The organism is Streptomyces sp. NPDC005566 (assembly GCF_040605575.1).
In the GTDB taxonomy this organism is placed as follows: domain Bacteria; phylum Actinomycetota; class Actinomycetes; order Streptomycetales; family Streptomycetaceae; genus Streptomyces.
Window position 1 is genome coordinate 1 of the sequence record NZ_JBEXDB010000017.1, and the last position, 114161, is coordinate 114161.

The 114161-nt window shown below is 70.1% G+C and carries 97 protein-coding genes, 2 pseudogenes and 1 riboswitch (1 of these 100 running past the window's edge); of the genes and pseudogenes, 60 read left to right on the forward strand and 39 right to left on the reverse strand.

Annotation, left to right across the window (positions count from 1 at the left end; genetic code table 11):
• The first annotated feature begins 262 nt into the window (after window positions 1-262).
• Complete coding sequence (locus ABZS61_RS25275; protein WP_356426019.1) at window positions 263-2476, forward strand: ATP-binding domain-containing protein; 2214 nt, start codon at window positions 263-265, stop codon at window positions 2474-2476.
• Window positions 2477-2816: 340 nt separating this feature from the next.
• Here ABZS61_RS25275 and ABZS61_RS25280 read toward each other — a convergent pair whose 3' ends face one another.
• Window positions 2817-6215 (reverse strand): CARDB domain-containing protein, encoded by a 3399-nt coding sequence (locus ABZS61_RS25280; protein WP_356425523.1) that lies wholly within the window; start codon window positions 6213-6215, stop codon window positions 2817-2819.
• Window positions 6216-7054: 839 nt separating this feature from the next.
• A complete protein-coding gene (locus ABZS61_RS25285; protein ID WP_356425526.1) occupies window positions 7055-8617 on the reverse strand; it encodes an aromatic amino acid ammonia-lyase in 1563 nt (520 codons plus the stop codon).
• Between the two features lie 151 nt (window positions 8618-8768).
• On the opposite strand from ABZS61_RS25285, the gene ABZS61_RS25290 reads away from it, so the two are divergent.
• Genes ABZS61_RS25290 through ABZS61_RS25310 form a run of 5 tightly spaced genes read left to right on the forward strand, consistent with a single transcriptional unit; the run spans window position 8769 to window position 13544 of the window.
• A complete protein-coding gene (locus ABZS61_RS25290) occupies window positions 8769-9812 on the forward strand; it encodes an ATP-binding cassette domain-containing protein (RefSeq protein ID WP_356425529.1) in 1044 nt (347 codons plus the stop codon).
• Entirely contained in the window at window positions 9809-10459 is a 651-nt protein-coding gene (locus ABZS61_RS25295) for an ABC transporter permease (protein WP_356425532.1), read from the forward strand. Before ABZS61_RS25290 ends, ABZS61_RS25295 begins: the two co-directional genes overlap by 4 nt.
• A 4-nt stretch (window positions 10460-10463) precedes the next feature.
• Window positions 10464-11135 (forward strand): ABC transporter permease, encoded by a 672-nt coding sequence (locus ABZS61_RS25300; protein ID WP_356425535.1) that lies wholly within the window; start codon window positions 10464-10466, stop codon window positions 11133-11135.
• An 11-nt stretch (window positions 11136-11146) separates the two neighbouring features.
• The gene (locus ABZS61_RS25305; RefSeq protein WP_356425538.1) at window positions 11147-12079 is read left to right on the forward strand and encodes an ABC transporter substrate-binding protein; all 933 of its coding nucleotides are present in this window, start codon (window positions 11147-11149) and stop codon (window positions 12077-12079) included.
• Window positions 12080-12134: 55 nt separating this feature from the next.
• The gene (locus ABZS61_RS25310) at window positions 12135-13544 is read left to right on the forward strand and encodes a cytosine permease (RefSeq protein WP_356425541.1); all 1410 of its coding nucleotides are present in this window, start codon (window positions 12135-12137) and stop codon (window positions 13542-13544) included.
• 141 nt (window positions 13545-13685) lie between these two features.
• Here the strand turns inward: ABZS61_RS25310 and ABZS61_RS25315 are convergent, their stop codons facing one another.
• Window positions 13686-14078 carry an STAS domain-containing protein gene (locus tag ABZS61_RS25315; RefSeq protein WP_356425544.1) on the reverse strand — a complete coding sequence of 131 codons (393 nt, stop codon included), beginning with the start codon at window positions 14076-14078 and terminating at the stop codon, window positions 13686-13688.
• A 314-nt stretch (window positions 14079-14392) separates the two neighbouring features.
• Here ABZS61_RS25315 and ABZS61_RS25320 point away from each other — a divergent pair, with 314 nt between their 5' ends.
• On the forward strand, window positions 14393-14890 hold the full coding sequence (locus tag ABZS61_RS25320) for a MarR family transcriptional regulator (RefSeq protein WP_356426022.1): 498 nt from the start codon (window positions 14393-14395) through the stop codon (window positions 14888-14890).
• Window positions 14891-14926: 36 nt separating this feature from the next.
• Here the strand turns inward: ABZS61_RS25320 and ABZS61_RS25325 are convergent, their stop codons facing one another.
• Window positions 14927-16114: a PP2C family protein-serine/threonine phosphatase gene (locus ABZS61_RS25325; RefSeq protein WP_356425547.1), complete on the reverse strand. Its 1188-nt coding sequence runs from the start codon at window positions 16112-16114 to the stop codon at window positions 14927-14929.
• A 292-nt stretch (window positions 16115-16406) separates the two neighbouring features.
• Here ABZS61_RS25325 and ABZS61_RS25330 point away from each other — a divergent pair, with 292 nt between their 5' ends.
• The 4 genes from ABZS61_RS25330 (at window position 16407) to ABZS61_RS25345 (ending at window position 21886) form a co-directional block, all read left to right on the forward strand.
• Complete coding sequence (locus ABZS61_RS25330; RefSeq protein WP_356425550.1) at window positions 16407-17264, forward strand: SigB/SigF/SigG family RNA polymerase sigma factor; 858 nt, start codon at window positions 16407-16409, stop codon at window positions 17262-17264.
• An 871-nt stretch (window positions 17265-18135) separates the two neighbouring features.
• Window positions 18136-19548 (forward strand): family 2B encapsulin nanocompartment shell protein, encoded by a 1413-nt coding sequence (locus ABZS61_RS25335; RefSeq protein ID WP_356425554.1) that lies wholly within the window; start codon window positions 18136-18138, stop codon window positions 19546-19548.
• A 126-nt stretch (window positions 19549-19674) separates the two neighbouring features.
• The gene (locus ABZS61_RS25340) at window positions 19675-20985 is read left to right on the forward strand and encodes a family 2 encapsulin nanocompartment cargo protein terpene cyclase (protein WP_356425557.1); all 1311 of its coding nucleotides are present in this window, start codon (window positions 19675-19677) and stop codon (window positions 20983-20985) included.
• Between the two features lie 16 nt (window positions 20986-21001).
• Window positions 21002-21886 carry a geranyl diphosphate 2-C-methyltransferase gene (locus tag ABZS61_RS25345; RefSeq protein WP_356425560.1) on the forward strand — a complete coding sequence of 295 codons (885 nt, stop codon included), beginning with the start codon at window positions 21002-21004 and terminating at the stop codon, window positions 21884-21886.
• Between the two features lie 153 nt (window positions 21887-22039).
• On the opposite strand, the gene ABZS61_RS25350 is transcribed toward ABZS61_RS25345, so the two are convergent.
• Complete coding sequence (locus ABZS61_RS25350; RefSeq protein WP_356425563.1) at window positions 22040-24001, reverse strand: acyl-CoA dehydrogenase; 1962 nt, start codon at window positions 23999-24001, stop codon at window positions 22040-22042.
• Between the two features lie 293 nt (window positions 24002-24294).
• On the opposite strand from ABZS61_RS25350, the gene ABZS61_RS25355 reads away from it, so the two are divergent.
• The gene (locus tag ABZS61_RS25355; protein ID WP_356425567.1) at window positions 24295-24720 is read left to right on the forward strand and encodes a VOC family protein; all 426 of its coding nucleotides are present in this window, start codon (window positions 24295-24297) and stop codon (window positions 24718-24720) included.
• Window positions 24721-24864: 144 nt separating this feature from the next.
• On the opposite strand, the pseudogene ABZS61_RS25360 reads toward ABZS61_RS25355, so the two are convergent.
• Window positions 24865-27113 (reverse strand): annotated as a pseudogene (locus ABZS61_RS25360) (serine/threonine-protein kinase).
• Between the two features lie 525 nt (window positions 27114-27638).
• On the opposite strand from ABZS61_RS25360, the gene ABZS61_RS25365 reads away from it, so the two are divergent.
• Complete coding sequence (locus tag ABZS61_RS25365) at window positions 27639-28814, forward strand: PP2C family protein-serine/threonine phosphatase (RefSeq protein ID WP_356425570.1); 1176 nt, start codon at window positions 27639-27641, stop codon at window positions 28812-28814.
• A 130-nt stretch (window positions 28815-28944) separates the two neighbouring features.
• Here the strand turns inward: ABZS61_RS25365 and ABZS61_RS25370 are convergent, their stop codons facing one another.
• On the reverse strand, window positions 28945-29682 hold the full coding sequence (locus ABZS61_RS25370; protein WP_356425573.1) for a DUF4232 domain-containing protein: 738 nt from the start codon (window positions 29680-29682) through the stop codon (window positions 28945-28947).
• Between the two features lie 308 nt (window positions 29683-29990).
• On the opposite strand from ABZS61_RS25370, the gene ABZS61_RS25375 reads away from it, so the two are divergent.
• Window positions 29991-31499 (forward strand): DUF4246 domain-containing protein, encoded by a 1509-nt coding sequence (locus ABZS61_RS25375; protein WP_356425576.1) that lies wholly within the window; start codon window positions 29991-29993, stop codon window positions 31497-31499.
• Between the two features lie 251 nt (window positions 31500-31750).
• On the opposite strand, the gene ABZS61_RS25380 is transcribed toward ABZS61_RS25375, so the two are convergent.
• Complete coding sequence (locus ABZS61_RS25380; RefSeq protein WP_356425579.1) at window positions 31751-32008, reverse strand: hypothetical protein; 258 nt, start codon at window positions 32006-32008, stop codon at window positions 31751-31753.
• A gap of 136 nt (window positions 32009-32144) precedes the next feature.
• On the opposite strand from ABZS61_RS25380, the gene ABZS61_RS25385 reads away from it, so the two are divergent.
• Complete coding sequence (locus tag ABZS61_RS25385; RefSeq protein WP_356425582.1) at window positions 32145-32549, forward strand: FKBP-type peptidyl-prolyl cis-trans isomerase; 405 nt, start codon at window positions 32145-32147, stop codon at window positions 32547-32549.
• 374 nt (window positions 32550-32923) lie between these two features.
• Here ABZS61_RS25385 and ABZS61_RS25390 read toward each other — a convergent pair whose 3' ends face one another.
• The 3 genes from ABZS61_RS25390 to ABZS61_RS25400 all read right to left on the reverse strand — a co-directional run bounded on the left by ABZS61_RS25390 (window position 32924) and on the right by ABZS61_RS25400 (window position 38864).
• The gene (locus ABZS61_RS25390; protein WP_356425584.1) at window positions 32924-35911 is read right to left on the reverse strand and encodes a tetratricopeptide repeat protein; all 2988 of its coding nucleotides are present in this window, start codon (window positions 35909-35911) and stop codon (window positions 32924-32926) included.
• On the reverse strand, window positions 35911-37773 hold the full coding sequence (locus tag ABZS61_RS25395; RefSeq protein ID WP_356425587.1) for an HSP90 family protein: 1863 nt from the start codon (window positions 37771-37773) through the stop codon (window positions 35911-35913). Before ABZS61_RS25395 ends, ABZS61_RS25390 begins: the two co-directional genes overlap by 1 nt.
• A gap of 113 nt (window positions 37774-37886) precedes the next feature.
• The gene (locus ABZS61_RS25400) at window positions 37887-38864 is read right to left on the reverse strand and encodes a hypothetical protein (protein WP_356425590.1); all 978 of its coding nucleotides are present in this window, start codon (window positions 38862-38864) and stop codon (window positions 37887-37889) included.
• Window positions 38865-39260: 396 nt separating this feature from the next.
• Here ABZS61_RS25400 and ABZS61_RS25405 point away from each other — a divergent pair, with 396 nt between their 5' ends.
• Complete coding sequence (locus ABZS61_RS25405) at window positions 39261-40361, forward strand: hypothetical protein (protein WP_356425593.1); 1101 nt, start codon at window positions 39261-39263, stop codon at window positions 40359-40361.
• A gap of 141 nt (window positions 40362-40502) precedes the next feature.
• Here ABZS61_RS25405 and ABZS61_RS25410 read toward each other — a convergent pair whose 3' ends face one another.
• Together ABZS61_RS25410 and ABZS61_RS25415 are read right to left on the reverse strand one after the other, a co-directional pair.
• Window positions 40503-40646: a hypothetical protein gene (locus tag ABZS61_RS25410; RefSeq protein ID WP_356425596.1), complete on the reverse strand. Its 144-nt coding sequence runs from the start codon at window positions 40644-40646 to the stop codon at window positions 40503-40505.
• A 499-nt stretch (window positions 40647-41145) separates the two neighbouring features.
• Window positions 41146-41568 carry a secondary thiamine-phosphate synthase enzyme YjbQ gene (locus ABZS61_RS25415; protein WP_356425599.1) on the reverse strand — a complete coding sequence of 141 codons (423 nt, stop codon included), beginning with the start codon at window positions 41566-41568 and terminating at the stop codon, window positions 41146-41148.
• A gap of 98 nt (window positions 41569-41666) precedes the next feature.
• On the opposite strand from ABZS61_RS25415, the gene ABZS61_RS25420 reads away from it, so the two are divergent.
• Window positions 41667-42779 (forward strand): FAD-dependent oxidoreductase, encoded by a 1113-nt coding sequence (locus ABZS61_RS25420; RefSeq protein ID WP_356425601.1) that lies wholly within the window; start codon window positions 41667-41669, stop codon window positions 42777-42779.
• A gap of 313 nt (window positions 42780-43092) precedes the next feature.
• Here the strand turns inward: ABZS61_RS25420 and ABZS61_RS25425 are convergent, their stop codons facing one another.
• Together ABZS61_RS25425 and ABZS61_RS25430 are read right to left on the reverse strand one after the other, a co-directional pair.
• The gene (locus tag ABZS61_RS25425; RefSeq protein WP_356425603.1) at window positions 43093-43710 is read right to left on the reverse strand and encodes a hypothetical protein; all 618 of its coding nucleotides are present in this window, start codon (window positions 43708-43710) and stop codon (window positions 43093-43095) included.
• Between the two features lie 86 nt (window positions 43711-43796).
• Window positions 43797-45599 carry an ABC transporter ATP-binding protein gene (locus ABZS61_RS25430; RefSeq protein ID WP_356425605.1) on the reverse strand — a complete coding sequence of 601 codons (1803 nt, stop codon included), beginning with the start codon at window positions 45597-45599 and terminating at the stop codon, window positions 43797-43799.
• A 135-nt stretch (window positions 45600-45734) separates the two neighbouring features.
• Here ABZS61_RS25430 and ABZS61_RS25435 point away from each other — a divergent pair, with 135 nt between their 5' ends.
• The 6 genes from ABZS61_RS25435 to ABZS61_RS25460 all read left to right on the forward strand — a co-directional run bounded on the left by ABZS61_RS25435 (window position 45735) and on the right by ABZS61_RS25460 (window position 56231).
• On the forward strand, window positions 45735-46181 hold the full coding sequence (locus ABZS61_RS25435) for a MarR family transcriptional regulator (protein ID WP_356425607.1): 447 nt from the start codon (window positions 45735-45737) through the stop codon (window positions 46179-46181).
• A 45-nt stretch (window positions 46182-46226) separates the two neighbouring features.
• Window positions 46227-49169, forward strand: coding sequence for an FAD-binding and (Fe-S)-binding domain-containing protein (locus ABZS61_RS25440; RefSeq protein WP_356425609.1), 2943 nt, complete (start codon window positions 46227-46229; stop codon window positions 49167-49169).
• Between the two features lie 248 nt (window positions 49170-49417).
• Window positions 49418-50866, forward strand: coding sequence for a Gfo/Idh/MocA family oxidoreductase (locus ABZS61_RS25445; protein WP_356425611.1), 1449 nt, complete (start codon window positions 49418-49420; stop codon window positions 50864-50866).
• Between the two features lie 242 nt (window positions 50867-51108).
• On the forward strand, window positions 51109-52947 hold the full coding sequence (locus ABZS61_RS25450; RefSeq protein WP_356425613.1) for an ABC transporter ATP-binding protein: 1839 nt from the start codon (window positions 51109-51111) through the stop codon (window positions 52945-52947).
• Window positions 52944-54725, forward strand: a complete 1782-nt coding sequence (locus ABZS61_RS25455; protein ID WP_356425616.1) for an ABC transporter ATP-binding protein — start codon at window positions 52944-52946, stop codon at window positions 54723-54725. The genes ABZS61_RS25450 and ABZS61_RS25455 overlap by 4 nt, the downstream gene beginning before the upstream one ends.
• A 144-nt stretch (window positions 54726-54869) precedes the next feature.
• A complete protein-coding gene (locus tag ABZS61_RS25460; RefSeq protein WP_356425618.1) occupies window positions 54870-56231 on the forward strand; it encodes an NAD(P)/FAD-dependent oxidoreductase in 1362 nt (453 codons plus the stop codon).
• Between the two features lie 61 nt (window positions 56232-56292).
• On the opposite strand, the gene ABZS61_RS25465 is transcribed toward ABZS61_RS25460, so the two are convergent.
• Together ABZS61_RS25465 and ABZS61_RS25470 are read right to left on the reverse strand one after the other, a co-directional pair.
• Window positions 56293-57828 carry an ATP-dependent DNA ligase gene (locus ABZS61_RS25465; protein WP_356425621.1) on the reverse strand — a complete coding sequence of 512 codons (1536 nt, stop codon included), beginning with the start codon at window positions 57826-57828 and terminating at the stop codon, window positions 56293-56295.
• A 55-nt stretch (window positions 57829-57883) separates the two neighbouring features.
• Window positions 57884-58675 (reverse strand): metal-dependent hydrolase, encoded by a 792-nt coding sequence (locus ABZS61_RS25470; protein ID WP_356425624.1) that lies wholly within the window; start codon window positions 58673-58675, stop codon window positions 57884-57886.
• 156 nt (window positions 58676-58831) lie between these two features.
• On the opposite strand from ABZS61_RS25470, the gene ABZS61_RS25475 reads away from it, so the two are divergent.
• Window positions 58832-61345: a DUF3516 domain-containing protein gene (locus ABZS61_RS25475; RefSeq protein ID WP_356425627.1), complete on the forward strand. Its 2514-nt coding sequence runs from the start codon at window positions 58832-58834 to the stop codon at window positions 61343-61345.
• A 31-nt stretch (window positions 61346-61376) separates the two neighbouring features.
• Window positions 61377-62255: an acyl-CoA thioesterase II gene (locus ABZS61_RS25480; RefSeq protein WP_356425630.1), complete on the forward strand. Its 879-nt coding sequence runs from the start codon at window positions 61377-61379 to the stop codon at window positions 62253-62255.
• Between the two features lie 16 nt (window positions 62256-62271).
• Here the strand turns inward: ABZS61_RS25480 and ABZS61_RS25485 are convergent, their stop codons facing one another.
• Window positions 62272-62502 carry a DUF6011 domain-containing protein gene (locus tag ABZS61_RS25485; RefSeq protein ID WP_356425633.1) on the reverse strand — a complete coding sequence of 77 codons (231 nt, stop codon included), beginning with the start codon at window positions 62500-62502 and terminating at the stop codon, window positions 62272-62274.
• A gap of 47 nt (window positions 62503-62549) precedes the next feature.
• Here ABZS61_RS25485 and ABZS61_RS25490 point away from each other — a divergent pair, with 47 nt between their 5' ends.
• Complete coding sequence (locus ABZS61_RS25490; protein WP_356425636.1) at window positions 62550-63242, forward strand: hypothetical protein; 693 nt, start codon at window positions 62550-62552, stop codon at window positions 63240-63242.
• Window positions 63243-63248: 6 nt separating this feature from the next.
• Here the strand turns inward: ABZS61_RS25490 and ABZS61_RS25495 are convergent, their stop codons facing one another.
• Window positions 63249-65063, reverse strand: a complete 1815-nt coding sequence (locus ABZS61_RS25495) for a glycoside hydrolase family 15 protein (protein WP_356425639.1) — start codon at window positions 65061-65063, stop codon at window positions 63249-63251.
• A gap of 87 nt (window positions 65064-65150) precedes the next feature.
• Here ABZS61_RS25495 and ABZS61_RS25500 point away from each other — a divergent pair, with 87 nt between their 5' ends.
• The 3 genes from ABZS61_RS25500 (at window position 65151) to ABZS61_RS25510 (ending at window position 69114) form a co-directional block, all read left to right on the forward strand.
• A complete protein-coding gene (locus tag ABZS61_RS25500) occupies window positions 65151-66104 on the forward strand; it encodes a DUF389 domain-containing protein (RefSeq protein ID WP_356425642.1) in 954 nt (317 codons plus the stop codon).
• Between the two features lie 115 nt (window positions 66105-66219).
• The gene (locus ABZS61_RS25505; RefSeq protein WP_356425645.1) at window positions 66220-67650 is read left to right on the forward strand and encodes a DUF2252 domain-containing protein; all 1431 of its coding nucleotides are present in this window, start codon (window positions 66220-66222) and stop codon (window positions 67648-67650) included.
• 129 nt (window positions 67651-67779) lie between these two features.
• Entirely contained in the window at window positions 67780-69114 is a 1335-nt protein-coding gene (locus tag ABZS61_RS25510; protein WP_356425648.1) for a chloride channel protein, read from the forward strand.
• On the opposite strand, the gene ABZS61_RS25515 is transcribed toward ABZS61_RS25510, so the two are convergent.
• Complete coding sequence (locus tag ABZS61_RS25515; protein ID WP_356425651.1) at window positions 69068-69496, reverse strand: hypothetical protein; 429 nt, start codon at window positions 69494-69496, stop codon at window positions 69068-69070. The genes ABZS61_RS25510 and ABZS61_RS25515 overlap by 47 nt on opposite strands.
• Before the next feature lie 148 nt (window positions 69497-69644).
• On the opposite strand from ABZS61_RS25515, the gene ABZS61_RS25520 reads away from it, so the two are divergent.
• From ABZS61_RS25520 to ABZS61_RS25530, 3 genes are read left to right on the forward strand one after another with little or no spacing between them, the layout of a single operon-like run.
• On the forward strand, window positions 69645-70220 hold the full coding sequence (locus ABZS61_RS25520; RefSeq protein ID WP_356425654.1) for an XRE family transcriptional regulator: 576 nt from the start codon (window positions 69645-69647) through the stop codon (window positions 70218-70220).
• A gap of 19 nt (window positions 70221-70239) precedes the next feature.
• A complete protein-coding gene (locus ABZS61_RS25525) occupies window positions 70240-70782 on the forward strand; it encodes a GNAT family N-acetyltransferase (protein ID WP_356425657.1) in 543 nt (180 codons plus the stop codon).
• Between the two features lie 32 nt (window positions 70783-70814).
• The gene (locus ABZS61_RS25530) at window positions 70815-71306 is read left to right on the forward strand and encodes a glutathione peroxidase (RefSeq protein WP_356425660.1); all 492 of its coding nucleotides are present in this window, start codon (window positions 70815-70817) and stop codon (window positions 71304-71306) included.
• Between the two features lie 62 nt (window positions 71307-71368).
• Here the strand turns inward: ABZS61_RS25530 and ABZS61_RS25535 are convergent, their stop codons facing one another.
• Window positions 71369-72595 carry an acyl-CoA dehydrogenase family protein gene (locus tag ABZS61_RS25535; RefSeq protein ID WP_356425663.1) on the reverse strand — a complete coding sequence of 409 codons (1227 nt, stop codon included), beginning with the start codon at window positions 72593-72595 and terminating at the stop codon, window positions 71369-71371.
• Window positions 72596-72772: 177 nt separating this feature from the next.
• On the opposite strand from ABZS61_RS25535, the gene ABZS61_RS25540 reads away from it, so the two are divergent.
• The gene (locus tag ABZS61_RS25540) at window positions 72773-73423 is read left to right on the forward strand and encodes a TetR family transcriptional regulator (RefSeq protein WP_356425666.1); all 651 of its coding nucleotides are present in this window, start codon (window positions 72773-72775) and stop codon (window positions 73421-73423) included.
• A gap of 20 nt (window positions 73424-73443) precedes the next feature.
• Here ABZS61_RS25540 and def read toward each other — a convergent pair whose 3' ends face one another.
• On the reverse strand, window positions 73444-73989 hold the full coding sequence (def, locus tag ABZS61_RS25545; RefSeq protein WP_356425669.1) for a peptide deformylase: 546 nt from the start codon (window positions 73987-73989) through the stop codon (window positions 73444-73446).
• Between the two features lie 114 nt (window positions 73990-74103).
• Here def and ABZS61_RS25550 point away from each other — a divergent pair, with 114 nt between their 5' ends.
• The 7 genes from ABZS61_RS25550 to ABZS61_RS25580 all read left to right on the forward strand — a co-directional run bounded on the left by ABZS61_RS25550 (window position 74104) and on the right by ABZS61_RS25580 (window position 80601).
• The gene (locus tag ABZS61_RS25550) at window positions 74104-75342 is read left to right on the forward strand and encodes a MurT ligase domain-containing protein (protein WP_356425672.1); all 1239 of its coding nucleotides are present in this window, start codon (window positions 74104-74106) and stop codon (window positions 75340-75342) included.
• Between the two features lie 34 nt (window positions 75343-75376).
• Window positions 75377-76105, forward strand: a complete 729-nt coding sequence (locus ABZS61_RS25555; protein ID WP_329213471.1) for a glutamine amidotransferase — start codon at window positions 75377-75379, stop codon at window positions 76103-76105.
• Window positions 76106-76308: 203 nt separating this feature from the next.
• Complete coding sequence (locus tag ABZS61_RS25560; RefSeq protein WP_356425676.1) at window positions 76309-77334, forward strand: 6-phosphofructokinase; 1026 nt, start codon at window positions 76309-76311, stop codon at window positions 77332-77334.
• 111 nt (window positions 77335-77445) lie between these two features.
• Window positions 77446-78396 carry a cytochrome c oxidase assembly protein gene (locus ABZS61_RS25565; protein ID WP_356425678.1) on the forward strand — a complete coding sequence of 317 codons (951 nt, stop codon included), beginning with the start codon at window positions 77446-77448 and terminating at the stop codon, window positions 78394-78396.
• A gap of 66 nt (window positions 78397-78462) precedes the next feature.
• A complete protein-coding gene (locus tag ABZS61_RS25570; RefSeq protein WP_351178871.1) occupies window positions 78463-78621 on the forward strand; it encodes a hypothetical protein in 159 nt (52 codons plus the stop codon).
• Between the two features lie 154 nt (window positions 78622-78775).
• Window positions 78776-79486: a lysophospholipid acyltransferase family protein gene (locus tag ABZS61_RS25575; RefSeq protein ID WP_329213463.1), complete on the forward strand. Its 711-nt coding sequence runs from the start codon at window positions 78776-78778 to the stop codon at window positions 79484-79486.
• Between the two features lie 65 nt (window positions 79487-79551).
• Window positions 79552-80601: an NAD-dependent epimerase/dehydratase family protein gene (locus ABZS61_RS25580; RefSeq protein ID WP_356425683.1), complete on the forward strand. Its 1050-nt coding sequence runs from the start codon at window positions 79552-79554 to the stop codon at window positions 80599-80601.
• Window positions 80602-80671: 70 nt separating this feature from the next.
• Here ABZS61_RS25580 and ABZS61_RS25585 read toward each other — a convergent pair whose 3' ends face one another.
• From ABZS61_RS25585 to ABZS61_RS25620, 8 genes are all read right to left on the reverse strand, one after another.
• Window positions 80672-82249, reverse strand: a complete 1578-nt coding sequence (locus ABZS61_RS25585) for an alpha/beta hydrolase (protein WP_356425686.1) — start codon at window positions 82247-82249, stop codon at window positions 80672-80674.
• A gap of 150 nt (window positions 82250-82399) precedes the next feature.
• The gene (locus ABZS61_RS25590) at window positions 82400-83185 is read right to left on the reverse strand and encodes an urease accessory protein UreD (protein WP_356425689.1); all 786 of its coding nucleotides are present in this window, start codon (window positions 83183-83185) and stop codon (window positions 82400-82402) included.
• Window positions 83182-83859, reverse strand: a complete 678-nt coding sequence (gene ureG / locus ABZS61_RS25595) for an urease accessory protein UreG (protein WP_356425692.1) — start codon at window positions 83857-83859, stop codon at window positions 83182-83184. The genes ABZS61_RS25590 and ureG overlap by 4 nt, the downstream gene beginning before the upstream one ends.
• Window positions 83860-83893: 34 nt before the next feature.
• A complete protein-coding gene (locus tag ABZS61_RS25600; RefSeq protein WP_356425695.1) occupies window positions 83894-84559 on the reverse strand; it encodes an urease accessory UreF family protein in 666 nt (221 codons plus the stop codon).
• A gap of 17 nt (window positions 84560-84576) precedes the next feature.
• The gene (locus ABZS61_RS25605) at window positions 84577-86298 is read right to left on the reverse strand and encodes an urease subunit alpha (protein ID WP_356425698.1); all 1722 of its coding nucleotides are present in this window, start codon (window positions 86296-86298) and stop codon (window positions 84577-84579) included.
• Window positions 86291-86602 (reverse strand): urease subunit beta, encoded by a 312-nt coding sequence (locus tag ABZS61_RS25610; protein WP_356425701.1) that lies wholly within the window; start codon window positions 86600-86602, stop codon window positions 86291-86293. The genes ABZS61_RS25605 and ABZS61_RS25610 overlap by 8 nt, the downstream gene beginning before the upstream one ends.
• A gap of 15 nt (window positions 86603-86617) precedes the next feature.
• The gene (locus ABZS61_RS25615) at window positions 86618-86920 is read right to left on the reverse strand and encodes an urease subunit gamma (protein WP_356425704.1); all 303 of its coding nucleotides are present in this window, start codon (window positions 86918-86920) and stop codon (window positions 86618-86620) included.
• Between the two features lie 136 nt (window positions 86921-87056).
• The gene (locus tag ABZS61_RS25620; protein WP_356425707.1) at window positions 87057-87686 is read right to left on the reverse strand and encodes a TetR/AcrR family transcriptional regulator; all 630 of its coding nucleotides are present in this window, start codon (window positions 87684-87686) and stop codon (window positions 87057-87059) included.
• A gap of 106 nt (window positions 87687-87792) precedes the next feature.
• On the opposite strand from ABZS61_RS25620, the gene ABZS61_RS25625 reads away from it, so the two are divergent.
• The gene (locus ABZS61_RS25625; protein ID WP_356425711.1) at window positions 87793-88791 is read left to right on the forward strand and encodes an ABC transporter permease; all 999 of its coding nucleotides are present in this window, start codon (window positions 87793-87795) and stop codon (window positions 88789-88791) included.
• A gap of 74 nt (window positions 88792-88865) precedes the next feature.
• Here ABZS61_RS25625 and ABZS61_RS25630 read toward each other — a convergent pair whose 3' ends face one another.
• Both ABZS61_RS25630 and ABZS61_RS25635 read right to left on the reverse strand, forming a co-directional pair.
• Window positions 88866-89156: a type II toxin-antitoxin system Phd/YefM family antitoxin gene (locus tag ABZS61_RS25630; RefSeq protein WP_356425714.1), complete on the reverse strand. Its 291-nt coding sequence runs from the start codon at window positions 89154-89156 to the stop codon at window positions 88866-88868.
• 337 nt (window positions 89157-89493) lie between these two features.
• Window positions 89494-89628, reverse strand: a complete 135-nt coding sequence (locus tag ABZS61_RS25635; protein ID WP_356425717.1) for a hypothetical protein — start codon at window positions 89626-89628, stop codon at window positions 89494-89496.
• Between the two features lie 383 nt (window positions 89629-90011).
• Here ABZS61_RS25635 and ABZS61_RS25640 point away from each other — a divergent pair, with 383 nt between their 5' ends.
• Together ABZS61_RS25640 and ABZS61_RS25645 are read left to right on the forward strand one after the other, a co-directional pair.
• Window positions 90012-90650 carry an ATP-dependent Clp protease proteolytic subunit gene (locus ABZS61_RS25640; RefSeq protein ID WP_356425720.1) on the forward strand — a complete coding sequence of 213 codons (639 nt, stop codon included), beginning with the start codon at window positions 90012-90014 and terminating at the stop codon, window positions 90648-90650.
• Between the two features lie 5 nt (window positions 90651-90655).
• Window positions 90656-90955 carry a hypothetical protein gene (locus ABZS61_RS25645; protein WP_356425724.1) on the forward strand — a complete coding sequence of 100 codons (300 nt, stop codon included), beginning with the start codon at window positions 90656-90658 and terminating at the stop codon, window positions 90953-90955.
• Window positions 90956-90971: 16 nt separating this feature from the next.
• Here ABZS61_RS25645 and ABZS61_RS25650 read toward each other — a convergent pair whose 3' ends face one another.
• Window positions 90972-91658, reverse strand: a complete 687-nt coding sequence (locus ABZS61_RS25650) for a TetR family transcriptional regulator (protein WP_356425727.1) — start codon at window positions 91656-91658, stop codon at window positions 90972-90974.
• Between the two features lie 75 nt (window positions 91659-91733).
• On the opposite strand from ABZS61_RS25650, the gene ABZS61_RS25655 reads away from it, so the two are divergent.
• From ABZS61_RS25655 to ABZS61_RS25670, 4 genes are all read left to right on the forward strand, one after another.
• The gene (locus ABZS61_RS25655) at window positions 91734-92426 is read left to right on the forward strand and encodes an NAD(P)H-binding protein (RefSeq protein WP_356425730.1); all 693 of its coding nucleotides are present in this window, start codon (window positions 91734-91736) and stop codon (window positions 92424-92426) included.
• A complete protein-coding gene (locus ABZS61_RS25660) occupies window positions 92423-92827 on the forward strand; it encodes a TIGR03618 family F420-dependent PPOX class oxidoreductase (RefSeq protein WP_356425734.1) in 405 nt (134 codons plus the stop codon). Before ABZS61_RS25655 ends, ABZS61_RS25660 begins: the two co-directional genes overlap by 4 nt.
• Window positions 92828-92856: 29 nt before the next feature.
• A complete protein-coding gene (locus ABZS61_RS25665) occupies window positions 92857-93729 on the forward strand; it encodes a haloalkane dehalogenase (RefSeq protein WP_356425737.1) in 873 nt (290 codons plus the stop codon).
• Window positions 93730-94224: 495 nt separating this feature from the next.
• A riboswitch (cyclic di-AMP (ydaO/yuaA leader) is annotated at window positions 94225-94398 on the forward strand.
• A 2-nt stretch (window positions 94399-94400) separates the two neighbouring features.
• Complete coding sequence (locus ABZS61_RS25670; protein ID WP_356425740.1) at window positions 94401-94871, forward strand: C40 family peptidase; 471 nt, start codon at window positions 94401-94403, stop codon at window positions 94869-94871.
• 156 nt (window positions 94872-95027) lie between these two features.
• Here ABZS61_RS25670 and ABZS61_RS25675 read toward each other — a convergent pair whose 3' ends face one another.
• Window positions 95028-95666, reverse strand: a complete 639-nt coding sequence (locus ABZS61_RS25675; protein WP_356425743.1) for a LysE family translocator — start codon at window positions 95664-95666, stop codon at window positions 95028-95030.
• Between the two features lie 72 nt (window positions 95667-95738).
• Between ABZS61_RS25675 and ABZS61_RS25680 the strand changes: the two genes are divergently transcribed.
• A complete protein-coding gene (locus ABZS61_RS25680; RefSeq protein ID WP_356425746.1) occupies window positions 95739-96656 on the forward strand; it encodes a LysR family transcriptional regulator in 918 nt (305 codons plus the stop codon).
• A gap of 2 nt (window positions 96657-96658) precedes the next feature.
• Here the strand turns inward: ABZS61_RS25680 and ABZS61_RS25685 are convergent, their stop codons facing one another.
• Window positions 96659-97090, reverse strand: coding sequence for an ATP-binding protein (locus tag ABZS61_RS25685; protein WP_356425749.1), 432 nt, complete (start codon window positions 97088-97090; stop codon window positions 96659-96661).
• A gap of 233 nt (window positions 97091-97323) precedes the next feature.
• Between ABZS61_RS25685 and ABZS61_RS25690 the strand changes: the two genes are divergently transcribed.
• Window positions 97324-98181 carry a helix-turn-helix transcriptional regulator gene (locus ABZS61_RS25690; RefSeq protein WP_356425752.1) on the forward strand — a complete coding sequence of 286 codons (858 nt, stop codon included), beginning with the start codon at window positions 97324-97326 and terminating at the stop codon, window positions 98179-98181.
• Window positions 98182-98212: 31 nt separating this feature from the next.
• Window positions 98213-98449: a DUF397 domain-containing protein gene (locus ABZS61_RS25695; protein WP_356425755.1), complete on the forward strand. Its 237-nt coding sequence runs from the start codon at window positions 98213-98215 to the stop codon at window positions 98447-98449.
• On the opposite strand, the gene ABZS61_RS25700 is transcribed toward ABZS61_RS25695, so the two are convergent.
• Entirely contained in the window at window positions 98442-99590 is a 1149-nt protein-coding gene (locus ABZS61_RS25700; protein ID WP_356425758.1) for an 8-amino-7-oxononanoate synthase, read from the reverse strand. The genes ABZS61_RS25695 and ABZS61_RS25700 overlap by 8 nt on opposite strands.
• Window positions 99591-99733: 143 nt before the next feature.
• On the opposite strand from ABZS61_RS25700, the gene bioB reads away from it, so the two are divergent.
• From bioB to ABZS61_RS25720, 4 genes are all read left to right on the forward strand, one after another.
• Window positions 99734-100897, forward strand: coding sequence for a biotin synthase BioB (bioB, locus tag ABZS61_RS25705; protein ID WP_356425761.1), 1164 nt, complete (start codon window positions 99734-99736; stop codon window positions 100895-100897).
• On the forward strand, window positions 100890-102194 hold the full coding sequence (locus ABZS61_RS25710) for an adenosylmethionine--8-amino-7-oxononanoate transaminase (RefSeq protein ID WP_356425764.1): 1305 nt from the start codon (window positions 100890-100892) through the stop codon (window positions 102192-102194). The genes bioB and ABZS61_RS25710 overlap by 8 nt, the downstream gene beginning before the upstream one ends.
• Before the next feature lies 1 nt (window position 102195).
• On the forward strand, window positions 102196-102885 hold the full coding sequence (bioD, locus tag ABZS61_RS25715) for a dethiobiotin synthase (protein WP_356425767.1): 690 nt from the start codon (window positions 102196-102198) through the stop codon (window positions 102883-102885).
• A 66-nt stretch (window positions 102886-102951) separates the two neighbouring features.
• The gene (locus ABZS61_RS25720; RefSeq protein ID WP_356425770.1) at window positions 102952-103644 is read left to right on the forward strand and encodes a class I SAM-dependent methyltransferase; all 693 of its coding nucleotides are present in this window, start codon (window positions 102952-102954) and stop codon (window positions 103642-103644) included.
• 121 nt (window positions 103645-103765) lie between these two features.
• Here ABZS61_RS25720 and ABZS61_RS25725 read toward each other — a convergent pair whose 3' ends face one another.
• Together ABZS61_RS25725 and ABZS61_RS25730 are read right to left on the reverse strand one after the other, a co-directional pair.
• Window positions 103766-104137, reverse strand: coding sequence for a fic family toxin-antitoxin system, toxin component (locus ABZS61_RS25725; RefSeq protein ID WP_356425773.1), 372 nt, complete (start codon window positions 104135-104137; stop codon window positions 103766-103768).
• The gene (locus ABZS61_RS25730; RefSeq protein WP_356425776.1) at window positions 104134-104361 is read right to left on the reverse strand and encodes an antitoxin; all 228 of its coding nucleotides are present in this window, start codon (window positions 104359-104361) and stop codon (window positions 104134-104136) included. Before ABZS61_RS25730 ends, ABZS61_RS25725 begins: the two co-directional genes overlap by 4 nt.
• Window positions 104362-104719: 358 nt before the next feature.
• Between ABZS61_RS25730 and ABZS61_RS25735 the strand changes: the two genes are divergently transcribed.
• Window positions 104720-106255: an amino acid permease gene (locus tag ABZS61_RS25735; protein ID WP_356425779.1), complete on the forward strand. Its 1536-nt coding sequence runs from the start codon at window positions 104720-104722 to the stop codon at window positions 106253-106255.
• A gap of 58 nt (window positions 106256-106313) precedes the next feature.
• Here ABZS61_RS25735 and ABZS61_RS25740 read toward each other — a convergent pair whose 3' ends face one another.
• The gene (locus tag ABZS61_RS25740; protein ID WP_356425782.1) at window positions 106314-106949 is read right to left on the reverse strand and encodes a helix-turn-helix domain-containing protein; all 636 of its coding nucleotides are present in this window, start codon (window positions 106947-106949) and stop codon (window positions 106314-106316) included.
• Window positions 106950-107130: 181 nt separating this feature from the next.
• Here ABZS61_RS25740 and ABZS61_RS25745 point away from each other — a divergent pair, with 181 nt between their 5' ends.
• The 5 genes and pseudogenes from ABZS61_RS25745 to ABZS61_RS25765 form a co-directional block, all read left to right on the forward strand.
• Window positions 107131-107949 (forward strand): urea amidolyase associated protein UAAP1, encoded by an 819-nt coding sequence (locus tag ABZS61_RS25745; RefSeq protein ID WP_356425785.1) that lies wholly within the window; start codon window positions 107131-107133, stop codon window positions 107947-107949.
• The gene (locus ABZS61_RS25750; RefSeq protein WP_356425788.1) at window positions 107946-108584 is read left to right on the forward strand and encodes an urea amidolyase associated protein UAAP2; all 639 of its coding nucleotides are present in this window, start codon (window positions 107946-107948) and stop codon (window positions 108582-108584) included. The genes ABZS61_RS25745 and ABZS61_RS25750 overlap by 4 nt, the downstream gene beginning before the upstream one ends.
• Window positions 108581-112123 carry a 5-oxoprolinase/urea amidolyase family protein gene (locus tag ABZS61_RS25755; RefSeq protein WP_356425792.1) on the forward strand — a complete coding sequence of 1181 codons (3543 nt, stop codon included), beginning with the start codon at window positions 108581-108583 and terminating at the stop codon, window positions 112121-112123. The genes ABZS61_RS25750 and ABZS61_RS25755 overlap by 4 nt, the downstream gene beginning before the upstream one ends.
• Window positions 112120-113799: an allophanate hydrolase gene (gene atzF, locus ABZS61_RS25760; protein WP_356425795.1), complete on the forward strand. Its 1680-nt coding sequence runs from the start codon at window positions 112120-112122 to the stop codon at window positions 113797-113799. Before ABZS61_RS25755 ends, atzF begins: the two co-directional genes overlap by 4 nt.
• 65 nt (window positions 113800-113864) lie before the next feature.
• Window positions 113865-114161, forward strand: a pseudogene (locus ABZS61_RS25765) (GNAT family N-acetyltransferase); it runs 143 nt beyond the window's last position.

Consider the following 114161-nt stretch of genomic DNA (forward strand, 5'->3'; position numbering starts at 1 on the left):
GCCAACGGCTACACCGGACCCATCGACGGTGTCATGGGACCCAACTCCTGGCGGGGCTTCAGCCGCTTCATCAACCAGGACCGCTGGGACTGACCCACCCCTTCGGTGCATGAGAAATCCCCGGTCCGCAATTGCGGACCGGGGATTTTCTCACGTATATTGATTTCTTCTGTGTGCCCACAGAAAAGGCCCCACACAGGGGGCCTACAAGAAGAACAGTATCCGGCAGGGAGTTATTTTGTCAAATCGGGAAAGCGTCGAATTGGAGAAGGAGCAGGAATACGTCGACCGGCTCCATCACCGGGTCGACGTGTTGCGCGGGGCCGCCTCGGAGGCCGTCGAGGAAGCACTCACGCCGGTCGGGACCGGCCTGCAGGCGCGCCTCGAACGCGATGTCCGCGTCGCCGAACGCTCGGGTCTGGTGGCTGCCCTCGACGCGGTCGACGGTTCGCTGTGTTTCGGGCGCATCGATCTCGCGAATGGCGACACGCACCATATCGGCCGGATCGGGATCCGCGAGGACGACACCGAACACACTCCCCTGCTGATCGACTGGCGTGCGCCGGTCGCCCGCCCCTTCTATCTCGCCACCGGGCACACACCGATGGGGCTGCGCCGTCGCCGGCACCTCACCACCGAGGGCCGCGTCGTCACCGAACTGCACGACGAGATCCTCGACCTCGGGGACCGGGAGCGCACCGGCTTCGAGGACCCGAGCGGCGACGCCGTGCTGCTCGCGGCCGTGAGCTCCGCCCGCACCGGCCGCATGGGCGACATCGTGCGGACCATCCAGGCGGAGCAGGACCGGATCATCCGCGCACCGCACCGCGGTGTACTCGTCGTCGAAGGTGGCCCGGGCACGGGCAAGACGGCGGTCGCTCTGCACCGGGCGGCCTTCCTCCTGTACGAGCACCGCGAGCTGCTCGCCAAGCGCGCTGTCCTGATCGTGGGCCCCAACCCCGCCTTCCTGCGCTACATCGGCGAGGTGCTGCCCGCGCTCGGCGAGACGGGCGTCCTGCTCGCCACACAGGCCGAGCTCTTCCCGGGCGTCCACGCGCGCGGCACCGACACGCCCCGTGCCGCCGCCGTCAAAGGCGGCGAGCCGATGGCCGAGGCGCTCGCCCTGGCCGTACGCGCCCGGCAGCAGCTGCCCGAGCCCGGCGCCCCGCTGATCATCCGGAACGACGACGGAGACCTCGTCCTCGACTGGGAGATCGCCTACGAGGCCCGGCAGGCGGCCCGCGACACACGCCTCCCGCACAACCTCGCCCGCCCGCACTTCGCCTTCCGGATCATCGACGCCCTCACCGCGCAGCTCGGCGAGCGCCTCGGTGCGGACCCGTACGGCGGCCCCAACTTCCTCGGCCCGGACGACCTCGCCCAGTTGGGCAAGAGCGTCGCCGTCAGCGAGGAGGTGCACGCCGCCATCGACGCGCTGTGGCCCGAGCTCACCCCGGAGGAGTTCCTGACGGACTATCTGGCCGAGCCCGTGTACGTACCGGACGAGGACGCCGACGCCATCCGGCGCACGCTCGGAGACGGTGAGTGGACCCCCGCCGACGTCCCGCTCCTCGACGAGGCCGCCGAACTGCTCGGGGCCGACGACAGTGCCGAGCGGGCGGCCGCCGAGGCCGGGCGCCAGGAGCGGATCGCGTACGCGCAGGCCGTCCTGGAGATGTCGCGGGGCTCGGAGACGTACGAGTTCGAGGACGAGGAGGAGTCCGAGATCCTCGCCGCCCACGACATCATCGACGCCGAACGCATGGCGGAGCGGCAGGAGGAGGCCGACCACCGCAGCGCGGCCGAACGCGCTGCCGCCGACCGGACCTGGGCGTTCGGGCACGTCATCGTCGACGAGGCGCAGGAACTGTCACCGATGGCGTGGCGGCTGCTGATGCGCCGTTCGCCGACCCGCTCGCTGACCCTGGTCGGCGACCCGGCGCAGACCTCCGAGGAGGCCGGGGTCGGCTCGTGGGAGAACATCCTTCAGCCGTACGTCGGTGACCGCTACGAGCACGTGCGACTCGGCGTCAACTACCGTACGCCGGCCGAGATCATGGAGCTCGCTGCCAGGGTCGTACAGGCCGCGGACCCGTCCTTCGAGCCGCCCGGCTCCGTGCGGTCCACCGGTGAGGCGCCGTGGACGCGGGACTCCGGCGGGGATCTGGCGGGGGCGGTCGCGCAGGCGGTCGCTGAGCTGATGCCCGAGGAGGGACGCCTCGCGGTGATCGCGCCGCGTGAGCTGCACGAGGAGATCGCCGCCCCGCTGGACGGAGTCACGGCCGGTGAGGAGCCGGACCTCACCCGCACGGTGGTGCTGCTCGACCCGCGCCAGGCCAAGGGACTCGAATTCGACCATGTGGTCGTGGTGGAGCCCGCCCTGTACGGGACCAGCGACCTGTACGTGGCACTGACCCGCGCCACGCAGCGCCTGGGCATCGTCCACCGGGAGGAACTGCCGGCGGCGCTGCGCTGACGACGCCGGGGCGGCGGGCAGTGCCCCTGCGGCCGCGGGCACGAACGGGTCATGGGCCATGGGCGGCTGATGAGGGCCTCCGGGGGCGTCGGGCCCGGCACGGCCGAGGGGGCGAGCAGGGCTCCGGCCACCGGTGGGTGAACGGTGCGGCCGTACGAAGTGAGGCGGCGGCAACTTGACGCGGTCCGGCCAGGCCCGCGTCAGCCGTTCCCCCGTGCGGCGGTGGCCCGACCGTTCTGGTTCCGCGGGACGGACCACCATTTCACTCCGCTCCCCCGGTCGGCGCACTGCGACAGTGCGCCGACCGAGGGCCGGGTCGCGCCCGGTCCGAGGAACGGATCTACCTCCGGCTGGACGCCCGACCGGCGCTGCCGTTGATGACGAACTGCGATCCGGGTTCGACCACGACGTCGCCGTCGGCCGAACCGGTGATGGTCACATCGGTCAGGGTCGCACTGCCTCGCGCACCTCCATGGGCGAGGATTCCGGACCCGTTGACGGAATTGACGATGCGGACCTTCGAGATCTGCGCTCCGGGCACGGAACCGCCGCCCGACTTGAACTGGATCCCGTCGTAGGTCGAGTCGAAGATGTCGGTGTCCCGGATCGTGACGCCCGGGATGTCCTGACCGGCCGCGAACAGGGTGATGGCACCGAACTCTTGGGCCTCGCCCCAGAACGCCCCGCCCGTGCGGTGGAGCGCGTTGTTGGCGATCAGTGTCTGCCCGGAGAAGGGCAGCGGGTCGTGGTCCGTCGCCAGCATGATGCCGGGGTAGTTCATGGTGTCGGAGATGATGTTGTTCTCGATCGTGTTGCCGTAACCGCCGTAGACCGCGATGCCGTTGGCCCTCCAGGGCAACTGGATGGTGTTGTTGCGGAAGTGGTTGTCATGGCCGATGTCCACCGACGGGGTCTTCACGTACTTGCTCGACCACACGGCCAGTGCGTCGTCGCCGGTGTTCCTGAAGGAGGAGTTGAACACGGTCGAATTGCGCGTGCCGTTCGCGAAGTTGATGCCGTCCGCGTACGTGTTACGAATCCGCATGCCGGTGAACTCGACGCCGTCACCCGGTCCCCAGAGGTCCGGGATGTTGTCGTAGTCACGGCCGACCCACACGCCCACGTTCGCGTGCTCCAGCCACACATTGGTGATCTTGGTGTCGTCGCCGAAGCGCCCGTTCAGAGCCACTCCGCCCTCGGCGTTGCCGTCCCCGCCCCGGATGGTGCCGGAACCGAAGATCGCCAGGTCCGAGATCTTGGTGTTGTCGTCGATGTCGAAGCCGAAGTTCCCCTCGTGCGGGTGGTTGATTCCGCCCGCGTTCTGGGGCTGGGTGAGGGTGTACAGCTGGGAGTGCCACATGCCCGCGCCTCGGATCGTGACGTCCCTGATGCCGACCTGGTTGAACTGGCCCCGGTTCAACGGGTCGTCGGTCAGGATCTTCTGCTCCTGCCGCCACTGGCCCTGCGGGATCCACACGCAGCCGATGTCACCGTTCTGGTCGGCTGTCACAGCCCGCTGGATGGCGTCCGTGTCGTCGATTCCGTCGTTCGGGACGGCTCCGTAGGTGGTGATCGACGTGCATCCGGCCGGCTGGGCGGCAGGCGGCGCCACCTGCTCCAGGTCGATGAGGTCGATGATGTAGAAGGAGGCCGAGTCCCCCGCGTCGCGCTGGAGACGGAACGTCGTACCGGCGGGGTAGGTCTGGCCGAGCAGGGCGTTGGACTCGTCGAACAGCCTACGGGCGTCGGCCTGCGGCTGGTTGGTGAGGCCTTCGGGACTGTCCGTGTCGCCGTAGAGCCAGCTGTGCTTGGAGGAGAGTGTCAGCTTCCGGGCGAAGGTGTCGTTGACGTACAGGCTGAGCGTGGCCTCCGTCCCGCCGCCACCGGGGGCGTCGGGGATGGAGTTGCGGACCACGATGGAGTTGGACGGTACGGTCGAGGTGACCTCGACGTACTGGCCGGTGGAGTTCAGCCGCACGGACTCACGGCCCGAGGACTCGGTGGCGAAGTTGGTGTGCCCGAAGGTGCGCTCCTGGTCGGCCTTCAGCAACGTGCCTTCGTAGTCGGCCTGTTCCGCCTCGTACTCGGTGTACGGGACCGCAGCTCCTCGGCCGACCACGATGGCGCGGGAGAAGACGTTGTTGTTCTCGTTGGTCTCGGTGAGGACTCCGGTCGCGTCCGCGGTGGCGGTCAGATTGGCCCCACCGCTCTTCGCGGTCCAGCTCCCGCTGATGGGCACGCTGACCGTGCCGCCGGCGGGAACGGCCCCGGTCGTGCCGTTCAGGGTGGTGGTCTCTGCCAGGAGCCGGGTCACCGTCGAGGAACTCGCGGCTGTGGTACCGCGGTTGTGTACGGAGACGGTGAAGGTGACGGCGGCGCCCACCGCGGGATTCGACGGGCTGGACGTGATGCCGAGCACCTCGAGGTCGGGGCCGGGGCTCTGGGAGACCACGAGCTTCGACGCGGCGGCGCGGCTGTTGTTGCTGTTGTCCTGCTCGACGATCGTGTCGGTCGGGTCGACCACCGCCGAGACGCTGTAGGTGCCCATCGGGTGCTTACCGACGTCGACCGGCACGGTGGCCGAGGCTCCGGCGGCGAGACCGCCCACGGACGCACTGCCGGCGACCAGGCCTTCGAGGCTGACGTCGACCGTCGTCGCGGCGGCTGCCGCTGTACCCGTGTTGCGCACGGTGGCGTTCACGGTGACGCCGTCCTTCTCGGACGGCGTGGCGGGCGACCAGGTCAGTTCGGAGACGGTCAGGTCCGGGTTGGGGGCGGCAGTCCCGACGACCTGGATCTCTGCGACCTGGGCACCGGGCGCTCCGGTGTTGGAGAAGAACCTGAGCTGTACGTCCGCGTACCGCCCGCTGACCGGGATGGTCACCGTGTTCTGGTTGCCGGAGGGGTTGAACGAGTAGTCGGCCCGGTCCTTCAACGAGGTGAATCCCGTGGCGTCCTGGGCGCGGCCGAGCACCTGGACGCTCTGTGTGCGGGTCGCCCATGCCTGGTCCGGGGAGAGCTTGACGACGACGGCCTCGATGTCGGCGTCGGCTCCGAGCTTCACCGTCAGTGTCGAGGGGTATCCGTTCGACTCCCAGTACGTGGAGAGTTTGTCGTCATTGGCGTTCGCCGCCACATAGGTCTGCGTGACCGACGACGCCTCGATCGGCTTGTTCAGCGCCAGGTTGGAGCCGTCGGAGGACGGGGGGCCGGGATCCTCCCCGCCGTCCTCCCCGTAGGCCTCCACCTGGGAGAGCTGCGCGGCGTTCCAGCCGGTGTTGGCGGTCACCTGCACCCGGATGTACCGCGCCTGCTTCGCGGGGAAGCCGATGGTGACGGTGTTGCCCGCCGAAGGACTGAACACCCGGGCGGCCGATGCGGACAGGGTGCTGAAGCTGCTCCCGTCCGTGCTGCCCTGGACGGCGAGCGTCTGGGTCCGCGCCTCCCACGTGGTCGGCAGTTTCAGCACCACGTGGTCGACGTCGAACCGGTTGCCGAGGTCGATCCGGACCCATTGCGGGAAGGTGCCCGGGCTCTCCCAGTACGTCTGCTGGCTGCCGTCGGTGACGTTCGACGCCACGTAGCCGCCGTGCGACCCACTGGTCGTCGCCTGCTTACCGAGAGCCAGGTCGGGGCTCGGGACGGCCGCTGACGCGGCGACGGGCAGGAGCCCGACGGTCATCAGTGCGGCTGCCACCGCTCCGACGGCGAACCGCCGTCCGAGTTGCTTCCATCTCATGCTGTCCTCAGTTCCGTGGGCTGCGGGACCGGGAGGGCACAGCGACGCGTCGCCGACCGCACGGCGCGTCCTGCGCCACGCGGACGGCGACGGCCGGGGGCGGGCTGCCGGTACACCGATGGGGGGGAAGATCGGGGACGCCGGCAGGGGGAAAGCAGGCCACCCGCCGGGAACTCGCGTACATTGGCTAGGATTTTGAGTGATCCGGTCAATATTTTGCGGTGCTGAGGTGACAGGTTTCTAGCAGGTCACTCTTTTGTCAACGGTCCTCACACCGGCACCACCCTCACGTCCACCAACTGCGCAGCTCAGCGCCACCAACCGGATCGCAAGGGAACAGGAGTGATGAGCCAAGCCGTCCAAGGCCCACCGCACCCCGTCGCCGTTCGGTAGCGCAGCTGGGCCCGGGAAGCGAAGATCCGCGACAACTCCCGTTGCACAGAGGCCTTTCGGGGGTGGGTGATCGCCCGGGTGCGACTCGTCTGCCGCGATGTGAAACTCACACGCGGGGGCTCACTCCTGGCCGCACGTCGGCGCAGTCCGGTCGGCGGCGGCGTGGAGCAGGTCCCGCAGCTTTGTCGCCGTCGGCACCGGGGCACGGGCAGCGCAAGGGGCCCGACCCGTCTGCCTGCCTGGTCCGCGCCATCCGGAGCAGCCTGACCGGAGATTGGTCTCGGTGGACCCGCGCGACCACGGCGGCGCTGTGACCGTTCACCGGAGGCATGTCTTCGATGCGGAAGGGGTGGCCCGACATCGCGTCCCAGCCCTCCGGCTCCCAGGCGCGCAGCAGGTCGATCAGACTTGCTTCTCCGTCGATCTGATGCCGCGCAGCAGGAATGTCACTCGGAGCGTCCCGTCACCACACCCCTACCGTCGAATGCCGTTGTGCTCCCGGTTCCGAGGTCCAGCCACAGGTCGGTGAACCGGTCGAGCAGCCCGGCCGCTTTCGTCACATCATCCGTCAACGGCCGGTCGGCCAGTTCGGCGTCGAGCACCGAGTCCGCCAGCTCGAAGGCGCGGCCCACCGGGAGCTCCGGGTCGAGACGCATGTCGCGCTGCCGCAACGCCCTGATCGCCGCGACGAGTTCACAGCCCACCACGAGCCGGTACGCCTCGCACGCCCGCAGCGTCTGGCGCGCAGCGAGCGAGGCGAAGCTGGCCTGCTCCTCGACGCCCCGTGAGAGCACCGCGTGGCCGAGTGACGCGGGCGCCGAAAACGCTCGCAGGTCGCCGAGCGCCGCCCCGGCCGCGTATTCGAGGATCATCACGCCCGACGACGCCGGTTCGCCGTCCGCGAGGAACGGCCGCAGGCGGGTGAAGCCGGGTTCGTTCAGCGTCGAGAGGCGCGAGGTCGACAGGCGCGCCACCTGGGTCACCGCCAGCCTGAAGTGGTCCAGCGCCAGGGCGAGTTGAGCGAGGTAGAAGCCGCCGTGGTGGTATGCCGCCATGTCGGCCGCCGAGATCAGCGGGTTCTCGGCCGCCGCGTTGATCTCGACCATGAGGACGTCTTCGAGCGCGTCCGCCGCGTCGTGTGCGGGACCGTGGATCTGCGGCACGCAGCGGAGTCCGTACGGGTCCTGGATCCGGCCGAGCGGCGGCGTGGGGCGGTCGGGTGCGCCGAGCAGCTGCCGCATCCGTTCCGCGACCGCGAACGAACCGGCGTGCCGCCGCGCTTCGTGCACGGGCAGCGCGTACGCCTCGTACGAACCGTCGATGGCCATCAGGGACAGGGCCGCCACCACCTGCGTGGCCGCGATCAGGCCACGCAGCTCGTGCACGGCGAGCGCGGACTGGCCGAGGGTGAGGGCGTTGCTGCTGATCAGGGCGAGGGCGTCGTTGTTGTCGAGGGGCTGCGGGTCGGGTGCCGCCCCCGTTCCCTGCCAGGGGTGCTCGCCCGCCAGCGCGAGGCCCATCTGTGCGAGCGCGGCGATGTCACCGGTGCCGACCGAGCCGAATTCGTTGACCCTGGGGTAGGCGCCCGTCTCCAGGGCCTCGCAGAGCGCCGTGACGACGGTCGGGCGCAGGCCGGCACCACCCGCGAGCAGCTGGTTGGCGCGGACGGCGAGCATGGCGCGGACCTGTCGTGCGGGCAGTTCCTCGCCGATCGCTCCGGCGTGGCTGCGCAGGAGCCTCAGGCCGTGGTCGGCGGCCGCCTCCGTGGGCACGGACTCATTCCGGTTAGCGCCCACTCCGGTGGAGCGACCATAGACGCGACCCCATGAGGCGATCTCTCGCGCGGCGTTCCACGAGGTCTCCACACGCTTCATCCCGGCGGTTGCCGGTACGGGTTTTGCGGCGGATTCGGCCAGGCGTACGACATCTGCGACCATCAGTCGGCGGCCGTCCAGGACGACGATCGCGCCGCTGTCGCCGGCGACCCCGTCCACGATTTGAGACGACATCAGTGGTGATTCCTCCTCAATCAGGCGCTCCGTCTTGCCCTACGACCATTTATGGCCAGGGATTCACGCCTGAGCGGCGACGACCTATTGACAATCTATTCAGTCACCGAGAACTCTGCATGATGATATGCAGCCGGGCAAGGGACTCCTCATGATCCAATTCGACAAGGTCCACAAGCACTTCCCGAACGGCACAACCGCGGTGCACGACCTCACCCTTGAGATGCCGGAGGGAGGTGTGACCGTCCTCGTCGGATCTTCCGGTTGCGGCAAGACCACGACGCTCCGCATGATCAACCGGATGGTCGATCCGACCTCCGGGACGATCCGGGTCAACGGCAAGGACGTCCTGGAGCAGGACGCCGCCGAGCTGCGCCGATCCATCGGCTACGTCATCCAGCAGTCCGGGCTCTTCCCGCACCGCACCGTCCTGGACAACATCGCGACCGTGCCGCTCCTGCTCGGCTGGGGCCGCAGGAAGGCGCGGGCGCGGGCGGCGGAGCTCCTGGAGACGGTCGGCCTCTCCGCCGACGCCGGGAAGCGCTACCCGCACCAGCTCTCAGGCGGCCAGCAGCAGCGCGTAGGCGTGGCCCGCGCGCTCGCCGCGGACCCGCCGGTGCTCCTGATGGACGAGCCGTTCGGCGCCGTCGACCCCGTGGTCCGCACCCAACTCCAGGACGAACTCCTCCGTCTTCAGAAGGAGTTGAACAAGACCATCGTCTTCGTCACGCACGACATCGACGAGGCTGTACGGCTCGGCGACCGCATAGCCGTCTTCCGCACCGGCGGCCACCTCGTCCAGTGTGCCGCCCCCGCCGAACTCCTGGCCCGCCCCTCGGACGCGTTCGTCGCGGACTTCCTGGGCGCGGAGCGCGGCCTGAAGCTGCTCTCCCTCACGACGCTCACGGCGGTCCCGCAGGGCCCCGCCCCCGAAGGTACGCGCTGGAAGCTGGCCCTCGACGCCGCCCGCAAGCCGTTGGCCTGGCGCGACACCGAGACGGACGCGGAGACGCCGGTCCGGCCGCTGCGGGACACGGACTCGCTCCTCTCGGCGCTCAACGAGTCGATCGCCGCGCCGAGCGGCCTGGTCGCACGGGTCGACGCGGACGGTGTGCTCACGGGCGTGACGTCCCGCGAGGACATCCACGAACACGCGGGGCATGTGCACAGCGAGGCAAGCACGGTGGCCGCGTGACCGTCGACTGGTCGTGGATATCCGACCACACCGGCGATCTCACCACCCTGACGCTCTCCCACCTGCAGGCCGCCCTCACCGCCGTACTCCTCGGCCTGATCGTCTCGCTCCCCCTGGCCGTCGTCGCACACCGTGTACGCCAACTGCGCGGACTCCTCCTCGGCCTGTCGAACGTCCTGTTCACCATCCCGTCCATCGCCGTCTTCGTGCTCCTCCTGCCGGTCAGCGGTCTCACCCGCACCACCACCGTCATCGGCCTGACGATCTACACGCTCGTCGTACTCCTGCGGAACACCGTCGAGGGCCTGGACTCCGTCCCCGCCCGGACCAAGGAAGCCGCGAAGGCCATGGGTACCCGGCCGATGCGCACCCTGCTCACCGTCGAACTGCCCCTCGCCCTCCCCGTGATCATGGCGGGCGTGCGGATCGCGACGGTGATGTCCATCTCCCTCGTCTCCGTGGCCACGTACATCGGCGACGGCGGACTCGGACAGTTGTTCACGGACGGGTTCCAGCGCAACTTCCCCACCCCCGTCATCGTCGGCGTCGTCCTGACGCTGCTCCTCGCACTCGTCGCGGACGCGCTGCTCGTCACCCTCCAGTACGTCCTGACTCCCTGGACCCGCCGGCAGAAGCAGAGGGCCTGACCTCATGTACGAACTGTTCAAGGGCCTCGGCGCCTGGCTGGTCAGCGGCGAACAGTGGGCGGGGCCCGACGGCATCGGGCACCGCCTCGCCGAACACCTCCAGTACTCGCTGCTCGCCACCGTCGTCGCGGCCGCCATCGCGCTGCCGATCGGCCTGCTCATCGGGCACACCGGGCGCGGCGCCTTCCTCGCCATCAACCTCTCCAGCTTCGGACGCGCGCTGCCCACGGTCGGACTCGTCGTGCTGGTCTTCCTCGCCAGCGGCCTGTCGATGTGGCCCGTCTACATCGCCCTCGTGGCGCTCGCCGTTCCCTCCATCGTCACCAACACGTACGCGGGGATGACCGCCGTCGACCCCGACGTGCGGGACGCGGCGCGCGGCCAGGGGATGCGCCGGCACCAGGTCCTCCTCCAGGTCGAACTGCCCCTGGCCCTCCCCCTGATCATGACCGGGCTCAGGCTCGCGCTCATCCAGGTCGTCGCGACGGCCACGATCGCCGCGTACGTGTCCTTCGGCGGGCTCGGCCGGTACGTCTTCGACGGACTCGCCCAGCGCGACCTCGTACAGGTACTCGGCGGCGCCGTGCTCGTGGCGGTCGTCGCCGTCGTACTCGATCTCGCGCTCTCCGCACTCCAGCGCGCCCTTTTCCGCCACCGCCCCGCCACGTCGGCCTAGGAGCAAGCACCATGAACCGCAGGACTCTCCTCGGCGGGCTCTTCGCCGCCGCTTCCGTTCCCGCCCTCGCCTCCTGCAGCAGTGGCATCACCTCCCTCGACGGTCAGGGATCCGGCGGCGGAGGCGGAGGCTCCAGCAAGGGCGGCGTCACCATCGGCACCGCCAACTTCACCGAGAACCAGGTTCTGGGATATCTGTACGCCGCCGCCCTCACGGCGGCCGGGGTGAAGGCCACGGTCCGCCCCAACCTCGGCACCCGCGAGATCCTCATTCCCGCCCTCAAGGGCGGCGACATCGACCTCCTGCCCGAGTACCAGGGCGCCCTGCTCCACTACCTCGACACCGAGGCCGCGGCCACGGAGGAGGGCGAGATGCAGAACGCCCTCGCCATGGCCCTGCCGGCCGGCCTCCAGATCCTTCCGTACGGCGAGGCCGAGGACTCCGACGCCTTCGTCGTCACCCGGGAGACCGCCGACACGTACGGCCTCGCATCCCTCACCGACCTCGCCCGGCACAACGGCAAGCTCGTCATCGGCGCGGCACCCGAGGTCAAGAAGCGCACGGTGGGCTCGGTGGGTCTCAAGGACGTGTACGGCGTGGAGTTCAAGGAGTTCAAGTCCCTCGACTCCTCGGGGCCGCTCGTCAAGGGTGCCCTGAAGAAGGGCGACGTGGACGTCGCGAACCTTTTCACCACCGACACCGACATCGTCGCCGAGAACTGGGTCGTCCTCACCGACCCGAAGAATCTGGTCCCCGGCCAGCACATCGTCCCCCTCATCGCCGACCGCAAGGCCGACTCGACGGTCCGCAAGGCTCTCGCCCGCCTCGGCAACGCGCTGACCACCGAGGACCTCACCGAGCTCAACCGCCTGGTGGACAAGGACAAGAAGGACCCCGAGGACGTCGCGAACGACTGGGCGGCGCAGCACGGGATCAAGAAGTAGCCACCGCCGCGACGAGCGGCAGAAGCACACCATCGAGAGGCCAGGTGACCGAGTCATGGCAGTTGAGGACCTGGTGGAGCAGCGCTCCATCGACGTCGTCCCGGACGACGAGCGGCACGGGACCGCGTTCAGTCAGTTCACCCTTTGGCTCGGTGCCAACCTCCAGATCACCGCGGTCGTCACGGGCGCACTCGCCGTCGTCCTCGGCGGCGACGTGGTGTGGTCGGCAGCGGGCCTCCTGCTGGGCAATCTGCTCGGCGGCGCCGTCATGGCCCTGCACTCCGCGCAGGGCCCGAAGCTCGGCCTGCCCCAGATGATCCAGTCCCGGGCCCAGTTCGGGGTGCGCGGCGCGGTCGTACCCCTCTTCCTGGTCATCCTCATGTACGTGGGCTTCTTCGCGAGCGGCAGCGTCCTCGCCGGGCAGGCGACCGCCGAGCTCACGCACACGACCGACACCACCGGCATCATCGTCTTCGCGGTCGTCACCGCTGTGACCGCGGCGGTCGGCTACCGGGTGATCCACGCCCTGGGGCGGGTGGCCGGCGTGGTCTGCGCGCTCGCCTTCGTCTACCTGGGCATCCGTCTCCTGGACCGCGTGGACCTGTCGGCGCTGCTCGGTGACGCGCACTTCGACCTGCCGATGTTCCTGCTCGCGGTGTCGCTCTCGGCATCCTGGCAGCTCGCCTTCGGGCCGTACGTCGCGGACTACTCGCGCTATCTGCCCCGTACGACGTCGGGGCGGGCGACGTTCTGGTGGACCCTTTCGGGATCGGCCGTCGGCTCGCAGTGGTCGATGACGTTCGGGGTGCTCGTGGCGGCGAGCGCGGGGGACGCGTTCCTCGCCGACCAGGTCGGATACGTGGTCGGCCTGGGTGGCACGGGCCTGATCGCGTCGTTCCTGTACTTCGTGATCGCCCTCGGCAAGCTGACCGTCAACGTGCTCAACACCTACGGCGGCTTCATGTCGATGGTGACCAGCATCAGCGGGTTCCGGGGCCGGGGGACGCTGTCGCCTCGCGGCAGGACCGCGTACATCGCGCTGATCATGGTGGCGGGGACGGCGGTGGCACTCCTGGGCAAGGACACCTTCCTGACGTCCTTCAAGGACTTCCTGCTGTTCCTGCTGACGTTCTTCACTCCGTGGTCGGCGATCAACCTGGTCGACTACTACCTGATCTCACGGGAGCGGTACGACATCCCGGCGCTCTTCGACCCGGAGGGCCGCTACGGCGCCTGGCGTTGGGACGCCCTCTCGGTCTACGGGGTGGGTGTCCTCGCCCAGCTCCCGTTCCTCGTGACGCACTTCTACACGGGCCCGCTGGTGGATCCGCTGGGCGGCGCGGACATCTCCTGGATCGTGGGCCTGGTGGTCCCTGCGGCCCTGTACTGGCTGCTGGCGCGCCGTGACACGCCGCACGTGCCGGACGGGACCCGGTACTCCCCGACGTCTCCGCAGAAGGTCTGAACGGATTCGATTCACGCCCTGCCCGAAAGATCGGCTGCGGAGATGTGGCGGAACTATGGGATTCGACCGACGCCGAATCTTCACGGAATGACGACATCGAATCCCGCCAGGCAGTCCCTGGCGGGGTTTCGTCGTGCCCGCCTAGCGGGGTTCCTGCTGCTCCGGCGTGCCCCCGGGCATCGTGATACGCGCCAGGACCTCGGCCGTGGTGGGGCGTGCGGGTATCAGGTCGCCGACCCCCGTCATGTCGAGCAGCCTCGTGAGGTGTGGCGGCGCGGCGGCCAACGACAGGGACCCGTACCTGTCCTTCGCGTACCGGAGGATGGCGATCATCGCGTTGAGGCCGGAGGAATCGCAGAACTCCAGGGGCGCCATGTCCAGGACCAGGTGTGGCCTGCCCTGCCTGATCAGCTCCATGGCCCGGGTCCGCAGGGCCGGCGCACTGTCCACATCGATCTCTCCGGCAACCGTGAGGACGGCGATCGAATCCGCCGGATATCTGACGGTGAGGATGAGGGTCTGGCTGTGCGTCATGGGTGTCAGTACTCCAGGCCGGGAGCGGGTCGCCGTCACGGCGGGAGCGGCGTGGCCCGCTGGAAGATCACGCATCAGATGTCGACTGCCGAACCGTACCCCATGACAACTGTTGTCGTACGGAAACTCATCGAGCCTCCGTCGCGGCCCCGGGAACCTGTGGCGGACGGGGGTAGGATATTTGGGGCCGTGCATGTGTGTCCCGGAACCTCAGTCCTGGCTTTCCGGACCACGCAGCGGATGCCCGGTCTCGATTGCTCGGTCCGGTGGCCAGACGGGCGAGTGAGGCGATGCCGGATCGGAGTGTCATCAATATGGGCCTGAGCCCCGAACCCGACCGTCGGTGGCGGGATGTGGCCCGTGAGGGTTCCGAGTTCGTCGAACTCCTCGAAGTTCTCTGGGAGCACGGACGCGAAGCCGTACCGATGGGCCCGGTCTCCCCTTCCCAGCTCCGCGTGCTGTACACGCTGGACCGGGAGGAGGGCATCAATCTGCGGATGCTCGCCGATGCCCTGGGATCTGCCTCCCCCTCGGTCAGCAGGTTGTGCGACCGCTTGCAGGCCACGGGATTCGTGGAGCGTACCCCCAGCCCGGTGAGCCGCCGGGAGCTGGAGCTCCGGCTGACCAGCCTCGGCAAGGCGTATCTCGTCGACCTGCGCATGCGCAGGGAGGAGGTACTGATGTCCACGATCGACGCGATGCCGGCCAAGGCGCGGCATGCGCTCCTCGAAGGGCTCAGGGCCTTCCGCAGCGCGGCTGCGTCCTCGGGGCAGGACAGCGACGGGGCGAGACCCTTGCGGTCGACCGGATAGAGACCGGCCGACCGCAGCGCCGTCTGATCGGCCCGGTCACACGGATGTGTCACCGGTGGAGGATTGCCGCCCGAACCAGTCCAGGCAGACCACCAGGGCATCGTCCTCCAGCGGCGCAGCACCCCGGTATTCCCGCAGGTCGCGGAGAACCGCGAGAGGCACCTGCTCGGAGGGCAGGAAGCGGTGCGCGGACAGCGACCGTGCGAGAGCACGCTCCCCGTAGTGCTCCCCCGCCGCCGACGCGCTGTCGTAGACCCCGTCACTACCGATCAGCAGCCGGTCGCCCGGCTCCACGCGAAGGCGCTCCGCGACGTACTCCGTCTCTTCGAACATGCCCAGGGGGAGCTGCGCGTCGAAGTCGAAGGATTCGACGCCGCGTCCCCTCAGCCGCCACATGCGGGGGGAGCCCGCGTCCACGGCTTCCACCTCGCCCGTGGCCAGATCGAAGCGAAGCAGCAGGACCGATGCGTACAGGGCGCCACGGTGCTGGGCGTATACGGCCTGGTCGGCAAGGCTGGCCTGGCCGGAAAGGTCGAGGCCGGCGCGCCGGGCGTTTCGCAGCGCGTTCACGACGAGATTGGTCAGCAGGGCCGCCTCCATCCCCTTGCCCATACCGTTGGTGACGGTGAGCGTGAGGTGGTGGGCCGACACCGACCAGTCGAAATTGTCGCCGAAGATCGCGTACGCGGGCTCCAGGTGTGCGCCCAGCGAGAATTCGGGGCGTGACACGGAGCGGCCCGGCAGCAACTGCCACTGCATCTCCGCCGCCAGGGTCAGCCGTGTGGCGCGGCGGGCGAGGAGATAGAGGTCGGTGTCCCGTTCGGCGACCAGGATCTCGTGGCCGAGCGCTTCACAGATCTGCTGCATCTCCGCGAGGTCCGCCCGGGACCAGCCGCCCTCCCGCGCCGTGACGCTGAGGACACCGAGCCGGTCGCCCCGGACGGTCACCGGCAGGTGCGCGGTCGCCGGACCCGGCGTGGTCCGGGGTTCCACATAGGCTTCCTGGGCGCCGAAAGCCCGCCCCTGCGGGCTGTCGTGTATGGGCACGGGCTCGGCGAGAGGCGTCTCGGACACCACCTGGAGCGTGGTCACGCCGTAGTCGGCGAGCCGCAACTCCACGCTCTGTACGTCGTACTGCTCCCGCAGGGCCGTCGTGACGACGTCGAGGAGCCGATGAGGTGCGGCCTTGCGCAACTCTCCCTCGACGGCAGCGAATCTGTCCACGTGATCCTGTTTCTCGTCGTGCTGCGCCGAAGCCCCGGACCGTCCGTGGGCCCCGGCCGTCGGCCTCCAGCGTACGGGGCCTGTACCCGATCCAGCGCGGCGCGCGCCGAAGAGGTCGCACCGGTGGTCGGCGCTGCTCATCTTACGATGTCCAGAGACAACTGTTTCCTCACAGCAAGAAAAATCGCGTCACGGCGCATGGGCCTCCCGAGGCGGGGCAAGGGCTCGTCAGGAAGCGCGCTCGTTCCAGGGAGGGTGACAAGAAGTGATTACTGAACAGACTGTCGAGACCATGTCGGCTGACGGGACGTCGGCGTCGGAGGTTTCGCCCGAGCGCGTCGGTGAGCTGCCCTGGATCGAGGACGCGGGCAAGGTGGCCCCGAAGGACGCGCGCGCTCTCTCGACGCTGTTCTTCGAGCAGCTGCAGGTGCTGGAGGAGGGCACACGCGAGTACCAGTACGCGCGCAACACCCTCATCGAGATGAACATCTCCCTGGTGAGGTTCGCCGCGCGCCGCTTCCGCAACCGGGGAAGCGGTGAGATGGAGGACATCACCCAGGTCGGAACCATCGGGCTCATCAAGGCCATCGACCGGTTCGAGCTCTCCCGTGAGGTCGAGTTCACCACCTTCGCCGTCCCCTACATCATCGGCGAGATCAAGCGCTTCTTCCGCGACACCACCTGGGCCGTCCACGTCCCCCGACGGCTGCAGGAACTCCGCGTGGATCTGGCCAAGGCGAAGGACGAACTCGCCACCCGCCTGGACCGTGACCCGACGGCGAAGGAACTGGCCGTCCACATGGACCTCACCGAGGACGAGGTCATCGAGGGCATCATCGCGTCGAACGGCTACACCGCGGGCTCCCTGGACCTGCCGACCGACTCCGGGGAAACACCGGGCTCGGCGTCCCGCACGTTCGCCGACATCCTGGGCGAGCCGGACTCCGCGATGGAAATTGTGGAAAACCTGCACGCCCTGGCCCCGCTCCTGGAGGAGCTCGACGACCGCGAGCGCCGCATCATCGAGATGCGCTTCGGCCAGGAGATGACGCAGTCACAGATAGGCGCCGAACTCGACGTCTCCCAGATGCACGTCTCCCGCCTCCTCACACGTACCCTCGGCAAGCTCCGCGCCGGCATGCTGGCCTGAACACGCCCGCACCCGCACCTTCGGGACACGGCGGGCCGTCATCCGCGCGATGAGGTCGCTTCCCGGTCCGGCACCGATCGGCCTGTGACCTGGGCCCGCCGACGGCTGCACGGGCCGCGTCGGTGACCCCCCGACGTCCCTGGGTCGATGCCCCCCGACGTCCCCTGCCCCGGCAGGTCCCGCCGCCTCGGAGCCTGCACGGTCCCGCGTCGGGGACCCACGCAGCCTCCCCCTGTCCGGTCGCCGCGCCTGGCGCACAGCCCGCCCCGCGCCGCGCTGCACAGGGACATCCGATCACCGTCGCCGCACCGTTGCGCGCGGTGTGTGAGCGCGCGGCGCGTGAGCGCGCGGCGGCGCGCCGTCCCGGCGAGCATGACCGACGCCGCCACCCTCTTTCGCCTCAAGACCGCGAAGGCGCCTCGTCGGTGCGTGCCCCCAGCCGTTCCCTTGCCGAAACCGGGTCCTGTCGCGTTTCCGACCTCGTGCCGTGAGGCCGGTCGTGACTCATGCGGACGGTGGCATCAGCGGGCCGTCCGCACGAGTGAGGCCCGACGGCCCGCAGCCCCCTTGGCCTCCATCAACTCTGCCGACCCTCGACCTGTCGGTCCCACACCGCTGCGACCGAACCGGCCGATCGCCGGGACGCGCCGTCAGCTGCGGCTGAATACAGCCGGTACCCGGACAAACATCGTGCGGACGCGATCAACGTATCGAGCGAATGTCGGCAACTTCCCTTGGTCCAGGGGGCGAAGCGGCCGTTAGGGTTCCTCTGGGTCTGGACGGGTTCCCGTTCATATACCGCTTTTCCCTCCTGTTGCCCGGTGGTGTCCGCTTACGCGCGCCACCGCCCTGACCAAGGAGACCTTGCCCGATGACCATTGACTCGACCACGGAAGCTCAAGTGGAGTTGCCCCGGCAGTCCAGCCTGAGCACGGCGGCTGCCCGCAACCTCGCCACCACGACCAAGTCCGCCCCGCAGATGCAGGAGATCACCTCTCGCTGGCTCCTGCGCATGCTCCCTTGGGTGGAAACCCAGGGCGGGGCCTACCGGGTGAACCGCCGGCTGACGTACACCGTGGGCGACGGGAGCGTGGAGTTCGTCCAGGACGGCGCCGACGTCCGGGTGATTCCCCGTGAGCTCGGTGAACTGGCCCTGCTGCGCGGCTTCGACGACGTCGACGTACTGACCGCCATCGCCGACCGGTGCGTTCAACGCGACTTCCGCACCGGCGAAACGCTGGTCGAGCGCGGGACGCCCGCGGACCAGCTCCACCTGATCGCCCACGGCCGCATCAGCCGGACCTCCGCCGGCAAGTACGGCGACGAGGCCGCTCTGGACGTACTCGCCGACGGCGACCGCTTCGGAGAGCACGCCCTGCTGGACGAGGACGCCCGGTGGGAGCAGACCGCCACCGCCGAGACCTCGGGCACGCTGCTCACCCTGTCACGCGCCGATCTCACCGCCGTGCTGTCCGCGGCGCCGAGCCTCCGAGCCCACCTCGAAGAGTTCTCATCGCTGTCCCGCCAACGGCAGAACCATCGCGGTGAGGCGGAGATCGCGATGTCGGCCGGCCACAGCGGCGAATCCGAACTGCCCGGCGCGTTCGTCGACTACGAACTGAAACCGCGCGAGTACGAACTCTCGGTCGCCCAGACCATCCTGCGGATCCACACGAGGGTCGCCGACCTCTACAACGGGCCGATGAACCAGACCAAGGAGCAACTCAGGCTCACTATCGAGGCGTTGCGCGAGCGCCAGGAGCACGAACTGATCAACAACAGGGAGTTCGGCCTGCTCCACAACGCCGACTTCAAGCAGCGCATCCAGACGCACTCCGGCCCCCCGACCCCGGACGACATGGACGAACTGCTGTGCCGGCGCCGAGGCACCAAGTTCTTCCTCGCGCACCCTCGGACGATCGCGGCGATCGGGCGCGGATTCAACGCGCGTGGGGTCTATCCGGACCATGTGGACCTCGGGGGCCAGCAGGTCCCTGCCTGGCGCGGGGTCCCGATCCTCCCCTGCAACAAGATCCCCGTCACCGAGGAGAAGACCAGCTCGATCCTCGCCATGCGTACCGGTGAGGAGAACCAGGGCGTCATCGGGCTGCACCAGACCGGGCTCCCGGACGAGTACGAACCGGGTCTGTCGGTCCGCTTCATGGGCCTCGACGAGAAGGCGATCACGTCCTACCTCGTCAGTACGTACTACTCCGCCGCCATCCTCGTGCCGGACGCGGTCGGCGTGCTGGAGAACGTGCAGATCGCCCACTGGCCCAGGTAGCAGGCCCCGCCCGAAGGCCTGGTGCGACACCCCCGACCGGTGCGACACCCCCAACCCCTCCCGGGGCGGTCGCGCATGCCCGGGAGGGCTTCGGGACAGCCGCCCACCCCCACCAAGGAGCCATGGATGTCCGAGCCTGAGCTGCCACCACCACAGTCCCCCCTGCAGGAGGCCGCCTCCCGTTTCGGGGCACACGTACTCGCCTCCGCCGCAGCACGTGCCTGCGATATCAACACCGCCACCGGCGGCCCGCCCCGCGGGCCTACCTCGCCCGCCCCGCCTGCGGTTCCCTCGCCCGCCCCGCCTCCCCTCGTCGCCCCGGCGGCCGAGGTGCCCGCACCGGGCGCCGACCTGGACCGGATTCTTCGCGGCCCCAGCGGTCTGGGGACTGCGGGCCTGCGCCTGATCCTGCGGGAGAGGCCGCCGACACCATCGGACCCTCCGGCGGACACGGCGGAGGGCACACCGGTCCCTGGCCTCTACTACCACCCGGTGCCCGAGCCCGACCCGGTGCGGGTCGAGGAAGTCGGCCGAAGGATCAAGTCCTGGGCGTTGGACGAGGTCAGCCTGTATCCCGAGGACTGGGAGGAGGAGTTCGACGGCTTCTCCGTCGGCCGCTACATGGTCGGCTGCCACCCGGACGCGCCCACCGTCGACCACCTGATGCTCGCCACACGCCTGATGGTGGCCGAGAACGCCGTGGACGACTGCTACTGCGAGGACCACGGGGGCTCGCCCCTCGGCCTGGGCGAACGTCTTCTGCTGGCGCACACCGCCCTCGACCCCCTGCACACGACGGAGGAGTACCAGCCGCAGTGGGCGAAATCCCTCCACGCGGACGCACCCCGGCGTGCCTACCGATCCGCCATGGAGTACTTCGTCCGAGCGGCCAGCCCCTCCCAGGCGGACCGGTTACGGCACGACATGGCCCGGCTGCACATGGGGTACCTGGCCGAAGCGGCCTGGGCACAGCTGGACCACGTACCGGAGGTGTGGGAGTACCTGGCGATGCGCCAGTTCAACAACTTCCGGCCCTGCCCGACCATCACCGACACCGTCGGCGGCTACGAACTGCCGGCGGACCTGCACGCCCAGGCCGCCATGCAGAAGGTCATCGCTCTCGCGGGGAACGCGACGACCATCGTGAACGACCTGTACTCGTACACCAAGGAACTCGACACTCCGGGCCGGCACCTGAACCTGCCCGTCGTGATCGCCGAACGTGAGGGCCTCTCCGAACGGGACGCCTATCTGAAGTCGGTCGAGGTCCACAACGACCTCATGCACGGCTTCGAACGAGAGGCCTCCGCACTGGCAGAAGCCTGCCCCGCCCCCGACGTGCAGCGCTTCCTCCGCGGCGTGGCCGCCTGGGTCGACGGCAACCACTACTGGCACCGGTCCAACACCTATCGCTACAGCCTGCCCGATTTCTGGTAAGAGAATGGACTCGTCTGTGACCCACACCGAACTCACCACCACCTCCCCCACTTCGCTCCACATCCCCCGCCCGTCGACGCCCTACCAGGGGGACATCGCCCGCTACTGGGACGGGGAGGCCAGGCCCGTCAACCTGCGCCTCGGCGATGTCGACGGCCTCTACCACCACCACTACGGCATCGGTGACGTGGACCGCGCCGCACTCGGTGACTCCGCGGACAGCGAGAGCGAGAAGAAGCTCATCGCCGAGCTCCACCGACTGGAGTCGGCCCAGGCGGAATTCCTTCTCGGGCATCTCGGTGACATCGGCGGTGACGACACCCTGGTGGACGCCGGCTGTGGCCGCGGCGGCTCGATGGTGATGGCGCACCAGCGCTTCGGATGCAAGGTCGAAGGTGTCACGCTGTCGACCAAACAGGCGGACTTCGCCAACCGCCGTGCCCGCGAACTCGGCGTCCAGGACCACGTCCGCGCCCGCGTCTGCAACATGCTCTCCACGCCGTTCGAGACCGGGTCGGCCGCGGCCTCGTGGAACAACGAGTCGAGCATGTACGTCGACCTGCACGACCTCTTCGCCGAACACTCCCGCATCCTCGAGGTCGGCGGTCGCTACGTGACCATCACCGGCTGCTGGAACCCGCGGTACGGGCAGCCATCGAAGTGGGTCTCGCAGATCAACGCGCACTTCGAGTGCAACATCCACTCGCGCCGTGAGTACCTGCGCGCCATGGCCGACAACCGCCTCGTGCCACAGACCGTCATCGACCTCACTCCCGACACCCTGCCCTACTGGGAGCTGCGGGCCACGTCTTCGCTGGTCACGGGAATCGAGGACGCGTTCATCAACTCCTACAGGGACGGATCCTTCCAGTACCTCCTCATCGCAGCCGACCGCATCTGACCGCCTGATGACCGGAAGGGCCCGCCCCGGTGGAGCGGGCCCTCTCCGTGCCCCATGCCCGATGCGGCTCGGCCTGCAGCTCGCGCTCCGGATGTGGGACAGGGGGCGGTCCGCACCGTCTCTGTCGTGGACGAGCAGACCTCGGTCGCCGATTCAGCCCACCAGATCCGGTGCGCGCAGCATCTCCGCAGGGATGCCCCAGGCATCGACGAAGTCGACCGCGAGGGGCCGGACCTTGCGGCAGAGGTCGTTCACCTCACGGCTGATCGCCTTGGAACGCTGGACGGTCAGGCGGCCGTGCTCCATGAACCAGGCCCGGTCCGCCTCGATCGTCGACAGGGCGAACAGATCGCACAGCAGGCCCAGCGCGACCTTGTTGCCGCCCTTCGGCAGCGCACGCACCTTGTCGACGAACGCCTCCAGCACCAGCCGCTCGACATGTGCGTGGGCGACCGCGATGACGTGGTCCTGGACCTGCGAGAAGACGGCCCCGGGGTTGCGCTTCTGATCGATCCCGCGCTTGAGCCGGCGGGCGACGCCGGCGAGCATGTGCTCCTCGCGGTAGCGGAGCATGGCGAGCTGGTATTCCGAGTCGAGCAGTCCGGCTTCCTGGTCCCACTCGTCGCCGCCGGGCAGCAGATCGCGTACCCGCTCGAGCAGTTTGTGTGCCGAAGTCTTCTCGATGACCGTCTCGACGGCGAGGCTGGTGACGTAGCGGACCATGCCGAGCTGGTCGAGGTCCTCGAACTCGCTCGCGTAATGGGTGAGCAGACCCTTGGCCACGAGCTGCAGCAGGACGTGGTTGTCGCCCTCGAAGGTGGTGAAGATGTCGCTGTCGCCCTTGAGGGCGGCGAACCGGTTCACGGTGAGGTAGCCGGCGCCGCCGCACGCCTCGCGGCACTCCTGGATGACCCGGGTGGCGTGCCAGGTACCGAGTGCCTTGGTGCCTGCCGCCCGTGCCTCCAGCCGGCGCCGCGCGTGCGCGTCGTCCTTGATGCCGGAGAAGACGTCGTGCAGTTGTGTGCGCACGACGTCCTGCGCGAAGTGCAACGCGTACGTGCGCGCGATGAGTGGCAGCAGACGACGCTGGTGCAGACCGTAGTCGAGGAGCAGTTGCTCCTCCGCGTCCGGGGACGCTTCGAACTGCCGACGCCGCACGGCGTACTTCGTGGCGATCGCGAGGGCGACCTTGGCCGCGTTGACCCCGGCGCCACCGACGCTGACCCGGCCGTGCACCAGTGTGCCGAGCATGGTGAAGAAGCGCCGGTCGGGGTTCTCGATCGAGCTCTCGTAGACGCCCTCGGCGGTGACGTCGGCGAACCGGTTGAGCAGTGCCTCGCGCGGCACCCGCACGCCGTCGAACCAGATGCGGCCGTTGTCGACGCCATTGAGGCCCATCTTCCGGCCGTCGTCCTCGATCCGGACACCGGGCGCCACCTCGCCGCCCACCCGGACCGGCACGACGAACGCGTGCACACCCTCGGACTTTCCGCCCACCTCCAGCTGGGCGAAGACGACCGCCAGCTCCGCGTGGCGGGCCGCGTTGCCGATGTAGTCCTTGCGCGCCTGGTCGCCGTCCGTGGTGATGACGAACTCCTGGCGGGCGGCGTCGTACCTCGCGCGGGTCCCGAGCGCCTGGACATTGGAGCCGTGCCCGGTCTCGGTCATCGCGAAGCAGCCCATCAGCCGCCCGGTGATCAGGTCCGGCAGGTGGGCTTCGTGGTGGCGTTCGGTGCCCAGGTGCAGGATCGCCCCGCCGAACAGCCCGAACTGCACGCCGACCTTCACCAGCACCGACAGGTCGCCGAAGGCAAGGGTCTCGAAAGCGGCGATCGAGGCTCCGATGTCGCCACCCCCGCCGTACGTGCCCGGGAAACCCATACCGGTCTGGCCCGTCGCTGCCATGTCGACCACGAGCTCACGCACCCGCTCACGGAACGCGTCGACGCCGAGCTCGTCGGCCTCCTCGAGAATGGAGGCATGCGTCACCAGGTTCGTTCGGACCAGGTCGCGGATCTCGGCGTACTCGCCGTCGAGCACGTCGGTCAGGGCCCGGACGTCGACCTCGGGCTGCACGTATCCGCTCGCAGCAGTGGATGTGTTGTCAGTGGCCATGCCATCTCGCTACCCCGCCCAGGGACGATCAAGCAGTTGACCGGTGCTCTCAGGGCCATACGAGGGAGGCGTGGCGAGGTCGCCGAGCGCTCGCGTTGCCTACCCCGTGCGGGGTCATCGGGATCGAGGGCGCCCGCGGAGCGGGCATCCTCTGCGCCCAGGGTGAATGAACGACGGGCTCAGTGGCCGGAGGGCGAACGGGCTGCCGCCCCTTCTTCCGTGGGCCGCTACGCGGGCTCGACGCGCTGGGGCTCACGCGTGCGGCTGACTGCGGTGCGAGGCACAGTGGAGGCATGACCGCGGACCACAGGAACATTCTGGCCCGGGGGCGCGTGGCGACCCGGCTGCCGGCCCAGGACCTGGACCGGGCCCGGCGTTTCTACGCCGAGCAGCTCGGTCTGGAGCCCGTGGACGAACGGCCCGGTGGGCTGTTGTACCGGTGCGGAGACACGGAGTTCGCGCTGTTCGAGTCGACGGGATCCGCACCGGGCACGTTCACCCAGATGGGGTGGCAGGTCGACGACGTGGAGACGATCGTGGCGGAACTCAAGCAACGCGGTGTGAGGTTCGAAGACGTCGACGTGCCCGGTCTCCGGACCAAGGAGGGGATCGCCGATATCGACGGGAACTACCCGAGCAAGGGCGCACGGGGAGAACGCGCCGCCTGGTTCCGCGACAGCGAGGGAAACCTGCTGGGCATCGGCGAGCCGGTCGCCTGAACGGCGCCCATCGTGGTCCGGCCGACGCACCTGCGGCCGGTGGCCGCGGGTGCGCAACTTCCACATGGCGCAGCGGACCGACCGGGTGGGCCTCAGAGGCCTGGGCCCGGCAAGCGAACTGGCCGACGTCCGGTGCCGCCCGGGTCAGCTGGGCTTCGGCGGCTTCTGCGCGTCGAAGACGAAGAGAGTGTTCTTGGCCGCGGCCACGATCACCACACGTCCCGCAACGGTCACGCGTGGGCTCGCGCCCTGCTCGCCCGTCAGGCCATCGGCCTGCGGATCTGTCGTCCACAGGGCTCTGCCGTCGTGCGGGGACAGCGCGACCACCCGGCCGGTGGCCGAGCTGAAATACAGCGCGCCGGCTCCCGCCACGGGACCCGACGCGCCCTCCACGCCCGTCTGCCGCGACCACTTCGTCCGGCCGGTCGCGGGGTCGAGCGCCGTGAAGAGACCGGTCTGCCCGCTCACGTACACGGTGCCGTCCGCCATGCCGGGCGTCCCCGCGTACGTCTCGGCCAGTCGGGAATAGGTGACCTTCCGGGAGGCCGGGTCGACCTGCGCCACCCCGTCGTAGCCGGTCAGGGCCGTTCCCTCCAGGTGCTCCTGAAGGAGTACGAGCCTGCCGTCGGCGGCGCCCACCGGCACGGCGGGGCCGTCGATCGCGATGGGCCTGCCCAGGGTCCCCGACGCGCGGTCGACCGTGGACAGGGTCGGGTGACGCACCTCTGAGGCATCCACCTCCGCGTCCGTGGCGCACATCGCGAGGAGCTGTGGGCCCACCGGGACGGGAGAACACTGCGTACCCGCGGGGAACGACGTCGTCCAGGTGACCTCACCGCTGTGCGCGTCCCGCGCCTCGAATCGGGAGTTGGAAGCATCGACCGTCACGACGGCCGAGCCGATCACCACGGCGTCCTGAGTCCGACCCGTGACGGCCGTCGACTGGGCGCCGGACGGTACCACAGTTCCCGGCCGTTGTCGGCGTCGATGGCAACCACCTCGCTGGGAGGGTCCTGCGGGGCGTCCTGGGCGGCAAAGCGGTAACCGAGCACCGCGTCGTCGGTGGCGCCCACCAGGTGCAGGCCCTGGACGGGGACGCCGGGGCTCTTCGCCGTCCACACCCGCGAACCGTCCAGGGCCCTGATACGGGTGGCGACGACACCGCCGCCCCCGCAGAACAGTGCGTCGCCGCGCGCGACGCAACGCAGCTCGTCGGGGATGTCTTCGCTGCCACCTTGCACGGTCCGGCGCCACGGTTCGAAGCCGTCCGGAAGTGCGGCACCCGGCACCGCGACGCTGTTGTCCTTGTCGCCACCGTTGTTCCCCCCGGAGCCGCCCGCCTTCAGCACGGCGACTCCCCCGCCGATCGCTGCCACGGCAACGGCGGCCGCCAGCACAGGACGCCACCGGCGACGCAGACGGCGGCCGATGGGGGTGCCGTTGCTCCCGGGACCGGGACCGGGACCGGGACCGGCCTCGGCGGTGATCGGGGCATGCGGCACCGGCGTGGCCCGCGTCGCGTGATGCTGGGTGACCATGTCGCGGGTGCGGGCCACGCCGACCCCGTTCGCCCCGGTCCCGCCGAGGTCGGTCGGCAGATCCCGCAACAGCACGAGGAGTTCGTCCGCCGAGGGGCGCCCGTCGGGCTCCTTGTCCAGGCACGGCTCGATGACCGCACGCAGGGCCGCCGGTACGGCACCCAGCGACGGCTCCTCGTGTACCACCTGATAGGCCGTCAAATACGGACTGTCCGCGTCGAAGGGCCCGTGTCCCGTCGCCGCGTACACCAGCAGCGTCCCCAGCGAGAAGACGTCGGACCGCGGCCCCACCCCCCGCGGCGCCTGCAGCTGCTCCGGCGACATGAAGGGCGGCGTACCGATGACCCGCCCGGTCATCGTCAGTGTCTGCTGGTCGACGGCGCGGGAAATGCCGAAGTCGATGACGCGCGGGCCCTCGGGCGAGAGCACGACGTTCGAGGGCTTCAGGTCACGGTGGACGACACCCACCCGGTGGATGTCGCGCAGTGCCTCCGCCAGCCCGATGGCAAGCCTCCTCAGCTCCGCTCCGTCCAGCGGACCCTCCGCGGCGATGCGCTGGGCGAGCGTGTGCCCCTCGATGTAGGTCGTCGCCATCCACGGCTGCTCGGCCTCGGGCGCGGCGTCGACCACGGCGGCGGTGAACGCTCCACTCACCCGCCTCGCGGCCGCCACCTCCTGCCGGAAGCGGATGCGGAACTCGTCGTCCCCCGCGTACTGCTGGTGGATGAGCTTGATCGCGACGGGTCGCCCCGAACTCGTACGGGCCAGAAAGACCGTTCCCATGCCACCCGAGCCGAGCCGCGCCTCAAGTGGATAACCGCCGATCTCGGCTGGATCTCCTCCGCGCAGCGACACCCTTCCCGACCTCCCGTCCCCCGTGCACCTCTGCCACCACGGGCCCGCGTACCTGTCCTGCACCCAAACTAGCCGCAGGACAGTGCGGCAGAGTAAAGCGGGTGACGAACAGGTCGCGCAGGGCTGTCCCCGTGGCGCTCACGACGAGCCCTGCCGGGCAGCTCTGATTTCGGCGTTCGTCGCAACACCCCTGCGCAGGGGGCGCGATGGGCTTGGAGATCCGGAAGCCCGGTCGGGCTCACGGGCCGATGGAGCCGCGGCAGGAGCGGCAGGAGCGGCAGGAGCGGCAGGGTGCGGATACGGCCGCCGGGTCCCGCGTACCTGACCGGGCCCCTTCGAACGTGACGGCTACAGGTCTGTGCCCAACGGTATGCACAGGCCCCCTCTTCTCACCTCCCTCTCGTTCCCTGACAGCCCAAACCCTTCAGCCGAATGCCGCCGCGGACTGGCGTTCACAGTCGTCGGCGCATTGGGTTGTCCCACGACGGGACGCAAGACGAGGGCCGGCCGGAGAGGTGATCTCCCTTGAACAGTGCCGCCGCCGGAGACGGTGAACACCTCTTCCACGAGTTCCTGGCAGAAGTGCACTCGACAGCCCCGACAGATCTACCGCTACTCGTCAATCGGTACGCCGTCCTCCTGGGCCTGCGCCAGGTCGATGTCTACCTCGTCGACCTGCAGCAACAGCGACTGACGACGCTCTCCGGCGAGGAGCGGCTGGTGGTGGACGCGTCATTGGCCGGCTGGGCGTTCCGCACCCTGTCCCTGCGTGTGGAAAGTACTGACACCGGCACTCTGATCGTCTGGATCCCTCTCGTGGATGGGGTGGAGCGCCTGGGAGTCGTCGGCGTGCAGGTGGATTCGCTGGACAGCACACGGCTGGAGCGTTGCAGAACGCTCGCTTCCATCCTTGCGATGGCCATCACCTCCAAGCGTGCGATCAGCGACCGATTCGTGCAGCAGGCCCGCACCGAAGCGATGACGCTGCCGGCGGAGATGGTACGGGCCCTGCTGCCGCCCCGGACGGTGGGCGAGGCCCGAGCCCTTTCCACCGCAGTCCTTGAACCGGCCTACGAGCTCGGCGGAGATGCGTTCGACCACTCCCTGACGGAGTCGACCCTGCACGCCGTGATCCTCGACGCGATGGGCCACAATCTTGCGTCGGGAATGACTACCGCGATCGCGATGGCCGGCTGCAGAAGTGCCCGCCGTAGGGGAGCTGGGCTGCGCGAACTCGTCAAAACCGTCGATGACGCCCTTTCCGAGTGGCTTCCGGAGCAGTTCTGCACCGGAATCGCCCTGCAACTGGACATGTCCAGCGGGATCATGACCTGGATCAACTGTGGCCACCCGCCTCCCCTGCTCATCCGTGATCACCAGGTACTGGAAAATGCCCTGGACCGAACCGGTGAACCTCCCATGGGCACACCCGGAAGCCTGGTGCCCTCCTCGCGCGTGGTGCACGAGGTTCCTTTGGAGCCCGGGGACCGAGTTCTCCTCTACACGGACGGTGTGACCGAAGCCCGCTTGGCAGGCGGCTCGCAATTCGGCCTGGAAGGATTCACGGCTTCCATCATCCGCGCCACTGCCGCGGGAGAAACTGCCTCGGAAGCCCTCCGGCAGTTGATCCACTCCATTCGGGAGCACCAGGACGACAAGCTCAATGACGATGCGACCATCCTCATGATCGAGTGGCGGTGAAGCCCCATCGAGGACGGCCACGCCGCCGGAGTTGCCACGCGCACAGACGGCGAGCCCCCGTGCGCGACCTCCGCGTCGACGGCGTCCATGCCCGTGCCCCGGCAGTCGGGCATGGTCCGCACGCCCGGGGTCAGAGCTGGTTGATGGGGCGCATCGCCAGGCCCTCGGTACCGGCCCAGCCGTTCACCCGCGCCGCGTCGTCGTAGGAGACGGAGGAGAGGCCGTCGGGCAGGTCGAAGACGAGGGTGCCGTTGAGTTCGGTGCCCTCACCGGCGACCAGGGTCGCGGTGAACCGGTCGGCCTGGTCGTACTCCGCCTCGCCGCCCTCGTCGTTGCCGAAGACGTACAGGCCTGCGTATGCCGTGCCGTCTCCTTCGACGACGACGGGCTCGGTGTCCGGCTCTCCGAGCGACTCGACGATGGAGGCGGCGTTACCGGCCCCGAGCCGCACCATCGGTGCCGCGTTGAGGACGCAGGGCTTCTTGTTGCCGTTGGTGACGGTGAGCAGGAAGTGACGGGGAGTCTCCCCGGACGGGTCCTGCAGCTCGACCGCGGTGTTGAGATCGGTCACCTTGCAGTCCTGGTGGTCGGTGCCGTTGCCTCCGCCGGTTTCGCCGCTGTCCCCGGTCGTGTTGCCGGCCGAACCGCCACTGCCGGTTTCGGTACCGGTGCCGGAGTCGCCCGACGGCTCGGGACTCCCGGACTTGGTCTTCCCGGCCGACGTGGAAGCCGACGGGGCGGCGTTGTCCTCGCCCCCGGAGGGCTCGCAGGCGGTCACCCCCACCAGCGCCGCGACCGCGACCACCCCCAAGAGGGCGCCACGCAGGCCCTGACGTATCGATCGGACTCTCGCTGTCTTCGCGTGCATGATGTGTCCACTCCCCCGAGACCAGCCCTCAGGACCGGTCGATGCCTCAAGCTCTCCACAGCCATTCTGGTTGCTGCCCATCGGTCGGCCACCCCGGATCCGGGTCTGTTACAGCTCTCGCACGAACTGATGCCTCGGCGTGACGATGACGCCCGCGGCACGACCGCCACGGTCCGATGGGGGTGGGACGCGGTGCTCCGGGTCATCCCCTGGCTCCCGGACCGGCGAGGACGGGGACCAGAGCTGCGGTGTCAGTCTGCTGACGTATCCTTCCCGCCACCACACACCGACGCGGAGGACCAAGAGAATTGACCGGCCTGCCCGCTTTCCCGCTTCCCTTTCATGCTTCCCGTTCCATATCGTTCGCGACACCCCGAACGCTGCGGGAACTTCAGATGATGCAGTGCAGCTCACACATTCGGGAGAAGCCCGGGTGGTTCGACAAGATGAACGATGCCGACATCGTCGCCAGATGGACTCAAGAAGCGCTCGCCCAAGGGCTCACCGAGGCGCAGGTCGGCTACGTGCTCGCCGAACTCGTGCATTACGCCGCGCTGCGGGACGGACGAACCGGCATCGAGGTGTCCGCCGTCGACGGGGTGTGGCAGTCGGACACACTCATCGACGACAAGCTCAGATCCCGACTGCGCGAAGCGGTTCGGGTTCTGGAAGAGGTCCCCGAAGCGGAACAGGACTGGCATCCTGGATCCGACGGCCAGGTACTGGATCTGGTTCACCCCTCACTGTTCTGTCTGGTGAGAGAGGTGAGCGGTGCGCCCGAGCGGGCTTGGCAGAACCCGACGGACCGCTACTCGACTCACGAATTCTCGGAGAAATTCCAGTGGCTGCCCACGGACGTCGATGTCAGTTCCGACGGCGATGCCACCTTCTGCTCGTACGTCAACAACGTCCACCCCGAAGCTCATCACGAACTGGCCTCCGTCCTGCCGGACTTGTTCGCGCATGTGCGGCCTCTTTTCGAGAACGTGCTCACCGATCTGCGTCATCCACGGCCCCTGCGGATCGAAGCCGATCCCTACGGGTGGTACGACTCGGAGCCGGAACATCCGGACAAAACATCGTACGGTGATGACGGGGCCTACGCCGAAGCCCTCCGCGCATACGAGGAGGCCCAGGACGACTGGTGGGAGAACCGCAGCCCGGTCATCCCGGACGCCCCCGACTTCACCCCACCCGAGTTGCCCGGTGAAGACGCCCGAGTCGACCTGCGCGGCCGTCGTCTCCAGGTCATCGTCAAACTCGCCACCATTCACCTCACCCCGGACAAGCCTGAGTACTCCGGCGGTTCGTGGCATGTCGAGGGGATGTTGAACGAGCGGATCGTATCGACCGGCATCTACTACTGGGACAGCGAGAACATCACCGATAGCCGGCTGAGTTTCCGGGCAGCACTCGATGACCCGAACTACGAACAGAACGACGACAACGGCCTGCGTGAGGTCTACGGCCTGGAGGACGAAGACGCTCTGAACCAGGCGCTGGGATCGGCATCGACGCCGGCGGGCCGCTGTCTGGCGTTCCCGAACATCCTGCAACACCGCGTCGGCTCATTCGGCCTCACGGACCCCACCCGCTCGGGGTATCGCAAGATTCTCGCGTTCTTCCTGGTCGACCCGTCGGGAGAGATTGTCTCGACATCCGATGTGCCACCGCAGCAACCATGGTCCGACACCTCGACCATGACGCTTGAGGAGGCCAACAGTTATCGCGAACAACTCATGCAGGAACGTAAGTTCTTCGTCGACGAGCACAACGAGCAGCTCTACGAACGAGAATTCTCCCTCTGCGAGCACTGAACCAGAACCTTCCCAAAGGCCTACGCCAGCCGACAACTGAGGGCGTATCACGTGCCCGGCCGTGTGGCATGAGTGGAATGGGTTCACGGCTGCAGTGACCGCAATGCAGGAAGAGCTCAGGGGCATCGCGTCGTCGACCGCTGAAGCGCGGCGGCGCGGTTCCCGAATCAGAGGTGGACGCCCGGGGCAAACCCCCTGACAGCGTGGAGTGGAGACGTCGTGGGACGCGGACGGCGCGGGGGCTTCCGCCGTCAACGCGTCCCGGCACTCGGCGTGTCACTCGGAGGCAGTAGCTGGTGCGCGATATCTCGGGCCACCGCGGCGATCTGTGCGTCCGACGTCTTCAGCCCCTGCGCTGCCAGCAGCACGATATTGACGCTGAGCAATGCGGAACGCAAGCGAAGTTCCTCCTCCACGGAGGCGTCGGGGCCGACGAGGATCTCGAAGAGTTCGGCGAGTTTCGCGAAGGCGTTCTCCCTGCCGGGGTGAGTCGGAGTCCGAGATCGCATTGCCACGTGTGGCCTCGGCAGGAGGATGGTCCTCAGGGACTGCGGGGACAACGCCGGCGTGACCGTCTGCCGTTTGCAATGTCCGTGCGTCCGGCCGGCCCGTGCAAGGATGCCGGTGGCGAGTGAAGGGACCGTGATGAGCGAACTGACGAAGCCCAGAATTGAGATTCCGGAGGGTGACGCGCCCACCGAGCTGACGGTCCGGGACCTCGTGGTGGGGGACGGACCCGAGGCGCAGCCGGGCAGGGTCGTCCGGGTTCACTACGTGGGGGTCACGTTCGCGTCCGGAAGGGAGTTCGACTCCTCCTGGGAGCGGGACCAGCCGTTCAAGTTCGCCGTGGGCGGTGGCAAGGCCATCAAGGGCTGGGACCGGGGTGTGAGGGGAATGAAGGTCGGCGGCCGACGCGAGATCATCGTTCCCCCGCGTCTCGGTTACGGCAAGCAGTCACCCTCTCCGTTGATCCCGGCGGGCTCGACGCTGATCTTCGTCGTGGACCTGCTCACGGTCGTGGGCGGGCCGCCGGAGCGAGGCCCGGCTTGACCGGCTCGGCCTGAACCTGACGCTCCTGAGGGGCCGGGGGCACCCCCGTGCCGCCACGTAAGGACAGCTGCGCTCAGCGGCAGACACCTCGCCAACCGGTGGCGCGCGAGGTGACGGCCGTCAGGAATGCGCCCGATCCTGGGTTCCGGCACATGGAGCCGCGGATTCGGACTGACGTTGGCCTGGTCGAGACGCCGGCGCCCACACACTCGGCCCGGGTGGCGGGATTCCGGGACAACACTGTCAGCAGACGCGTCCGCTCCCGGCGACCACCCGGCCGACAGCGGCACATGGGAGCACCACCTCCGGGCCCGGCCGTGCACTACAGCCGGGCCCGGAGGCGGTTGGCGCGACGCCGGCTCAGCGGCTTTCCGTCACCGCGACACGTAGTCCTGCCGCAGCGCGTCGAGGATCTGCGCCGCCTCCGGGAGGCCGGCCTTGCGGCAGCGCTCCGCCGCCGCCGTCAGCCGGGCGATGGCCTCCTCGAACCGGCGCAGCGCGTTGCCCTCGATCAGGGCGGCTATCCGCACCGCCTCGGCACGTGCCGACTCACCCTCCTCGCCGCCCTGTTCGTGGGCGGCGACGGCGGCCTCCATCTCGGCCAGGGCCTCCTCGAACCGCTCCGCCTCCGCCAGGACTCGGCCCCGGCGGTAGTGCACGGTGCCCCGCTCGAACCAGGGCACGAAGTCCTCCGTACCCTCCGGCACGGATGCCGCCAGCGCGTCCGCCTCGGCGAGATGCTTCAGCGCCGTCTCCAGACCCTCCAAGCCCCGCGTGGTCATGACCAGACGCGCGAATTCGCACATCATGTGCATGAGCAAGGACGGGTTCGGCGCCTGCGCGTGCGCCGCCAAGGCCCGCTCGTACGCCGTGCCCGCCACATCCCAGCGGTCCGCCAGAGCCAGCGCGATGGCCGTGTCAGCGGTCACCATCGTCTGGATGGGGGCGTCTTCATCCCAGCCGGAGACGGCGTCCGCCAGCCGCAGGAACTCCTCGGCCGACGGCAGGAACTCCTCCAGTTCCCGCAACCCGCGCGCCAGCATCAGCCGAGCCTGGGCGACCCTCCGCTCGTCGAGCGCGGCCGCCGCGTCCCCGGCGACCAGGGACTCCAGGACCGCGACCGCGTCGGCCTGCCGGCCCGTCCGCATCAGGACGTCGACCAGCTGCAGTCGCACGTCCGCCGCTTCCTGGGGCTCTCCCGACTGATCGAACCGTGCGGCCGCCTCCGACAAGTGGCGCACCGCGCTCGCGTGGTCGCCCGCGTGCGAGACCGCGTGGCCGAGCAACGCGTACGTCGGCGCCATCGGGAAGTCCGCGTCGTCGTACCGCACCGCGTCCGCGATCGCCTGGTGCAGCAGCTCCACCGCCTCCTCCGGCCGCTCCTGTGCCATCAGGATCTGGGCGAGCAGGGCGCGCGGGCGCGTACCGCGCCACGGCCGGTCGGCGGCCTCCAGGTCCTTCAGCGCAGCGCGCAGATCCTCCTCGGCGCGCACGAAGTCGCCGTTGCGGCCGGCCATGTCCGCGGCGAACTGCCGTGCGCTGGCGATCTGGTGCGGGATGGACAGCCGCTCCGCCTCGGTGTGCAGAGCCTGGACGCACGCCTCGAAACGCTCGACGGCGCCTGGGGGGGCCTCCGGACCGCCGCGGGCCAGCTCTTGGTAGGCCGCGTACGTGCGCGCGTAGTACACCGTGAGGTATGCCAGTTTGCGCTCCTGCTCCAGGTCGTCGCAGGCCGCCGCCTCCGCCGCCCCGAGAGCCTCGCCCGTGAACGGGGCCTCGGTGGACAGTCGTTCGGCCTCGCGGAGGAGTTCGTCGAGGGCGTCCTGGATCCCGTCGGAATCCAGCCGCTCGGCTCCCCCGGCCGGCTCGGCGTCCCCGTCGGGCGACGTGTTCGTCCAAGCAAGGACGCGGGCCCGCGCGGACAGCGCCTGCCACGGCATGCCGAGCCGCTCGTACAGCTCCCCGGCCTGGCGCATCTCCACGGTGGCCTCGTCGTCGCGGTCCGCCGTCGCCAGTTCGCCCGCCCGCTGCTCGGCGAGTTCCGCCCGCAGCAGCTCCTGCGGGCCGAGGACGTCGTCGTGCGCCGCGCTGCCGTCGGCCAGACGCTCCGCGATCCGGGTCCACAGCCGGGCGTCCCCGGGGTGACTCGTGCTTGCCATCCGCCGCGCCTCGCGCACCAGGGTCACGAAGTCCTCGGGGATCGCGACGGCGGCGTGAGCCGTCACCGGCGCGGCCGCGGCCGTCGCCGGGCGGGCGACGGACGTCCTCAGGCCCAGTGGCAGCGGCGCGTCGAGCAGCGGACGCTGCGACAGACGCTCCCGGCGGCGGTCCCCGACCGCAGTCGTACCGTTGCGGGCGTCGAACGCCTCTGTCAGCCGGTCCGCCTGGGCTCGGACGTCCGCGAGCAGTTCGTCCGCCGTCCAGCTCCGTCCCGGCGGGCCCGCGACGACCGTGTCGGCATGGCCGTCCTCGACGATCCGGGCGAGCAGCAGCTCGACGCCGGTCAGGAAGTCCAGATGGGCCAGCGGAGCGCCGGTCGCCTCGAACAGCGGCCGGTTCTCGGCGAGGATCTCCAGGCCGCGGCCCTCGTTGCGGGACAGCACGCAGAACTCCAGGTGCCGGCCGACCCAGGCCTGCATGCCGGTGTTGCCGCGGACCCGGCGGTAGCCGGTCAGGTGGTGCGAGCGGGCCTCGTCGAGCCGGCCGGAGCGCAGGAGCGCCCCGAGCGCCAGCGCCTGGCTCATCTGCGGTTCTTCGGTGCAGCCGATCCCCTCGTCGAGGACCGGCCGCAGCGTGTCGAGCGCCCCGGGGTCGTCGCCCCCGTTCATCTGGTGCGCGGCAAGGTGCCGGGTCTCGCACGCCTCGCAGTCGCTCAGCTCGGTGCGCGGCCGCGTGACCCACAGGTCGTACGCGTCGGCGACCCCCGCGCCCGTGTGGGCCGCGACGTGGTAGCGCATCGCCGCCACGGGCTGCATGCCGTGCCCGGCCTTCTCGTACCGGCGCCGTGTCTCGTCGGTCCAGCCGCGGATCGAGGCCAGCGGTACCTCGGGCACGTCGAGCAGCGAGTTCGCCACCCACTTGAACCGCCAGTAGACCTGGTGGGCCTCCCATTCGCTGAATTCCTCGGGAGACTCGTCCCACAGCGTCAGCAGCCGGCCGAAGACGACCGGCGACTTGCGGTTCTCGCCTGTGAACTCGTACGCCGACATGAGCTCCAGCAGAGCGGTGACCAGGACGTCCGGCTTCTCGAACTGACCGGCTGCTTCGACGAGTTCTTCGGCTGTGACGGTGCGCTGCGGACCGTGCGGGCGGTCGTGGTTCTCACGCAGTGCCTCGATCACGGCCTCGGGGGTGTCCAGCATCAGATGTCCTTCCGGGGCACGGCGCCGTCCGCGTCCGTGCCGGAGTTGTGCATGGCGTGGGTGAGCAGGCCGATGAAGGCCCGGTTCAGCAGGGCGCTCTCGCTCGCCTTCAGCGGGCGGCGGCTGAGCAGCAGAGCCTGCCCGTACAGCGCCTCTGCGGTCGTGACGGCCAGACCGCGCTCGGAGATCGTGATCGCCTGGCGCACCAGCGGGTTGAGGTGGTTCAGGACCAGCTGGGCGCGCGGCGTCCCGTGCCGCAGGGAGCCCAGGATGTCGGCCCACAGACCGTCGCTCTCGGCGGCAAGGCTCGACCGGGTCCGCTCGTGGCGCGCCTCCCGGTTGTCGAGCAGCAGTGCCGGCGCGGTCACCGGCTGGAAGTCGCGCAGCACGACGTCGCAGTCGTGCACGCCGATCGTCTCCCGGGCGACGAGCAGGAATGCCGCCGCTCGCAGTTCGGCCGTCGGGTCCACCGCGTCCAGATGGGCGGTGACCGTGGCCGGGTCGAGGTCGCTGACGGAGGTGCCGGGACGGATCTCCGGCAGCCGGTGCACGAGATCGCGGTCGTAGGTGTAGCCGCCGTTGACCACGCCCAGGCCGGCCGCCGAGGCGATCGGGGCGACCTGTCGGAACTCCTCCACACTGCGGGTGACCAGCAGCGTCGGGTGCGTGCGTGCGAACTCCTCCAGGGTGACGTTGCCGTCGGTGGTCTCGAACGGCAGCCAAGGCAGCACCACCCGCAGCAGCTCGTCGTCGTAGCGCGCCAGCGCCTTCACCGCGAGGTGGTGGGTGTCGATGAACCGGTGCAGCAGCGCCGGGTCGCTGGCCGCGAGCCCGGTGAGCCAGTCCCGGATCCGGTCGCCCAGGGCGTCCCGTACGGCAGACAGCGTGCCGTCCTCGTACAGCGACTCGCGCGAGGCCGTCGGTCGCAGGCTCGTGGTGTCGACCACGCAGCGCACGAAGAACGCCCAGTCCGGCAGCAGCTCGGGCGCCTGGTCGGTGAGCAGCATGCCCTTCAGGTGCACCCGGTGACCGGCGCGCTGCGCCGGGCTCACGGCTGTCGGCAGGACGTACGCGACACCGCGCAGCCCGGCCGCCGGAAGGTCCAGCTCGATGGTGTCGAGCGGGGTGAAGTCGAACCGGTCGCGGCAGTACGCGGTCAGCGCCTCGCGGTGGGCGAGCGGGGAGCGGTGGGTCTGCTCCCAGGGCGGCGTGTCGTTGATCCGCTCCTTCTCGCCGTGCGGGTCCACGACAGTGACCTCGTGCCGCAGCAGGCTGCCGTAGTGCCGGGCCAGGCCGACGACCTGCCGCGGGCTCGTCCACTCGGCGCTGTCGGCCCGGGGGACGAGTCGCACGGTGGTGCCCGGCTCCGGCACGGCCGAGGACGGCAGCGTGCGGATCGTGTACCGGCCGTCGGAGTGGCCGCGCCATTCGACCGCGGGCGCCGAGGGGTCGGCGGCGGACCGGCTGAGCACGGTGATCTCATCGGCTACGACGAAGCACGCCAGCAGACCGATGCCGAACTGGCCGATGAACTCGCCGCGGGCGGAATCGAGTCCGGCGCCGTCCAGGGCGCCTTCGGCGGTCCGCTTGGAGCTGCGCCCGATGGTGGCGAGGAAGCGGTGGACGTCGGCCTCGGTCAGTCCGATGCCGGTGTCCGTGACGGTGAGCGTGTCACCGGTGCGCACGGTGATCATGCCGGGTGCGTCCGGGGCGGCGGCCTGACGGGCGGTGATGGCGTCCGCGGCGTTCTGCAGCAGCTCGCGCAGGTAGACGCGGGGACTCGAGTAGAGGTGGTGGGAGAGCAGGTCGACCAGGCCGCGCAGGTCGACCTGGAAGGTGTGGGCGGTCTCGGAAGGGGACACCGGACGGAATCCTTCACTGGCGCGCCCGCGCCGGCGATCGGCACGGACGGGAAGACGGGCGAAAGGGGGCAGGGGCGGGCGCGGCGCTCAAGTCGGCGTACACGCCCTGCGGGTCAGCGCTTGGCGGCCGAGCAGTGCTTGCGGTAAGCCGCGACGGGGTCGGAGCCGTTCAGGTAGTCCCACGGGGACTCCGTGACCCGCCCCTGCGTGGCCTGGAAGCACTCCCGCGCGGAGGCCCGGTCCCCGGCGAGCGAGAACGCCATCGCGAAGCTGTTCAGCAGCCCCAGCCCGGAACCCTCCGGCACGAAGTCCGGATGCCTGTACGAGTGGTCCGCCGCCTGCCTCAGCGACTCCGCCACCTCGGGCCGGCGCATGTACGCGGCGTCAGGGCCCGAGTCGAGCGACAGCCACTCCTCGATGTGCGCGTCCGGCACCAGCCGGCCCAGCGGCGTACCGCCGGGAGCCTTGACAACGGACTCGCGGGCGAACGCGTGCATCTCCTCGTGCGACCCGCCCCACTTCTTGCAGATCTGCTGCAACAGCTGCGTGTGCGCCCCCAGGTGGTACGGGTCACGGCGCACGGTCGCCTCGAATCGGCGGCGCGCCGTGACCTGCCCGACCTCCAGACCGCGGCCGGTGACCTGGAGTACGTACCAGGGGGAGGTCCAGCCCGGCTCGAGCTCCGCAGCCTTGTACAGCCACTCCTCGGCCTGGCGCAGGCGGGAGTGGAAGACCTCGAACTGCTCGCGCGAGACGTCCTTCGCGCGCGCCGCGGTCCGGGCCTCCCAGGCCCAACTGACGTAGCGGATGCCGGCCACGGTCAGCGCCGGCGCCGACTCCGGCTCCTTCTTCAGCACGTCGCCGATCCACCGCTCGACGCCGGCCGTGTCGCCGACGGCCCACAGGAGACCTGTACGGTCCTGGCTCTCCGGTCGCGCCTCCAACAGGCCCCGGACGGAAGCCCAGTCCGCTGCGGCGGCCGCCTCGCGCACCCGCGCCACGTCCGGATCGCTGGAGTCCTTCTCCAGCCGCGCCCCGGGCCGGCCGGTCCATCGGCCCAGCGTGAGCCCCCAATCACGGAGCAATGCCATAGTCCCCACCCCTTGGTGTCTCTCACAGGGAGGCAAGTGATCACCCCCTGGTGGAGGTAGTGACTATCACGCGCGACTGACATTCGCACATCCGTTTAGTGACGGGTGGCCACGCGTCCGATCCAGAAGGGGTGGCCGGCGCCGAGGAAACCCAGCGGGACGCTTGTGCCATGGGCCACCAGGCTTGTGCCACGGGCCACCACGTCCGCGGTCGGGCAGAGCCGGGGTTCGTGCGAGCTCCGTGGCACGGCGCCCGTGTCCCTGGCCGGCCCGATCGCTGACGGTCATCGCAACACAGCGCCCGACCGGGCGTGGCTCTGCGCTCCCCTGTGACCTCGCCCTATCGTTGGCCTTGACTGTTGCGGAGGGTAACGGGTTCGGGAATGATCCCCCGGTGTGACCATCCTCCTCGCCGTCGTACTCGGCGTGTTCCTCGTCGTGCTCCACCGGCTCTTCATCACTCCTCGCCGTATCGGAGAGCGCTTCGTGGCGTCCGACTACGGTCTTCCGCCCCGTGAGCAGCTCGACTCGCGGCGCCCCGGCCCACCCCCGCCGGCACACCGCACGGAGGAGCGGCAGGCAGTCGCCGACGCTGCGTGGGAAGGTGATTGGCAGTCCGCCGAGCGGTACGTCCGGGCGGCGGGCGAGGACTGGGACGAGCGCTGGAACCGGCTGGAGCTCCTGCAACAGGTCGCTCAGGAGGACGACGCCTGGCTCGACGCCTGGCGCGCGGCCGAGCCCCGGAACTGCGACGCAGCCACCCTCCATGCGAGCATCATGGTCCACCGCGCCTGGGAGATCCGGGGCAGCGGGTATGCCCACGAGGTCATGACCTCGGACATGAACCGCTTCCGCGCCATGCTCCCGGCCGCGATCGAAGAGGCGCGGCAAGCCGCGCTGCTCGACCCCGCGAACCCGGGCCCCTGGGTCGTGATGGTCACGGCGGCGCGCGGAGCGACGTACCGCCGCGCACAGTTCAGACCGCTGTGGGAAGGGCTCGTCGCCCGCGCTCCCCATCACTACGAGGGGCACTGGCAGGCCCTCCAGTACTGGTGCGCAAAGTGGTTCGGCAGCAACCGGCGGATGCTGCGGTTCGCCCTCCAGGCGGTCCGCAAGGCCCCGCCCGGCAGCCCGCTGGCCGGGATCTACCTCCACGCACTGAACGAGCTCACCGAGCGGTCCGGTATCGGCGCACGGGCCGTCACGCCGATGTCGAGGAGAGTGCTGAAGCAGATTGCCGCCTCGTTCGAACGGGTCGCGCTCGATGACGAGCGCCTGCCGGTCCTGCGCCACCTGCTGGCCCACCACATGCTCCGGTCGATGATGTACGCGCCCGCCTTGGAGCAGTTCCGCCTGATCGGACCGTGGTGCGGCGCCCAGCCCTGGCGCGAGGACGGGGACCCGGTCACGGCCTTCGAAACGGCCCGCGGCACGGCCGCGAAGCTGTCCCGGACCCGTCCGGCCCCGCAGCCGCCGGTCTACAGGATGGGCCGCTAGCCTCGGTCCTTCGGGACGGCCTGCCGACTGAGTCGGCGGGCCGTTCCACGTCCTGTGGTCGGTGGTGGGCGGGCTCGTGGCCCGTCTGTCGCATCGGGTGGGAGCCGAACCGGGCGAGTGGGAACTCGGTGAAGAAGGAGTTCAGAGGGCGGATGACGTGCCGGGGGTCGCGCCCGCCTCGGTGAACCAGAACATCGAGGAGGGTGCGCACTTCCGCTTCGCCGCCGAGTTCGGCCACCGCCGGGTGCTGCGGCTCGCGGTGCAAGCCGGTACTGGCGTCGTCACGGCTGCTCTCCTCGGCTGCGGGCGTTGGCCAGTGCCACGCCCTGATCCGTGACGTATCCGGGGACCAAGAGGCTGACTGTCGCCCTGAACCGAACCCGGGCGGTGAAGTGGGCAGGCCGCCCCGGAGCCACCGATGAGGTGCTGCACCCCGAGATGGTTCTCGGTTTCACAGCCTGTGCCTCGTGAAGCCGGTCCGTGACGACGACCGGTACATGGGCAGCCTGTACGAGGACGGCAGTATTGACTGTTGGGCAGCCTGCATGAGGCGTTGCGCGGTTTGCAGGTGTGTGCGGGCCCGCCCTTCAGGGGACTTCCTGAAGTGGCGGTACTCCTGGCCAGTTGGCCCTTCGCCGTTCCGGGGGCGGGCCGGCCGTGCATCTTCTGCCAGGTGCGGCGAACTTCCTCGGCGATCGAGTTGGAGACGACCTCCCGCGGATGTCTGGGTAGACCTCCTGCTTGGAGTGGCCGGAGACCGTCCTGCAGTCGTGAGTTCCCGGAGCTATCCGAGGAACGACAGCCGCACCTGGCGGTTGGCATTGTCCCTGTTGGTGTCGACCAGGCAGACCGACTGCCACGTCCCGAGCTCCAGCCGTCCCCCGACCACCGGCAGCGTCGCGTGCGGCGGTACGAGGGCGGGGAGTACGTGGTCGCGGCCGTGGCCGGGACTCCCGTGGCGGTGGCGCCAGCGGTCGTCGGCGGGGAGCAGGGTCTGCAGGGCCGCGAGGAGGTCGTCGTCGCTGCCCGCTCCGGTCTCCAGGACCGCGATTCCGGCGGTCGCGTGAGGGACGAAGACGTTGAGCAGGCCGTCCCTGCCATGGGCGACACGGGCGAGGAACTGTTCGCAGTCCGCCGTCAGGTCCGTGACCGTCTCGGTCCGTCCGGTGGCGATGCTCAGCAGGTGCGTGGCGAAGGAGTCGGGCATGGCTCCATTCTGGCGCCGTGGCGAGAGGTCGCGCCCCCGGTGGGTCCGGGAAGATCCGGGAGCCGTCCACGGTTGGTAGAAGGGTGAACAACTTCGGGATGCGCGAGCTGGACGTGGTCGTGATCGGCGCCGGGCAGGCGGGGCTCTCCGCTGCCTACCATCTGCGGCGCGCCGGCCTCGAGCCCGAGCGGGACTTCGTCGTACTCGACCACGCCCCGCGGCCCGGGGGTGCCTGGCAGTTCCGCTGGCCGTCGCTCACCTACGGCAAGGTCCACGGCATGCACTCCCTGCCCGGCATGGAACTGACGGGCGCCGACGACGGGCGCCCTTCGTCCGAGGTGATCGGTGCGTACTTCGATGCGTACGAGCGCCGCTTCGAGCTGCGGGTACACCGTCCCGTCGAGGTGAAGGCCGTGCGCGAAGGCGGCAGCGGAGGCAGCGAAGGAGAGGGCGGCCGCCTGCTCGTCGAGACATCCGAGGACACCTACGTCACGCGTGCCCTGATCAACGCGACGGGGACCTGGGACCGGCCTTTCTGGCCGCACTATCCGGGCCAGGAGACTTTCCGGGGGCGGCAGTTGCACACAGCCGACTACCCAGGGCCGGCGGAGTTCGCCGGACAGCGGGTGATCGTGGTCGGTGGTGGGGCCTCCGGGACCCAGCACCTGATGGAGATCGCCGAGGTGGCGGCCGCGACGTACTGGGTGACGCGTCGGCCCCCTGTGTTCCGGGAGGGGCCGTTCGGCGAGGAGCAGGGGCGGGCCGCCGTGGCCATGGTGGAGGAGCGTGTACGGCTCGGGCTTCCGCCGCAGAGCGTGGTGAGCGTGACCGGACTGCCGCTGACCGACGCTGTCCGACGCGCACGCGAGGAGGGGGTTCTCGACCGGCTCCCCATGTTCGAGCGGATCACCCCGGACGGGGTGACCTGGGCCGACGGCCGGACGGTCGAAGCCGATGTGATTCTGTGGGCCACCGGATTCCGCGCCGCCGTCGATCATTTGGCCCCGCTGAAGCTGCGCGAGCCGGGCGGCGGCATACGCGTCGAGGACACCCGGGCGGTCCGGGACGAGCGCGTCCACCTCGTCGGGTACGGGCCGTCGGCCAGCACGATCGGCGCCAACCGGGCGGGACGGGCCGCGGCCCGTTCGCTCACCCGTCTGCTGAAGCAGACCGGCAGCGGTACGCGCGCCGCGCAGGGCGTCCCCGCCTGACCTGACGCCGAGCGCAACAGAACACGCGAACAAGGGATCGGATGTTCGTCAGAACGTGTGATCGTATCAATTTTTGTCGATCAACTCCGGTGCGCAGCCTGATGATTGCAGGGCGCAGGCAACGGGCTGCAGACCGCTGACTGCGCAGTCCCACCGAGGCACCATGCACAAGGAGAAGCACCGAATGAACTTCCTCACCAACCTGCTGGCCGGCGTCGTCCACTTCGTGGGTTGGCTCGTCTGACGATTGCTCGACCGGCGCCGTCGCTCCCCGTCCCACGGGAGCGGCGGCGCCGCCGTGTTCTGCGGCTCGTCAGTCGCGGGGGGCGGGCTCGACCGGGCCCTCGAAAGGCGCCAGCGCGGCGAATCCGGGGTCTGCGGTGACCGCCTCGGCCAGCGCGTCGAGTGTCTGCCGGACCCGGGTCAGCGGGTGGTCCGGGAATTCCGTGTCCCACCTGGCGTGGTCCGCCGCGTGGAAGGGAAGGCCGCCCTGGACCTCGGGGGCATAGGGGTGGGGCCGGAAGTACTGGTCGGGGCCGAGCTTGGCAAGAACGACGGCTTCCCGCATGCCTGTCATTCCGCGCTCGGGGGCCTGGATCTTCACCACCGTGCTGCAGCCGGCCCGGGGCACCGTGAAACTGCCGATGAACACCTGTCCGTGGGCCTGTTGGGGCAGCGGCACCTTGAGGATCTGACGGAGCGCCGGCAGTCCGCCCAGCCTCTTCACCGATGCCTCTATGAGCCCGCCGCCCGCTTGCGCGGTCCAGTGCGTCAGCGTGTTGCGCAGCGTCGGACCGTCTTCCAGCGCGGCAGGAAGGTCGGGCGGCAGTCCGAAGTAGTGCAGCGACAGCACATCGCCGTCGTCATTCGCCCAGGCGTCGTTGTCCACGGGCCGGTATCCGGGGAGTTCCACCCCGAGCAGAGCTCTCATGGACGGCGATCATGCCCTACGGTCGCCCCGTCGCACAGGCTCGGTCGCACCTCATGTGACCGCCGGGGCGAGGTCGCCGTCGCGCCTCATGTGACCGCCGGGGCGAGGTCGCCGTCGCGGCGGATGAGGGCCGCATACCGGCCGTCCCTCTCCAGCAGCTCCGCGTGCGTACCGCGCTCGGCCGCCTGCCCGGCATCCAGGACGACGATCTGGTCCGCATCCCTGACGGTGGAGAGCCGGTGCGCGATGGTAAGGGTGGTGCGGCCCTTCGACAGCGCGTCGATGGCTTGCTGCACGGCGTGTTCCGTACGGGTGTCTAGGGCGCTGGTCGCCTCGTCGAGGATCAGTACGGGCGGGTCACGGAGAATCGTGCGGGCGATGGCCAGCCGCTGCTTCTCACCGCCCGAGAAGCGGTACCCCCGCTCGCCGACGAGCGTGTCGTAGCCGTCGGGCAGCGATGCGATGTGGTCGTGGATCTGCGCGGCGCGTGCCGCTGCTTCGATCTGCTCGTCAGTGGCGTCCGGCTTGGCGAAGCGAAGGTTCTCGGCAACCGAGGCGTGGAAGAGATAGGTCTCCTGGGAGACCACACCAACGGCCCTGGCGAGGGTGTCGAAGTCCAGGTCCCGGACGTCGACCCCGTCGATGGTGACCCGGCCGCCGGTGACGTCGTACAGCCGCGGCACCAGGTAGCTGAGCGTCGACTTGCCCGAGCCGGTGGGACCGACGACGGCCAGACTGCGGCCGGCGGGAACGGTCACGTCGATGCTGGTCAGCGTCGGGCCGCTCTTCTCGTCGTAGCTGAAGGTGACGTTCTCGAAGGCGACCTCGCCCCGGATCTTCTCCAGCCGGACGGGCTTCTCGGGCTCGGTGATGTCCACGTCGAGATCGAGGTACTCGAAGATGCGCTGGAACAGGGCGAGGGATGTCTGCATCTGTACGCCGGTGGAGAGCAGGCTCACCGCCGGCCGGAACAGTCCCTGCTGCAGCGAGACGAAGGCGACCAGCGTGCCGATGGAGACGGCCGTGGCACCCGACTGCAGGGTGAGGCCGGCCGCCCAGTAGATGACGGCGGGCATCGCGGCCATGACGATGCCGATGGTCGACATCCGCCACCGCCCGGCCATGTTGGAGCGCACTTCGAGGTCGACAAGGCGCTCCGATTCCTCGGCGAAGCCCTTGGTGAGGGAGTCCGAGCGGCCCATGGTGCGGCCGAGCAGGATGCCGCTCACCGACAGCGACTCGGTGACCGTGGCCGCCATCGCGGCCATCTGCTTCTGGCGCTGGGTCGTGATCCTCTTGCGCTCACGGCCGACGCGGCGGCTGATCCAGACGAATACGGGCAGCAGGAGCAGCGAGACGACCGTGAGCCGCCAGTCCAGCGCGAGCATGGCGACCACCGTGGCGATGACGGCGGTGAGGTTGGAGACCAGTGAGGTCGCGGTGGAGGTGACTGTCGCCTGCATCCCGCCGATGTCGTTGGCGATGCGGGACTGGACCTCACCCGTGCGGGTCCTGGTGAAGAAGGCGAGCGGCATCCGCTGCAGCTGGGTGTAGACGGCGGTGCGCAGGTCGTGCATGACGCGCTGGCCGACCGTCGTGGAGATCAGGGTCTGCAGGACGCCGAAGACGCTGGTCATCACGGCGGTGAGGATCATGCCGAGCGCGAGCAGCGTGAGCAGTCCCGTACGCCCCTGGGGAATCGCGGTGTCCAGGATCTCGCGGAGCAGGAACGGGGTGGCGACCGACACCAGTGACGAGGCGCCGACCAGCAGCCCCACGATCGCGAGCCTGCCGCGGTAGGGGCGGAAGAGGCGGAAGATGCGGCGCAGCTCGGCGGGCTGCTGGGCATCACCGGCAGGGGGTGTCCATGTGGGTTCGTCGGGTTTCATGTGCTCCTTCGACAGTGTGTGGCCGACAGGCCTCGGGAGGGCGTGCGGCGGAGGACGGGCTGGACCTCGACTTTACGGAGCCTAGCTCATTGTTACCTCTATTCACAATGAACAAGGTCCTGATATTGTTCCCTCATGGACTCCCCCGACCCCGACGGTCTTCTGGCCGAACAGCTGCTGCGTCTCACCCGCAGACTCCAGCGCATCCAGAGCCGCCAGCTGGAGCCGATCGACATCACTCCTGCGCAGTTCCGGCTGCTGCGCACGGTCGCGCACTACGAGGACCCGCCCCGGATGGCCGATCTCGCCCAGCGCCTCGACGTCGTCCCGCGTGCTGTCACCACGCTGGTGGACGGCTTGGAAGCCAATGACCGGGTGCGCCGTGTACCGGACCCGACCAACCGCCGGGTGGTCCGCATCGAGATCACCGAGGGGGGCCGGGCGACGCTCCGTTCGCTGCGCAACGCGCGGAAGGCCGCCGCAGAGGAGATCCTGGCTCCATTGACCGCCGAGCAGCGTGAGGTGCTCGGCGGGCTGCTGACCGCTCTGGTGGACGGGATGCCGGAGCGCCGCCGCTGCTGAGGCGCGGTGCGGGGCACCGCACCGTGTCGTCGAGGAGATCCTGAGATGCCGCTGCTGGAGCCGAAGCCGGAAGCCCTCCGTCCTGGTACGGCACGGGCGCCGTCCCCCGACCGGGTGCCGGGCTGGAAGGCCGCGGGTACACCCGCACCGCTGCGTGCCGACCTGACGGCCCTGCTCGGCGCGGAGAAGGTGCTGTGGAAGATCTCCGACCTCGTGCGGTACGCCTCCGATGCCAGCCCCTACCGCTTCCTGCCGCAGGTCGTCCTGGTCCCCACGGACATCGACGACATCTCGGCGATCCTCTCCTACGCCCACGGCAAGGCCCGCAACGTGGTCTTCCGGGCCGCGGGCACCAGCCTCAACGGCCAGGCACAGGGCGAGGACATCCTCGTCGACGTACGCCGGCACTGGACAGGCGTCGAAGTCCTCGACGACGGGGCGCGGGCGCGGATCCGGCCGGGGACCACCGTCATGCGGGCCAACGCCACGCTCGCCCGGCACGGCAGGCTGCTGGGCCCCGACCCCGCCAGTGCCATCGCCTGCACCATCGGCGGTGTCGTCGCGAACAACGCCTCGGGAATGACCGCCGGCACGACCCGCAATTCATACCGCACGGTCTCCTCCCTCACCTTCGTCCTGCCGAGCGGCACGGTGGTCGACACGGCCGAGCCGGCCGCCGACGAGCTGCTGCGTCACGCCGAGCCGCGCCTGTGCGAAGGGCTGTTGGCCGTCAAGGCGGAGATCGAGGCGGACGAGCAGCTCACCGCCCGGATCCGCGCCAAGTACGAGATCAAGAACACCAACGGCTACCGGCTCGACGCGTTCCTGGACGGATCGACCCCCGTGGAGATCCTCCGGGGGCTGATGGTCGGCTCCGAGGGCACCTTCGGCTTCATCTCGGAGGTCGTCTTCGACACGCTGCCGCTGGACCGCCTGGTCTCCTCCGCGCTGTTGTTCTTCCCGACCCTCACCGCGGCCGCGGCGGCCGTGCCGCAGTTCAACGAGGCGGGTGCGATCGCCGTGGAGCTGATGGACGGCAACACGCTGCGCGCATCGGTGCGCGTCCAGGGCGTCCCTTCGGACTGGGCGTCCCTGCCCAGGGGGACGACGGCGCTCCTGGTGGAGTTCCGCGCCCCGGACGAGGCGGCTCTGCAGGCCTACGAGCAGGCGGCGGCCTCGGTCGTCACGGGGCTCGACCTCGTCGTGCCGGCCGTGTCCGTGACCAACGCGTTCACCCGGGACGCCGCCACGGTCGGGGGCTACTGGAAGGCCCGCAAGGCGTTCGTCACAGCCGTGGGCGGCTCCCGTCCTTCGGGCACCACGCTGATCACGGAGGACTTCGCGGTGCCGCCGTCCCGGCTCGCCGAAGCCTGTGAGGCCCTGCTCGAACTCCAGGCCGTCCATGGCTTCGACGCCGCCGTCGCAGGTCATGCGGCGCACGGAAACCTGCACTTCCTGCTCGCTTTCGACGCCGCAGAGTCCGCGGACGTCGACCGGTACGCCGCGTTCATGGACAGCTTCTGCTCTCTCGTCGTCGACCGTTTCGACGGATCGCTGAAGGCGGAGCACGCCACGGGCCGCAACATCGCGCCGTTCCTGGAGCTGGAGTGGGGCCCCAAGGCCACCGAACTGATGTGGCGTACGAAGCAGATCATCGACCCCGACGGGGTGCTGGCGCCGCGGATCGTCCTGGACCGTGACCCGAAGGCGCATCTGCGCGGGCTCAAGACGATCCCCAAGGTCGAGCCGGTCGCCGATCCGTGCATCGAATGCGGCTTCTGCGAGCCGACCTGCCCCAGTGAGGACCTGACGACCACACCCCGGCAACGCATCGTTCTGCGCAGGGAGATGATGCGCCAGCCGGACCGCTCCCCGGTGGAGGCCGGTCTCCTCGACGCGTACGGGTACGACGCCGTGGACACCTGCGCGGGCGACTCCACGTGCAAGCTGGCCTGCCCGGTCGGCATCGACACCGGCGCGATGATGAAGGATTTCCGTCATCACCGGCACTCGCCGCGCGAGGAGCGCATCGCGGCTCTCACGGCGAAGCACTTCAAGGCGGTGGAGGTCTCGGCACGGCTCGCGGTCGCAGCTGCCGACGCCATCTCCGACCGGGTCGGCGACCGTCTGCTCGAGTCGGTGACCCGGCTGGCCCGTAAGGCCGTTCGCCCCGGTCTGGTACCGGAGTGGCTGCCTCAGATCCCCGGTGCTGCCGACCGGAGGATGCCTCCCACCTCCCGGGCGGGTGCGCACGCCGTCTACTACCCGGCCTGTGTGAACCGTATCTTCGCCGGACCCGAGGACGAGGGATCGCCGTCGCTCGCCGAGGCCGTCGTCTCCCTGTCGGCCCGCGCCGCAAAGCCCGTGTGGATCCCCGAGGACGTCACGGGGACCTGCTGCGCGACGATCTGGCACTCCAAGGGGTACGACGTGGCCAACGCCGTGATGGCCAACCGCATCGTGGAGGCGGCCTGGGGCTGGACCGCGGGTGGCAGGCTGCCGCTGGTCGTCGACGCCTCCTCGTGCACGCTCGGTATGTCCCACGAGGTGGTGCCCTATCTCACCGAGGCCAACCGGGACCTGCACGGTGAGCTGACCATCGTCGACTCGCTCGTCTGGGCCGCCGAGGAGCTGCTTCCTTCGCTGACCGTGTTCCGCACAGTGGGCTCGGCCGTCCTGCATCCCACCTGTTCGATGGAGCATCTGGGAGACGTGGCACAGCTGCGCACGGTCGCCGAAGCCTGCGCGGAGGACGTCGTCATCCCCGACGACGCGGGCTGCTGCGCGTTCGCGGGCGACCGCGGCATGCTGCACAAGGAACTCACCGACTCGGCGACCGCCAAGGAGGCGGCCGAGGTGAACACCCGGGAGTACGACGCGTATCTGTCGGCGAACCGGATGTGCGAGATCGGCATGGACCGGGCGACCGGCCGCACGTACTACTCGGCACTGATGGAGCTGGAGTGGGCGACCCGGCCGGTTCTCTGAACCCAGGCGCGCCGCCCCGCACCGTCAACGTCCGGCCGGGTCTCCGTATCCGGCGCGCCCGTCCTCCGGCACCACCGCCAAAAAGTCCATGGTTTCGGCGCGAGAGTCCACGCGCGCGTCCAAACGCATCCCTTGCACAACAGCAGTCCCACCATCCAGGGTCCTTACCGAGGTTCGGGAACCCGTCACGCTCCCAAGGGTTCCCGCACCCCTACGCGCACCGTCAGATCCCCCTCCCTGGAGGCTCGATGAACGACGACGCACCAAAGGACCAGGACCCGCAGAACACGGACGACGGCTCTATGAGCCGTCGTTCCGTGCTTCGCAGCACAGCCGGAGTGGCCGGAATAGCAGGCGCAGGTCTCGGACTCGGAACACTCGGCAGCGGCACGGCAGCAGCAACAACTACGTCGGAAGCGGCGGCGAATGCGGCCACCGTCCCCGCTCGCCAAGGCCGCACCATGGCCGGGGTGTCCTTCGACCGACGCTCCACCGTGCGGGTCGGCATCGTGGGCCTCGGCAACCGTGGCGGCAGCATGATCGATCTCTTCCTCGCCGTCACCGGAGTGCAGGTCGTCGCCGTCTGCGACCCGGTGAAGGCCAAGGCGGAACAGGCGGCCGCGAAGGTGACGGCGGCGGGTCAGCCGGCGCCCGCCGTCTACACCAACGGCGAGGACGACTACGAGAACCTGTGCAAGCGCGGGGACATCGACTTCGTCTACGTGGCGACTCCCTGGGACTTCCACTTCGAGATGGCGAAGACCGCCATGCTCAACGGCAAGCATGTCGGCGTCGAGTGTCCGATCGCTCTCCAGCTCGACCAGCTCTGGCAGTTGGTCGACCTCTCCGAACGGACCCGGCGACACTGCATGCAGCTGGAGAACTGCTGCTACGGCCGGAACGAGATGCGAGTGCTGCGGATGGCCCACGCCGGTCTCTTCGGCGACCTGCTGCACGGCGCGGGCGCGTACAACCACGATCTGCGGGGGCTGATGTTCGACCCCGACTACTACGAGGGTCCGTGGCGCCGCCTGTGGCACACCCGGTTGCGCGGCGATCTGTATCCCAACCACGGATTCGGCCCGGTCGCCAACTACATGGACATCAACCGCGGCGACCGCGCGGTGAGTATCACCAGCGTCGGCTCACCCGCGCGCGGTCTCGCCGAGTATCGCGAGCAGCACATGCCCGCCGGTGACCCGAGCTGGAAGGAGACCTACATCGAGAGCGACCGGACGATCAGTCTCGTCCAGACGGCGAAGGGCCGGGTGATCCGCCTGGAGCACGACGTGTCGACGCCCCACCCGTACTCACGCATCAACAGCCTCGGTGGCACCAAGGGCGTCTTCGAGGACTACCCGACACGCATCTATCTCGAGCCCGACCACACCGACGACCAGTGGAAGGACTTCGCCGCGTACGCCGACTGGGACCACTGGCTGTGGAAGGAGCACGCCAACCCGCCCGGAGGTCACGGCGGGATGGACTACATGCTGGTGTTCCGTCTGATGCAGTGCATGCGGCTCGGGATCGCGCCCGACTTCGACGTGTACGACGCGGCCACCTGGACCGCGCCGGTTCCCCTGAGCCACCTCTCCATCAAGGCCAAGGGCATTCCGCAGCAGATTCCGGACTTCACCCGCGGTGAATGGAAGAAGGCACGTGCGGGCATGGACTCCGACAAGCCCGCGGAGTAGACGGGACCGGGCTCCGCGCCGAAGGGGGCGCGGAGCCCCGCCGCGTGCCCGGGTACCCGACGGACCAGGCGGACCGGACCGGCCTCGCGCCCTGCCGTCCCGCTCCGCCGCCGGCGGCCAGCGTATCCACCAATAATCGCTTGCTTCGGACCGGGGCATGACGCGAACCTTGCACGGTTTGGTCACCTCCTGTTCCACGAGATCCGTCACGGATCTCTGCCCCTTCCGATCCTTGGAACGTCATGCAGATTCGCGATCTTCCGTATTCGGATCCCGGCGACCCCGATGTCCGTTCAGGCCCACGTTTTCTGTTCTGGCTCGGGCGCAATCAGCTCACCGGCCAGCTCAAATCCCTCTCCTGGGGGCTGCTGCACCAGTGCGCGATCGCCGGGCTGCCGCTCGCCGTGGGAGTCGCGGTCCAGGCCGTCGTCGAACGCTCCGGCCGGGGCCTCGCGCTGGCCGGAGCACTCATCGTTGCCCTCGGCATCCTCATCGCAGTGGGCGACACCATGCTCCACCGCACAGCGGTCAACAACTGGATCACCGCGGCGGCCAGGGTCCAGCAGTTGCTGGCCCGTAAGACCGCCGAGCTCGGCTCGGCGCTGACCCGGCGGGTCGCGGCGGGAGAGGTCGTCGCCGTCTCCACCGGAGACGTCGAGAAGATCGGCTGGTTCGTCGAGGCGCTGTCGCGCTTCGCCGCCGCTGCCACCGCCCTCGTGCTCATCAGCATCGGGCTCATCATCTACCTGCCCTCGCTGGGCGTGCTGGTCGCGATCGCCATGCCTGTCCTGGCACTCGCCGTGCTGCCGCTGCTCCCCCGCGCCACCCGGCGGGCGGATCTCCAGCGTGAGAAGGCGGGCAAGGCGACCGAACTGGCCTCCGACACCGTCGCCGGCCTTCGGGTGCTGCGTGGCATCGGAGGCGAGGAACTCTTCCTGGCCCGCTACCGGCGTGCCTCGCAGGAAGTCCGCAAGGCCGCCGTGCGCAGTGCCCGGATGTGGGCGCTGATCTCGGCGATCCAGGTGCTGCTGCCCGGAATCCTGCTCATCTCGCTGGTCTGGTACGGGGCGACGCTGGCCCGGGACGGCCGGATCGACGTCGGCCAGCTGGTCACCGTGTACAGCGCGGCGACGCTGATGCTCTTCCCTCTGCGGCACTTCGAGGAGATCGCCATGGCGTACTCGTTCTCGAGGCCGTCGGCGCAGCGTGCGGTCCGGGTCCTGTCGCTGCGGCGCAGTACGCAGCCCTCGACGATCGACGCCATGTCACCCGAGGGCGATCTGTACGACCCGGTGAGCGGGCTGATGGCGCCGCGTGGCCTGTTCACGGCTGTTGTCTGCGGTGATCCCGACGAGGCGGGCCGACTGGCCGAGCGGCTCGGCGGGCACGCGGAGACGGATGACGCCTCGGACCCGGAACCCTCGGTGCTCCTGGGCGGTGTGGCTCTGGACGAGCTGCCGCTCGACTCGGCGAGGGCCGCGGTACTGGTGCAGGACAAGGATCCGGTGCTGCTCTCGGGGACGCTGAGGGAGTTGCTCGACGTGCCGTCGTCGGGCAGGGTCACCGCCGAGGACGCGCTCGCGGCCGCCCACTGCGGTGACGTGCTGGACGCTCTGGCCCAGGCGTCCGTGGACACGGACGGCGACCCGATGCGCACCCGGATCACCGAACGCGGCCGGTCCCTGTCGGGTGGCCAGCGCCAGCGGCTCGCTCTGGCCCGCTCCCTGGTCACCGACCCGGAGGCACTCGTGCTCGACGAGCCGACGTCCGCCGTCGACTCGCACACGGAGGCCCGGGTCGCCGCCGGGATCAAGCAGCTGCGCCAGGGCCGTACGACCGTGGCGTTCGCCTCGTCGCCGCTGCTCCTGGACCTCGCCGACCGCGTGGTCCTGGTCCACTCGGGCACGGTCGTGGCGGTCGGCGCGCACCGCGAACTGCTGCGGGACGAACCGCGGTACCGGGCGGTCGTCACGCGTGAGACCGACGCGGAGATCGCGGCACCGGCCGTGCAGGACGGACTCGCCGGAATCGGTGCGTCGCAGTCGGCCGAAACGATCGAGGAATTCGAGGAGAGGGCATGATCGGCGTCGCACCCCCCGCATACGACCCGGCCGCACCGCAGTCGGCGACGACCCTGCCGGTCGGCACGCCGCTGACCGTACGGTCGTACGTGCGTTCTCTGCTTCGGCGTCACCGGAAGCCGTTCGTGATGCTCATCGCGGTCAACGCGATCGCGGTGATCGCGTCGATCACCGGGCCGTATCTCCTGGGCGGACTGGTCGAGGACCTGTCGAACGGGGTCACCGACCTCCATCTGGAGCGCACCGCAGGGGTGTTCGCCCTCGCGCTCGTCGTGCAGACGGTCTTCACTCGGACGATGCGGCTGCGCGGAGCGGTGCTCGGTGAGGAGATGCTGGCAGATCTGCGCGAGGACTTCCTCGTGCGGTCGGTCGGGCTGCCGCCGGGCGTTCTGGAGCGGGCCGGCACCGGCGATCTGCTCTCCAGGATCACGACGGACATCGACCGGCTGGCGAACGCGATGCGGGAGGCCGTGCCGCAGCTGGCGATCGGTGTCGTGTGGGCCGGGCTGCTGCTCGGTGCGCTCACGGTCACCGCCCCGCCGCTCGCTCTCGCCGTGCTGATCGCGCTGCCGGTGCTGGTCGTCGGCTGCCGCTGGTACTTCCGGCGGGCGCCTTCCGCGTACCGCTCGGAGGCGGCCGGGTATGCGGCGGTCGCGGCGATGCTCGCCGAGACCGTCGACGCCGGCCGGACCGTGGAGTCGCACCGGCTGGGAGCGGGGAGGGTCGCGCTCTCCGACCGGCGGGTCAAGGAGTGGGTCGCGTGGGAGCGGTACACGCTGTTCCTGCGTTCGGTGCTGTTCCCCGTCATCAACGCCACGTACGTGACGATTCTCGGCGCGGTGCTGCTGCTCGGCGGCTGGTTCGTGCTGGAGGGCTGGCTCACCGTCGGGCAGCTGACGACGGGGGCGCTGCTGGCTCAGATGATGGTCGACCCGATCGGTCTGATCCTGCGCTGGTACGACGAGTTGCAGGTCGCCCAGGTGTCCTTGGCCAGGCTGGTCGGTGTACGGGAGATCGAGCCGGACGCGGGCGACGACGCGGTCGGGCCGGACGGCCGGGAGGTACGGGCCGAGGAGGTGCGCTTCGGTTACCGCGCCGGTGTCGACGTCCTGCACGAGGTGTCCCTGGACGTGGCCCCGGGTACGCGGCTCGCCCTGGTCGGGCCGTCCGGTGCGGGCAAGTCCACTCTGGGGCGTCTGCTGGCCGGGATCTACGCACCCCGGACCGGTGAGGTCACGCTGGGCGGGGCGGAGCTGTCCCGGATGCCGGCGGAGCGGGTACGAACCCATGTGGCTCTGGTGAACCAGGAGCACCATGTGTTCGTGGGCTCGCTCCGGGACAACCTGCTGCTGGCCCGTTCGGGCGCCGAGGACGCGGAGCTGTGGGCCTCGCTCGCGGCGGTCGACGCGGACGGCTGGGCCAAGGCCCTGGCGGACGGTCTGGACGCGGAGGTCGGCTCGGGCGGTGTGGTCCTCACTCCGGCGCAGGCGCAGCAGATCGCCCTGGCCCGGCTGGTGCTGGCGGATCCGCACACCCTGGTGCTGGACGAGGCGACGTCGCTGCTCGATCCTCGGGCGGCACGGCACCTGGAGCGTTCACTGGCCCGGGTGCTGGACGGCCGGACGGTGATCGCGATCGCGCACCGGCTGCACACGGCGCACGATGCGGATGTGATCGCGGTCGTCGAGGAGGGCCGGATCAGCGAGCTGGGCAGCCACGACGAGCTGGTGGCGGCGGACGGCGCGTACGCGGCGCTGTGGCGGTCCTGGCACGGATGACCCTGTGCGGTGGCCGGAGTGACTCTCCGGCCGCCGCCTCACAAGAGGCGGACTGCGGCCCCTCCGGTAAGGATGAGGAGTGACTGGCCCCGGATACGGGGCAGGTGAGCGATGACCGCGTAAGCCCGAGAAGGGACGCACACCGTGGCACGACCCAGGATCCTCGTTGTCGGTGCAGGCTTCGCCGGAGTCGAGTGCGTGCGTCGGCTGGAACGCAGCCTCACCCCCGGTGAGGCGGACATCGCCCTCGTCACGCCGTTCTCCTACCAGCTCTATCTTCCGCTGCTCCCGCAGGTGGCGTCCGGGGTGCTCACCCCCCAGTCGGTCGCCGTCTCCCTGCGCCGCAGCCGGCGCCACCGCACCCGGATCGTGCCGGGCGGCGCCATCGGCGTGGACACCAAGGCGAAGATCTGCGTCATTCGCAAGATCACCGATGAGATCGTGAACGAACCGTACGACCACCTCGTGCTGGCCGCCGGGAGCGTCACCCGGACGTTCGACATCCCTGGGCTGACCGACAACGCCCGGGGGATGAAGACGCTGGCCGAGGCCGCCTACATCCGGGACCACGTCATCTCCCAGCTCGACCTGGCCGATGCCAGCCAGGACGAGGCGGAGCGGGAGTCCCGCCTGCAGTTCGTGGTGGTGGGCGGCGGATACGCGGGCACGGAGACCGCCGCCTGCCTGCAGCGGCTGACCGCCAACGCCGTCCGGCACTACCCCCGGCTGGACCCGAAGCTGATCAAGTGGCATCTGATCGACATCGCGCCCAAGCTCATGCCGGAGCTCGGCGACAAGCTGGGTCTGACCGCGCTGGAGATCCTGCGCAAGCGCGGCATCGAGGTGTCTCTCGGTGTCTCGGTGGCCGAGGCGGCACCGGACAAGGTGACCTTCACGGACGGCCGGGTGCTGCCCTGCCGCACGCTCATCTGGACCGCCGGGGTCGCGGCCAGCCCGCTCGTGGCCACCCTCGACGCGGAGACGGTACGCGGCAGGCTCGCGGTGACGCCGGAGATGCAGGTGCCCGGCGCGGACGGGGTGTTCGCCCTGGGCGACTCGGCGGCGGTGCCCGACCTGGCGACCGGCGACGGAGCGATCTGCCCTCCCACCGCGCAGCACGCCATACGCCAGGGGCGGATGCTGGCCGACAACCTCATCGCTGCGTTGCGCGGCCGTCCGCTGCAGCCGTACGTCCACAAGGACCTCGGCCTCGTCGTGGACCTCGGCGGCCGGGACGCGGTGTCCAAGCCGCTGGGCATCGAGCTGAAGGGCATGCCCGCCCAGCTCGTGGCACGCGGATACCACTGGTCGGGGCTGCGGACCAATGTCGCCAAGACCCGGGTCCTGACGAACTGGATGCTGAACGCGATCGCGGGGGACGACTTCGTACGGACCGGATTCCAGGCCCGCAAGGCGGCCACTCTGCGCGACTTCGAGTACACCGACGCCTATCTGACGCCGGAACAGCTCCGCGCGCACACCGCGTCGACGGCCGCCCGCGGCTGATCGGCGTCAGGCGCGGCCCCCGCCGTACCGGTGGGGGCCGCGCTCGCGTCCGGCGCCGGGTTCAGGTCCGTCGGCCGAGCACCGTGTCGACCGTGTCCGCCTCCTGCGGCGACTTGTCCTCGCGGTAGCGCAGGACCCGGGCGAACCGCAGGGTGACGCCCGCCGGGTAACGGGTGGAGCTCTGGAGCCCGTCGTAGGCGATCTCGACGACGAGCTCCGGCCGCACGGTGACGACGTGTCCGTCGTCGCCGGTGGACAGTTCCCGCAGGCGTTCGGTCTGCCAGGCGAGCATCTTGTCCGTGAGCCCTTTGAAGGTCTTGCCGAGCATGGCGAAGGAGCCGTCCTGCCGCCGCGCTCCCAGATGGAGGTTGGACAGTTTTCCGGTGCGCCTGCCGTGCCCCCACTCGGCCGCCAGGACCACGAGGTCGAGGGTGTGCACGGGCTTCACCTTCAGCCAGGACGCGCCCCGCCGGCCCGCGCTGTAGGGCGCGGTCAGGCCCTTGACCACCACTCCTTCGTGTCCGTGCGCCAGGGTGGCCTCGAAGAACTTCACCGCTCCCCCGCGTGCCTCTTCGTCGCCGGGGTCCGTCACGAGGAAGCGCCGCACCCGCATCGGCTCCGGGACCAGGGCGGCCAGCTCCGTGTGCCGTTCGGTGAGGGGGAGATCCAGCAGTTCGCGTCCGTCGACGGACAGCACGTCGAAGAAGACGGCGACCACGGGGACCTCGGCAGCCGCCGCGGCGACATCCCGCCGGGATCCGACCCGGCCGGCGGTCTCCTGGAAGGGCCGCGGTCTGCCGTCGGGCCCGAGAGCGATCGCCTCGCCGTCGAGAACGAACCGGTCGCCGCCGAAACCGGCCACCGCCGTGACCAGTTCGGGAAGCCGGTCGGTGATGTCGTCGAGGGTGCGGGTGTGGACCCGCACCCGCGTCCCGTCGCGGTGCACCTGGACGCGGATGCCGTCGAGCTTCTCCTCGACGGCGCACGGCCCCAGCTTGTCGATGGCTTCGGTGACCGAGCGCTCGGTGTGCGCGAGCATCGGCAGGACCGGCCGGCCGACCGTGAGCCTGAAGGCGGGAAGAGCCCCGGGCCCGTCCGCGAGCAGCGCGCGGGCGACCGCCTCCAGTGATCCGGCGACCATGACGGCGCGGCGTACCTCGGCGGGCTCCGCGTCGGTGGCACCGGCCAGGGCGTCGATGGCGACGGCGTCGAGCGCCCCCTGGCGCACCTCGCCGGTGAGCAGCCCGCGCAGGAAATGCTGTTCGTCGGCGGTGGCGGTGCCGAGCAGCCGCTGGAGGCGGTCCTTGCGCGCGGCCTGCGAGCCGGGACCGGAGAGAGCCCCGATCGCCGTCAGTTCCGCGTCGACGGCCGTCACCGTCAGCGTGGCGGCGTCCGCGGGCGCCACCGGATCGCCCAGGGTGCTCCACCCGATGCCGAGCCGCCCCTGTGGGAGGCGGCCGGCGAGATACGGGATGACTACGGGGACGTCGTCGGGACCGGCCTCACGGAACAGTCCGGCGAGCAGGGCGACCTTCCGGGTCCGTGCCGACGTAGCGGCGACCTCGAGGGACACGTGGGCGAGCCGGGCCAGCAGCATGGGCTCATGGTGCTACGGCTCGGGGCGCACCGCCCCCGGAACGGGCGCGCGGCGGTCAGATGAAGTTGAGCGCCGCGGCCGCGCCCACTCCCCCGAGCACCATGAACGCGGGCATCAGCACCTTGATCTCCACCCAGCTGCCGGCCCTGAAGCGCATGAACTTCGGGGGGCCGAGCGGGTACCACCGCTTGCGGCCGAGCGGGATCGGCCACAGGATCGGGCAGCCCGAGACGGTGAGCGCGTCCCCGATGCAGTGGACGAGGGACCCGAGGACGATCGGCAGCCCCAGCCACAGGTACTCCTGGCCGGGCTCGGCGAACAGCCAGTCCGAACCGTTGCCCGGCTTGTCGAGCACCCCGGCCAGGATCCACGCGCTGGTCGCGCCGAGCAGCCAGACGAGGACGTCGCTGGACATGCGCGCGGCCCGCCACAGCAGTCCCTCGACGGCCAGCACGAGGTGGACGAAAAGAATCGCCAGGACCGCCCACCGGCCGCCGGTGATCGCCGCGAGAGAGACTCCCCCGCCGGTCAGCACCGCCCAGAGCCAGGTATGGGTGAGGGTTCGGTGTCCGCCGGTCCTGCGCGGGTCGCCGGCTCCCTTGGTCGCCTTGTAGACGGCGTACGAGAGTTTGTCGACGATCTCGCACACGCCCTTGGAGATGGGGCCGAAGGCACGCGAGATCGTGGCGGACTTGTGGTCGAGGTCGGGGGCGAGCGCGGCGCCCGCGCAGATCAGTGCCCCCACGACGAGGACGGGCCAGGGCATCGTGTGGCCCGCGGCGGCAGCCGCGGCGCCCACCCCCAGCCAGGCCGCTGCCCCTGACAGAGAGTGTGCCGGTCCCATCATGGCTGTTTCCGCCCCCATCGTGATTCGGCCGTGCGGCACGGCCGGGCCGCCATTGCCTGTGCACTGCGGCCGAGTTGAGTGGGCAGCGTATCGTCCGTGATCTTCGGGCGGTCCTCCGGTTCCCGCATCCGGGCACAAGGCAGGCAAGATGGGGGCGTGACCCTTATCGATCAGCTGCCCCCGACCGCCGACCCGGACGCCCTCTTCGAGGCCTTCTCGTCATGGACCGAATCGCAGGGCATCACCCTCTATCCGGCTCAGGAGGAGGCGCTGATCGAGGTGGTCTCCGGGGCGAATGTGATCCTTTCCACCCCCACCGGCTCCGGAAAGAGCCTGGTCGCGGCGGGTGCGCACTTCACCGCCCTGGCCCAGGACAAGGTCACGTTCTACACCGCGCCGATCAAGGCGCTGGTCTCGGAGAAGTTCTTCGACCTGTGCAAGATGTTCGGCACGGAGAACGTGGGCATGCTGACCGGCGACGCCTCGGTCAACGCCGACGCCCCGGTGATCTGCTGCACGGCCGAGGTGCTGGCTTCCATCGCGCTGCGTGACGGGAAGTACGCGGACGTCGGCCAGGTCGTGATGGACGAGTTCCACTTCTACGCGGAGCAGGACCGGGGCTGGGCCTGGCAGATCCCGATCCTGGAACTGCCGCAGGCCCAGTTCATCCTGATGTCGGCCACGCTCGGCGACGTCAAGATGTTCGAGGAGGACCTGACCCGGCGCACCGGCCGCCCCACCTCCGTGGTGCGCTCGGCGACGCGGCCGGTCCCGCTCAGTTACGAGTACCGGCTGACCCCGATCACCGAGACGCTCACCGAGCTCCTGGACACCCGGCAGTCGCCGGTCTACATCGTGCACTTCACCCAGGCGGCGGCCGTGGAGCGCGCACAGTCGCTGATGAGCATCAACATGTGCACCAAGGAGGAGAAGGAGAAGATCGCCGATCTGATCGGCAACTTCCGCTTCACCACCAAGTTCGGCCAGAACCTCTCCCGTTATGTGCGGCACGGCATCGGGGTGCACCACGCGGGCATGCTCCCGAAGTACCGCCGGCTCGTGGAGAAGCTCGCGCAGGCGGGCCTGCTGAAGGTGATCTGCGGTACGGACACGCTCGGCGTCGGTGTCAACGTCCCGATCCGTACGGTGCTGTTCACCGCCCTCACCAAGTACGACGGCACCCGGGTGCGCACGCTGCGCGCCCGCGAGTTCCACCAGATCGCCGGCCGGGCGGGCCGGGCCGGTTTCGACACGGCCGGCTTCGTGGTCGCGCAGGCACCCGAGCACGTCATCGAGAACGAGAAAGCCGTCAGGAAGGCGGGCGACGACCCGAAGAAGAAGCGCAAGGTGGTCCGCAAGAAGGCCCCCGAGGGTTTCGTCGCCTGGTCCGAGACCACCTTCGACAAGCTGATCACCTCCGATCCCGAGCCGCTGACCTCGCGCTTCCGGGTCACGCACACGATGCTGCTCTCGGTGATCGCCCGCCCGGGCAACGCCTTCGAGGCGATGCGGCATCTGCTGGAGGACAACCACGAGCCGCGCCGGGCCCAGCTGCGGCACATCCGGCGGGCCATCGCCATCTACCGTTCGCTGCTCGACGGCGGTGTGGTGGAACAGCTCGACACCCCGGACGCCGAGGGCCGCATCGTGCGCCTCACCGTCGATCTCCAGCAGAACTTCGCGCTGAACCAGCCGCTGTCGACGTTCGCGCTGGCCGCGTTCGACCTGCTGGACGCCGAATCCCCCTCGTACGCCCTGGACATGGTCTCCGTCGTCGAGTCGACCCTCGACGACCCGCGGCAGATCCTCGCCGCCCAGCAGAACAAGGCGCGGGGCGAGGCCGTCGGACAGATGAAGGCGGACGGCGTCGAGTACGAGGAGCGGATGGAGCGGCTCCAGGAGGTCACGTACCCCAAACCGCTGAGCGAGCTGCTCTGGCACGCGTACGACGTGTACCGCACGAGTCACCCGTGGGTCGGTGACCATCCCGTGTCGCCGAAGTCGGTGATCCGGGACATGTACGAACGGGCCATGACGTTCACGGAGTTCACGTCGAACTACGAGCTGGCGCGCACCGAGGGCATCGTGCTGCGCTACCTGGCGAGTGCGTACAAGGCGTTCGAGCACACCATCCCGGACGACCTGAAGTCCGAGGACCTGGAGGATCTGATCGCCTGGCTCGGCGAGATGGTGCGTCAGGTGGACTCCAGTCTGCTGGACGAGTGGGAGCAGCTGGCCAACCCCGAGGTGGAGACGGCCGAGCAGGCGCAGGAGCGGGCCGACGAGGTCAAGCCGGTCACCGCCAACGCCCGGGCCTTCCGGGTCCTGGTGCGCAACGCGATGTTCCGCCGGGTGGAGCTGGCCGCGCTGGACCGGGTCCGCGACCTGGGCGAGCTCGATGCCGACTCGGGCTGGGACGCGGACGCCTGGGGCGAGGCGATGGACGGCTACTGGGAGGCGCACGAGGACCTGGGTACGGGTCCGGACGCGCGCGGCCCGAAGCTGCTGAAGATCGACGAGGACATCGAGCACGGTCTGTGGCGGGTGTGGCAGGCCTTTGCCGACCCTGCGGGTGACCATGACTGGGGTATCCGTGCGGAGGTCGATCTGGCGGCCTCCGACGAGGAGGGCCGTGCGGTCGTCCGGGTCACGGCCGTCGGCCAGCTGTGACAGCGCTGCTTCGAGAGTGGAGACGAACCGCATGACGACGAACCCCGCCGAGCGCCTGGTCGATCTTCTCGACCTGGAGCGGATCGAGGTCAACATCTTCCGTGGCCGCAGCCCCGACGAGTCCCTGCAACGGGTCTTCGGCGGTCAGGTCGCGGGACAGGCCCTGGTCGCGGCCGGCCGCACCACGGACGGGGACCGCCCCGTCCACTCGCTGCACGCCTACTTCCTGCGGCCCGGCCGCCCCGGCGTGCCGATCGTGTACGACGTCGAGCGGGTGAGGGACGGCAGGTCCTTCACCACCCGCCGGGTCACCGCCGTCCAGCAGGGACGGACGATCTTCAATCTGACGGCGTCCTTCCACCGTCCCGAGGAGGCGGGTTTCGAGCATCAGCTGCCGCCCGCCCGTACGGTGCCGGACCCCGACGACCTGCCGACGGTCGCCGACGAGGTGCGCGAGCACCTGGGCGGGCTGCCGGAGACGCTGGAGCGGATGGCGCGACGTCAGCCCTTCGACATCCGCTATGTCGACCGGTTGCGCTGGACGCAGGAGGAGATCAAGGACGCGGACCCGCGCAGCGCGGTGTGGATGCGCGCGGTGGGCCCGCTGGGCGACGACCCGCTCGTGCACACCTGTGCGCTGACGTATGCGAGCGACATGACCCTGCTGGACGCGGTCCGGATCCCGGTGGAGCCGCTGTGGGGTCCGCGGGGCTTCGACATGGCGTCGCTGGACCACGCCATGTGGTTCCACCGGCCGTTCCGGGCGGACGAGTGGTTCCTGTACGACCAGGAGTCGCCGATCGCCACGGGTGGCCGCGGACTCGCCAGGGGCCGTATCTACGACCGCCAGGGGCAGTTGCTGGTGTCGGTGGTGCAGGAGGGCCTGTTCCGCCGTCTGGACGGCGCGTAGCACCGCCCCCTGCCGGTCAGACTCCGGGCAGCGTGTCCTGCTCGACGTCGTGACGGCGGGTCCGGATGTCCGGGCCCGCCGGATGCAGTTTGGCGTCGCAGGAGGGGCCGAGTCCGGTGCGGCGCGAGTCCGCGCCGGTGAGGGGGCGCCCGCACAGGGCGCAGCGCACGGGGCGGCGGGCCTCGCGACGGCCGGCTTCCGGCTGCGGTCCTGGGAAGAGTTCGGGAAGGGGCTCGGGAGATTCCACGTACGGATCATCTCAAGCCGGTAGGACACATCACGAGGGGCACAGCGGTGAGCAGCGTACTGAGGATGGGGCCGACGGCCGGCGAGGAGGTGCAGGCGGCAGAGGGCGGTGCCCCTGCTCCGGTGCGGGATCTGGTGCTGTGCGCGGACGGCTCGGCGCCCGAGCGCGTGGCGGCCTACGTGGAGCGTGAGCTGCCGCCGGGCGGCATACCTGCCTACCGGGAAGCGCGGGGCGGCGGTGCGCGCTCGTTCGTGCTGTGGGCGGACGAGCACCGCCGGGAGCGGCTGGCCACCCTGGTGACCGAGTCGGCCGCAAACGGTGTCGCGACGTACCGGCTGGTCGGTGCGCACGGCGAGTTGATCGGCACGTTCGTGCGGGAGAAGGCGTGGCGTGGCAGGGGCCTGCGCACCCGGTGGACGGTGACTCCGGCGGGTGGGCCGGAGGCCGTGGGCTTCAAGGGCCGGATCCTCTGGTGGTACGTGTGGTGGCTGTTTCTGCCGCTGCAGACGCTGATCATCGTGCTGAGCCTGGTCGGCGGCGATGGTGACGCGGCCCGTGGCCCCCGTCGCATCGTGTGGCGTGCGGGCAGGCAGGCTCCGCTGGAGTTCAGGTCGCAGGACGACTCGGTGCGTCTGCACGCGCCGGGGTACGACTGGCGGCTGGGCGTCGCGCTGGTGGCACTCCTGCGGACGTTCGACAGCTGGCTGCTCGGCGCGGAGTGGGACGACAGGAGGAAGTGACGGGGGTCAGTCGCGCAGCCGGTCGAGTGCCTCGTCGAGGGTGCGGGCGGCGGTGATGAGGGAGAGGTGGGTGAACGCCTGGGGGAAGTTGCCCAGTTGCTCGCCGCTGGGGCCGATCTCCTCGGCGAACAGGCCGACGTGGTTGGCGTAGGTGAGCATCTTCTCGAAGGTGTAGCGGGCCATCCGCAGTCGCCCGGCGCGGGCCAGCGCGTCGACATAGAGGAACGTGCAGAGGCTGAACGTGCCCTCGGAGCCGCGCAGGCCGTCCGGGGAGGCGGCCGGGTCGTACCGGTAGACCAGGCTGTCGGAGACGAGGGTGTCGTTCATGGCGTCCAGCGTGGACAGCCAGCTGGGGTCCTTGGGTGCGAGGAAACCCACCCTGGGCATCAGGAGCAGCGAGGCGTCGAGGACGTCCCCCTCGTAGTGCTGGACGTACGCCTTTTCCTGCTCGCTCCATCCCCGTTCCATGACCTGTTCGAGGATGGAGTCCCTGGCCCGGGTCCACCGGACGGTGTCGGCCGGTCTGCTGAACGCCGTGGCGAGCTTCAGTCCGCGGTCGAACGCGGCCCAGCACATCACCCGGCTGTAGGTGAAGTCCTTGCGTCCGCCACGCGTTTCCCAGATGCCCTCGTCAGGGCGGTCCCAGGAGTCGGCGAGCCAGTCCAGGGTGCGGGAGACCTTCTTCCAGCCTCGGTAGCCCGCCTGGATGCCGACCTCGTGCCCCTCGGAGAGTGCGTAGAGGGCCTCGCCGTAGATGTCGAGCTGCAACTGGTCCGATGCGGCGTTGCCCAGGCGTACCGGATGGGAACCGCGGTAGCCCTCGAGGTGCCCGAGGATCTCCTCCGCCGGCAGGGGTTCGCCGTCGACGCGGTACATGGTCTGCAGTGCCTCGCCGTCGATGTCCCCGTCCCCCAGTCGGGCGCCCAGCCAGCGGGTGAAAGCGGTCGCTTCCTCGACGAATCCCAGGTCCAGCAGAGCCCGCACCGACAGGGACCCGTCCCTGACCCAGGTGTAGCGGTAGTCCCAGTTGCGTTCACCACCGATCTGCTCGGGCAGGCCCATCGTGGCGGCGGCGACCGGTGCGCCGGTGGGGGCGTAGGTGAGGAGCTTCAGGGTGATGGCGGAACGGTTGACCATATCCGACCAACGGCCCCGGTAACGGGAGGTGCGCAGCCAGTTCTGCCAGAACGCGACGACCTCCCAGAGCTGTTCGTCGGTTCCCTCGACGGTGGGCGGCGGCGGTGCGGGCCCGTCGACCGCGCAGACGGTGAAGACGGCGACCGCCGTCTCGCCCACGCCCAGTGTCACCGTTCCGCGCACATCGTGGCCGTCGCGCTCCAGGGGAAAGCCTGTCTGCAGATGCGCGCTGATCCCCGCAGACCTGAACACGGCCCCCTCCGGGCCGAGTTCGAGCTCATGGGGCGCACGCCCGTAGTCGAAGCGGGGCCTGCACTCCATCGAGAACCGTACGGTCCCCCGCACCGCGCGCACCTTCCGTACCAGTGTGTGCCGGTCGGTGGCACTCCCGGAGGCGATCGGTGCCATCCAGTCGAGCACCTCGCCGACTCCGTCGGGGGACATGAAGCGGGTGACCAGCACGGCGGTGTCCGGGTAGTAGAGCTGCTTGCAGGAGCTCTCCGGGCCGTCGGGCGACAGCCGGAAGCAGCCGCCCCGGTCGTGGTCGAGCAGCGCGGCGAAGACGCTGGGGGAATCGAACCGGGGGGCGGCCAGCCAGTTGACGACGCCTTGCGAGGAGATCAGGGCGCAGGTCTGCAGGTCGCCCACCAGACCGTGGGTGGCTATGGGAGGGTATCGGTCCATGACCGTCCAATCTCCGTCATGTCGCTATCTATGCCACTATCAGCCAAACGGCATCCGGCCGCCCGCCCTGCCTCGTGGAGGCACGGAATGGACATGATCCATGTCCGCGCGGTGAGCCCCCCGGACCGCACCGACCAGGTCGTGGAACTCCTCGCCGGTGACCCTTACGTCCTGAACCTGATCGTGCAGCGTGGCGCCGCGCGCCACCCCGACGGTGACGCCTTCGCCTGCGATGTGCTGACGGGGGCTGCGAACGAGGTGCTGCGGGGCCTGCGGGGACTCGAGATCGACGTGGACGGTTCCCTCGTCATCGAGCCGGTGGACATGGCGTTCTCGGGGCGGGCCTCGGAGAACGCGGCCCGCCGCCTCGGGGCCCTGGTCAACGCCCCGGTCTGGGCCCAGGTGGAGGCGCGCATCAGATCCGAGGGGAGGTATGCGCCGAGCTTCTACCTGTACCTGGTCATCGCGGGTCTCATCGGCTCGGTCGGCATCGTCACCAATTCCCAGATCCTGATCGTCGGGGCCATGGTCGTCGGCCCCGAGTACGGCGCGATCGTCGCCGTGGCGCTGGGCATCGACAGGCGCGACCGGACCATGATCCGCGCAGGGCTGGGCGCCCTGTTCACGGGCTTCCTGCTGACGATCGTGGTCACCTTCCTCTTCAGCCTCCTCATCCGCGGCTTCGGACTTCAGTCGGAGGCCTTCGACCTGGGGCTCCGGCCGGTCTCCGACCTGATCAACACCCCCAACTTCTTCTCCTTCGCCGTCGCCGCCCTCGCCGCTGTCGTCGGCATCGTCTCGCTCACGGAGGCCCGCGCGAGCGCCCTCCTCGGGGTGTTCATCTCGGTCACGACCATTCCGGCCGCCGCGGCCATCAGCGTGTCCACGGCCTTCGCCAGCTGGTCCGAGGCGCGGGGCTCCCTCATCCAGCTCCTGGTGAACATCGTGGTGCTCATCGTGGTGGGCGCGGGTGCGCTCCGGTGTCAGCGCGCGATCTGGCGCAGGGTGGGCCGCCGGGCGGGCAGGCCCGGACACGCCTGAGGCCGCACGGCGGCCCCCGCTGCCGGAACGCACCGAGCGGCCGGAATCCGTTCGGCCGGGGATGATGGAGGACAGGGCCGCCCGCACGGCCCCGCGCGCAGCCAGGAGGGCCGCCATGCCCCAGGAACGCACCTCGCCGCTCCGTGCCGTACCGGGCGCGACGCCGAAGGAACGGGCCGCGCTCGGCAAGGCAGCCCGCAAACGGGCTCCCCGGTCGAGCCACCAGGTGTACGAGCCACCTGCGGACCGGCGGGACCCGCTGACCCTCCTGGAGGCCCAGTCGGCGGCCAGGGTGCAGGAGCTCGTCCCGATCCGCTACGGGCGGATGACGGAGTCGCCCTTCCGCTTCTACCGGGGCGCCGCGGCCGTCATGGCCTCCGATCTGGCCGGAACGCCGCACTCGGGAATCAGGGCGCAGCTGTGCGGTGACGCCCATCTGCTGAACTTCAGGCTGCTGGCCTCCCCCGAGCGCCATCTGCTGTTCGACATCAATGACTTCGACGAGACCCTGCCGGGCCCCTGGGAGTGGGACGTCAAGCGGTTGGCGGCCAGCCTCGTCATCGCGGGGCGCGCCAACGGCTTCACGGACAAGGAGCGGGCGCACATCGTACGGGCCACCGTTCGGTCCTACCGGGAGTCGATGATCCGGTTCGCGGGCATGCGCAATCTCGATGTCTGGTACACGCAGATCGACGAGGGCCGCCTCAAGGCCGTGGCCGCCGACCGACTGGCCTCCCGGGGCCGCGAGCGTGTGGCCAGAGCGACGGCGAAGGCCCGCACCCGGGACAGCCTCCATGCGTTCGACAAGCTCACCGAGGTAGCCGGCGGGCGGCTCCGGTTCGCCGCGGATCCGCCCCTGATCGTGCCGGCCACGGACTTGCTGGCCGAGGCGGAACGCAACGCGACGGAGAAGCAGTTCCGGACGCTTCTCCGGCGCTACGGCCGCAGCCTCCCTTCGGACCGGCGGTCCCTGCTCGCCGACTTCCGGCCCGTGGACATGGCCCGAAAGGTCGTGGGCGTGGGAAGCGTCGGGACGCGCTGCTGGATCATCCTCCTGCTGGGCAGGGACGGCGGGGATCCGCTCATCCTCCAGGCCAAGGAGGCCGACTCCTCGGTGCTCGCACCGCACGCCGGGGCGAGCAGGTATCGGAATCAGGGCGAGCGGGTGGTGGCCGGCCAGCGCCTGATGCAGGCTGCCGGCGACATCTTCCTGGGCTGGGAGCGGGCGGAGGGGTTCGACGGGAAGCGCAGGGACTTCTACGTACGCCAGTTGCGCGACTGGAAGGGCATCGCCGAACCGGAACTGATGGTGCCGCGTGGAATGGCCGCCTTCGGCGAGGTGTGCGGGATGACGCTCGCCCGTGCGCACGCGCGGTCCGGTGACCGTATCGCCATCGCGGCCTACCTCGGCCGCGGCGACGTGTTCGACCGGGCGCTGCAGACGTTCGCCGAGCGGTACGCCGACCAGAACGAGCGGGACCACCGGGCTCTGGTCGATGCGGTGGCCACGGGCCGTCTCCCCTCGGCCGGGGCGGGCGCGACGTAGCAGGACCTGGATTCATCACACCTCAACAGCGGGTACATCACGGCCATAGCGGGACATCGTGGTATCACGTGGGGAGCCCGGCGGTGCAGGACGAGCCGGCCGGGACCCCAAACCGAGGAGACCATGACCATGTCGGCCGAACCGGTCGGAGCGCCCGGCACGGAGTCCCCGGATCCGCGCGCGGTGATCCGCACCCGGAGTTACGCAGTGCTGCTGGTCATGGTGGCGATCCTCGGAGTCCCCATCTCCGCCGCGGCGTTCGGCTTTCTCGCCCTCGTCCACGAGCTCCAGAACCTGACCTACAAGGACCTGCCCCACGCGCTGGGCTTCGACGGCACGCCGACGTGGTGGCCGGTCCCGTTGCTCGCCGTCGCGGGCCTGCTGACGGGGCTGACCATCCGCTACCTCCCGGGAACGGGAGGCCACAAGCCCGCCGAGGGGATGGTGAACACGGGGGCACCCACGGCCGCGGAGCTTCCGGGGGTCGCGCTCGCCGCCGTCGCGTCCCTCTCCCTCGGCGCGGTCCTGGGGCCTGAGGCTCCGCTCATCGCCATCGGCGGCGGGCTGGCCGTGTACGCGGTGCGCCTGCTCAAACCCGGCATCGAGCCGAGCGCGAGCGCCCTGGTGGCGGCCGCGGGCAGTTTCGCCGCCATCAGCGCCCTCCTCGGGTCCCCGCTCATCGGCGCGTTCCTCCTCATGGAGGCGTCCGGCCTCGCCGGGATGATGCTCGGCCTCGTGCTGGTACCGGGGCTGCTCGCCTCGGGCATCGGCTCACTCATCTTCATCGGCCTGGGGTCGTGGACCGGGCTCGGGACGTACTCCCTCACCCTCCCGCACGTGCCTCACACACCCACGCCCACCGTCGCCGAGTTCGGCTGGGCCATCGCACTCGGAGTCGCCGCGGCCTTCGCGGGCACGGGCATCCGAAGGCTCTCCCTGGTTCTGCAGGAGTGGGTCGAACCGCGGAGGGTGGCCGCCACCGTGGGGATGGGCGTGGCAGTCGGTGTACTCGCGCTCCTGTACGCCGAGAGCACGGGAGGGGACGCGTCCGAGGTGCTGTACTCGGGCCAGAACGCCCTCGGCGGTCTGCTCACCGAGGACGCCAAGTATTCGGTCGGAACGCTCCTGGTACTGATCACCTGCAAGGCGCTCGCGTATTCCTTGTCGTTGAGCAGCTTCAGAGGTGGTCCGATCTTCCCGTCGATGTTCCTGGGGGCGGCAGGCGGGCTGGCGCTGTCACACCTGCCCGGCCTGAACGCCACCTCGGGTTTCGCGATGGGAATCGGGGCGATGTGCGTGGCGATGCTCAAGCTGCCGATGACATCGGTACTGCTCGCCACGCTGCTCCTGGGATCCGAGGGCATCACCGTCATGCCTCTCGTGATCGTCTCCGTCGTCGTCTCCTACGTCGTCGTGCTCAGGCTCGAGCCTCCCGCTGCGGCCACGCACACAGCGCCCAGATGATGAAGATGTTGATGGCGATGAGCACGATCGACCAGAACGGGTAGTAGGGCAGCCACAGGAAGTTGGCCAGCGCACCCAGGCCCGCGAGCAGGATTCCGACCATGCGCGCCCACATCGCCCCGCTGAACAAGGCGAGCCCGGCGAGGAGGATGACGATGCCCAGGATGAGATGGATCCACCCCCAGCCGGTCAGGCTGAGCGTGAACGCGTAGTTGCGTGTGGAGACGAACAGGTCGTCCTTGGCTATGGCGGAGATGCCCTCGAAGATGGCCATGGCACCGCCGAACACCATCAGTACCGCCGCGAAGAGGGTCCAGCCGTGCGCTCCTTGCGAGCCCGCGGTGTCGTGGTCCGTTCGCGCCCCACTTCTGCTTCCAGCCATGTCGGTCTCCTAGGTTCCACAGCCGATGCACGGCGCAGGGCGCGCCACACATATGGCTTATGTCGCATTTATCAGACTGGCACACCATCACCCGATCGGCACGTAGGCCCTCTGACACATGTCTCTGTTCAGAGATACAATCCCGCATATGAGAGAACAGGGCGCATCGGAGTCAGTCGACGCCCGGCTCGCGACCCGGCTGGGCCTGCTCCGTACCGAACGCGGCTGGTCGCTGGACGAACTGTCACGCCGCGCGGGGGTGAGCCGCTCGACGCTGTCGCGGCTGGAGCGCGGCGAGCTGAGTCCCACCACTGCCGTGCTCGGACAGCTGTGCACCGTGTACGAGCGGACCATGTCGCGCCTGCTGATGGAAGTGGAGGCGGAGCCGCCAGGGCTCGTGCCCGCCGCACAGCAGCCGGTGTGGCGGGACGAGCGGGCCGGATTCGTACGCCGTTCCGTGTCGCCGCCGCACGCCGGCCTGCGCGCCGAGGTCATCGAGGGCACGCTCGCCGCAGGCTCCGTCGTCACGTACGAGAATCCGCCGGTGCCCGGCGTGGAGCAGCACATCTGGGTGTTCGAGGGCACGGTCGAGATCACCGTCGACTCCACGGCGCACACCGTCGGCCCCGGAGACTGCCTGCGCTTCCGGCTGCACGGGCCCTCTCAATTCCACTGCCCCGGCCCCGACCGGGTCCGCTATGCCCTGATGATCGTCCTGCCGTGAATGTGAAAGGACTTGCCGTATGACCGAGATCGTCTCCGTGTCCGGCCCCGAACTGGTCACGTACGCCGACGAGTTGGCTGCCCTACTGGTCGAGACCGTGGACGGCGGATCCTCGGTGGGCTTCCTGGCACCGCTGGACCGAGGGGCCGCCGCCACCTGGTGGCGGGAGCGAGCGGCCTCCGTCGAGACGGGCCGCCATCAGGTGTGGATCGCCCGTGACGGGGAACGGGTGGCCGGCACGATCGGTCTGGTCAGGCCCGCGCTGCCCAATGCCGGGCACCGCGCGGAGGTCGCCAAGCTGATGGTGCGGCCCTCCTCCCGCGGCCGAGGGGTGGGCCGCGCCCTGCTCGCGGCGGCCGAGCGGTCGGCCGCCGCCGAGGGGCTCTCCCTGCTGATCCTCGACACGGAGACCGGCAGTCCCGCCGAACAGCTCTACCGCTCGGCGGGCTGGACGGAGTGCGGGTCGGTTCCCCGGTATGCGCAGGACCCCGCCGGCACCCTGCGGGCGACCACCTTCTACTACAAGGCGGTCGGCCCCGCGAATCCCCTGGCGTCACAATGAACAGCGACGTCACGCTATCGAGGAGATATCCCATGACCCTGCACGACATCCCGCTGAACACCCTCACCGGCGAGCCGACCACGTTGGGGGCCTACGAGGGCTCCGCGGTCCTGCTGGTGAACGTCGCTTCGAAGTGCGGGCTGACCCCGCAGTACGCCGGTCTGGAGCGGCTCCAGAAGGAGTACGGCGACCGCGGATTCACCGTCCTCGGCGTGCCCTGCAACCAGTTCGCGGGCCAGGAGCCGGGCACCGCGGAGGAGATCCAGACGTTCTGCTCCACGACGTACGGGGTGAGCTTCCCGCTCCTGTCGAAGATCGACGTCAACGGCGAGGACCGGCACCCGCTCTACACGGAGCTCACGAAGCTCGCGGACGCCGAGGGCGCGGCCGGTGACGTCCAGTGGAACTTCGAGAAGTTCCTGATCTCCCCGGCCGGCGAGCCGGTCGCCCGGATCCGCCCCCGTACCGAGCCGGACGCGCCCGAGGTCATCGCGGCGATCGAGGCGAACCTGCCGCAGAAGTAGAACGGCTCGCGGGGCCGGACCGATCTCCCGGTCCGGCCCCGCGGTACGTCCGACGAGTGACGCTAGCGGATCGGCATCCCCGACAGGGTGCGGGCGATCACCAGGCGCTGGATCTCGCTCGTGCCCTCGAAGATGGTGTAGATCGCGGCGTCACGGTGCATGCGCTCCACCGGGTACTCACGGGTGTAGCCGTTGCCGCCGAGGATCTGGACGGCCTGGGCGGTCACCGACTTCGCCGTCTCGCTCGCGAGGAGCTTCGACATCGAGCCCTCGGCCGAGGTGAACGGCTTGCCGGCGCTCGCCATCCAGGAGGCGCGCCAGACCAGCAGCCGGGCCGCGTCGATCTGCGTGCGCATGTCGGCCAGCTGGAAGGCGACGCCCTGGTTGTCGATGATGGGGCGGCCGAACTGGGTCCGGGTCTTCGCGTAGTCGAGGGCGACCTCGTACGCGGCGCGGGCGGTGCCGACCGCCATGGCGCCAACGGCCGGCCGGGACGCCTCGAAGGTGGCCATCGCCGCGTTCTTGACGCGCTCCCCGCCGGACTTGGCACGCTCGCGCGCCCGGGCGAGGCGCTCGTCGAGCTTCTCCTTGCCGCCGAGCAGGCAGTGCCCGGGGACACGGGCGTCCTCGAGGACCACTTCGGCGGTGTGCGAGGCGCGGATGCCGTGCTTCTTGAACTTCTGCCCCTGGGAGAGGCCCGGGGTGGCGGGCGGGACGATGAACGAGGCATGGCCCTTCGAGCCCAGCTCCGGGTCGACGACCGCGACGACGACGTGGACGTTGGCGATACCGCCGTTGGTCGCCCAGGTCTTGGTGCCGTTGAGGATCCACTCGTCCTTGGCCTCGTCGTACACCGCGCGGGTACGCATCGAACCGACGTCGGAGCCGGCGTCCGGCTCGGAGGAGCAGAAGGCGGCGACCTTCACATCGTTCGCGTCGCCGTACATCTGCGGGATCCAGGTGCCGATCTGCTCCTCGGTGCCGTTGGCGAGGACGCCGACGGCCGCCAGGCCCGTACCGACGATCGACAGGGCGATGCCCGCGTCACCCCAGAAGAGCTCCTCCATAGCCACGGGGATGCCCAGACCCGTAGGGTCGAAGAACTGCTGGGCGTAGAAGTCGAGGGAGTAGATGCCTACCTTGGCCGCCTCCTGGATGACGGGCCAGGGCGTTTCCTCACGCTCGTCCCACTCCGAAGCGGCCGGGCGGATCACATCCGCGGCGAAGCCATGCAGCCAGTCACGGACCTGCTTCTGGTCGTCGTTGAGATCGAGCGTGAACTCGGCCATGTTCCCTCCATGCACTTCCGTAAACAACATGCGTTACTCGCGGTAACAACAGTCTGTTACCAGCAAGTAGGCACTGTCAACCGCCCACACGCGGATCCGCGCCCGTCAGGCCATGGTGTTACGTTGCCCGGACGTCAAGAGATCGCATGACAGCTGGCCGGGGCGGGGAGATACGACATGGAGACCACACGAGGAGCCGAGCGCCAGCGGACGGCGGCCGAGCGCCGCCGCCGGGAGCTGCTCGAAGCGGCGGACCGAGTGGTGCTCAGGGACGGGCCGAAGGCGTCGATGAACGCGATCGCCGCGGAGGCCGGGATCACCAAGCCCATCCTCTACCGGCACTTCGGCGACAAGGGCGGCCTCTACCGCGCGCTCGGCAAGCGCCACACGGACGCACTGCTGAGCGCCCTGCGGACCGCGCTCGACGCCCCCTCCGAGCGGCGCGAGCGGGTCGAGGCGACCCTGGACACCTATCTCGCGGCGATCGAGGCCCGACCCCAGGTCTACCGCTTCCTGATGCACCCGTCCGACGACGCGGCACCCTCTCCCGAACAGGGCTTCGACGTGGGCCGGCACTCCGCCCCCCTGCTGCGTCGCCTCGGCGAGGAGCTCGGCAAGGTGATCGCCGAACGGGTCGACCTCGGCCCGGACAGCGAACTGATGGCCCGCATCTGGGGCCACGGCATCGTCGGCATGATGCATGCGGCCGGCGACTGGTGGCTCGGCGACCGCCCCTGCTCGCGCGAACAACTGGTAAGCAGCCTCGCCGACCTGCTCTGGGGCAGGCTGGCCGAGGCCGGTGACCTGCCGGGCGGCCAGGGCTTCTGAACCGCCTTCCTCCCGAGGAGTCAGCCGGTTCGCCCCCACGGCGCCCGCCGGGCCGCGCGCAGCGTCCGGGCGCGGCGCAGCCCCGTCAGCCGGTCGGTGTAGACCCGGCCGTCCAGGTGGTCGCACTCGTGCTGGAGGCAGCGGGCGAACCAACCGGTACCGGTGACCCGCACCGGCTCGCCCGTCATGGACCTGCCCTCGACCACCGCATGGTCGAAGCGCTGGGTGCCTGCTTCGAGGCCGGGAAGTGAAAGGCACCCCTCCGGCCCGCGTACGGTGATCCCGTCCGCCTCGACGAGTACCGGATTGACGAGATGTCCCAGATGCCGGACTTCCTCGTCGTCCGGGCAGTCGTAGACGAACACCTTCAACGGGACGCCGATCTGGTTCGCGGCGAGCCCGACCCCCTGTGCCGCGTACATGGTGGCGAACATGTCCTCGACCAGCCGGGCGAGCGAGGGCCCGAAGTCGGTGACTTCCTCGCACGGACTGTGGAGCACCGGGTCGCCGAGCAGGCTCAGGGCGCGAACGAGTCCGGAACTGCCGGGGATCGGGCGGTTTCGCATGGGGAGAAGCGTACGTTCCACGTGACCTCCACGTTCCCCGTGGTGCCGAGGTGCGGTCGACGCGCCGGACATCGATAGGCTGGGCGCGGACTGATGCAAGGAGGATCTAGGACGATGGCAGGCAACACGGAGCCGTTGTCGCCGCGGGCCAAGCTCGCCGTGACGGCGGGCAAGGCCGCGGCGGCGGTGTCGCGCGCTGCGGGGCGCGGCAGCGGATCGGTGATCGGCGGCCGGGTGGCGCTCAAGCTCGACCCCGACCTGCTGGGGCGGCTGGCGCAGCACTTGGACGTGATCCTCGTGTCCGCGACGAACGGCAAGACGACCACCACCCGGCTGATCGCCGAGGCGCTGCGGGCCGCTGGGCCCGTCGTGTCGAACGCGCTCGGCGCCAACATGCCCGCGGGAATCACCTCCGCGCTGGCCGGCGGATCCGACGCGAAGTACGGCGTGATCGAGGTCGACGAGAAGTATCTCGCCGGCGTCGCACGCGACACGACGCCGAAGGTGATCGCGCTGCTCAACCTCTCCCGCGACCAGCTGGACCGCGCGGCGGAGACCCGGATGATGGCGGAGCAGTGGCGGGAGGGCCTGTCGGGCTCCAAGGCCGTGATCGTGGCCAACGCGGACGACCCCCTGATCGTCTGGGCGGCGTCCTCCTCCCCCAACGTGGTGTGGGTCGCGGCCGGACAGGCGTGGAAGGACGACGCCTGGTCCTGCCCGTCCTGCGGCGGTGTGATGCAGCGCCCCGGCGACGACTGGTTCTGCGGCGGGTGCGGCTTCCGCCGCCCCGCCCCCAGCTGGGCGCTCAACGGCGACTACGTCCTGGACCCGCACGGCTCCGCGTGGCCGATCCACCTTCAGCTGCCGGGCCGGGCCAACAAGGCGAACGCCACCAGTTCCGCGGCGGTCGCCGCGGTCTTCGGTGTGCCGCCGCAGGTCGCCCTGGAGCGGATGTACCAGGTACAGGCCGTCGCGGGCCGCTACGACGTCGTCACCTTCCTCGGCCGGGAGCTGCGGCTCCTGCTGGCGAAGAACCCGGCGGGCTGGCTCGAGACGTTCTCCCTGATCGACCCCCCGCCCACCCCGGTGATCCTCTCCGTGAACGCCCGAGGCGCGGACGGTACGGACACCTCCTGGCTGTGGGACGTCGACTACACCCAGCTGTACGGTCACCCGATCTTCGTGCTCGGTGACCGCAAGCTGGACCTCGCGGTGCGGCTCGAGGTCGCCGGACTGGACTTCCGCGTCTGCGAGACCCTGGACGAGGCCGTCCAGATGGCTCCGCCCGGCCGCATCGAGGTCATCGCCAACTACACCGCCTTCCAGGATCTGCGCCGTCGTGTCGGCAACTGACCGCGGCCCGGGCCACCCCCGGAGAGGACGAAGCATGAGCAACAACGGCCTGCGGCTGGTGTGGGTCTACCCCGACCTCCTCAGCACCTACGGCGATCAGGGCAATGCTCTCGTGGTGGAGCGCCGGGCACGCCAGCGCGGTCTCGACGTGTCGCGTGTCGACGTGCGCAGCGACCAGCCCATCCCCACCTCGGGCGACATCTACCTGATCGGTGGCGGTGAGGACCGTCCTCAGCGTCTTGCCGCGGAGCGGCTGCGCCGCGACGGCGGGCTGAGCAGGGCCGCGTCCAACGGCGCGATCATCTTCTCGGTCTGCGCGGGCTACCAGATCCTCGGTCACGAGTTCATCAACGACCTCGGCGAGCGGGAGCCCGGGCTCGGGCTGCTCGATGTGGTCTCCACGCGCGGCGAGGGCGCCCGGTGTGTCGGCGACGTGCTCGGTGACATCGATCCGAACCTGGGGCTCCCGCCGCTGACCGGATTCGAGAACCACCAGGGCATCACCCACCTCGGCCCCACGGCCCGGCCTTTCGCCCGCACCCGGATCGGGCGGGGCAACGGCACGGGCGACGGCACCGAGGGCGCGTACAACGACACGGTCTTCGGCACGTACATGCACGGCCCCGTGCTGGCACGCAATCCGCTGATCGCGGACCACCTGCTGAAGCTGGCCCTCGATGTGAACGCGCTGCCGCCGTGCGACGACCGCTGGTACGAGGCGCTCCGCTCCGAGCGGATCGCCGCGGCGACGCAGCCTGCCTGACTCCTGCCGGCCGTCACGGTCTCCCCTACGGGCACGCCCTGTTGTCGGGCTGCCCGTGGCTGTGGAGTTTCGTGTACGGCCGGTGGACGTCCAGCAGGCGGACGGTGGGTTCGGTCCGGCCACCTTGCGCCGGTAGGGTGGCGGGGATCCAACCGGACGACGTGGTCCGGTCGTCGGCCCACGTTGCAAAGGTTTCCCGGGCAATGCGAATTGGTGTGCTCACCTCCGGCGGCGACTGCCCCGGCCTGAACGCCGTCATCCGTTCCGTCGTGCACCGCGCGGTGGTGGACCATGGCGACGAGGTCATCGGCTTCCACGACGGCTGGAAGGGCCTCCTCGAGTGCGATTACCGCAAGCTCGACCTCGATGCGGTCGGCGGTATCCTCGCCCGCGGCGGCACGATCCTCGGCTCGTCCAGGGTCCAGCCGGCCCACCTGCGTGACGGGGTGGAACGGGCCAAGGGCCATGTCGCCGACCTCGGCCTCGACGCGATCATCCCGATCGGCGGCGAAGGCACGCTGAAGGCGGCCAACCTGCTCTCCGAGGCGGGGCTGCCCATCGTCGGCGTGCCGAAGACCATCGACAACGACATCGCCTCCACCGATGTGACCTTCGGTTTCGACACGGCTGTCGGTGTCGCGACGGAGGCCCTCGACCGGCTGAAGACCACGGCCGAGTCGCACCAGCGGGTGCTCATCGTGGAGGTCATGGGACGGCACACCGGCTGGATCGCGCTGCACTCCGGCATGGCGGCCGGCGCGCACGCCATCGTGGTTCCCGAGCGGCCCTTCGACATGGACGAGCTGACCGCGCTCGTCGGGCAGCGTTTCTCGGCCGGCAAGAAGTTCGCGATCGTCGTCGTCGCCGAGGGTGCGAAGCCGCGCGCGGGCTCCATGGAGTTCAACCAGGGCACCAAGGACATCTACGGACACGAGCGCTTCGCCGGTGTGGCGACGCAGTTGTCCATCGAGCTGGAGCAGCGCCTCGAGAAGGAGGCGCGCCCGGTGATCCTCGGTCACGTCCAGCGCGGCGGCACCCCGACCGCGTACGACCGCGTCCTGGCCACCCGGTTCGGCTGGCACGCGGTGGAGGCTGCTCACCGCGGTGAGTTCGGCATGATGACGGCGCTGCGCGGCACGGACATCACGATGGTCCCGCTGGCGGCGGCCGTGGAGACCCTGAAGACGGTCCCCGCCGAGCGCTACGCCGAGGCCCAGTGCGTGCTCTGACCGACACATAGGTCCACGATCCGCCCCCGCCCGCAACCGCGGCCGGGGGCGGTTCTAGTCTGGACCGGACAACCGGCACGAATCGGGGACGCCCCCGGCGGGAGTGAACAGATGGATCACAGCGGGCACGGCATGAACATGGATCTGCCGCCGTTCACGCTGGGACGCGGGCTCGAACTCTCCGCGGACCCGTTCTTCCTGGCCGGCTCCGTCGCCGCACTGGCTCTCTACGGGTACGCGGTGCTGCGGCTGCGCAGGCGCGGCGACGGGTGGCCGGTCGGCCGGATCGTCTTCTTCGTCGTCGGCGTGCTGTCCGTCGCCCTGGTGATGTGCACCAAGCTCAACGACTACGGCATGGTCATGTTCAGCGTGCACATGGTGCAGCACATGGTGATCAGCATGCTGTCGCCGATTCTCCTGCTGCTGGGCGCCCCGGTGACGCTGGCACTGCGGGCGCTTCCTGTCGCGGGGCGTGACCGTACCGGCCCGCGTGAACTGCTGCTCATGCTGCTGCACAGCCGCTACATGAAGATCGTCACGCATCCGGCGTTCACGATCCCGCTCTTCATCGCCAGCCTGTACGGGCTCTACTTCACGCCGCTGTTCGACTTCCTGATGGGGTCGAAGCCCGGCCACCTGGCGATGATGGTGCACTTCCTCGGCGTCGGCCTGGTGTTCTTCTGGCCGATCATGGGCGTGGACCCCGGGCCGCACCGGCCGGGCTATGTGATGCGGATGCTGGAGCTCTTCGCGGGCATGCCGTTCCACGCGTTCTTCGGTATCGCCCTGATGATGGCGAGCGGACCGATGGTGGAGACGTACAAGACGCCTCCGGCATCCCTCGGCATCGATCCGCTGAGCGATCAGAACTGGGCGGGCGGCATCGCCTGGGCGTTCAGCGAGATCCCGTCGGTGCTGGTCCTGATCGCTCTGGTCTTCCAGTGGTACCGCTCCGAACAGCGGACGGCAAAGCGTGCGGACCGGGCGGCCGACCGCGACGGCGACCGCGAGCTGAACGCGTACAACGCCTATCTCGCCTCATTGCAGGCGCGCGGACAGTAGCGGCGGGCACGCCTGTGGGGTGACCATGGCTTCAACGGCCGTGCGGCCGATGAGGAGCGTGCGCTCATGTCCGGATCCACGAAGATCATGGGAGTGCTTACCGTCGGGGCGCTGGTCGCGGTCACGGCATACACGGTGGCGCTGGGGAGCAACGGCTGGCTCTGGTTCGGCTGGGTGGTCCTGGGGCTGGCCACCCTGGGAATGGTGGCCACCCGCGACACCTGACGTCGTCCGTGTCGCACAGGGCAATCGGTGGTGCCGCGCATGACCGGTGGGGCCTGGCCGCAGGCGACCACACACGCTGATCGGCGATGTGCGAGGTTGTCTCCTGTGGCCTGGCTGAACACGGTCACCAGCCCGATCCAGAGTGGGAGAGATCTTGTTCTATTACGTCCTGAAATATGTCGTGCTCGGACCACTGCTCCGGCTGGGGTTCCGGCCCCGTATCGAAGGACTGGAGCACATTCCTGCCGAGGGTGCGGCCATCGTCGCAGGCAACCACCTGTCGTTCTCCGACCATTTCCTGATGCCCGCGATCATCAAACGGCGCATCACGTTCCTCGCGAAGGCCGAGTACTTCACCGGCCCCGGCATCAAGGGCAAGCTCACCGCGGCCTTCTTCCACAGCATCGGGCAGATTCCGGTGGACCGATCGGGCAAGGAGGCCGGTCAGGCGGCGATCCGTGAAGGGCTGGGGGTGCTGAGCAAGGGTGAGCTGCTGGGGATCTACCCGGAGGGCACCCGCTCGCACGACGGGCGCCTGTACAAGGGCAAGGTCGGGGTCGCCGTGATGGCGATCAGGGCCGGCGTCCCGGTCGTCCCGTGCGCGATGGTCGGTACGTTCGAGATCCAGCCGCCCGGGAAGGTCGTGCCGCGGATCAAGCGGGTCACCATCCGCTTCGGCGAACCCCTGGACTTCTCCCGCTACGCCGGGCTCGAGGACCAGAAGGCGGCGATCCGCGCGGTCACCGACGAGATCATGTACGCCATCCTCGGCCTCTCCGGGCAGGAGTACGTCGACGAGTACGCGGTCAAGGTGAAGGCCGCGCAGGCGGAGCAGTCCAGAAAGTTCCCTCGGCGGCAACGCTGAGCGTGGAGTCTGCTCCTGGCAGATCTCCCTGGTCCGGCGTCGTGGCGCCCCGTAGCGTCTCCCGTATGAGCAGAGGACGAGCGTTCGTACTGGGCGCCACGGGGCAGGTCGGCCGGGCCGCCGTGCGGGCCCTGGCGGAGGACGGCTGGGACGTGACGGCGGCATCGCGCGGGGGCGGCCGGGACGGTACGTGGGGGTCGGACGTCCGCAGCGTGTCACTCGACCGTGAGGACGAGGGGGCGCCGGCCGCCGCGCTCGGCGACGGCTGGGACGTCCTGGTCGACATGGTGGCGTTCGACGGCGCACACGCCCGGCAGTTGACCGGGCTCACCGGCCGTATCGGCTCGGCCGTCGTCATCTCCAGCGGTGCGGTCTACGAGGACGACCGGGGACGCGGCTTCGACACCCAGAGCGAGCCCGACGGCGCTCCTCACTATCCCCTGCCGATCCCTGAGACACAGCGCACGGTCGCCCCGGGCGACGCGACGTACGCGACACGGAAGGTCCAGCTGGAGCAGGAACTGCTCGCCGCCGGCGCCGAACTGCCGGTGACGCTGCTGCGGGCGGGCGCGATACACGGGAAGTACTGCCGGACGCCGCGCGAGCTGTACTTCGTCAAGCGACTGCTCGACGGACGCGGGCGGCGGGTGCTCGCGTACGACGGGATGTGCCGCTTCCATCCGGTCCATGTGTCCAACCTTGCCGAGCTGATACGTCTCGCCGCGCTGCGGCCGGCCTCGCGGGTGCTCAACGCAGGGGATCCACAGGCGCCGACCGTCTCCGAGATCGGCGCGGCCATCGACGACGTGCTGGGCCGGAAGACCGAAACGGTCCTGGTGGCGGGTGCCCCTCCCGAGGGCCACGTCGGCGAGACGCCGTGGACCAGCGCTCATCCCATCGTCTACGACATGGAGCTCGCCGAGCGCGAGCTCGGCTACGTGCCGGTGACGGACTACGCGGATTCGCTTCCGGAGACCGTCGAGTGGCTCGCGTCCGAGCTGCGCGGGCGGGAGTGGACGGAAGCCTTCCCGAAGATGGCGCGGAACTACGGCGAGGCCCTCTTCGACTACGCGGCGGAGGACGCCTGGCTCGAGCGGTCCGACCGCAGGGCCTGAGCCCGGTCGGCGCAGCGGGCGGCCGGTTGGATCTCCGGCCGCCCGCTCGCTCACGTCAGATGACGGACGCTCACGGCTTCGGTGTGGCGTGCGGGGTGCACGTCACATCACGCGGGTCGGTCTTCCCGGTGAGCAGGTAGGTGTCCACCCGCTCGTTGACGCAGGGGTTGACCAGGCCGGTGACGCCGTGCGAGCCGGCGTCCTTCTCGGTGATGAGGCGGGAGCCCTTGAAGCGCTTGTGCAGTTCGACGGCGCCCCCGTACGGAGTGGCGGCGTCACGCGTGGACTGCACGATCAGCACGGGCGGCAGGCCCTTGCCGGTCCTGACGTCCAGCGGGGTCTGCTGCTTCGCCGACCAGGTCGCACAGGGCAGGTTCATCCAGGCGTTCGCCCAGGTCATGAACGGGTTGTCCTTGTGCAGCCTGGTGTTGTCACGGTCCCACTTCGACCAGCTGGTGGGCCACTTGGCGTCCGCACACTCGACCGCCGTGTACACGGCGTTGCCGTTCTCCGAGGAGGCGTTGCCCTTGGTGTCCGACAGGTCGGGGGCCGCGGCGTCGATCAGCGCCTGGGTGTCGCCGCCCAGGTAGTCGCTCCAGATCTGGGCGGTGGGCGCCCAGGCGGAGTCGTAGTACGGCGCACCCTGGAAGAACCCGATGAGCTCGGCGGGGCCGACGACCCCGCCGATCGGGTCCTTCTTGGCCGCCGCGCGCAGCTTCAGCCACGCCTGCTCGACCTTCTCGGGCGTGTCGCCGATGTGGTAGACGGAGTCGTTCTTGGCGACCCACGTCTTCCAGTCCTGCCAGCGCACCTGGAAGGCGACGTCCTGGTCGAGGTTGGCCTCGTACCAGATGTTGTCCTTCGAAGGATCGACCACGCTGTCGACGATCATGCGGCGCACGTGGTCCGGGAAGAGCGTGCCGTAGACCGCGCCCAGGTAGGTGCCGTAGGAGACGCCCAGGAAGTTGAGCTTCTTCTCGCCGAGCGCGGCGCGGATGACATCCAGGTCGCGCGCGGTGTTGGGCGTGGTCATGTGCGGCAGCATGTCGCCGCTGCGTTCGGCGCAGCCGTCCGCGTACTCGGCGGCGAGCTTGCGCTGCGCACGCTTGTCGGCCTCGCTGTCGGGTACGGGGTCCGCCTTCGGGGCCTTCACGAACTCCTGCGGGTCGATGCAGGAGATCGGAGCCGAGTGCCCGACACCGCGTGGGTCGAAGCCCACGAAGTCGTATGCCTTCGCCGCATTCACCCAGAGCGGGTTCTTGGTGACGATGCGCCTCGGGAACGCCATACCGGAGCCGCCGGGGCCGCCGGGGTTGTAGAGGAGCGCGCCCTGGCGCTCGTCCTTCGTGCCCGTGCTGACGTGCCGGTCGACGGCGAGCTTGATCTGCTTGCCGTTCGGCTTGGCGTAGTCGAGCGGCACGGTCACCCAACCGCACTGGATGGGTGTGGCGATCGCCCAGTCGGCCGGACAGTCCGTCCAGTCGATGCCTGCTCTCGCCGCACGGGCCGCGGCGACCTGGACGCCGCGCGCCTCGGAACCGCCGTGATGACGACCGTCGGCACTGGCTGCCGGTGCGGCTATCGCCCCCGCTATGAGCGTGCCCGCGATCAGAGTGCCGGCCGAGCCGAGCACTGCTGTGCGTCTCAAGTGGAACCTCCCCCTGTGTGATGCGCCCGCTGGTGGCGCAGGTGTTCGTATGTCCAGCGGATCCTTTCGTCTGTGGGGTGGCTGAGAACAGGGCGTACGCATGTTTCTTTACCGAACCAATAACCGGTGACTGCGTCCCGCTGAGCGGACTCAGGCCCCGTTCCAGGCCTTGAGCCCGTCCAACAGCCCGGCGAGCGCCTCGTCCAGGACGCCACGCAGCAGCCGCGCGTCGGCGGCGAGCGCTGTCACCAGGACGGCGGGACCGGCCAGCGGGGCGAGCGCGGCAGTGAGTCCCAGAAGCCGGGGTTCAGGCAGGTCCTCCTCGAACGCCGGGTGGACGACGAGTAGTTGTCCCACCGCCCGGTGACCCCCCAAAACCGCCGCACCGTCCCATCCGCCGGGTGCCCCGGGCCCGTACCCCAGCTGCTGGTCGAACAGCGGACGGCCGGCCCGGCGGACCGTCAGACGGGTGGTCAGGCTGCCGGTGACCTCGCCGTGCCGGCCCAGGATCTGTTCCTCGCGCAGCACCAGACGTGCGGAGGAGGCGAGTTCGACCCGGGTGCTCTGGTCGAGCTCGCTGCCGTACGCGGAGATGAGCTGCTCGGGGAGCCAGCGGAGTTCCGCGCCCTCCCCCACGCTCAGCCGCAGGTCGTACGAGGCGCGGCCCTCGTCCGGACGGGCGCCGGGGAGTGCCACGGTGGCCGCGGCGGAGTCCACGGCCAGCCGCGCGCCGTCCTCCGCCCGCGCCTCGATGGCGAGGCGGTCGCCGCCGAGCGGCGCGCTCATCGCTCCGACCACGGTGACGCGGGCGCGTCCGGGCTCCGGTGATCTGGTGCGGCGCAGGGCCAGCGGTCCTGCGCTCTCCAGCACGGGGAGCACGGTGGAACCGCGCCCGTCGGGGACCGCGGTGATGCGAGCGGTGGCCTCGATGCTCATGCGGTCCAGGCCGCGAGCTGCGCCCGCACCCATTCCGCGACGGGTGCCACGCCCTCGGCGGAGGTCAGGGAGGTGAACACGACGGGGAGTTCACCGCGCTGCTCGGCGGCGTCGCGGGCCATCCGGCCCAGGTCGGACCCCACGTACGGGGCGAGATCCGTCTTGTTGATGACGAGGAGGTCGGCGGTGGTGACCCCGGGGCCCCCCTTGCGCGGGATGTCGTCGCCCCCGGCCACGTCGATCACGAAGACCTGGGCGTCGACGAGTCCCTTGGAGAAGGTGGCGGTGAGGTTGTCGCCGCCGGATTCGACGAGGATCAGGTCGAGCGGCCCCACGGAGTCCTCCAGGTCCTCGACGGCTTCGAGGTTGGCGGAGATGTCGTCGCGAATGGCGGTGTGCGGGCAGGCGCCGGTCTCGACGGCCTGGATGCGCTCGGGCGGCAGCACGGCGTTGCGCAGGAGGAAGGCGGCGTCCTCGCGGGTGTAGATGTCGTTGGTGACGACGGCGATCGACAGCCGGTCGCGCAGGGCGCGGCACAGGGCGGCGACCGTCGCGGTCTTCCCGGAACCGACCGGTCCGCCGAGGCCGATGCGCAGGGCGCGCCGGGTGCCGTCGGGGCGTGCGGCGTCGGCGCTGACGGCTGCGGGGCCGCTGTGGGTGTGGTCGAGGTGCATGGAGTGACTCCTGGTGGTGGCGGGTGTGGAGTTCTCAGGACGCGAACAGCCGGACCGGCCAGGCCGCGTGTGCTTCGGCGGTGATGTCGAGCAGCGGAGCAGAGGCGGCGGGCAGTGCGTCGATGCCCTCCAGGGCGGCTGCGGCAGCCTGTTCGGCGACCCGGTCGAGCTCGGGCGCGAGCCGGGCGAGGACGGCGGTGGCCTGGAAGGGGTCCAGCGAGAGCAGCCGGACGACCGCGGTGGCCGGACCGCTGACCGCTTCGTACACGGCGCAGTGTGCGGCGTCCTCGGGCCCCAGGCCCGCCGCGCGTGCGGTGAGGCCGAGGACGACGGGCTGGTGGGCGCCCCGCGGCCGGGCCGCTGCGAGCGCGGCCAGTTCAGGGCTGGGCCAGGTTGCCCGCGCAGCCCGCATCAGCTGGCGGCCGAGCTTGCGTGCGACGGCCCGCAGCGCGGGCGAGGGCGTCCGGGCGTCGGCGGCCTCGTCGAGCGCGAGCGGGTCGAGGCCGTGGGCCGCCGCCGCGGCAAGTGCGGCCGACGTCAGCCCGGTGGTATGGAGCCGGCCCAGGCAGAAGCCCGCCAGGTCCTGGGCGTTGCGGATGCGTCCCGCCTTGACAGCCGGCTCGGCGCCACCCGAGTGGGCGTGGCCGCCGGCGGGGAACCGGCCGTCGGCGAGGACGAGCAGTGCGGCGCGTGTCGTCATGGAGTGCCGACCCGCCCTCAGAAGAGGAAGTAACGCTGGGCCATGGGGAGTTCGGCTGCCGGAGCAGGTTCGACCCGCTCCCCGTCGATGGTGACCGCGAAGCTGTCGGGGTCGACCTGGACCCGCGGCATGGCGTCGTTCTCCCGCATGTCCGTCTTGGTGACACCGCGGGTGCTGGTGATCGGCACGAACGCCTTGCCCAGTGCCAGCCGGTCCGGCAGCCCGTCCTCGATGGCGGCCGCGGACACGAAGTTGAGGGAGTTTGCGGCGGGCGCTCGCCCCACGGCACCGAACATCGGGCGGGGCATGACGGGCTGTGGGGTGGGGATCGAGGCGTTGGCATCACCCATCTGCGCGTATGCGATCTGACCGCCCTTGATCACGGTCTGCGGTTTGACGCCGAAGAATGCCGGGTCCCACAGCACGAGGTCGGCGAGCTTTCCTGTCTCGACCGAGCCGATCTCCCGGTCCAGGCCCTGGGCGACCGCCGGGTTGATCGTGTATTTGGCGACATAGCGACGAGCCCGGTGGTTGTCGGCGGCCCCGTCGCCCGCCAGGGAACCGCGCCGCCGCTTCATCACATGGGCGGTCTGCCAGGTACGCAGGACCACCTCCCCGATCCGTCCCATCGCCTGGGAGTCGGAGGAGATGATCGAGATGGCGCCGAGGTCGTGGAGGATGTCCTCGGCCGCGATGGTCGAGGGCCGGATCCGGGACTCGGCGAAGGCCAGGTCCTCCGGCACGGTGGGGTTGAGGTGATGGCAGACCATCAGCATGTCGAGGTGTTCATCGATCGTGTTGACGGTGTGCGGCCGGGTCGGATTGGTGGAACTGGGCAGGACGTACGGCTCCGAGACCACGCTGATGATGTCAGGGGCGTGCCCGCCGCCGGCGCCTTCGGTGTGGTACGCGTGAATGGAGCGGCCGGCGATGGCGGCGAGGGTGTCGGCGACGAATCCGGCCTCGTTGAGCGTGTCCGTGTGGATGGCCAGTTGCGCGCCTGTCTCCTCGCAGACGCTCAGGCAGGCGTCGATGACGGCGGGGGTGGCGCCCCAGTCCTCATGGATCTTGAACCCCAGCGCTCCGGCGCGCAGCTGGGAGTGCATGGCCTCGCGGGACATCGTGTTGCCCTTGCCGAGCAGGCCGATGTTGACGGGGTAGCCCTCGAGGGCCTCGAACATCCGGGCCAGGTGCCAGGGCCCCGGGGTGATCGTGGTGGCCTTGGTCCCTTCCGCCGGGCCCGTGCCTCCGCCGACGAGCGTGGTGATGCCGGAGGAGAGCGCCTGGTCGACGAGGGTCGGGGAGATGAAGTGGACATGCGCGTCGATGGCGCCCGCGGTGATGAACTTGCCGTTGCCCGCGATGATTTCGGTCTCGGGGCCGATGACCAGGTCAGGGTGGACGCCGTCCATCGTGTCGGGGTTGCCCGCCTTGCCGATGCCGGTGATCCGGCCGTCGCGGATACCGATGTCGGCCTTGACGATGCCCCAGTGGTCGATGATGACCGCGCCCGTGATGACCGTGTCGGGTGCTCCCTCGGCGCGGGTGGTGCGCGCCTGGCCCATCGATTCGCGGATCACCTTGCCGCCGCCGAACACCGCCTCGTCACCGGCCCTCCCGGGGCCGCCCGAACGGTCCTCCTCGATCTCGACGACGAGATCGGTGTCGGCGAGCCGGATGCGGTCACCGGTGGTCGGCCCGAACAGATCGGCGTACACGGCGCGGCTGAGCTCAGGCATCGAGGGAACCTCCGGTTTCGCCGCGCAGCCCGGGGACGGTGCGCAGGCCTGCGAGCGGGACGAGTTCGACGTCGACCGGGACACCGGGCTCGAAGCGCACGGCGGTACCCGCTGCGATGTTCAGCCGCAGCCCGTGCGCAGCTCGGCGGTCGAAGTCCAGACCGGGGTTGGCCTCGGCGAAGTGGTAGTGCGAGCCGACCTGGACGGGCCGGTCGGCAGCGTTGAGGACAGTGATGCGGGTGACGGGGCGCCCCTCGTTGAGCCGCACCGCGCCTTCCGCGTAAAGGATCTCTCCGGGAATCATCCGGCCGCTCCCCCGTCAGACGATCGGATCGTGGACGGTGACGAGCTTGGTGCCGTCCGGGAAGGTGGCTTCGACCTGGACGTCGTGGATCATCTCGGGGATGCCGTCCATGACGTCCTCGCGGGTGAGTACCTTCCTGCCGGAGGCCATCAGCTCGCCGACGGTCCGGCCGTCGCGCGCGCCCTCCAGGAGGTGGGAGGTGATCAGAGCGATCGCCTCGGGGTGATTCAGCCGCAGCCCGCGCGCCCTGCGCTTCTCGGCGACATCGGCCGCCACATGGATGAGCAGGCGTTCCTGTTCGTGCGGAGTCAGTTGCACGCTTCCACCTCTTCGTCTTCCGCCCGGGACCGGCCCGGGCGCAGCGGGACCCTATCCCCGTTCAACACTCTGTTGAACGATGAAGCGGATCGCGCGGCCAGGTATTGCACGTTAGGGCGGAAGTTTTTCCGGCGCGTTAACTGATCTTTTGCAGATCCATGGACATCAGCCCGCGCAGGCCGCTTTCGAGGACTTCCGGGCCGACGTCGCCGAACATGGCCAACTGGGCGATGTACCCCTGGGCGACGGCGATCAGCGTGCGGGCGACGTGCTCGTCCGGCACCTCGGCGGTGAGCACGCCGGCCGCGCGGTACACGCCGACCAGTTCCGCCCAGGCCACGCGCAGACCCGCGTACGCCTCACCGAGCGTGACCGCCAGCCGCTCGCTGCGCAGGGTCTCCGACCACACCTGGACGATCAGCCCGGCATAGGCCCTGCGGTCCAGCCCGCCCGCCTCGTCCACCCCTTCACCGAAGAGGGAGCGCGCCACTCGGCCGATCAGGACGTCGGGAGTGGGCGGCGGGCTGTCCCTGGAGGCCTGCTCGAAGGCTCGGCGAACGCCGCCGACCGCCTCCCCCGCGATGGCCGCGATCAGGTCCTCCTTGCCGCTGAAGTAGCGGTAGACCGCCCCCGCCGACAGCCCGACCTCTTTCAGGACGTCCTGCATGGAGGTGCCGTGGAAGCCGTCACGGGCGAAGGCGCGTGAGGCGCCGTCGAGGATCTGCCGGCGGCGGGCGTCGAGGTGTTCCTGGGATACACGGGCCATGGGGTCAATCTAAAACGAACGTTCCTTCTTGACAAGGCACCGGCTCGGCCTGACAGTGGGAAAAAGCAAAACGAACGATCCTTCTCTTTGAATCGAGGCAGTCGTCATGCCCGGACAGAACCGCCGCGCGGTGGCGGTCATCCTGCTCGTACCTCTGATGGTGACGCTCGCGCTCTGGGCCTTCTCATGGCCCGCCGCCCGTTCAGCACCTCGGGACCTGCCCGTGGGCATCGCCGGCACCGCACCGGCGGCCGACCGGTTGCAGGAGCAGCTCGAGCGGCGCGAGGGCGCCTTCGAGATCCACCGCTACGACGACGCGCCCGCCGCCCGCGCCGCCATCGAGGACCGGGTCGTATACGGCGCCGTGGTGGCCACGGAGAAGGGCCCACACCTGCTCACCGCGTCCGCGGCGAGCCCGGTCGTCTCCCAGCTGTTGCGCGAAGCGGTCGCCGCCGCCGCCCCCGCGGGCACCACGGTGCCCGTCACCGATGTCGTCGCCGCACCCGCCACGGATCCCCGTGGGGGCGCGCTGGGCGCGAGCATTCTGCCGTTGGCCCTGGCGGGAGTCGCCTCCGGGGCGGTGGTGACCCTCATGAAGCTGCGTGGCGCCCGTGCCGCCGTGACACTGACCGGCGCGGCCGTGCTGGTGGGTGTCGCCGCCACGGCCGTGGCCCACAGCTGGCTCGGCGTGATCACGGGCGACTGGTGGGCCGAGGCCGGCACCATCGGACTGACCGTGGTGGCGATCGGCGCGGCCGTGGCGGGGTTCGCCGCACTGATCGGCACGCCGGGCATCGGACTGGGGGCCCTGCTGATGGTGCTGCTGGGCAATCCGTTCTCCGGGGTTACCAGCGCCCCCGAAATGCTCCCCGAACCGGTCGGCATGATCGGCCAGTGGCTCCCGCCGGGCGCGGGCGGCTCGATGCTGCGCTCCGTGGCGTTCTTCGACGGAAGCGCAGCAGGCGGGGCCATAGCCACCCTGGCGATCTGGGCCGTGCTCGGCCTGACCGCCGTCCTTGCCGGCGGCCGCACACGCCCAGGGAACCCCGACCTCGACCACGCCGAACCCTCCGAGCGGAATCCCGCGCCCGCCCTCGCGGGCTGAGCGGCTCCGCCGGTACCACCGTGCACTCTCGCCGTAGCGGACGGGGGTGCACGGCTTCTGTCGTCGCGCCGCCCTCAGTCGGTCGCCCCGCGGTCGTCCGGGCCGCGGTGCTCCGCGGCGATACCGAAACGGCGGCGTTCGGCCGGAGCGGACGTCATGGAGCCGATCGAGGACACCGTACGAACGATCTGCGCCTCGGCCGCCGCCTCGTCGCTCTCGAGTCGCTGCAGGTCAGCCGCCGACACCAGGGCCACGAGCGGCTTGCCGTGCCGTGTCACGACCACTCGCTCACCGCCGTAGACGACGCGGTTGATCAGCTCGGCGAGCTCTGCTCGGGCTTGCGTCACCGGAATCTCGTAGGCCATGGCTCCCAGCTTAAGGCGCGTATCCCACGGCCACGGAGTCCGTGTGGCAGCAGAAGAGCCCAGCTCCGAACAGGGCTGGGCTTCTTCGTGCGTGCGGTGGTGAGACACGGCACGCACGAAGAAGCCCAGCAGCCGCCGGCACACACCCTGGGGAACCTCGAAGCAGGGCGGCGCCGCTCCTGGATAGCGGCCGAGGCCGAGCAGGTAGCGGCGGCGCGCAACGGAAGGCGAGGGGGCCACGTCAGCGTGTACCCCTCGCTGTGCTGAAGACCGAAGGCAGTAATTGGCGGCACCGGGCCCGCAGACCGCGAGCCCGGCATGATCCGGACGAGGGGCCTTAGCCAGGGCACTTCTCGGGCTGGCCAGGGGCGTCGACGTGGCGGACACGTGCGGCCTGGTCGTGGCGGGCCGGAGAGACGGCGATGGTGCCGCCGCACTTCGCGCAGACGGTGGTGGCATCAGCCTCAGACATGGAACCGACCTTTCGTGTGGGGTATCTACGCCCCCTAGTTCACCCGGCGGACGACGGGCAGCTGTGCTCTCCAGGAATGCTCAGCGTGTCGCTCACATCCCGGTGACGGGCTGTCATCCCACGGGCCTCGTCGAAGCAGCAGTCGAGTGAGTGGGAGTTGTCCGCCCAGCCGGACTTCCGGCGTCGGGGTTGACGGTCGGCGGGTTGACACACATGCGAGCGTTCTCAGCCCGCCATGTGAGGGCTTGTCAGATCTTGTCCCTCGCCGATAGCGAAACAGCAGGCGCCCTGTTGCTTCCCCCCGGACCCCTGGGCCATAGTCCCCATCAGAACTTCTGTACGTCCTGTACATTTTTTACGGACTCCAAGGAAGAGGCAACGCCGTGCACCGCCCCGCCGCCCGCTACGTACTGCCCGAGTTCACCGAACGCACCTCGACCGGCACCCGGACGCTGGATCCGTACTCGAAGCTGCTCGCCGAGCGGATCGTCTTCCTCGGCACGCCCATCGACGACACCGCGGCAACCGACCTCATCGCGCAGTTCATGTACCTGGAGTACGCCGAACCCGACCGGCCGGTCTCCCTCTACATCAACTCGCCGGGCGGCTCGTTCAACGCCATGGCGGCTGTTTACGACACCATGCAGTACCTGTCCTGCGAGGTGGAGACCTTCTGCCTCGGCCAGGCGGGCTCCTACGCCGCCGCGCTGCTCGCGGCCGGCGCACCCGGCCGCCGACATGCTCTGCCCGGTGCCCGGGTAGTCATTCAGCAGCCGGCCCTCCTCGACGAGCCGGTACAGGGCCAGCCCTCCGACCTCGAGATCCAGGCGCGCGAGCTGATGCGTGAGCGGGAGTCGCTCACCGCGATGCTGGCCCGTCACACGGGGCGTTCCGCACAGGACATCGGCTCCGACCTCGAGCGGGACACGATCCTCGACGCCCCGGCCGCCCAGGCGTACGGACTGGTCGACCACATCATGGAGAACCGCACACCGAATCGGCCGCCACACCCCGCGAGGTGATCCCGTTGCTCTCCCCCCAGCTCCCGCCGCTCCCCGCACTGACCCGCGCCGAGGGAGAGTTCATCGACTGCTACCTGGAGGTGCTCGACCAGGTCGGCCGGATCAACCCCGCCCGGGGCAGCGACACCTACGGAGCGCTCCGGGCCGCCCAGGCGCTGGCCTCACGGGCGACCGCCCTGCGCGATGCACTCGCGCTGATGCACGAGCGGGGCGAAACCCAGATCCATGCAGCCACGTTGGCCCGTGCGTTGCGGGTGCTGGACGGGGAGCGGCGTGCGGGCAGGGTCACCGTGCCGCCCGCATGAGCGGGTTGACCGCCCCTCAGACCGCCTTCCCCGCCGTAGCCCTGTCCTGACGCCGGATCACGGCGCCTACGCCGGAAGCCTGCGAGCCGTGACGGTCCGCTCCGGTCGCCACGGTGCGCGGCCTCGGGGCCAGCGCGGCTCGCAGCGCCGGCGTGAGGACGTGGCGGGTCTCGGACGGGGTGAGTGCGGCCGGGGTGGGCAGGGGGTTGAGGTAGCGCGTGTAGATGAGGCCTCCGAGAATCGTCACCACGGCCGTGGCGCGTGCGGTCGCGTCCCGGCCTCCGAGAAATTCAACAAGCCGGGCCAGCAGCTCGCGTTCCAGGTATTCACGGATGACCTCGGCAGCCTCCTCGCCCCGGGTGGTGAGCTGCCGGAAGTCGGCGTCCTCCCACAGGTCCGTCACCGCGTCGATCAGGCGGTCGGGGAGGGTGGCCGGGTCGCCGCCGAGGACGTCGTCCACCGCCAGCGCATTGGCGCACTGGAACTGCATCACGTCTGCGAACAGGCCCTTCTTCGAGCCGAAGTGGTACGCGATCAGAGCCGGGTCGACCCCGGCGGCCCCGGCGACCGCGCGCAGGGTGGTGAGCCGGTACCCGCGTTCCAGGAACAGCTCACGAGCCGCCGAGACGATCGACTCGCGGGTGGGCGGGTTGCCGCGGGGGCGGCCTCGGGTGCGGGCGGAGGCAGGGGCGGCGTTATTCATCAGCGTTGAGCCTGCGTTTCGCGGTCGGCACAGTCAAGGGCGTTCCGGAAACCACACCAAGGGATGGCCCACACCATGCGTATCGCAGTCTTCGGCGCCAACGGACCGACAGGTCGCCACCTCACCGAACAGGCCCTCGCGACCGGCCACGAAGTCGTCGCCGTGACCCGCCGCCCGGGTTCCCTCCCCCTTCGCCCGGGCCTCACCGTGGCGGTCGCCGACGCCACGGACCTGGAGGCCGTCGACGCCGCGATCGGCGGGACGGACGCCGTCCTCTCCGCGCTGGGCGCACGCTTCTCCAAGGAGAAGATCACCACGTACTCGGCGAGCGCCACCGCCATCACCCGGGCCATGGCCCGCCACGGCATCGAGCGACTGCTCACCGTCAGTTCCAGCATCGCCGACCCCAACTGGCGGCCCACCGGCGCGCACTTCTTCAACCATGTGCTCGACCCGCTGGTCAACCGGCGCCTCGGCCGCACCCTCCACGAGGACATGCGCCGTATGGAGGCCGTGATCCGCCGTACGGACCTCGACTGGACGCTCGTCCGTCCCTCGGGCCTCTTCGAGCATGCCGCCGTCACCCGTTTCCACACGGCCGAGACCAGCGCCGACGGCGTCTTCACCGCACGTGCCGACCTCGCGGCGAGCATGCTGCGCGAGCTGGAGGAGCGGCGGTACGTCCGTACGGCCATGGGTGTCATCACCACTGCCGTGAGACCGAACATCGCCAAGCTGATCTGGAACGAGGGCGTGAAGAAGAGGTGAGCCGGACGACCGTCGGACTGCCGGCCGCCGCAAGGGCGTTCCTCGCCATGCCCCGCACGGCCACGCTGACCAGCCTCCGCCCGGACGGGTCCCCGCACGTCACGCCTGTCCGCTTCACCTTCGACGCGTCCGCCGGCCTGGTCCGGGTGACCACCCGGGCGGGAGCCCGCAAGACCCGGAACGTGGCGGCAGGTGGGGCTTCGGCCCGTGTCGCCCTCTGCCAGGCGGAGGGCTTCCGCTGGCTCACTCTCGAAGGCCGGGCCGACGTCACCGACGACCCCGCGCGCCTGGCCGAGGCCGTTCGCCGCTACACCGCCCGCTACCACGTGGCCCCGCCCGCCCCGCCGGACCTGGTCGTCGTAGAAATGACCGTCGAACGCGTCCTGAGCCTCAATCTCTGAATCTCCCGTACAGAAAGCAGTGACACGCGATGCCCACCCTTCCCGTCCTCGATTCCACCCTCCACCACCGCGAGTCCGGCGACCCCGACGGGCTGCCGTTCGTCTTCCTCCACGGCAACCCCACCTCCTCCCACCTGTGGCGGAACGTCCTGCCGGGCGTGGCCGCGCCCGGCCGCCGTCTCCTGGCCCCCGACCTCATCGGCATGGGCGACTCCGGCAAGCCCGACCTCGCCTACTCCTTCGACGACCACGCCCGCTACCTCGACGCCTGGTTCGACGCCCTCGGCCTTGCCGAGGCCGTCCTCGTCGGCCACGACTGGGGTGGCGCGCTCGCCTTCGACCGCGCCGCCCGCCTCCCGGGCAGCGTGCGCGGCCTCGCCTTCACCGAGACGATCATCAAACCGTTGGTCGGCGATGATTTCCCGTCTGCCGGACGGGAGTTGTTCACCCTTCTGCGCACTCCCGGAGTGGGTGAGGAGATGATCCTGGAGAAGTCGCTGTTCATCGATGCGCTCCCGGACACGCTGGCCACCCCACTGGATCCGGCCGATCTCGAGGTCTACCGCCGCCCCTTCCCGACCCCGCACAGCCGCCGCCCGGTACTGGCGTGGACGCGCATGATGCCACTGGACTCCGAACCCGCCGACGTCGTGGCCCGCATCGAGCGCTACGACGCCTGGCTGGCCGCCAGTCCCGAAGTTCCCAAGCTGCTTGCCGCGTTCGATCCGGGCCCGGGCGCGATGACCGATCAGAGGGCCGTCGCCTGGTGCGAGGAGAACATCGCGGGTCTGGAGGTCTCCCGCCACGGCTTGGCCGGACACCACTCCCCGGAGGACCGCCCCGCGGAACTGGCTGCGGCAATCAACGCTTGGGCCGACCGCCACGGGCTGGCACGCCCGTAGGAGTCCCCCGATGCGGAAGTGCCACCACAGGCCCGCCTCCCGCCGAGGAGTGCACGCGCCTCAACCACCGTCACCACCGTCACCATCGAACACCGTGCTGCGGAGCCGACGGCCTCCCGCGCGCCCGGCAAGACATTCGAACAGTTGTCGCGTCAACGGCTGCGCCGGTGCCCCCCGAAGCCCGGACACGCCCGATGCGCGGATCAATATTCCTCGCTCGTTCGGCGTAGACCATCCCCCTCACGGGGGACAGCTCAACTTGCGCAGGACGCGCGGACACTGAGCGGAATTAACCGTTCCGCTGCTGGTACGGGGCCGGTCACGCAGCGTCGCCTCAGCTTCGGCCCCACCTCGTCCACCCGAACGGATCAGCCGTGATGACTCTCACATAACGACCTTCAGCGCGGAAATCCGGCAGCCCGTGAGTAAAGATCCCTGGGACGACAAGCCCCCGCCACCGCGACGGGGCGGTCCGGGCGGACGCCGAGTCCTGCCGCTGTCCGGATGCCTGGTCGACAGAAGTGGATCGGCAGGAGTGGAGGACCCGAGCGCAACGGGTCGACGGGATATCCCTTCGACCCTCGGGGTGAAGCCGCCAAGTGCGGCCGGGCAACTTCGCCAGCCCGAACCCGACAGGTCATCCTTCACAGGCGGCTGACGAAGGGTTGCGCATGACTGCGCAGGTTCATGTCCCGTCTCTTTTCGCCCGGGTCGGTACGGCCTCGGTTCTCACATTCGCTGTAGGCACAACCATGCTCGCCCCCGGCCTCGTCGACGAGGCCGAGGCCGCTGCCCACTCGACGAGGGCGCTCGACATCGCCGCCTCGAAGAAGGGATCGCCCTACAGGTACGGCGCCAGCGGCCCCCACCGCTTCGACTGTTCGGGCCTCACGCTCTACTCGTTCAAGAAGGCGGGCAAGAAGCTCCCCCGCACGGCCCAGCAGCAGTACAACAAGACCCGTCACATCTCCTCGTCGCAACGGCGGCGCGGCGACCTGGTCTTCTTCCATGCGGGCCGGAGTGTCTACCACGTGGGCATCTACGCCGGCGGCGGCAAGATCTGGCACTCGCCGAAGACCGGGGCGGTGGTCCGGCTGGAACGGATCTGGTCGAAGAGCATCTGGTACGGGCGGGTCCGCTGACGGCCGCCCCCGGCTGACACCCCCGTCGGCCGTCCCTGCCGGTCCCACCCGGGCGCCGGTCCCACCCGGGGGCCGGTCCCACCCGGGGGCCGGTCCCACCCGGGGGCCGGTCCCACCCGGGGGCCGGTCCCACCCGGGGGCCGGTCCCGCGCCGAGTCAGTGCAGCAGGGGCCCGGTCACCAGCACGAGCCCCAGCGCCGTGAGCGCCGCGCCGCTGCCGCCCTCGATCGCGCGGGCGGTACGCGGCCGGCGCAGCCATCGGCCGAGGCGGTCCACCAACAGGGCCACGGCCGGGAACCAGAGGAGCGCCAGCAGCACGACCACGGCCGCCAGCAGCAGGGTTCTGGGAAGCGGCGGCTGCCCGTCGGGGACGAACTGGGGCAGCAGGCTGAGGAAGAGCACAGGCGCCTTCGGGTTCAGGGCGTTGGTCAGGAAGCCCTGGCGCAGTGCCCGTACCGGCCCCAGCTCGGTTGCGGGCGCCTCATCCGGTGCGGAGGCGCCCGCAACCGCCCGCCGCCGGACCGCGTACAGGGCGCTCACTCCCAGGTGGAGCACATAGGCACCACCGAGCAGTTGCACGGTGCGGAACAGGACGGGCATCGCCACCAGCACCGCCGCGAGTCCGGCGACGGCCAGCGCGGTGTGCACGAGCAGTCCCCCGGCGACACCCAGCGCCGCCGCCATGCCGGTCCGGCGCGAGGCGAGGGCGTTGCGTACGACCACGGTGAAGTCCGCGCCGGGCAGGGCGACCATTCCCGCGGCGACCGGGACGAAAGCGAGCAGTTGTGCGTCCATGGGTACACCCTGACCCGGCCGGCCCTTTAGCGTGTACTTGCAATCTTCTGGGTCTGCCAAAAGGAATGCTTTATGTACGATCCGACGCGGCTGGCCGCACTCGTGGCGGTCGCCGAGGCCGGTTCGATCACGAAGGCGGCCGCGCGGCTCGGCTACACAGCGCCCGCCCTCTCCCAGCAGCTCGCGAAACTGGAGCGGGAGGCCGGGGCCGCCCTGCTGGTGCGCCACCATCGCGGGGCGCGCCTGACGGCTGCCGGTGAACTGCTGGCCGGGCGTGCCCGACGGGTCCTGGACGAGATGGACCAGGCGCGGCACGAGCTGGCCCGGCTCGCGGGACTGTCGGGAGGGCGGCTGCGGGTCGGCACCTTCACCACGGCCGGCATTCATCTGCTGCCGCCGGTGCTCAGTGCGTTCCGGCGTGCCCACCCGGACGTGGAACTCACCGTGACCGACTACGAGCCGCCCGGCGGGGTCGCCGCCGTGGCCGCGGGAGACGTGGATCTGGCGCTGACCCATGCGTACGAACCGGCTGTCGCCGATCCGCTGCCCGCCGGGGTGTCCGCCGAGCCACTGCTGGTCGAGGAGCTCGTACTGATCACGGCCGTGGGGCAGGCGCTGTCCGAGGGCAGCGGCCGACTCCCGGTTGCCGAGCTGGCGGGCCGTCCGCTGATCAGCAGTGCACCCGCGCATCCCCCCAGGCAGGGGGTGGAGCGCGCACTGGCCGATGCCGGGGCGACACCTGCCGTGGTGTGCGAGTCCCCCGGTTACGCGCTGGTGTGCGCTCTGGTCAGCGCGGGCGTCGGCGTGGCCGTGGTGCCCGAGATGGTTGCGTCGATGTCTCCGACGCCGCTCGCAGTGCGGCGCCTCGACCCCTCTGCCTTCCGCCGGACGATCTCCGTGGTGCACCGCGGCGACCGGTCGACGGCCGCGGCGGCGACACTCAGGGCACTGCTGCGCAGCGGCTTCGGCCGCGCCACGGGGGTGCGGTGACGTCAGGCCTGAGCGGGCACGGCCCAGGGAAGAGCGATCGACACGGTCTTGCCGCCGTCCGGGGTGGGGCTGACGCTCAGCCGGCCGCCGCACTCCTTGGCGAGGGCCCTGATGATCACCATCCCGCGGCCGTTGTCCTGCTGGACTGCGGCGGGTAGCCGTTGGGGCCAGCGGGGGTGACTGTCCGTCACTCCCAGATAGAGCTCGATGTCCCGGTCGAGGCGGAGATCCACCGTGAACGTGGGCGACTGCCCGAAGGTGTGCTGGACGGCGTTGGTGGCGAGTTCCGAGACGATCAGCCGGATCGTGTCGGCGGCGTCGGTCCCGTCGGGGAGGCCCCAGCCGGCGAGAACGTCGGCCACGTACCTCCGGGCCCGGGAGACCGAGACCGGGTCGCTCGGCAGAGTGACGGTTGCTTCTTGATGGTCTGCCATGGCGACGCCGTCCCTTTCCCGCCCTGACCGACCTGCGATCGGCCTGGATTGTGCTTCGCGCCAGAGTGCCACTGATGCCGCCCTCTGTAACGTCAATCCATCAAGATATGCATATATCTGTCGCCCAATACGGTGAACTCTGCCCCGGAAGCCGTATACGAGCGCAACACTGGCCCCCTTCCGAGCCGGACCCGGTACGGGACGGCTCCCCCGCAGAGCGGAAGGAGGCAGGCATGCGGCACGGCCCGGCGGTACGCCGACGCAAGCTCGGGGAGGAGCTGCGGAGTCTGCGCCACACCACGGGACTCACGAGCCGGGAGGCAGCCCGTCTGCTGGGCTGGCACCAGTCGAAGGTGAGCCGGATCGAGACGGGTGCGAGTGGAGTGACTCCCCGCGACGTGACCCGGTTGCTGGACGCCTACGACGTGGACGACGTTCACCTCCGGTCCCTCCTGGAGGTACTCGCGGGCTCGGCGGGCGGTGGGGGCACCGGGTGGTGGCATGCCTACCGGGGCCTCATCCCGCCCCAGTACCGCGACTTCATCAGTCTGGAGTCCCAGGCCGGAGCCGCCCGCACCCTGGAGACCTCGGTGGTCCCGGGACTGCTCCAGACCGCGGGCTACGCACGGGCGGTGACCCGGTCCTCGCTGGACGGGCTGCCGCCGGGGCAGCTGGACTCCCTGGTGGAGGTCCGGCTCGCCCGCCAGGGGGTGCTCTACGCGCAGCGCCCGCTGCAATTGAGCGTTGTGCTCGACGAAGCCGTGCTGCGGCGCGGAGTCGGCGGCCCCCAGGTGATGAGAGAACAGCTCGACCATCTGGCACACACCGCTCAACTACCCCACGTGCAACTACAGTTACTGCCCTTCGAGGCCGGCAGCTATATCGGCCTCACGGGGCCTTTCGTTATCTTCTCCTTCCCGAACATTTCTGATCTGGATGTGGTCGTTCTTGACCATCTGACGAGTAGTCTCTATCTGGAGCGGAGAGAAGACCTCGAGGCGTACAGCTCGGCCTTCCGCACGATGCAGGCTCACGCGCTGTCGCCGGAGCGATCGCTGGACCTCATCGCCGCAGTCAGCCGCGGCGACTGACCGGACCTACAGACTGCCCGAGGGGGGCACGATGTCCGACCGTCTCGCACAGCACCGTCTCGAACAGCACCGTCTCGCACAGCACGCACTGCGGTGGCGCCGCAGCAGTCGCAGCACCGGGATGAACAACTGCGTGGAGGCTGCCCGGCTCGGCGAAGAACATCTCGCCGTACGCGACTCCAAGGACGTGGACCTGCCCCCGCTGCGCTTCTCGGCGACGGCCTGGACATCCTTCGTCGCCGGGCTGGGTGACCGCCGGGTCAGCTGACCCGGGAGGGCGCCGATGCCACGATCGTGGCCACCGCGGTCGCGATCTGCTCACGGCTCAGATCGGCCCGTGCGGTCAGCCGCAGCCTGGAGATCCCGTCCGGTACCGACGGAGGCCGGAAGCACCCGACCGCGAGACCGGCCGTGCGGCAGTCCGCCGCCCAGCGCACCGCCTCCTCCGCGGACGGCGCGCGGACGGAGACGACCGCCGCGTCGGGGCGTACCGCTGTCAGACCTGCCGCGGTCAGCCGGTCGTACAGGTCGACAGCGACCTCACGGGCCCTGTCCGCCCGTTCCGGTTCGCGGCGGAGCAGCCGCAGAGCACCCAGGGCCGAGCCTGCCGCGGCCGGCGCGAGACCGGTGTCGAAGATGAACGTACGGGCCGTGTTGACCAGATGGTCGATGACCCGGGCTGGGCCGAGGACCGCTCCGCCTTGGCTGCCCAGGGATTTGGACAGGGTCAGCGTGGCGACGATGCCTTCGCCGCCGGCCAGCCCGGCGGCGGCGAGCGCTCCGCGTCCGCCCGCGCCCAGCACGCCCAGTCCGTGTGCGTCGTCCACGAGAAGTGCCGCGCCCTCGGCGCGGCAGACATCGGCGAGCTCCGCCAGCGGCGCGGCATCGCCGTCCACCGAGAAGACGGAGTCCGAGACGACCAGCGCACGTCCGTCGTGCGCCTGGAGCGCTTTGCGCACGGCGTCGGGGTCCGCGTGCGGCACGACAGCCGTGGCAGCCCGCGAGAGCCTGCACCCGTCGACGATCGAGGCGTGGTTGCCCGCGTCGGACACGATCAGCGAGCCGTGTCCGGTGAGTGCGGTGAGGGCGGCGAGGTTGGCCGCATAGCCGGACGACAGCACCAGGGCCGCTTCGAACCCGCAGAAGTCCGCGAGCTCGCGTTCGAGTTCGGCGTGCAGCGCGGTGGACCCGGTGACCAGCCGTGAGCCCGTGGCGCCGGCCCCCCAGCGCCGGGCCGCGTCCGCCGCCGCGGCCGTGACTTCGGGGTGCCGGGTGAGGCCGAGATAGTCGTTGCTCGCGAGGTCCAGCAGTTCCGCTTCGGCGGGCCGGGGGCGCAGGGTCCGGACGAGTCCGGCGGCGGCACGGCGACGGGCCTCGTCATCGATCCAGTCGAACGGGGCGAAGGGCATGGGAGGGTCCCTTTTGTAGGCAGCTCACAGACCCTAGCCCGGTGCGCAGCTGGTCAGGATGTGGCAATACACACACCCTTGGCCGCCTCTCCTGTCCGGTTCCTCCTTGGCCGGAGGCCGTGCCGTACGTAAGGATCAGGTCCATGGACCTGCTGAACACGCTGGTGGACAAGGGGCTGCGGCGCGAACTGCCGACCCGTGAAGAAGCGCTCGCCGTACTGGCGACCTCCGACGACGAACTGCTCGACGTGGTGGCCGCGGCCGGAAAGGTGCGCCGCCAGTGGTTCGGGCGGCGCGTGAAACTGAACTATCTGGTCAACCTCAAGTCCGGGCTCTGTCCCGAGGACTGCTCGTACTGCTCGCAGCGGCTCGGCTCCAAGGCGGAGATCCTCAAGTACACCTGGCTGAAGCCGGACGAGGCGACGAAGGCCGCGGCCGCCGGGGTGGCCGGCGGCGCGAAGCGCGTGTGCCTGGTGGCGAGCGGCCGCGGGCCGACGGACCGGGACGTCGACCGGGTGTCGAAGACCATCGAGGCGATCAAGGAGCAGCACGAGGACGTCGAGGTGTGCGCCTGCCTCGGTCTGCTGTCCGAGGGCCAGGCGGACCGCCTCAGGTCCGCGGGCGCCGATGCGTACAACCACAACCTCAACACCTCGGAGGGGACGTACGGGGACATCACGACGACCCACACGTACGCCGACCGGGTGGATACCGTGCAGCAGGCCCAGGCTGCGGGCCTTTCGGCGTGCTCCGGTCTGATCGCGGGCATGGGCGAGACCGACGCCGATCTGGTGGACGTCGTCTTCTCGCTGCGCGAGCTCAACCCGGACTCGGTGCCGGTGAACTTCCTGATTCCGATGGAGGGGACCCCGCTCGCCAAGGACTGGCACCTCACCCCTCAGCGGTGTTTGCGCATTCTGGCGATGGTCCGGTTCGTCTGCCCGGACGTCGAGGTACGTCTGGCGGGCGGGCGCGAGGTCCATCTGCGCTCGATGCAGCCGCTCGCCCTGAACCTGGTCAACTCGATCTTCCTGGGCGACTACCTGACCAGTGAGGGCCAGTCGGGTCAGACCGACCTCGACATGATCGCGGACGCCGGTTTCGAGGTGGAGGGGGCCGGCACGACGACGCTTCCCGAGCACCGCGCCCAGGTGGGCGGCGGCTGCGGTTCGCACGACGGCGGCTGTGCACCCTGCGGTGACGCTCCCGGGGCGGCCGCGGACGACGCCGAGGTCCCGGCGGCACGGACGGATCTGGTGGCGGTCCGACGCCGCGGTGCCGGGACGGACCTCGCGCCCAATGCCTGAACCGCTCGCGCCCGAACGGCTGCGTGCCCTGGACCGGGCCCACGTCTGGCACCCCTACGGTCCGATGCCGGGCCGTCAGGAGCCGCTGGTCGTGGAGTCCGCGTCCGGTGTGCGGCTCCGGTTGGCGGAACCCGCTGAAGGGCACCGCGAGCTGGTGGACGGCATGTCCTCCTGGTGGTCGGCGGTACACGGCTACAACCATCCGGTTCTCAACGAGGCCGCTCGCGGCCAGCTGGACCGGATGAGCCATGTGATGTTCGGCGGGCTCACCCACGAGCCCGCCGTCCGGCTGGCCACCCGGCTGGTGGAGATCACTCCGGAACCGCTGCAGCACGTCTTCCTCGCCGACTCCGGATCGGTCTCGGTCGAGGTCGCGGTGAAGATGTGCCTGCAGTACTGGCGCTCGGCCGGGCGGCCCGCCAAACACCGGCTGCTGACGTGGCGCGGGGGTTATCACGGGGATACCTGGCAGCCGATGTCGGTGTGCGATCCCGAGGGCGGGATGCACGAACTGTGGTCGGGGGCCCTCCCTCGCCAGATCTTCGCGGACGCTCCGCCGGACGGTTTCGACGCCGAGCCGGACGACGCCTACGTACGTCATCTGCGGGAGATCGTCGCGGAGCACGCCGATGAACTGGCCGCGGTGATCGTGGAACCGGTGGTGCAGGGTGCCGGCGGGATGCGGTTCCACTCGCCCGCGTACCTGCGGGTGCTCCGCGAGGCGTGCGACGAGAACGACGTACTGCTCGTGTTCGACGAGATCGCGACGGGATTCGGCCGCACGGGGCAGCTGTTCGCAGCCGGCCACGCCGGGGTCTCCCCCGATGTCATGTGTGTCGGCAAGGCTCTGACCGGCGGCTATCTGACGCTGGCCGCGACGCTGTGCACCTCACGGGTGGCGGAGGGCATCTCGAGCGGAGAGGTGCCAGTGCTGGCGCACGGGCCGACGTTCATGGGCAATCCGCTCGCGGCGGCGGTGGCCTCCGCGTCCATCGAGCTGCTGCTGGGCCAGGACTGGGAGCAGGAGGTGAAGCGGATCGGCACGGGACTGCGGCACGGCCTCGCGGAGGCCTCCGGTCTGCCGGGTGTCCGGGACGTACGGGTGCTGGGCGCGATCGGGGTGGTACAGCTCGATCACGAGGTGGACATGACGGCCGCGACGCGTGCCGCGGTCCGCGAGGGCGTCTGGCTTCGGCCGTTCCGCGACCTCGTGTACACCATGCCGCCCTATGTGACGGGCGACGACGATGTGGCACGGATCTGCCGGGCCGTGTGCGCGGCTGCGCGGGAAGGGTGACATGACGATTCTGGTGGTGTCGGGTACGGGCACGGAGATCGGCAAGACGGTCGTGACAGCCGCGGTGGCCGCGGCCTTCCGGGGCCGCCGGGTCGCGGTGCTCAAGCCCGCCCAGACGGGACTGGCCCCCGGCGAACCGGGGGACGCCGCCGAGGTGGTACGGCTGGCGGGCGCCCATGTGACCGCTGTCGAACTGGCACGTTTCCCGGAGCCGCTGGCTCCGGCGACGGCCGCGCGCCGTGCCGGTATGGCGCCCGTGCGCCCGTACGAAGTGGCCGAAGCCGCCCAGAAACTGGCGACGGAGCACGATCTGGTGCTCGTCGAGGGTGCGGGCGGACTGCTGGTCCGGTTCGACGACGAGGGTGCCACTCTCGCGGACGCCGCACGCCTGATGGCAGCACCCGTGCTGGTGGTGGCGCCCGCGGGCCTGGGGACCCTGAACGCCACCGCGCTCACGGCCGAGGCACTGCGGGCGCGCGGCATCGAGTGCCTCGGCGTGGTGGTGGGCAGCATGCCGCTCGAACCGGATCTCGCCGCCCGCTGCAATCTCGACGACCTTCCGGTCGTGGCGGGCGCCCCGTTGCTCGGCGCGGTGCCGGCCGGGGCGGGATCGCTGTCTCCGGCCGACTTCCGTGCGCGGGCCGCGAGTTGGCTTGCACCGGAGCTCGGCGGGGACGGGTACGGCCGTTGAGCGGCTGAGCGGGCCAGTACGGGGGAGAATCGAGGTAGCCGTACCTGTCCCTCGAGGAGGTCCGTCATGCCGAGGTCCGTCACGCACCTGCGCAGCACGAAGATTCCACGGGATGCGGTGCACCACCCGGTCTTCGCCCGGTTCTACGCCCGGATGAGCGTGACCGCCGATCTGAAGGGCGGCATCGCCGCCCACCGCGAGGAGCTCCTGTCCGGGCTCTCGGGCCGGGTCATCGAGATCGGCGCGGGCAATGGCCTCAACTTCGCGCACTACCCCGGGGCCGTCTCCGAGGTGGTGGCGATCGAACCCGAGCGCAGCCTGCGTCAGCTGGCGGCCGGGGCCGGCCTGCGTGCGGAGGTCCCGGTCGATGTGGTGCCGGGCACGGCCGAGGCACTTCCGGTCAAGAGCGAGGCCTTCGACGCGGCCGTGGCCTCGCTCGTCCTGTGCACCGTCCGGGATCTGCCCCGGGCTCTCGGTGAGATCAAGCGCGTGCTGCGGCCGGGCGGTGAACTGCGCTTCTTCGAGCACACGCTGGCGTCCGGCCGGGCGCTGGCGACCGCTCAGCGCGCGGTGGACCGGACCGTCTGGCCGCTGCTCTTCGGGGGCTGTCACACAGCGCGGGACACCCTTGCGGCGATCCGGGCGGCCGGCTTCGAGCTGGGGACGTACCGCAGGCTGCGGATCCCGGAACGCGGTGTGCAGTTGCCGTCCTCACCCTGCGTACTCGGGGTGGCCCGGCGCCCCATGGCCGTGGACTGAGGCACCCCGGCGCACGGCCGCGGACGCAGGCGCGCCGCCACGGGGACTCGGGCACACGGCCCTGCACTCGAACTCGCCGCCGTGGACCCTGATACGCGTCCCGTGGGCGCAGCCTGCACCGTCACAGCGTCCACTGGCGCAGTTCGTCCGCGATGGCCCGGACATCCGCCTTGCCCTCCTTCACCAGCAGGGCCAGGTCGCGGACCTGCTCGGGCGATGTGATGACCTTGAGCCCCGACGCGATGAGGTAGCCGTAGGCGACTGCGGACGCGAACATCGCGTTGGAGTGCTCCAGAGCCGGTACGTGGAGGAGCAGCTGCAGCAGGGCTGCGGCCCGGGAGTGCGGATCGCTGTAGACGGGGCTGCCGAAGATCTCCGCCTCGTGCCGGCCGACTGCCGCTACGAGGGCACCCCAGTCGACGACCTGCGGATCGCCGGGCGTCTTGTGCTCGGCGACCATGAGCAGCCAGGAAAGGTCGATCTGCAGGTTCAACGGCTGCCTTTGCGCTCCGTGCCGAACTCTTCGGCGAACACCGACTCGTACTGCTTCATGAAGTCGGCTGCGGCCTCGACGAAGGTGTGTCCCACCTCGCCCGCGTCCTGTCTGACGAGCTCCTCTATGTAGCGGTTCACGCTCATCCCCCGCTGCAGCGCGCGCTGTCGCGCTGCTTCGGCGGTGGCCTCGTCCACTCGAACGTTCAGCTGAGTCTTGGGCACACCATCACGCTAGCGTGCCTGTGCTAGCACCGGCAAGAGGAACCGGCACGTGTCCCGTGCACCGGTGACCGCCGTCCGCCGGACGCGCGGCCGCACACGGCCCGGCGAGGCATCGGTGAGCTGCGAATACGCCGCCACGCCTCCCTCTTCGCGTCGCACGCATCCGAGTGGTGGACACCTGCGGGCTGCGGGCGCGCCCCGTGCCGGAGTGAGCGCTTCGGCTCCGCGCGGACACGACTGCGTCATCCGGCGGAAACACCCTCTCCCTAATTTCTATCGTCCGACAGGAATACGGCTTCGGCCGACTGCCCCGCGCTCCCGGAACCCGTCCGCCCTCCCCCTGAGAGCAGGTCCAGCCATGGCCGCCACCGCCCCCGCCGACCTACGTCCCGACCCGCCCGTACCCCCGGCCGCGGAAGCCGGCTCCTCCCTCGAGGAGTTCGGCTACCGACAGGAACTGCACCGCAGCCTCGGCCGGTACGCCTCCTTCGCCGCCGGATTCTCGTTCATCTCCGTCCTGACGACGGTCTTCCAGTTCTTCGCCGTCGGCTACGCCTTCGGCGGCCCGGTCTTCTTCTGGGCCTGGCCGGCCGTGCTGGCCGGACAGCTGCTGGTCGCCGCGTGTTTCGCCGAACTCGCCGCCCGCTACCCGATTTCGGGTGCGATCTACCAGTGGTCGTCCCGGCTCAGCAATCTGACCTTCGGCTGGTTCGCGGGCTGGATCATGGTCATCGGTCAGGTCGTGGTGGTGGCAGCCGCGGCCCTGGCTCTCCAGATGGTGATGCCCCCGATCTGGTCCGGTTTCCAGATACTCGGCGGCGACCCGTCACCGCTGTCGCCGACCGGGGCGGCCAACGCGGCGGTCCTCGGTACGCTTCTGCTGGTTCTGACGACCTGGGTGAACGTCATCGACAACCGCGTCATGTCGGTGATCAACCGGATCGGGGTGACGGCCGAGATCATCGGTGCCGTCCTGATCGTGGTGCTGCTGCTGACGCACTCCGAGCGCAGTCCGGGCATCACCTTTCACACGAGTGGCGCGGAGACGGGCCTGTTCGGCGCCCTGCTGGTGGGTTCGTTCACGGCCGCGTACGTGATGATCGGCTTCGACAGCGCCGGGGAGATGAGCGAGGAGACCCGCGATCCTCGCCGGACCGCCCCGCGCACGATCCTGTCCGCGCTCGGGGCGGCGGGCCTGCTCGGCGGCCTCCTGGTACTGGGCGGGCTGCTGGCCGCGCCCAGTCTCACGGACGGGAACCTCGCGGCCGACGGCATGAGCTACGTCCTGACCAGCAGCCTGGGCGACGGCCTGGGCCGGGTTCTGCTGGCCGATGTGGTGGTCGCCATCGTGGTGGCGACGCTGGCGGTCCAGACGGCGGCGTGCCGGATGCTGTTCTCGATGGCCCGTGACGGCCAACTGCCCTGCTCCGGACTGCTGTCCAAGGTCAACCGGCGCACCGGGATGCCGACCGCACCCGCGGTGGTCGTCGGGGTACTCGCCGCGGCGCTGCTGCTCCTCAACTTCTCCTCGCCGGACGCGTTCCTGGCCATCGGCACCACGTGCATCGTGATGCTGTACCTCGCGTACTCGATGGTGACCGGCCCGCTCCTGGTCCGTCGGCTGCGCGGCACGTACAAGTCCCGCACCGAGGCCCTGGACGAGGCGGGCAAACCGCTGTTCTCACTGGGGCGCTGGGGCCTGCCGGTCAATGTTCTGGCTCTGCTCTACGGCCTGTTCATGACGGTCAACCTCGCCTGGCCCAGGGCAGAGGTCTACGACCCGGCGGGCGGCCACTGGTACTTCCAGTGGTTCACGGTCCTGTTCCTGACCGGCACGGTCGTCCTCGGCGCCGCGTACCGCACGTACTGCAAGCGAGCCGCTTCCGCGCGCTGAAAAACCCGATGGCCCCGGATCCCGGCAGTACCGCCGGTGTCCGGGGCCGCCGTGTGCCCTACCCGTCGCGTCGCGCCCCGGCGATCCGCAGCGCCGCGTCCGCCGTCGCGGCGGCGAACACGTCGGCCGACCGCTCCGGGTCCGAGCGGTGTACCAGGATCACACCTTCGATCAGGCCGAAGACCAGATCGGTACGCAGCGCCAGCTCACCCTTGTCGAGGTCCGCGCACGCCTCCGTGCCGGCCAGCAGCTGCCCGTACGCGTCCTTGAGCTCGGTCCGGACGCGATGGAATCCGGCGAACCGTTCCGTCCGCACCTCGGGCAGCACGTACAGCGCGCCCAGATTGTGCGGGCCCGCGCACAGCAGTGCCACATCCGAGCGGCACAGCTCCCACAGCCGGTCCTCCGCGCTGGTCGCGTCGTCGGCGAGCAGCCGCCGTGCCACCGCCAGCGACGGGGTGACGGTGGATTCGAGGAGCTCCGCGAGCAGATCCTCCTTGCCGGCGACGTAGTGATACATCGTCGCCTGGCGCATGCCCGCCCGCTCGGCGACGGCCCGGGTGGTGGTCGCCGAGTACCCGCGGCTGGTGAACAGTTCGGCTGCCGCGCTCAGCAGTTCGTCTCGCGCGGACAGACCGCTGTCGGGCCGCTGCTGGGCGCGCGGGCGACCGACCTTTCTTCCGGTGGGAGGCATGAGGCCGATCGTCGCACATCGCGGACTCCGCGGATCTTGGTGAGCGGTCGGTAACGCGTCCGCAATGGACGGGCAATGCACCCGAATCCCCGGCGACCTAATTTCTGTCGAGCGACAGAAATTGGTGCGCGGCCCCGAAACGAGCCGCGTACCGATGCCACCGCCGACCGGAGGTCCAGCCATGGCGACAGCGACAACACACGGAGCGCGGGAGCACGCCCGCTCCCAACACGTCACCCGTACACGTGACATGCCGGTGGTGCCTGCGGCCGACTGGCCGGCCGGCCTCCCGGGCGATGCTGTGTGGGCCGAGACCGTCGCGGGCGGCAACTACACGCACCGCGTCCTCGCCCGCGGTACGGAACTGCGCCTCACGGACCTCGACGGTGACGCCTGCGCCCATGTGCTCCTGTACGCCGACGGCCGCCCGTGGGAGCGGCTGAACACCGCCGACACGGTCAAGGTGCAGTGGAACGCCTATCTCGGCGCGGACCGGCTGCTCCTGTCCGACCAGGGGCGTGTCCTCGCTTCGGTGATCGCCGACTCCTCGGGCCGGCACGACGCGCTGTGCGGTACGTCGACCCTGCTGCGCAACACCGCGCGGTACGGGGACGGCACTCCGCAGTCCGGCTCCCCCGCCGGTCGTGAACTGCTGAAGCTCGCCGCCACCAAGAACGGCCTCGAACCCCGGGATCTGCCGCCCTCCCTCTCCTTCTTCCAGGGCGTGGAGATACGGGAGGACGGCTCCCTGGACTTCACCGGCTCGGCGGGAGCGGGCACGGCCGTGACACTGCGCGCCGAGCAGGACCTGACGGTGCTCGTCGCGAACGTCCCGCATCCGCTGGACCCCCGCCCGGCGTACACCTCTACCTCGCTGGAGGTGCTCGCCTGGCGTGCCCGGCCGACGCGTCCCGGCGACCCGCTCTGGGACGCCACACCCGAGGGGCGCAGGGCCTTCCTCAACACGTACGACTTCCTCACCGCCAGGGGGCGAGCATGACCCGGACCACCGCCACGACCACCTCCGCCACGATCCCCGCACGGGCCGCGTGGTCCGCCGTGGTCCGCGCCGGCGAGCACCTCACCCTCACCGACCTGCACGGCAACCAGGCCGTCGACTTCCTCGTGTACGACGCCCGGGACACCGCCGTCCGCTACAGCGCGCCGGACACCCTCCAGGCGCAGGGCAGCATCTTCCTCACCACCGGCAGCGTGCTGATGTCCAACGAGCACACCCCTCTCATGAGGGTCACCGACGACACCTGCGGCCGGCACGACACCATCGGCGGCGCGTGCTCCAAGGAGTCCAACACCCTGCGCTACGGACACCACACCTGGTCGCAGCACGCCTGCGTGGACAACTTCCTCGCGGAGGGCGCCCGGCACGGGCTCGGCAAACGGGATCTCGTCTCCAACATCAACTGGTACATGAACGTGCCGGTCGAGAAGGACGGCACCCTCGGAATCGTGGACGGCATCTCGGCGCCCGGCCTGCACGTCACCCTCCGGGCCGAGACGGACGTCCTGGTCCTGGTCTCCAACTGCCCCCAGATCAACAACCCGTGCAACGGCTTCGACCCGACAGCCGTCGAGGCCACCATCACCGCCCCCGCGGCAACGGAGGGCGCGCGATGACCTTCGACACCCTCCTGATCGCCAACCGCGGCGAGATCGCCGTCCGGATCATCCGGACGGCCCGCGAACTGGGCCTGCGTACCGTCGCGGTGTTCTCCGACGCCGATCGCTCCACCCCCCACGTCCGGCTCGCGGACGAGGCGGTGCGCCTCGGCCCGGCGCCGGCCAAGGAGTCGTACCTCGACGCCGATCTGGTCCTCAAAGCAGCCAAGGACACCGGCGCCGGTGCCATCCACCCGGGATACGGATTCCTCTCCGAGGACGCGGAGTTCGCCCGGCGTTGCGAGGACGCCGGCATCGTCTTCGTCGGTCCGACCGCCGATCAGCTGGAACTGTTCGGCGCCAAGCACACCGCCCGGGCGGCAGCCGAGGAGGCGGGTGTCCCCCTGGCGCCCGGCACCGGACTCCTCCCCGACCTGCCCGCGGCCCTCACCGCCGCGGACCGCATCGGCTACCCGGTGATGCTCAAGGCCACCGGCGGAGGCGGCGGAATCGGCATGTCGGCCTGCCGGTCCGCCGAGGAACTGACCGACGCCTGGGAGCGTGTGCAGCGCGTCGCAGCCGCCTCCTTCTCCTCGGCGGGGGTCTTCCTGGAGCGGCTCGTCGAGGACGCGCGGCACGTGGAGGTGCAGGTCTTCGGCGACGGCCGGGGCCGCGTGGTCACCTTCGGCGACCGCGACTGCTCGCTCCAGCGCCGCAACCAGAAGGTCCTGGAGGAGGCCCCCGCCCCGGGGCTCCCGGACGCCGTCCGCGGCCGACTGGCAGCATCCGCACGCGAGCTGTGCGCCTCGGTCGGCTACCGGTCCGCGGGCACGGTGGAGTTCGTGTACGACGCCGCCCGCGAGGAGGTCTACTTCCTGGAGGTCAACACCCGCCTCCAGGTCGAACACCCGGTCACCGAAGAGATCTTCGGTGTCGACCTCGTCGCCTGGATGCTGCGCCTGGCGCAGGGCGACACCGACGTCGTGCGGGAGCCGTCGGCGCCGCGCGGCCACGCGGTCGAGGCACGGGTGTACGCCGAGGACCCGACGCGCGACCACCGTCCGGGCGCGGGCCTGCTGACCCACGTCGCGTTCCCCGAGGCCGAGGGCATCCGTGTGGATACCTGGATCGAGACGGGGACGGAGGTGACGACCTCGTACGACCCGATGCTGGCCAAGGTCATCGCGTACGGCACCGATCGCACCGACGCCCTCACCCGGCTGGACGAGGCCCTGGCCGCGACCCGGGTCGACGGCATCGAGACCAATCTGGGCCTGGTGCGGGCCGCGCTGGCCGACGACCGGGTCAGGGGCGCCGCACACTCGACCGCCACCCTGGCCACGGTCACGGACCCGACCCCCCGTATCGAGGTGGTGGCCGGCGGCACTCTCACCACCGTGCAGGACTGGCCCGGTCGCACGGGCTACTGGCAGGTGGGCGTACCGCCTTCGGGCCCCATGGACGACCTCTCCTTCCGGCTCGGCAACACCGCTCTGGACAACGCCCCGGGCGCGCCCGGCCTCGAATGCACGCTCCAGGGCCCGACTCTGCGCTTCACGCATGCGACGACGGTCTGCGTCACGGGCGCACCCACCCCCGTGACGCTCGACGGCGAACCGGTCGGGCAGTGGGAGCCCCTGACCGTTCCGGCCGGCGCCACCCTCGCCGTCGGGACCCCGGCCGAGCACGGACTGCGGACCTACATCCTGTTCGCGGGTGGCGGCCTGGACGTCCCCGGCTTCCTGGGCAGCGCCGCCACGTTCACGCTCGGCGGCTTCGGCGGACACGGCGGGCGCGCGCTGCGCACCGGTGACGTCCTGCACAGCGGGACCGACGGGACCGACGCGACCGCGGGTGACGCCGTCCCGGACGAGGCACGTCCGCACTTCGGTAGCGTGTGGCGGATCAGGGCGGCCGAGGGCCCCCACGCAGCGCCGGAGTTCTTCACCGAAGAGGACATCCACGACTTCTACGCGGCCGACTGGAAGGTCCACTTCAACTCGGCCAGGACCGGTGTGCGCCTGGTCGGTCCCAAGCCGCGCTGGGCCCGCACCGACGGCGGCGAGGCGGGCCTGCACCCGTCCAACATCCATGACACGCCCTACTCCGTGGGCGCCGTCGACTACACCGGCGACATGCCGGTGCTCCTCGGTCCCGACGGGCCCTCACTGGGCGGGTTCGTCTGCCCGGCGACAGTGGTGACGGGCGAACGCTGGAAACTGGGACAGCTGCGCCCCGGCGACACGGTCCGCTTCCAGCCGGTGACCATTACCGGTGCGCCGCGCCCCGCGATCGTCGACGGCGGCATCCTGTTCCAGGACGGTTCCCTCACCTACCGCCGCAGCGGCGACGACAACGTCCTGGTCGAGTACGGGCCGATGCAGCTGGACCTTGCGCTGCGGATGCGCGTCCACGCGCTGATGGAGGCACTGACCGCGCAGGCCGTCCCCGGCATCACCGGTCTCACTCCCGGCATCCGCTCGCTCCAGATCCAGACCGACCCCTCGGTCCTTCCGCAGGAGCGCCTCATGGAGCTGCTCCACCGCACCGAGGCGGCGCTCCCGCCGACCGACGACCTGGTCGTACGGTCCCGGACCGTGCATCTGCCGTTGTCCTGGGACGACCCGGCGACCCGGGAGGCCATCGCGCGCTACATGGCGGGGGTTCGGGACGACGCTCCCTGGTGCCCGTGGAACATCGAGTTCATCCGCCGGGTCAACGGCCTGGACTCCGTCGACGAGGTCTACCGCACGGTCTTCGACGCCGAATATCTGGTGTTGGGGCTCGGCGACGTCTATCTGGGTGCGCCCGTTGCCACTCCGCTGGACCCGCGCCACCGGCTGGTCACCACGAAGTACAACCCGGCCCGCACCTGGACGGCCGAGAACTCGGTCGGCATCGGCGGCGCGTACCTGTGCATCTACGGGATGGAAGGGCCCGGCGGCTACCAGTTCGTGGGCCGCACGACCCAGGTGTGGTCGGGCTGGCAGCAGCGCGGTGCCTTCGAGCCGGGTTCGCCCTGGCTGCTGCGCTTCTTCGACCGCATCAAGTGGTATCCGGTGGAGGCGGACGAACTCCTCGAGCTCCGCGCGGACATCGCGTCCGGGCGCTTCGTACCGCGCATCGAGGAGGGCGAGTTCTCGCTGGCGCGGTACCAGGCGTTCCTCGACTCGAACGCCGCGTCGATCGCCGCATTCCGCACCCGGCAGGGCACGGCGTTCGGCGCCGAGCGTGACGCCTGGGAGGAGGCAGGCGAGTTCGCAAGGGCCGAGGCGGTGTCCGCCCCGGCCGAGGTGCCCGTGGAGATCGAGATACCGGAGGGCGGCCGACTGCTGGAAGCCGAGTTCGCCGCATCCGTCTGGCAGTTGAACGTGGCCGCGGGGGACACGGTCACGGCGGGTCAGCCGCTGCTCGCCCTGGAGGCGATGAAGATGGAATCCCGCGTTCATGCCCCGATGGACGGCACGGTCCTCCGGATCCTCACCAAGCCCGGCGCCCAGGTGAAGTCGGGAACACCGCTGCTCGTCCTGTCCCCCCGACCCGAGGTGGCACCATGACCGACCCCAGCCCCGTACTCCGGCGGGTCCGTGCGGCCCACGCGCGTGTCCGCGCAGCCGACCGGCCCGAGATCTGGATCGACCTGCGTCCGCTCGCCGATCTGGAGGAGGAGGCCCGCGCTCTGGACACCCGCATCGCCGCGGGCGAACGCCTTCCGCTGTCGGGACGTCTCCTGGCGGTCAAGGGCAACATCGACGTGGCCGGGCTGCCGACCACGGCCGGCTGCCCCTCGTACGCGTACGAGCCCGCCGCCGACGCTCCCGCCGTGGCCCGTCTGCGCGCGGCCGGTGCGCTGGTGATCGGCACGACGAACCTCGACCAGTTCGCCACCGGTCTGGTCGGGACCCGCTCCCCGTACGGTGCCGTGCGCAACGCCGTCGACCCCTCCCGCGTCAGCGGCGGTTCCAGCTCCGGGTCGGCGGTCGCGGTCGCCCTGGGCATCGCCGACCTGGCACTCGGCACGGACACCGCGGGATCGGGGCGCGTTCCTGCGGCCTTCAACGGCATCGTCGGTGTGAAGCCGACCCGAGGTCTCGTACCGACCGAGGGAGTGGTGCCGGCCTGCGCGAGCCTGGACTGCGTCACGGTGTTCGCCCGTACGCTCCCCGAGGCGGAACAGGCACTGGGCCTGATGAGCACGCCCGCACCGCGCGCCGTACCTCCCCGGACACCGGGTCCCTGGCGCGTCGCCGTTCCTCCCGTCCAGCAGCTGGGAGCGCTCGACCCCGGCTGGACGGAGGCGTACGAGACCGCCGTCGAGCGGCTCCGCGCGGCAGGTGCCGAGATCAGGCCGCTGGACCTCACCCCGTTCACCGAGGCGGCCGCCCTGCTGTACCAGGGGGCGTTCGTAGCCGAGCGCTACACCGCCGTGGGTAACTTCATCGACAGCACTCCCACGCCCACGGATCTCGACCCCACGGTGGCCGCGATCATTTCGGCGGCCCGCGATGTCCCGGCGCACCGCCTCTTCGCCGATCAGGACCGTCTGGCCCGTCTCCGTACAGCGGCCTTGCACGCACTCGGCGACTCCGACGCCCTCCTGCTCCCCACCACGCCCGGGCACCCCACCCTCACCGAAGTGACCGCCGACCCCGTGGGCGCGAACACCCGACTGGGACGGTTCACCAACTCCACGAACCTGTTCGACATGTGCGCGCTCGCCGTCCCCGCGGGCGACGTCGCGGGACTGCCCTTCGGCGTCATGCTGATCGGCCCGGCCGACACCGACGAGCGGCTGCCCCGGATCGCGGTACTCCTGACCCCGCCCGTACAGCTCGCCGTGGTCGGCGCCCACCTGACGGGCCAGCCGCTCAACCCACAGCTCCTCGCGCTGGGCGCCCGGCTGATCCGTACGACGAGGACAGCGCCCTCCTACAGGCTGCACGCGCTGCACACGACTCCCGCGAAGCCGGGCCTGGAACGGGTCGCCGAGGACGGCGCAGCCGTGGAGGCGGAGATCTGGGAACTGCCCCCGGAGGGGCTGGGGATACTGACGGCACAGCTCCCTCACCCGATGGCGCTCGGCCGCATCGACCTCGCCGACGGCACCACGGCCCCTGGCTTCCTGTGTGAGCCGTATGCGCTGCACGGGGCGGCGGACATCACCGCGCACGGTGGCTGGCGTGCGTACCGCACCGCGGAAACCGGCGGGGGTGGGCGCGCGGCCACACCATGACCACACCATTCCTTCGGCGGGGAAATGGTGCGCAGAGAAGGTCGGCGCTCTGCTTGGGTCGTCCCATGAGCGATATCCATTTCCGTTCCGCAACCCTCGCGATCCGTTGCGCGACCCTCGCCGACATCAGCAGCGTCCTGCGGTTCTGGGGTGAGGCCGCAGAGGGAACAAGCATCAGCGACGACTACGACGGGGTGGCCGGGCTCATCTCGAGAGACCCGGAAGCCCTGCTCCTCGCAGAGCGCGAAGGTGTCCTCGCGGGAACCGTCATCGCCGGTTTTGACGGCTGGCGATGCTCCGCCTACCGGCTCGCCGTACACCCGGACCACCGCCGGCAAGGCGTCGCCACCGCCCTGATGCCG

Bases quoted from the DNA above. Each gene is read 5' to 3' on its own strand.
- ABZS61_RS25280 (WP_356425523.1), bottom strand. From the start codon at position 6,215: ATGAGATGGAAGCAACTCGGACGGCGGTTCGCCGTCGGAGCGGTGGCA.
- ABZS61_RS25285 (WP_356425526.1), bottom strand. From the start codon at position 8,617: ATGTCGTCTCAAATCGTGGACGGGGTCGCCGGCGACAGCGGCGCGATC.
- ABZS61_RS25290 (WP_356425529.1), top strand. From the start codon at position 8,769: ATGATCCAATTCGACAAGGTCCACAAGCACTTCCCGAACGGCACAACC.
- ABZS61_RS25300 (WP_356425535.1), top strand. From the start codon at position 10,464: ATGTACGAACTGTTCAAGGGCCTCGGCGCCTGGCTGGTCAGCGGCGAA.
- ABZS61_RS25305 (WP_356425538.1), top strand. From the start codon at position 11,147: ATGAACCGCAGGACTCTCCTCGGCGGGCTCTTCGCCGCCGCTTCCGTT.
- ABZS61_RS25310 (WP_356425541.1), top strand. From the start codon at position 12,135: ATGGCAGTTGAGGACCTGGTGGAGCAGCGCTCCATCGACGTCGTCCCG.
- ABZS61_RS25315 (WP_356425544.1), bottom strand. From the start codon at position 14,078: ATGACGCACAGCCAGACCCTCATCCTCACCGTCAGATATCCGGCGGAT.
- ABZS61_RS25320 (WP_356426022.1), top strand. From the start codon at position 14,393: ATGGGCCTGAGCCCCGAACCCGACCGTCGGTGGCGGGATGTGGCCCGT.
- ABZS61_RS25330 (WP_356425550.1), top strand. From the start codon at position 16,407: ATGTCGGCTGACGGGACGTCGGCGTCGGAGGTTTCGCCCGAGCGCGTC.
- ABZS61_RS25335 (WP_356425554.1), top strand. From the start codon at position 18,136: ATGACCATTGACTCGACCACGGAAGCTCAAGTGGAGTTGCCCCGGCAG.
- ABZS61_RS25340 (WP_356425557.1), top strand. From the start codon at position 19,675: ATGTCCGAGCCTGAGCTGCCACCACCACAGTCCCCCCTGCAGGAGGCC.
- ABZS61_RS25350 (WP_356425563.1), bottom strand. From the start codon at position 24,001: ATGGCCACTGACAACACATCCACTGCTGCGAGCGGATACGTGCAGCCC.
- ABZS61_RS25355 (WP_356425567.1), top strand. From the start codon at position 24,295: ATGACCGCGGACCACAGGAACATTCTGGCCCGGGGGCGCGTGGCGACC.
- ABZS61_RS25370 (WP_356425573.1), bottom strand. From the start codon at position 29,682: ATGCACGCGAAGACAGCGAGAGTCCGATCGATACGTCAGGGCCTGCGT.
- ABZS61_RS25380 (WP_356425579.1), bottom strand. From the start codon at position 32,008: ATGCGATCTCGGACTCCGACTCACCCCGGCAGGGAGAACGCCTTCGCG.
- ABZS61_RS25385 (WP_356425582.1), top strand. From the start codon at position 32,145: ATGAGCGAACTGACGAAGCCCAGAATTGAGATTCCGGAGGGTGACGCG.
- ABZS61_RS25390 (WP_356425584.1), bottom strand. From the start codon at position 35,911: ATGCTGGACACCCCCGAGGCCGTGATCGAGGCACTGCGTGAGAACCAC.
- ABZS61_RS25400 (WP_356425590.1), bottom strand. From the start codon at position 38,864: ATGGCATTGCTCCGTGATTGGGGGCTCACGCTGGGCCGATGGACCGGC.
- ABZS61_RS25415 (WP_356425599.1), bottom strand. From the start codon at position 41,568: ATGCCCGACTCCTTCGCCACGCACCTGCTGAGCATCGCCACCGGACGG.
- ABZS61_RS25420 (WP_356425601.1), top strand. From the start codon at position 41,667: ATGCGCGAGCTGGACGTGGTCGTGATCGGCGCCGGGCAGGCGGGGCTC.
- ABZS61_RS25425 (WP_356425603.1), bottom strand. From the start codon at position 43,710: ATGAGAGCTCTGCTCGGGGTGGAACTCCCCGGATACCGGCCCGTGGAC.
- ABZS61_RS25430 (WP_356425605.1), bottom strand. From the start codon at position 45,599: ATGAAACCCGACGAACCCACATGGACACCCCCTGCCGGTGATGCCCAG.
- ABZS61_RS25435 (WP_356425607.1), top strand. From the start codon at position 45,735: ATGGACTCCCCCGACCCCGACGGTCTTCTGGCCGAACAGCTGCTGCGT.
- ABZS61_RS25440 (WP_356425609.1), top strand. From the start codon at position 46,227: ATGCCGCTGCTGGAGCCGAAGCCGGAAGCCCTCCGTCCTGGTACGGCA.
- ABZS61_RS25445 (WP_356425611.1), top strand. From the start codon at position 49,418: ATGAACGACGACGCACCAAAGGACCAGGACCCGCAGAACACGGACGAC.
- ABZS61_RS25450 (WP_356425613.1), top strand. From the start codon at position 51,109: ATGCAGATTCGCGATCTTCCGTATTCGGATCCCGGCGACCCCGATGTC.
- ABZS61_RS25455 (WP_356425616.1), top strand. From the start codon at position 52,944: ATGATCGGCGTCGCACCCCCCGCATACGACCCGGCCGCACCGCAGTCG.
- ABZS61_RS25465 (WP_356425621.1), bottom strand. From the start codon at position 57,828: ATGCTGCTGGCCCGGCTCGCCCACGTGTCCCTCGAGGTCGCCGCTACG.
- ABZS61_RS25470 (WP_356425624.1), bottom strand. From the start codon at position 58,675: ATGATGGGACCGGCACACTCTCTGTCAGGGGCAGCGGCCTGGCTGGGG.
- ABZS61_RS25480 (WP_356425630.1), top strand. From the start codon at position 61,377: ATGACGACGAACCCCGCCGAGCGCCTGGTCGATCTTCTCGACCTGGAG.
- ABZS61_RS25495 (WP_356425639.1), bottom strand. From the start codon at position 65,063: ATGGACCGATACCCTCCCATAGCCACCCACGGTCTGGTGGGCGACCTG.
- ABZS61_RS25500 (WP_356425642.1), top strand. From the start codon at position 65,151: ATGGACATGATCCATGTCCGCGCGGTGAGCCCCCCGGACCGCACCGAC.
- ABZS61_RS25505 (WP_356425645.1), top strand. From the start codon at position 66,220: ATGCCCCAGGAACGCACCTCGCCGCTCCGTGCCGTACCGGGCGCGACG.
- ABZS61_RS25510 (WP_356425648.1), top strand. From the start codon at position 67,780: ATGTCGGCCGAACCGGTCGGAGCGCCCGGCACGGAGTCCCCGGATCCG.
- ABZS61_RS25515 (WP_356425651.1), bottom strand. From the start codon at position 69,496: ATGGCTGGAAGCAGAAGTGGGGCGCGAACGGACCACGACACCGCGGGC.
- ABZS61_RS25520 (WP_356425654.1), top strand. From the start codon at position 69,645: ATGAGAGAACAGGGCGCATCGGAGTCAGTCGACGCCCGGCTCGCGACC.
- ABZS61_RS25525 (WP_356425657.1), top strand. From the start codon at position 70,240: ATGACCGAGATCGTCTCCGTGTCCGGCCCCGAACTGGTCACGTACGCC.
- ABZS61_RS25530 (WP_356425660.1), top strand. From the start codon at position 70,815: ATGACCCTGCACGACATCCCGCTGAACACCCTCACCGGCGAGCCGACC.
- ABZS61_RS25535 (WP_356425663.1), bottom strand. From the start codon at position 72,595: ATGGCCGAGTTCACGCTCGATCTCAACGACGACCAGAAGCAGGTCCGT.
- ABZS61_RS25540 (WP_356425666.1), top strand. From the start codon at position 72,773: ATGGAGACCACACGAGGAGCCGAGCGCCAGCGGACGGCGGCCGAGCGC.
- def (WP_356425669.1), bottom strand. From the start codon at position 73,989: ATGCGAAACCGCCCGATCCCCGGCAGTTCCGGACTCGTTCGCGCCCTG.
- ABZS61_RS25550 (WP_356425672.1), top strand. From the start codon at position 74,104: ATGGCAGGCAACACGGAGCCGTTGTCGCCGCGGGCCAAGCTCGCCGTG.
- ABZS61_RS25555 (WP_329213471.1), top strand. From the start codon at position 75,377: ATGAGCAACAACGGCCTGCGGCTGGTGTGGGTCTACCCCGACCTCCTC.
- ABZS61_RS25560 (WP_356425676.1), top strand. From the start codon at position 76,309: ATGCGAATTGGTGTGCTCACCTCCGGCGGCGACTGCCCCGGCCTGAAC.
- ABZS61_RS25565 (WP_356425678.1), top strand. From the start codon at position 77,446: ATGGATCACAGCGGGCACGGCATGAACATGGATCTGCCGCCGTTCACG.
- ABZS61_RS25570 (WP_351178871.1), top strand. From the start codon at position 78,463: ATGTCCGGATCCACGAAGATCATGGGAGTGCTTACCGTCGGGGCGCTG.
- ABZS61_RS25580 (WP_356425683.1), top strand. From the start codon at position 79,552: ATGAGCAGAGGACGAGCGTTCGTACTGGGCGCCACGGGGCAGGTCGGC.
- ABZS61_RS25590 (WP_356425689.1), bottom strand. From the start codon at position 83,185: ATGAGCATCGAGGCCACCGCTCGCATCACCGCGGTCCCCGACGGGCGC.
- ureG (WP_356425692.1), bottom strand. From the start codon at position 83,859: ATGCACCTCGACCACACCCACAGCGGCCCCGCAGCCGTCAGCGCCGAC.
- ABZS61_RS25600 (WP_356425695.1), bottom strand. From the start codon at position 84,559: ATGACGACACGCGCCGCACTGCTCGTCCTCGCCGACGGCCGGTTCCCC.
- ABZS61_RS25605 (WP_356425698.1), bottom strand. From the start codon at position 86,298: ATGCCTGAGCTCAGCCGCGCCGTGTACGCCGATCTGTTCGGGCCGACC.
- ABZS61_RS25610 (WP_356425701.1), bottom strand. From the start codon at position 86,602: ATGATTCCCGGAGAGATCCTTTACGCGGAAGGCGCGGTGCGGCTCAAC.
- ABZS61_RS25620 (WP_356425707.1), bottom strand. From the start codon at position 87,686: ATGGCCCGTGTATCCCAGGAACACCTCGACGCCCGCCGCCGGCAGATC.
- ABZS61_RS25625 (WP_356425711.1), top strand. From the start codon at position 87,793: ATGCCCGGACAGAACCGCCGCGCGGTGGCGGTCATCCTGCTCGTACCT.
- ABZS61_RS25630 (WP_356425714.1), bottom strand. From the start codon at position 89,156: ATGGCCTACGAGATTCCGGTGACGCAAGCCCGAGCAGAGCTCGCCGAG.
- ABZS61_RS25635 (WP_356425717.1), bottom strand. From the start codon at position 89,628: ATGTCTGAGGCTGATGCCACCACCGTCTGCGCGAAGTGCGGCGGCACC.
- ABZS61_RS25650 (WP_356425727.1), bottom strand. From the start codon at position 91,658: ATGAATAACGCCGCCCCTGCCTCCGCCCGCACCCGAGGCCGCCCCCGC.
- ABZS61_RS25655 (WP_356425730.1), top strand. From the start codon at position 91,734: ATGCGTATCGCAGTCTTCGGCGCCAACGGACCGACAGGTCGCCACCTC.
- ABZS61_RS25665 (WP_356425737.1), top strand. From the start codon at position 92,857: ATGCCCACCCTTCCCGTCCTCGATTCCACCCTCCACCACCGCGAGTCC.
- ABZS61_RS25670 (WP_356425740.1), top strand. From the start codon at position 94,401: ATGACTGCGCAGGTTCATGTCCCGTCTCTTTTCGCCCGGGTCGGTACG.
- ABZS61_RS25675 (WP_356425743.1), bottom strand. From the start codon at position 95,666: ATGGACGCACAACTGCTCGCTTTCGTCCCGGTCGCCGCGGGAATGGTC.
- ABZS61_RS25680 (WP_356425746.1), top strand. From the start codon at position 95,739: ATGTACGATCCGACGCGGCTGGCCGCACTCGTGGCGGTCGCCGAGGCC.
- ABZS61_RS25685 (WP_356425749.1), bottom strand. From the start codon at position 97,090: ATGGCAGACCATCAAGAAGCAACCGTCACTCTGCCGAGCGACCCGGTC.
- ABZS61_RS25690 (WP_356425752.1), top strand. From the start codon at position 97,324: ATGCGGCACGGCCCGGCGGTACGCCGACGCAAGCTCGGGGAGGAGCTG.
- ABZS61_RS25695 (WP_356425755.1), top strand. From the start codon at position 98,213: ATGTCCGACCGTCTCGCACAGCACCGTCTCGAACAGCACCGTCTCGCA.
- ABZS61_RS25700 (WP_356425758.1), bottom strand. From the start codon at position 99,590: ATGCCCTTCGCCCCGTTCGACTGGATCGATGACGAGGCCCGTCGCCGT.
- bioB (WP_356425761.1), top strand. From the start codon at position 99,734: ATGGACCTGCTGAACACGCTGGTGGACAAGGGGCTGCGGCGCGAACTG.
- ABZS61_RS25710 (WP_356425764.1), top strand. From the start codon at position 100,890: ATGCCTGAACCGCTCGCGCCCGAACGGCTGCGTGCCCTGGACCGGGCC.
- bioD (WP_356425767.1), top strand. From the start codon at position 102,196: ATGACGATTCTGGTGGTGTCGGGTACGGGCACGGAGATCGGCAAGACG.
- ABZS61_RS25720 (WP_356425770.1), top strand. From the start codon at position 102,952: ATGCCGAGGTCCGTCACGCACCTGCGCAGCACGAAGATTCCACGGGAT.
- ABZS61_RS25735 (WP_356425779.1), top strand. From the start codon at position 104,720: ATGGCCGCCACCGCCCCCGCCGACCTACGTCCCGACCCGCCCGTACCC.
- ABZS61_RS25740 (WP_356425782.1), bottom strand. From the start codon at position 106,949: ATGCCTCCCACCGGAAGAAAGGTCGGTCGCCCGCGCGCCCAGCAGCGG.
- ABZS61_RS25745 (WP_356425785.1), top strand. From the start codon at position 107,131: ATGGCGACAGCGACAACACACGGAGCGCGGGAGCACGCCCGCTCCCAA.
- ABZS61_RS25750 (WP_356425788.1), top strand. From the start codon at position 107,946: ATGACCCGGACCACCGCCACGACCACCTCCGCCACGATCCCCGCACGG.
- ABZS61_RS25755 (WP_356425792.1), top strand. From the start codon at position 108,581: ATGACCTTCGACACCCTCCTGATCGCCAACCGCGGCGAGATCGCCGTC.
- atzF (WP_356425795.1), top strand. From the start codon at position 112,120: ATGACCGACCCCAGCCCCGTACTCCGGCGGGTCCGTGCGGCCCACGCG.